Here is a 114645-nt window from a genome sequence, read left to right on the forward strand (position 1 = left end):
GTTATTACGATCGATCGCCGCCAAACAAAAATCACCCTTTCAATCAATGCTCAGCCAGATTCCTGCTAAAATCCCTAGCTTCCGCACTAAACCCGCATAAATCATCCGACCAAGCATAGCAGTCCGCCAGGTAAGCAAATGCATAAATTATATGTTTACTTAGTTATCCACATAAATATATATGTTTTAATCACCCTCATTTTGCGACCGGCAGGAATCCTCTCGGCCCCTCGGCACGCAAAACAATATTCCATCCAAAAAGTATAAATATACAAATATATGTATTGCCGTGGATGTTATAGCAAAAATATTCCCATGACCCCACCACCCGCCTCAGGCGCGCTTCTGAGTGAAGCCTAATAAATCCGTCAAATCAAAAATGCGAAAATATATAATTTGCAAAACGTAGCCGACGAAACATTCGCCTGCCTTCTACGGACATAAGAACATCGGGAAGCTTCAAAGCTTTTCCAGCTTGGCAAGGAAAAAACGATCACTCCAAAGAGCCGTGGATTTAAGCTCGGCTGGACGAAGAAACCGTCGAACATCCCCGGCAGCCTCTTTCCAGTCGATACGTTTGATCGTTTCTGAAAGAGCCGCTTTCAGCCAGGCAGCATCTACATGGACAGTCTCATCTCCTGCCCATGGACCAGCCTGCATCAGCGCATTGCGCAAAAGGTCCAGATTTGGCGAGACGCTGCGGGACACATACCAGGAGAAGTCATACCAATCACGCCCCTTGAGAAAACCACGGCATAGAAGAGCGTGTATCTTGAGCGCAAAATTGGAAGGCAAATCCTGATGGCGGACCTCACAATCAGCCGGAAAATCAAGGTAGGTAGTTTCCTCACCCGATCCCGCAGGCGGATTAACGTCAATCTCAAGTTTGATACGAATTGTCTTGGGTCTACCTCTTCCCGCAAATGACAGATCCAACTGGCTCGCGATTGAGTCATCTTTGATAATAGCCTGACGGATCGCCGTATCCATCCGCACCTTGGGATGTGCCTCCAATTCCAACCCGAACTGGCCGACAACATCCGTCAGAACCTTGAGATAAGGAGACCAGTTGAAACCCGTGTCGGGAGCCCGCAGAAGAAAATCGAGGTCCTCGGAAAAACGCGGCAGGCCATGAAGAATGCGAAGGCTTGTACCACCCTGAAAAAGAGCCACATCGAAAAAATCGCCCCGCCACAAAGCGTAGAGTACGACCTCCTGCAGTATTTCCTTGATGGCATTCTCTTCCTCTATTGCACTCTCCGCCGCGTATTGCCGAAGCTTGTCCCGGATAATCTCAATCATGCCCTGACCTCGACATCATGCAGACACCTGGAAGGCATCAGAGCACCTTCCAGCGCCCGGAGAAAGACATTCGCAGCCTTGTGCTTGTACACCGGCTTCAATGCAGCAAAATCCTTGCGTCGCAATCCGAAAAGGGCATCTTCCTCAATCCTCATACCAATCGTAAGCCATTCAAGCCCGCTCCACTCCACCTTGCGAAGCGCTACCAGATCCATAAGCGCCCGAAGAGGCCTGGCAACGAACGCAATCGAGCCGTTGAGCGGGACACGGTCAACACTCGTCATGAACCGATAATCGTTGATCGCCAGAGGATGATAGCTGAAGGTCCCGAACCCGGGCGTCGAAAAATCCTGGCTTTTGCGTCCAGGTGAAACACTGGCGGTAACAAACACCGCCTCCGGAATCCATCCATGAAACGACAGTGCTGTCTCGAAAGAGATATAGCTGCCCGGCACGAGGTTTTGGGCGACGGCAAACGGATGAACCGGGTCACGTCGATAGCGTCGCGCCAGCACATAACAACCACGCTTCAGGCGGATGAGGGACCCGTCTTTCAAAGCGCGGTTGACAAGGCCATAACGGCGCGCGTCACTGCCGCCCAGCAACTCGGCGAGTTGCCGGTCATTCAGAAAACGATCAGCCAGTCCGGCCGCAGAAATCTGGTCCACCAACGAAGACATAATTCTTGATACTTCCAATTCATGAAAGTTTCAAGAACTTTTATACAAGTCTCGAACCCGTTCCCGGTAGGATGCACGTTCGAGTATCGAGTGCTTTATGGCAAGGATGGCCGGCGCATCGTCGGTTTCGACAACGAACGCGGCAAAGGCGATCATTGCCATCTCGACGGCGACGAGCATCCTTACATGTTCACAACGACCGATGCCCTCCTGTCCGACTTTCGGAAGGAGATAATCAAGAGGAGGAAGAAGCCATGAGAGAAGCCTTGATTCAAATCAGAGCAGACAGCGAAGCTGCCCTCAATGAGGTTTTTGAAAGGGCAACGAACGCCATGCGTTCAGGCAATCCCTCAGAACCCGTGGCAGTCTTCACCTTTTCGTCGCCCGCACGGCTTTTTTCTGTCATCACCCCAAAAAGGTGGGAATTGATTGAACATCTTCAGAAGATCGGTCCATCGAGCATACGCGGACTTGCCCGATCCGTCGAACGTGACGTTAAGCGTGTCCACCAGGACGTGTCCGCATTGTCGGACTGGGGTATATTCGAACAAACCGAAGACGGAAAGGTTCATGTACCCTACGAAGTCATCCACGCGAATTTCGACCTCAGAGCGGCAGCCTGATCAGGGACCGCAACGCAAGCCATCGCCGGGTCAATATGATCGAGGCCCTCAAGATGTCGACGGCGAGGGTTTCCGACGAAGTTCATCGTCCGCCTAACGTGTTCCAGACCCTGCGGGGCTTGATCGATCGCAATCGCCGCCGGACGGCGCACCGGCCAGTTCCTGCTACTCGGCTCGGCTTCCATCGATCTCAAACAATCTGGAGAAACACTGGCTGGCCGCATAGCATATCTTGAAATGCAGCCTGTCGATGGATTGGAAGTGCCGGCAAATGCAATGGACAAACTTTGGCTAAGGGGTGGATTTCCCGATAGTTTCCTTGCTTCCAGCGACAGTGGGAGCACCACCTCCGACCGCATGGCGGGGGCTTCCTACTGCGGCTGCGGAACACGGTTTGCGTCCCGGTGCCCAACTTGGAGGCAACCGCTGCACGAACGTTCATGGCGACGGCATCCAACATGAATGTATAGCGGCTTGCAGCTATAAGAGGAGACCACACCTTGAACGCCTGTAATTTTGACGCTATATTGCGTCAGTATCTTTGGCTTATCAAAGGAGACGATCATGGCTCTCGCACAATATGCTGACAAAGGGCTGTTCGCGCCAAGAAAAATCGCCGACGTCCTTCATACAACAAGTGACGATATCGCACGCAGTGCCGGGTTGGGCAAAGATTCCGTACAGCGCAAAGAACGCATCAAGTCGGACAAGACCCAACGGCGACTGCGCGAAATGATCGAAGTCATCAACAAGGTGGAGGCCCGTTTCGGATCTGCACTCATGGCATATGCCTGGTATCGTTCAGAGCCTCTCTCAGGCTTTTCTGGCCACACAGCAATGCAGCTCGTCCGAGACGGGCGCGCTCACGAAGTACTCGAGTACATCGACGCGATAGACGCTGGCGTGCATGCCTGACGGCCTGATGCACTACCAGGGTAAACTCTACCGGGCGCTTAATCCCGTTTTCGCTCGTGAGCCGCTCTCCGGGCGAGGTGCCGAGCTTTATGGCGGCAGATTCAATCCAAAAGGCATGCCTGCACTCTACACGTCAGTGACAGTCATCACGGCATTGAAGGAAGCAAATCAGGCGGGCAGCTTACAGCCTACAACTCTTGTCTCCTACGATGCCGACATCACACCGCTGTTTGATACTCGCGATGGCGCCCTGCTTCATGATCATGGTATTGACGGTCAAACTCTCAGCACCCCGACTTGGCGAGACGACATGAATGTGTTCGGTGAAGCCCCCACACAACGTCTTGCCCGGTCTCTGAAAAACGAGGGCTTTTGCGGTTTGATCGTCAGGAGCTTTGCTCCGGGGGCGACTGATATCGACCTGAACGTCGTCCTTTGGACATGGGGAGACACCGTTCCACATCAGTTGATCCTAATCGATGATGAGCAGCGCTTGTCACGCTGAAACCGCTGTGAAATCTCCGTGGGCGGCAAGAATGCGTCTAAAACACCCATTATAATGGGTCAATTAATTGAAAATCCGCCGTAAATGACCCACTGAAATGGGCCAATATACGCAGGCTGACGCTCATGCTGCGAGACGGCGGACATCTAGTCCGGCTCGCCACTGCATCCGTCTACCTCCTTCGGGCTCAATCCGATGCTCTCATATACACGTCACATGACGGTTTATTCCTGTGTCCGCATCGAGCTCGTCTCAAGCCCTCAATAATAAGCAGTCTCAATTATTGCGTTGGTCGGCGGGCGCTCTGGCCTAACTGCCGAGAGGGATACTTAAATAACCTCTGCGAAAGCTGTGACGCATCTAACCGCAGACAACCGACTACCCGACGTGTTTTTTCCCAGTAGTGCCGATCTCAATACGGCCTGTTGTCCTGGGCTCACAATAAATGCCAAGCGCGCGCTTGGTGTTTCTCAGCATGGTTCGGAGGATTTCAGGCTGCTCCTTCAGCTCCGGCTGGGCGATAAGAGTCATGCCACAGCGTTTTGTCGTTTCCGTCACCGTGACCTCAACTGCGCCGAAACTGATGACGTCGCCGATCCAGCCAAATTCTGAAAAGCCGGACATGTCTTCCGTTTCAAGTAGGATGTTGGGACGAAAACGCAGCCGGTCGATAGTGCTTTGTGGTGTCATCCGCTGAAGTTCGCACAACGAGGAGGTAGTCACTAAATGCAGGGGCGATACCGAATAGCGATTTCTGATTTGCGGAACAGAGGGTGCTAGAGGATCCGCAGCGGCGTAACTGCCGATCGCCACTTCAAATCCGAAATGCGCTGACAGCGCCTGCGGCAATTGAGAATCTTCGAGGTATAGCCATCGTCCGTTTGGAAACCCGATACGAACGCCATTCTCATCCATGGCGCTCTTAAGAAAAAGCGCCGGGCGCCAACGAGCGTCTTTTTCCGGCGCCGCGACTACGCCGGACACGGGATCAAAGAGGCCGAAACGCCTATCTCCCGTGATCCCATTCAGACTGATGTCGGCCTCATGGCATATTTCCCCGCCGAGTGAGCTCACTGGGTATCGCCATATTTCCACGATTTTCCCGAATGCCGGCATTGGTCGAATGCGCTCCGTCATCATCACTTCCCGTCTGCTACTGTCAGGCCGTTAAAAGTATCGACGGAAATGCGGTTTTGCTCAGGTCTTCCAAAATGGCCTCCGCAGCGGTCTCGCCCAGTTCCGCTGCGCTTGTTATGCCCTGAACGAACGGATGCTTGTGCAACAAAAAGGGAATGGCCACACAGTAAAGGCGGTTCGACAGCAGGCCCGTATCGAGCGGACGGTAACTTTCGTCCACCGCTATACCACCGGTTCTTCTGACAATTGTGTCGTTCTCTTCAATAGCTAATGGAGTCCCGGACTCCACTGTCATTGCTGGTTTCACAGTCCCGCGCCGCAGCGAAGGGAAAGGCAGGTCCCGGGCGGAGAGGGCAGTCTGGCCAGTGGCATCGATAAAGCTGTCGAATATCTCTTCGGCATCCCTCATCCGCACCCTCGCCCCGCGCGAAAGACCATCAGTATCGATGGAATAATCGTGGCCGAGCCGCATAATCTCGAGCCGGCCGGCATTCCGTAGTGCAAGAAGACGCTTGATCGACAAATGCGGAACTGTCGCATAGTCATCAATGAAGACACTTTTGAACGACTTGTTAAACCGGCCCAGATCCTGTGTGTCCAAATGTGGGATCGCCCGCGCGATAATTTCGTGTGTTATCAAAATGGCGTAGCGCCAGGGTACCGTGACACGTTCCCGGGCATTATACTCAACCTCCGCAAGGTTCGCTGCTGCCCAGGCGAATGGATCAGTGGCTGACCGGCGCCCATAATAAGCTTCCGCGAAACTATCGACGGTAAGGCTGTTCAAGCCTATCTCAGAGGCGTAGTCGGGATCAGCAGTCGCGATTTCACGGCCAAAAAGTTCAAACACCCTGTCGAGCAAACCAACCGGTCCTAGTCCAATCTCCTGATCCACGGCCTCCTGCGTGCATACATTTGGCATTGAATATGGAAGCGGGCCGTAGAAGTCAGCTTCCGGCAACAACCCCTTGCGCGACATCATCACGGCCGAGAAATTCTCGTGGCCGGTGGCAGCGTGGAACTGCAATATTCCCGCCTCATCATGGATAAATGAACCGCACGATACCGCGACGGTTAACAGGGCATCGATGCCGCTCAGAGACGTTCCCAATATACCAAGCCGACCATGGCAGGCTGCCTTAAGGCCTGCCGCCGGCCATGGAGACGCAAAATAACCGGGTCTCACCTCGGTTTTATCTGGCCAGTTGTGGCCTGTCGCCATCACGACATGGTCAAAAATGGCATCAAAACTGCCATCATTCGTATCGACGCTGACGCGGATCTGATCGAGACCGAGAACGATATCCCTGACACAATGGCCGGGGCACACATCGACCTCATGCCCGCGGTTCCTCGCGTCTGTCACAATGGCTGTGAATTGTGTGTGAAAATAATCGCCCAGAATGAGCCGTGGATAGAATTCGCGCTCATTGATTCCAGATCGCACAATGGAGAAGCGGCTCAGATAATCGTCACTCTGGCTGTACAGCCAGTCGATCAGCGACATGGGCATTGGAGGTATTTCAATGCTGGGGATATTGGACAGCATTACCGGATCGTTGGCACCCGGAAGATAGGGCGTCCCCTTTCCGGCCAGCATTTCGGCTTCGTAAACGGTGATGGAGAGTGGTGCGGGAGACTGAACCAGACGCTGAAGTGTGAAAATACCGGTGGGACCTGACCCAATGATGCAAACCCGACTGCCCATACGCACGTACTCCAATGCCATCTATTACAGCAGGTCATAACGGCGAGACGGGCGTCGCGTTCCCGCAGCGTTCCGTTTCGTACGGTCTGTGACAAATATGCCCGTAATCGCGCTTTGCGGACGGCCCGAGGCGCGCGGTAATGAACTGATGGGGTTGCATCGCTGTCTCAGCTGATGCGTCGTCCCACATTGGAGGCTCGTCCCGCGAAGCTCCATCATATTGCAGGTCTGCATAACAAGCAAAAATCCGCCAATTAAACCCCCTCCCTCTGCCAGCAATGGTTTGCTTACAAATTTTATATGTTCTATATCACTACGACATAAATTATATGTTTAATGATATCCTTCCCTGTCTCAAATCAATGGCGCGCGCCGCGATCAATCATTCACTCAAGCCCATAAGTAGTACATAATTTCACCATATAAGTATAAAACCGCAATATATGTATATACTGGTCGTATTGTAGTAAAATATTTCAAGCATAAATACCCTGCAAACAAGTTCGCCGTGATCGCTGTCGAACGTTCGAAACCTGTTTTGCCAGATGATGCGATTGTCGAGATCGTTGTGTGGAAGCTGCCCGAACCCGGCAGCCCCCACTTGTCCAAGTATCGAGTGTTTTGTGGCAGGGACGGCAGGCGTATCGTCGGTTTCGACAACGAAGGTGGCAAAGGTCATCGTCGGCCTTTAAGCCAGCCGATTACCATTCAAGAACCTGTCGAGTTCAGCGGTCCGAGTTCTGGCTAACTGAACTTCCCCAGCAAACTCAGGCCATCGGTCTACGGCTGCTCTAACCTGTTCTATAACTTCCCGTGCGTCCTGATCAGAAATTGAGGCCCCTTTGGAGACTGCCAGAAGGTGGGACATGCTGGGATTCCTGCCTTCCCCGGCTATTGCCGTGCTGTGCTCTCCACCTGGTCCCGACGAAAAAGTAAGATCGTATGCGGGCGCCAGAGACCAGCGGCCATTCCCGTCCATAAGGAAGGCGTGGTTCTTCGCATGGTCGTCGCGATTTCTGGCATAGACATTGAACACCATGTTTCGGAACATCTTCAGGACTTCCGTAGCGTCGCGGGTCATTATGTGAGTAAGCTTGTGCAGTTGCTCATAGTTCACACTCGCTTCACGATGGCTGGCATTCAGCAGGCCGCTTGCCGTGTGCATGTGGAGCCTGCCCGCAGGGGTCCTGTCAAAACGTTTCGTCGCAAAAAGCCGTCGTCCTTTCCTGGTCTCCAGCAGCAGGGTGTCGGCCATCGTCAGTCCTGCAGCGACCGCCATAAGCGAATAGGCTTTTTCTTCCGGACCGATCTCCCGCGGATCATCGGAACTTGGCGCCTTGACCATCCACCTTTCAAACCCCGGATCCAACGGTTGGCCATAATCCAGAACGCATCTGTTTTCCGCCTGGTTGAAGCCGATCATAATCTTCGGCCGCGCGCCCGCAGATCCACCCTGCGCGCCCTGCAAGCTGTCAATATCAGCCACGTCCATTTCAGCCTGCACCAACTCGACCTGATCAGCGAACCAGTCGAGATCGGTGACGGCCTGAGGCTCCTGGTCGTCTGGCAATTCAGGAACATATGAGAGCGCGCCCATTCCCGTTCTGCCCACTGCCGACAGACGGTCGATCGGGGTAAGCCGGGTATAGTCGATGCCCGCCCGCTGAAGCCGGCGGTCCAGCAACAGCCGACCCCAACCATCCGGCAGGCTGTCGTTGAACAGCCCGTGAAGCCCGTCAAATGGATCGCGAGGCGCCGCAATCAATCCAGTGGAGGCCATCATATGGAATGGTGAAACCAAAAGGGGCGCCGCCAGAAACTCCGCCGCGTACTCGAAATACGCCCGCCGTTCCCCGCCGCTCCAGGCAAGCGTCCCGAGCTTTCTCTCATTCCCTTCGAGCTCCAGATAAACGCTCATCTTCTGGATTGACGTGAACTTCATTTCCGGCGCACACGGTGCTTGAGAGGACGATCAATGACATCATCGATATTCTGTGGCGGCCGACCCGGGAACAGCCGTTCAAATTCCGCCTCCGCCTCAAGAGCAAAGGCAATTTTCACGAGACTCTCGAGAGAAATTTTGCCGGTTTCTTCAAATAGCCTCAGCGATCCGTAGGAGACATTCGATCTCGCAGCCAATTCGCGTTGGGTCAATCCTTGCTGGATCCGCCGGCGCTTCATCCTATCCGCCAGGTCCCGGATAACCTCCACAGGAGAAGACATTTTAAATGCTAACATATTATCATCCATGCGCGAATCAGACTTTTTAATGCCAATATAATAGCATTTAAAATAAATCGCAACTCACCTGCACGCTCAGAAAACTCGGCTTTATGACCCGTTGCGTATTGTAGGACTGCATCATCGCGGCCGTTTTCCACCATCGGTCAGCCGTTATAAGGAATACGACTTTTCCTTATAACGGCCTTACTAGCCGTCGTGCGTTATATGAATTCGCCACAAATGACCTGCCTTCGTCTCTCAAGAATGCTGGCGTCTGCGAAATCCACACCATGGAACAGTGCTTCCGTCGCGGTCGAGATACTGAAGCCTGGCTTGCCAGGCTGCGCCAGAGGCGTGCTGACGGTCTGCGGAACTGTCTCTTCCATGCCAAAAGGCGCATCCGGCCCACCAAGCTTCATTGCCGCCTCATTTGTCGTTACGCTTGCTCTGAGCAGCCGCTGAGGTTAGCCCTTTACCAAACCATTGCAATGTCTCCGACCGGCCCAAACCGGTCATCCCATGTCATTCTGTGCCGCGCAGACTATCTCGGAAATGAAAGCACTTTTCTCCGAGGTATAGCGATCCCCATCATACGGAAACTGCTCTGCAAGACGGCGCTTCAAGGTGGAGTATGCCAAGGCCATATCGTCATGTTGGCGGAGGTAGTCTCGGAAAAGCAACCGCCTCTCATGCGTTTGGTTGAAGGGCGGGCAAAGGTAGACCCTTATCTGGGGTGAAGGGCGTTTCAAAAGAAAGGCCCAAACATCATCGTCATACCGATTGCCACGAGGCTCGAAGCCAGCGTCGATGAGAGCCGCGCTCGCACCGGGAATGTCTCCGATGCCCGATACGACAACGTCCACGTCAATTATTGGCTTTGCGGCCAATCCTGGTACTGCAGTGCTACCGATGTGCTCGACTGCCCCAACGCATCCTCCGAGCACTTCTCTCAAAAGGGCTTCGGTCACCAAAAAGTCATCTGGCCATTTCGGGTCGTAGGGAAGAATTTCAACCAAGGTCGGCATCAGCGCATCCGTAATCATGGGAACAGACACGTTAGCCTATCCACCGCTCGAATGTCTCTTCTTGGCGCAGAGCTACCGCTTGATATGTACCACTCACAACGACGGCGCTCTTCGCGTGTGTCAGGTCATGTCAGCATAAGCGCTGTACTCGCCGGATTGTCTGTCCCTGAAAAGATAAACGGCAGGCTGACCTCCTCGGGTGATTTCCGCAAGGTCGAATTCTTCGGAAAAGTGCCATTCATCCAGCGCCCTCCGGCAGGCAGCTATTTTTAGATCGTCCGCTTCGGCCAACAAGGTGACCCCATCGATCTCGCCAACAAACATCATGGCGTCCGTCTCCGAAAAAAGCCAGTGATTGGTCTGCCAGCTTTCAAATCCGGGCGTCCTGTTGCACACCGTGTCGATAATTTGTTTCGGGACGTTCTTCGGTATCGAATGGGCGTCGTTGAAAGAGGCATCCCACTTCCGCGTGGCTTCGCCGCTGTGGATACACCATGGGCATACGTGCAGAATGTTATCCTTGCAGTATATCGGGCCGCAGTACATGAATTCCCGATCTTTTCCGCAGCATGGGCATTTCGCAAGCATGGGCACGACGCAGCCGTTTGCGATGGGATCGAGAAAATACTCGAAATTGGGCAGGTCTTTCCCTAGTACCGCCATCCATGGCTCCGTTGTTAACATTGTAAGGAAGATACGAGCTCACCGTTGCTTGTCATACCTAACAATAGCGCAGACAGGTGGGAATTCACATTTTTGCTGTGGCGCTTCGACATCTGTCGATCGCCTTGGCGATGCCCGCTTCTGGCGAAGAACCCATGTCTGCAATTGGCCCTATGCAGACTTCAAAAAAAGTGTGAGACAAGGCCGGCGGACGATAATCGCCTTAATCCAACGCAGGGAAACCCGATGGAGTCACATAGTCAACCGATACACATAGCGTTCTCACGATCAGAAGCAAAAATTTTACACCAAGCCTTGAATGAAGTTTGCAATGGTCTTTCCCTGCCAGAGTTCGAAACTCGAATGGGAGCGAATCGCGATGAAGTCGAAAATCTGCTTACCAGGTTGACCGAAGTCCTTGATGCCCCATGACCGCAATGGGCGCGAAGCGGAAGACCGCAGTTGGCCCGTAGTGGTCATTGAGCTTGGCTAATATACAGGTATCGATTTACGATGCGCCCGCTGCTCTGGAGCCGTTTTTGGTAGACCTCCATTCGGTCATGGACTTTTTCCGCGACCTTCTGCGACGGTATATTCTCGGGGCTTGTTATGCTGACCACCCTGCCCAAGCCAAGGGTGTTCAGCGCATGGCGCCGACAAGCTGTCGCAGCCTCAGTCGCAAACCCTTTCCCCCAGAAGTCACGCCACAGATGATACCCTATTTCCGGTTCGGTGCCTTCAGGGGTCTCTTGGAGGGTGATCCCACAGTCGCCGATGACCTGTCCGGAAGAGGGGTCAACTACTGCCCAAAGGCCGAAGCCGTGCTTGAGGTAGCTATCGAATGAAAGCTCCTGAAACCAAGTCCGGATTTCAGATGACGACTTGGTGCTTGGATAGAATCTCATGCATTCATGGTCGGAGTAAATCTTGCTCAACGCGGCTAGGTCTTGTTTTTCGACTTCCCTGAGAAGCAGTCGGTTAGTCCTCATAATGGTTGACACGCAAACCTCTCATCTCGCCCGTCCGCCACTGTTGAGTGCATACCGTCGATGCGGCAGATGAAAGCTTTCGTCCGCTTTTGGTGCTTCTGCGCCATGACGGTCACCGGCCTATCGCGGACATACTCAGTGGCAAAAGTCGGCCGCGAAACTCTGAGTTTTGCGACAGAAATTCCGCTTTGATTTGAGCCGCGGCCGACTGTCGTGAAATCAAGATTTTCGCGAATCTTCATCACGCCAAGCCACAACGGAGAGGTCAGGCCAGACAGCGATCCACCGCGCAGTTTTAGCATCGTATATTTCGCGGGTGATTTGCTTCTTATTCGCTCGGACAACCCCGTTCATCAGATCGTCCGTTCCAAACGGAGCATGGAAAAGAAGGGAGCCTCCGATGGGCTTCACGCCGATTGCTGTCGCCGTGGTGGGAAATGTGGTGATGGCCTCGGCAGTGGAGGTGTATGGCATAATCTGATACCCGAACTTGGCCTCGTACCACATATGCACCCGAGCTTCATTTTTCACATCGATCCATACTGGCAGATGTGAGAACGCCGCACGAATTCTTGCCGCCTGCCGCGCTTCCCCGTTTTCCGTAAGGTCGTCCGGGTCAAAGTAAACGATATCAATATCGGAAATACCGTGGGTAGATGGCAAATCGAACGTCCAGTTCCAAACGGTTTGAGCGATAGCGCCCGCGACCAACCAACAATCCGGTAAGGCTACGTTATCCCACCCATCGATGATTGGGCGAAGCAATGGACTAGCGAGAACAGCGGATCGAATCCCTTCGTGCTGGTCCATCCTTGTGGTTTCCTTTCTTGTCACGAAACTCTCGGTTAAAGCGACGCTTGTTTTCCTGACATCTGCGACGGCAAAGAATAAGGAGTTTCGCGGCGTCCGCAATGTCCGTTTTTGGCGGATTGAACTGCACCCCATTTTGACCGGACAGTCGGCATAAGCAGAATGGCTTAAGCACAGGCTTGAGGACAGGCTTATGTCTAACGACTATCGACATGTTGAATTGCTGACGGGTGATGTGCGCCGCAGGCGGTGGACAACCGAGCAAAAGCTGACGATCATTGAGCAGAGTTTCGAACCAGGCGAGACGGTATCGTCCACCGCTCGCCGCCATGGCGTCGCGCCCAATCTGCTTTACCGGTGGCGCAGGCTCTTGAGCGAGGGAGGTGCTGCAGCTGTGGATTCTGACGAGCCGGTGGTCGGCAATTCGGAAGTGAAGAAGCTGGAAGATCGCGTCCGCGAGCTGGAGCGCATGCTTGGCCGCAAGACGATGGAGGTCGAAATCCTCCGCGAAGCCCTTTCCAAAGCGGACTCAAAAAAACGGATATCGCGGCCGATCTTGTTGCCGAAGGACGGTTCGCGATGAAGGCCGTCGCAGATACGCTGGGCGTATCCCGTTCCAACCTCATCGAGCGGCTGAAAGGCAGATCGAAGCCGCGCGGCTCCTATCATAAGGCCGAGGATGCAGAGCTTTTACCCATCATCCGCAGACTGGTATATCAAAGGCCAACCTATGGCTATCGGCGGATCGCCGCGCTCCTCAATCGCGAAAGTCGAGCCGCCGATAAGCCCGTCGTTAACGCCAAGCGGGTTCACCGCATCATGGGCAACCACGCCATGTTGCTGGAGAAGCATACGGCCGTTCGCAAGGGCCGCATCCATGACGGCAAGGTCATGGTCGTGCGCTCCAATCTGCGCTGGTGCTCCGACGGTCTGGAGTTCACTTGCTGGAACGGCGAGGTGATCCGTCTCGCCTTCATCATCGACGCTTTCGACCGGGAGATCATCGCATGGACGGCGGTTGCCAATGCAGGCATTTCCGGCTCGGACGTGCGTGACATGATGCTGGAGGCGGTCGAGAAACGCTTCCATGCAACCCGAGCCCCGCACGCTATCGAGCATCTCTCCGACAATGGCTCTGCTTACACCGCGAGGGACACGAGGCTGTTTGCACAAGCACTCAATCTCACACCTTGCTTCACGCCGGTCGCCAGCCCTCAGTCGAACGGCATGTCGGAGGCATTCGTCAAAACCCTGAAACGGGATTACGTGCGCATATCACCTCTGCCGGACGCCGAAACAGCGCTCCGGCTCATCGACGGATGGATCGAGGATTATAATGAAATCCATCCCCATTCTGCCCTCAAGATGGCTTCCCCTCGGCAGTTCATCAGGGCTAAATCAATCTAGCCGACCTGTCCGGTGAAATGGGGAGCACTCCACGGATATTGGATCGTGTCCCGCCGCGTGGTGTAGCTGGTTGCTAGCGAAGCCGCTCGCGAGCGCACTCTCCAATGTGCTGTAGGGAGCGGGCGGCGTAGCAGCCGGCCCGTTTCGTTCATCGGCCTAGTTTCTTTACGATCTCCGCAACACTTTTTTCGACAGACAGGAGAGAGGTATCTAAGCGCAGATCGGGCATCCAAGCCTCATAGTGCGTATTCTGGATTGCCGCCCATGATGGCGGGGAAAGCCCATCAACAGAAGGTGATCTTGTCTCTGCGCGATGGCGGTGAACCGTAACATCGGAGCAAAAGATCTCGACCTCAATGAATTTAGTGCCAGACTCAGCGGCTACGTCTCGAAACGCATTTCGGGTTAGAGGCAAAGGGTTGACAGAGTCTGCGATAACCGTGTGCCCGAGCAGCAGGTTATCGGTCGCCAATCGATAGAGTGTCACATACCCGCTTGGGCCAACATCCAGCCCTTCCATCAATGGTGCGGATGTACGGATTGCCTGCTCGACAGTGTCCACCCTCAGATAAAGCGCCTTTATTCTCCGTGCTAACGCTTGAGCAACGGTGCTTTTTCCTGATCCAGGCAGTCCGCCGAAAATTACAAGCATTGTTTATCTCCGCCCAGCCAATGCCAAACTAACAGGATTGTCTTCAATGTCCCCTACTGGCGCTTCAGGACCATGACGGCCGTTGGCCCGATGCGGTCATAGGGCCGAGTTCATGAACCAATCCCGCGCACCGGCCGAGGCGGAAACGCGGCGTTTTCCATCAACTGCATATCATGCGCCTGCCCCAGGATCACCATATGCGGCAACGCGTCGTAGATCGTCAGGCTTTCCAGGGCTCTGTTGCCGCCAAGCGCGACGATCGGTTTGCAACCATAGATCTGCCCGACGGCGAGCTTTCCCAGCTTGACACATGTCGGCTTGAAAAGCTTTTTGACGTCGCCCCGCCGATGGTAAGATTAGTCGCGTCTTACGAAATGTCCGCAAGTGGCCAACGCGTCGCCGCGAAGCGGTCGGCCAGGTCGGATCATAACAAAACTCCAATTTATCCTTGGAATTGCGGAATAAAACTCCATAAATGCAAGGATGATTGAACCAAGACGCATAAGGGCAGCAGCTACACATCCCCAACGGATCCGGAGCGCACAGGTATGCCAATTTGGTTTTTCATCAGAAGACTCACCTCAATTGCAACAACCGGGATATCTCATAACCGCACCGTCATCTAACAGAACGACAGACCCACTTTTGTATCACCGGGCTTGGTCAGTGAATTGAACTGCAAGCTGCCATTCATCCTCATAACGCACTTAAACAATAATAGATAAACTACTGATAAACCTTGTTATAATTCTCAAAATATCGGCCACCAAACGCCGAGCGCTGAAGTGACGAAACCTCGACAGCAAACCTGGGTCAGTTGCATCATTCCTCCCCGCTGTTCTTTTGCCTCCACCTACCAGTCACACCAATATCGCAGGGAACCAGCCGGCATCGGCCCGGCTCAACGGTGGATATCCAAACTCAGTCGTGGTTCTTTCCGTGCCCGGCGTCTACGGACAGCTAGGGCCTCTTTTCGGTCTCTCGATCTTTTAACGCTTTCCTGCAACGTTAACCAACCGCCGGAATGTCGGGCACTCCATATGCGAGGGCGCCGGGCAATCTGCCACGTGACGAAGCGTGTCGCGCAGCGCGGTCAGCTCGTGGATCTGCCGGTCGATCGCATCGGCTTTCTGATGAAGAACGGCGCGCGGAAGGTCCGGCAAACCATTCACGCCAAACATGCCGGCAATCTCGTCTAGCGAGAACCCCGCCGATTTGCCCATCGCAACCAGTTTGAGCTGTAACAACACTTCCGGCGGAAACTGCCGGCGCATGCCATGCCGCGAGACCGAGGAAATCAGCCCGGCCTCCTCATAATAACGCAGCGCCGAAGGCTTGATTCCGCTTTGCGCCGCCACCTCTCCAATATCCAACAATTTCATACTTGACCTCAAGTTGACTTGAAGTGGCAGGATGCTCCCGAACGTTACTCAAATCAAGAGGACAAGGCATTGGAACAGGTAAAATCAAATCCGTCGGGGAGGCCGCAAACAGGCATTACGGCGACGCTTGCACTGGCAATGTTGCTTGCCTCGCTTGGCACCAGTATCGCCAACATCGCGCTGCCGTCGCTGGCAGAGGCATTTTTTGCACCGTTCTCGCAGGTTCAGGCAGTGGTCGTCGGCTATCTCGTCGCATTGACCTGCTCGGTGCTGATCGCTGGCCGGCTCGGCGACCGTTTCGGGCTGAAGCCCATGCTCGTCACCGGGATGGTCATTTTCGCCCTCTCCTCGCTGCTCTGCGCGATCGCCCCTACGCTATGGCTGCTGATCGGCGCTCGCGCTGTTCAAGGTGTCGGCGCGGCTTTCCTGATGACGCTGCCGATGGCACTGATGCGCCAGACCGCAAACGAGGACCGTGTCGGGCGGGCAATGGGCCTGCTCGGTACTGTTTCGGCGCTGGGAACGGCGCTCGGCCCATCGCTCGGCGGGCTTCTGATCCCGCTGGCAGGCTGGCGCGCCATATTCTGGGTGCAGGTGCCGCTGGCGGCCCTGGCAATGATCATGGCCATATCGGTACTTCCCGCCGACACTGGCAAGGGCAGAACCATATCAGCAAGCCTGCGGTCGGTGATGAACCGCTCTCTGGTACCAAATCTCATCGTCAACATCCTCGTCGCTGCCGTTATGATGACGACACTGGTCGTCGGCCCCTTCTATCTCGGCCTCGGCCTCGCGCTGGCCGCGACCGAGGCCGGCCTCGTCATGATGATCGGCCCGGTCATCTCCATGTTGAGCGGCGTGCCCTCCGGCCGGCTGGTAGACAACTGGGGAAGCCGCCGCGTGCTCGCCGTCGGTCTCCTGCTCCTGACCACGGGCACATTGCTTCTGGCGTTCGTGCCAAACATGATCGGAGTTACAGGCTATGCGCTGTCCGTTATCGTACTGACGCCAGGCTATCAGCTCTTTCAGGCCGCCAACAACACAGCGGCCCTTTCGGACGTGCCACATGACCGGCGCGGAACGGTCTCGGGATTACTCGGCTTGTCGCGCAATATCGGCCTGATCGCCGGCGCCTCTGCCATGGGCGCGGTATTTTCCTTCGCCGTCGGGACGGAGGATCTTAACAGTGCGACAACATCCGCCATCGCCACCGGAATGCGCCTCACCTTCTTGCTGTCATGCGCCATGATGGTCGTTGCCATCCTCGTTGCATTTGGATGGCCGAATACACACAGAAAGCCGTCGCCGGTGATGAAACAAAATCCCGAAGGCTGATCACAGGTGGCGGTATGCCTCGGGCGCCTTGATCCTCCTCGCTCGCTACGACGGTCGTACGCATCGAGGCCGGCTGCGCATAGCCTTTTTCAAAGGACTCAATCACATTACTCCGTCAGCGGTTATCTCTGGGCGGGAAACTCAAGCTTTTTACATCATAACCCAACTCGCTCACTTTCATCATCATCGTCTCGAGCTTCGCTGGCGAATGGTCGCGTTAAGTCGGTTGCCCAGCCGGATATAGAGCTCAACCGCTCGAAGTCTGTCTGCGTAGGAATACATGAACGACCTCCTTGGTGGTCCAACTTTTCGTCCGCACCCCCGGAAGACAACTTGCAAACACTCAACGACATCTATCTCGCCTACCTCGACTGCCTTAACCGCCAGGACTTCGATGACCTCGGCACCTTCGTCGACGGTACGGTCGAACACAATGGCCGACCCTTCGGGCTGTCGGGCTATCGCGACATGCTGGAAAACGACTTTACCGACATTCCCGATCTTCGGTTCGAGGCAGAAATCCTTGTCAGCGAGGCGACCCGGGTTGCCGCCCGGCTTTCGTTCGATTGCACGCCCAGGGCCACCTTCATGGACCTTCCGGTCAATGGCAGGAGGTTTCAGTTCTGCGAGCACGTGTTCTACGAATTTGAGCACATGAAAATCCGCAGGGTCTGGTCGGTCATCGACAAGGCCGCAATCGAACGTCAACTTGGCTGACGGCCTTGGCCTTGCAAAAACATCGGCGGCCACGCGCCCTGGAAAAGTCACCATAACGAGCGCGATTGCACTGGGCTTCCCGCCGGGCCCGGGCAGCCTTAAATTTATGCAGACAGCTGCTGAGGTCGCGGGCGTTGCACAAAGGTTACATCATATTTCAGGAAAAAAGCATATGAATGATCTCTCACGTAAGGGAGTTCAGAGCCTATGAAGAAAATCGTATCGACTATCGCATTCGTGCTCGCGGCATCGACTGCAATGGCGGCCGATGCCGTATCAGAAGTTCCTGCCGCCCCAGTTGCAGACGTTGCGCCGCTGTTCAGCTGGACCGGGTTTACCGCCGGTGTCCAGGCCGGGTACGGCTGGAACAACAATGACGCTTCGATCGTCGGCCTTCCCGGCGAAACGTCCGCAGACTTCGACGGCGCTCTCGCCGGTGGTTTCGTTGGCTTCAACTATGACCTTGGCAACAGCTGGGTCGTCGGCCTTGAGGCTGACTTCGAAAAGAACTGGGGCGATGATTCAGCCACTATCCTTGGCACCGGCTTTGACTACGGGTTCGACTGGCAGGGTTCGGTTCGTGGCCGCGTCGGCTACGCATTTGACCGTGCTCTGGTGTATGGTACTGCAGGCTGGGCGTATGCTCGCGGCTACGCGGAAGTTCCGGGCATTGCCGACGTGAAGGAAACATTCAACGGCTACACTGTCGGCGTTGGTCTCGACTACGCGTTTACCGACATGGTGTTCGGACGCGTTGAGTATCGTTACACCGACTTCGGCGACAAGGATTTCGATTTCGGTGGCGCTGCAATCAACGCGGATGTCGACCAGCATGCAATCCGTGTCGGCCTCGGCGTAAAGTTCTGATCCACCCGGACAGCAACAGCAAAAGCCCGGCCGTTGTGCCGGGCTTTTTCCTGTCCCTTTCCAAAAGGCCGGAAGCAAAAAACCGGCGGTAGACAAGTGCTGACAGCCTGTTTACCCGGCGTAGTCGCAGCACAACCACTGAACATGCCGACCAGGACCGGACGCGGACGGACACGCTCCTTCTTCCGCCACCAAACGCTCAGCCAGTCTCATCCATGATTTCCCCTTTGAGCAAATCCTCAAGCAGTTGACGATCGGCGCCACGCGGCGCCATCCGCGGCAGCTGACGCCGCAGCAAGTCCCGCAGCATCTGCGCACCCGTTCCGTCCGCCGGTTTTTGCAGTTGGTTGCGCATCCATAGTAAGCGGTCAGCCGATGGCGTGGGACTTGAAGTTCCAGGGCATGAGTGCCTCGATTTCAGATACGGGCCAGCCTTGAGCGATGCGGGTCAAGGTCTGGGAAAGCCAGTCAAGCGGATCGACGTTGTTCATCTTGGCTGTCTGCAAGAGGGTGGCGACCGTCGCCCAGGTGCGTCCACCACCCTCGCTGCCGGCGAATAGACTGTTCTTTCTCGTAATTGTTTGGGGCCTGATCGCGCGCTCAACGATATTGGAGTCGATTTCGATCCGGCCGTCCGTCAGGAAGCGCTCCAGTGCTTCGCGCCGGGTGAGCGCGTAACGGATTGCTTCGGCGGTCTTGGACTTGCCAGAGACCTTGCCCAGTTCCTTTTCCCAAAGATCAAAGAGGCCGGAGACGATGGTTGCAGATTTTTCCCGACGCAGCATGGATCGGCTGTCGGCATCCCGGCCGCGGACCTCATCCTCGATGCGCCAAAGCTCGGTCATCGCGATGATCGTGTCCGTTGCAGCCTTTGAGACACCACTGATGTGAAGGTCGTAAAACTTGCGGCGAAGATGCGCCCAGCATCCTGCGAGCCGGATCGTTTCATTGCTGCCGTCTTTGGCGCGCGTCTTGGCGAGACCGGTATAGGCCGAGTAGCCGTCAACTTGCAGGATGCCACTGAATCCGGCGAGATGACGAACCACGCAGTCAGCGCCCCTACTGTCCTCAAACCGATAGGCCACCATCGGCGGGCTGGTTCCACCATAGGGTCTATCATCGCGAGCGTACGCCCAAAGCCAAGCCTTCGTCGTTTTCCCGGACCCAGGGGCAAGAGTGGGTAATGTCGTTTCGTCGGCGAAGATCCTTTCACCCTCCTTGACGCGCTCAAGGATGTAATCGGCGCAAATCTGAAGTTCGAAGCCCAGATGCCCCATCCACTGGGCCATCAACGATCGGCTGATCTCGACACCGTCGCGTAGATAGATTGCCTCTTGCCGGTAAAGCGGAAGGCCGTCGGCGTATTTGGAGACGGCGATATAGGCGAGCAGCCGCTCCGTCGGCAGGCCGCTTTCGATGATGTGCGCCGGTGCCAAAGCCTGGAGCACGCCATCGTGGCCGCGGAAGGTGTATTTGGGGCGGCGCGTCACGATGACCCGGAACTTCGGCGGCACGACATCCAGCCGTTCCGAGCGATCTTCACCGATCAGGACCTTTTCCAAGCCCACGTATTCAGCAGGGATCTCCGGCTCGATCACTTCCTCGATGCGTTCGAGATGAGCGGCAAAACCCTTGCGCGGACGTGCTGCCCGTTTCGGCTTGTCTTTGGCCGCTTGATCAAGCTCGCTCTGGATTTCCGAAAGACCGGTCTCGACTTCCTCGAAGGCAAAGGAGACTTGCTCATCGCTGACACCAAGACGCAGCCGCTCAGAACGGGTGCCATGTTGCGTGCGCTGCAGAACCTTCAGGATCGATGTGAGGTTGGCGATCCGCTCGTTGGCATTCTTCTCCACCGCCTCCAGCCGAACGATCTCAGCTTCAGCCGCTTTCAGCCGCGCTTCTTTCGCCGCCTGCTCGCGCGCCATCGCGAGAACCATCGCTTTCAGCGCGTCCACGTCGTCCGGCAGGTCGTGAAGGGGCAAATCCATGCGAAGGAGTAGAGCACAAAAACAGCTGTTTTCCCAACCATTACAGCAGCATGATTCATCTTGTCGCAGGTGCTGTCAGCCCGTCAACAAGGGTCGCCTGACCTTGGTCGGGCGGATCTTTTTCCAATCCATTCCGGCCAGCAACGCCATCAGCTGCGAATGGTCCAGACGGATCCGGGCCGTCGATATGCCGGGCCAGCAGAAGCCCTGATCTTCCAGGGTTTTCGAATAGAGGCAGACACCACTGCCATCCCACCAGGCAATCCGAATACGATCGGCCCGTTTCGACCGGAAGACGTAAAGCGCGCCATTGAATGGTTAAGGGCCTGAACAATCGGGCGTCCACGACCCGATTGCCAACCTGTTCCACATCCCACGCCACGACATCCCCTCCAGCCATCATCGCCAACTGCGTTTGGAGGCGATGAACCTGTGGGCGAAAATTGCAAGAGCATGACCGACAAACTCAGCCGGCACCATGAATTGCCCTCGTTGCCGTTAAGTTTACGATGTCGCCTTCGGTCCTGGCCAGCCATCTCTGATTGATGCAAATGGTACTGGAATACCAGCGTTCCTCAATAGCGAACATTGAAGGGTTCATTATCTCAGGTTGAATTTTGCTGACCACTTTTAGCAGTCGAAACACCCGTTCGATGTTGCTAGCGTCACCACCGGTAAACAGACAAGGGCGCACTTACGACTTGCCACGCATTGGAGCGCTGAATTTCCCCGTTTGCGGATCGGAGATTTCGGTTGGCGATTTATCATCTCAGTACCAAACCTGTCTCGCGGTCATCCGGCCGAAGTGCTGTGGCATCCGCCGCCTATCGTTGCGCAGTTCTTCTCACCAATCACCGCGATGGGCTTGTGCATGATTTTACCCGGAAAGAAGGAGTGGAGCATAAAGAGATCGTGCTGCCGGACGGTCTTTCTGCCGATTGGGCTTTGGATCGTTCGAGGTTGTGGAACGCTGCCGAGTTTGCAGAAAAGCGAAAAGATGCCCGCGTCGCTCGCGAATTTGAAATCGCGCTTCCGCATGAGCTGTCGCCAGAGGGGCGACTGAAGGCGGCACGCGCCTTTGCCCGGGATCTTGCAAACCGCTATGGCGCAGCCGTGGATTTTGCCATCCATTCGCCAAGCGAGCATGGTGATATCAGGAACTACCATGCGCATGTGCTGATGACGACGCGACAGGTTGGCAGAACCGGCCTTGGCGAGAAAACTTATCTGGAGCACAAGAACGCACGGCTGCTGGCACATGGCATGGCGACAACCGATATGCAGCTTCGCGATATCAGGCAGGCGTGGGAAGGTATCGCCAACCGTCAGCTTCAGCGCGAAGGCCTTGATGTTCGCATCGATCATCGATCGCATGCGGAGCGCGGTCTCGAGTTGTCGCCGACCGAACACATGGGCGTGCATGCCTCGCAGATGCAGCAGCAGGGCATGGCGGTCGAACGTGGCCGACTGGATGACGAGGCAGCACGGCAAAATGCAGCACTGATCCGCCAAAAGCCGGAACAGGTCTTGGCGCTGATCAGCCATGAGAAGAGCGTGTTCGATCGGCACGATATTGCCAAAACCCTGCATCGCTACATCAACGATGACGCGCAAATGTTCCGGAACGCTTTTGCGGCTGTGATGGCCTCGCCAGCGCTTGTCGAACTCCAGGCTGAGCGCATCGATCGCGAGACAGGCGAGGTTTCCAATGCGCGCTATTCGACACGGGACATGATCAATCTGGAACTCGCAATGGCGCGATCGGCGGAGCGGCTGCATCAGGCGCAGTCCCACGATGTCGATCCGCGCCATGTCGAGCGCGCGATGGAAAGGCAGGATCACGCTCTTCGGACAAGCTCTGGCGGACCGTCGGCTGCGAGCGATCCGTCTGCGGGATTGTCGGATGAACAGCGTCAGGCAATCGCGCATATTACCGGACCTGAAGGCATCGCCGCCGTGGTCGGGTTTGCCGGTGCTGGAAAGTCCACCATGCTCGCAGCCGCGCGCGAGGCGTGGGAGGCCCAAGGTTATCAGGTCCATGGAGCAGCGCTTGCCGGAAAGGCCGCCGAGGGTCTTGAGGAAAGTTCCGGTATAGAGAGCCGCACGCTGGCGTCATGGTCATACAGCTGGGACCATGGCCGGGATCTGATCGGCCGACGTGACGTATTCGTCATCGACGAGGCCGGCATGGTCGGGAGCCGGCAGCTTGCCCGGTTCATCGGCGAGGCAGAAGAGCGTGGCGCAAAGATTGTTCTTGTTGGCGACCACGAGCAATTGCAGGCAATCGGGGCCGGTGCCCCCTTCAGGGCGATTGCCGAACAGATCGGTCATGTCGAACTTTCCGGCATTCGCCGCCAGCGCCATGATTGGCAGCGGCAAGCATCAGTTGCCTTTGCGACCCACAAGACGGCCGAGGGCCTCGCCGCCTATCGCGATCACGGCAACATCCACTTTGCGGAAAGCCGCGACGAAGCGATGGCGCGGATCGTGCGTGATTATGTTGCCGACAGTTCAGAGCATCCGGATGGCAGCCGGGTTGCCATGGCGCATCGCCGTGCCGATGTGCGCGTCCTCAATGCCGCCATCCGTGCCGAGCTTCAGAACCGGCAAAGGCCGGAGCGCAGCCACGGGCAGAACGCCGGTGCGGACCGTGGAGACCGTGGGGATGTTGAGGACCGTGGTAACAATGAGGATGTTGGAGAACTCACCTTCCAGACCTGTAACGGCAAACGCGCCTTCGCTGCCGGTGACCGGATCATCTTCCTCGAAAACAACCGCGACCTGGGTGTGAAAAACGGCATGCTTGGCACGGTCGAGTATGTCGAGCCGGGCAGAATTGTTGCGCAACTCGATGGTCGTGGCGGCGACAGCGTCAGCATTCTGACCGACAGCTATCAGGCAATCGACCACGGTTATGCGACAACGATCCATAAAAATCAGGGAGCGACGGTCGATCGCGCCTTTGTGCTGGCGTCCGGCACCATGGACCGGCATCTGGCCTATGTTGCCATGACCAGGCACCGCGACGGCGTGCAGCTCTATGCCGACATCCAGGAGTTCACCAAGGCGGGCCGGCTGGTTGATCACGGCGTTGCGCCCTACGAGCATCATCCGCAGTCACGCGACAGCTATTTTGTGACGCTGGAGAATGACAAGGGAGAGCGGCATACTGTGTGGGGCGTTGATCTCAAGCGGGCCATGCGAGATACCTCACCAAAGATCGGGGACAGGATAGGACTGCAGCATGAAGGCGCGACGCCCGTCACGCTTCCGGACGGCACGCAGGCCGAGCGCAATGCATGGCGCGTCGTCATGGGTGATGAACTCGCCTACCAGCAGCTGACAAGCCGCCTGTCGTGTTCCGGCGCGAAGGAAACGACGCTGGATTACATCAGCGACTTTGCCGAGCGGCGCGGGATCACCAGCGACCCGTGGATCGGGCAAGAGTTTGCGGTGAGAAGCGAGATCGAACTTGCTTCCGCCCAAAATGCGCGTCAAGACGTTTTGTCCCGTGCGGCCCATCTGCAACGGGAGCAGCAGGATCGGCCATCAGAGCGTCAGCAGGTTTACGAGGAACGTGCCGGCGATCTGGCCGGTCCTGTTCACCGCGAGAATCCTCGCAATCAGTTCGCCCGAACAATCGATGACGGTCGGCGCGACAACCGAATAGAGGACAGCAAAGGATATCGCCGGATCCGGTGGTCCGACCTCATGACGCGAGACGGGGCCGTCCCTGCCCCCACAGAATCTGCAGGCCAGCACTCGCTGCTGGAACCCGGTGAACCAGCGCCGCTGGTGCCGGCGATCACCCGGCACGACCGCAGCATCGAAGAGGTGGCGCAGCAAAGGGCACTGTCCATTATCGAGCAGAGATTCGATACGGTGGAATCTCTGGTGCGGCACGTGTTCCGTGATCCGGCCGAGGTCGCCGCGAGACTACGCACTGCGATGACCGAGAAGCAAGGCAATGGCAAGATCATGGCGAAGGCCATGGCCGGGCAACCAGAGCGGTTCGGGGAGCTACGCGGAAAGTCAGGTCTGTTCGGAAACAACAAGGAGCGGAAAGAAGCGCTGCAATATGCGAGATCTCTCTCTGCCCATATTAGTTACGTCTCGGAGGCATGGGAGCGCCGGCTGGGAGAAGAACGTCAAAGCGAACAATGGCAACGTGAACAGCGTGATGTGATCGAGGTGCCAGGCCTCACGCCGCGCAGTGCCGAGATACTCGCCCAGGTGGAGAAGATGCCGGTAGAGAGGCGGGAAGAACTTGTCGCGGAACTGCGGTCGTCGCCTGAGGGCCGTGCTGCGATTGATGAGGCAAAGCTGGTGGCAGAAGCACTCACGCGGCGGTTCGGTAGTTCCGATCCTCGCAGGTTCGCCGAGGAGTTGGAGACACGTCCGGAGCTCGCAAAACATGCCGAGCAGATCAGGACAATAGCCCGCATGGTGGATCGGACACGCCATGCCGAGCTTAGTCATGACCATACGCTGAAACAGCAAATGAACCGGTCTCGCGGGCTTGGATTGAGTAGATAGTAGGCGCCGACGACAGCAGCGTTAAATAGTGGTCGTCCTTGAAAGTGCGCCACGCTTCCAAATTTCCCAGGGGTCGCGGTGGACTTAATCCGTCGCGGCTGGAGAGAGCATTCCGCTTCTGACGTGTTTGCGTGTCGGGGTGCAGAAAATCTCGATGTAATCGAACATGGCCCTGACTTCGCGGCTCAATGTCTGCTCGCTCACGAACACGCAGAACTCTTGCCAAAGCCAATGCGCCAGATCGCATACGCTCCACATCGCTATGATAGAAATGTGGATTATGTGAAGCGATGATTGCAACAAGCTCGGATCTGATCATGCTGGTTTCATAGCGAAATTTACATTCATCGAGAAGAGGATGAAAACCGGCAAAGAGGTACGCCGAATGAAAGAGACGCAGCGAGACCAGGTTTTGACTACCCTGATCGTCAACCAGATCATGAGCAATCCGCTCACCGGGGAGTCAGGAAGTTCGCGGCTGAAGCAGGTCGCGCTAGTGATGGTGATATACGTATTTCTTCATGGCGGGGAAGATCAGGTCGGCCTCAGCGATTTGATTAAGGTCACCGGTCTCACGCGCGGCGGCATTATCGAGACCATTGAGCCACTCGTTCGACGCGGTCTTCTGGTGGAGACGATGGGGAAGAACTCGATGGGTCGTGGCACGGCACGTTACTTTGAGATCGCTTCATCCGTGAAGACGATCGTGGCCGCAGTCTCAGGCGCTCCCATGGGCGCAGGACTGGAATAAAATGCTGACCGACATCGCGGTGCAATGTTATCAGGCAAACGACCCCGAAGGTGGGGGGGCACTTGATAGTTTACGAGGAACTTCGTATATATGGTGACGCTCGGGTTCAACGATGCGAAGAAGAAAGTGATCACCGCCCTGGTGAATGGAACATATCTGCATGAGGCCGACCGTTCGAACGTCAATACGAAAAACCTGCTGCTGACCGGTCAGGTCTCCGCTTCGACCGTCTGTGACGTTCTCAAGCGCAGCCAGGGACAGAACCACTCGTCATCGGCGCACCATCAGGCCGCTTCCATCCAGGTCCACGTCATTCGCCGTGATGGCTGGTACATCAAGTTCTACTTCGTCGATCCGAATACCGTATTCATCAGCGTGCATCAGTGAGGCTTTCATGAAGCTCTACCAACCAGGCGATACCAGCAAGGCCATCTGCCCGCACTGCGGAAAGCTGGTCACGACGACGTTCGCCTATCGTGACGTGCCGTTCGATGACGGATCCGGCACTGTGAAGGGCATTCTGTCCGCGGTCTGCGATGAGTGCGACGCCGTCGTTGCCATCCCCGCACAATCCACGCCCGCCATCCGGCGTGCGCGCCAAGTGGCCGAGGTCGCGCTTGAAGTCAGCATTCCCGCGCCCGAGGTCGAAATTCTCGATGCCGCCGCGTATCGCATCGATCCGACCGCGACCACGCGCTTCAGGAAAACCCTGTTTGCATTTTATCTTCAGCGGCTTCGGCAAGACGAGCAAAGAGCGGACGCGCTGCGCCGGAACTTCGAAGCGTGGCGTGTATCGAAAGCCGAAAGGGGTAAGCGCGTGACGCCGGGGATCCGCATCCCCAATCGGCGCTTGTCGTTCAAGATCTCCGCCAGGACCGATGACGACGTTCGGTGGGTGATGGCGGCCAGCGGTATGAACAGGACCGATACCGTCCGCTCTATCGTCATGGAGATCGAGAAAGATCTGCTGGCGCCCAAGGCGCCACGGGACCTTCGGCATCTCCAGGACATCGCGGCCGTCGTCAACGCCTGAAGATATCGTCTGTCGGTGCATGCGTGCCGGACCCTCCGCGCGGTAAGCGTCAGGCGACGCGCGGTAGACTAGGAACATCGCCAGCTTCGTGCTCACGCCATCTCGACCTGGCGGGAAATCGCTTTGTTGATTGACGCGTAAAATTCTAGCCGAAGAAACTATCGCGTCTCAAAATCAGTTAAGGCGACGCCACCGCATCCGGAGATAGTATTACAAGCATAAGCTCTTGAGAAATGCTCATTTATATAGCTCCGTCGAAAATGAACTGACTTTCAAATACTGCATGTCGGGATCTGTCGCGTCTTTTCTTAGATACGGCGGATTCGGAAGTAGGGTGGGATTCTTTTCACCCTCTTCTTTTAGCCACCCGAGCACATCTTCGATTTTCCCTTCCGTCACCTGCTCCCTGGTAATCGATAAGGTGATCGAGATAAGCGAAGTGCCTGAACCGAAGAATTCTGCGAGATTGTCGGGGTTTACTCTCTTCACTGTCTTTGGATCGTTGAAATCGGTGAAGGTTACCAGCAGAGGATAGTCAGCTTTGGAGAGCGTGGCAGTTGCCGGCTTTGACATACGTTCAAATTTTGGAGCAATGTCGACGGGTGCTATTCCTGGAAAAAAAAGCGCATACGGTCTCGGCATATCCTTCAACAGCGCGAAAAGGTACTTGCCTGGAAGAACCTCAAGGACAACCGCCTCCCCTCGCAGCTCAAAAAAAGCACCTCTTGCTTCAGGTAGTGCGAAGAGGCCGTCTCGATCATCCAAACTAGCCTTCATCACGCTCGACGCGGATTTTGGACCCGACGGGGTCTCAACCGTAACCGTGAGCTTTTGATGCCACGACCAACTGTCGCCGCAACTGCTGAGCAGCGACAGCGCCAACAACACGGGAATTTTCCTGAGAAGCCGAGAGATATTCATCAGACACCAGCTAGACGAAATAATTGCTATGCAAACGAACGTTGGCCTTGTCGCCAAATTTCACATCAAAATACGCGAAATCTTCCAGCAAACTATCAAGTCACTGGAGAGCAAGCAGAGGCATTCAGGATGTCAGTTGATCGATTGCTTGGTTTGGGACGGAGTTTCGTCACCCGGTTTTGCAATAAGACTTTGTAGAACGTCGCTATCCACCAAGCGTCCTATAACAGGATGAACCTTTATCTGGCTCTGCTTGGCGACTGTGTGGAAATTTGAAAGCACGGAGGTAGCGAGCTCCCGCGTCGGTGCGATAACATCCAGCAACCAGACGATTTGGCCACTGTTCCAGTCAGTGGGCTTCAACCGCACTGGAAAAACACCAGCCTTGACCTGCTCAACAATCTTTACATCGACGTCCTCACTCACGCTTGCCCAAATTGCGATAGCGTTTGGTGCCAAAGTGGTCTCTTCGGTTCCATCGTCCTCTTTTTTCGATGCGATTACGATACGATCATGACTAAGCGGATCGATGACCAAATGACTGAGATCGGACAGGCTCTGGCTGCGATAGCGAGGAACGGAACTGAGCGCGAATACGACCTGTCCAAAAACAGAAAAAATTTGCCCTTTTGCTTGTAAAAGTTTTCGGATCACATCGTCGTTTACTGCATCGGATGTAGTCTTCTGCTGAGACTCGTCCTCAAAAAAAATCGTCATACTGCCCCCGCAATACCGCCCACAAACCGTTGATGTCCTTCACAAATTCGGAAGCTATCAGATCAAATTTCGATTTCAAGTTGTATGTTTATCACCAAACAGGATTGCAATAACGGTGTTGATTGAGCGATCCGGGCTTGGAAGCTTGGAACTATGCGCCGCTCTTGAAGAGACCAGAACTGACGACCCCGTTTTCCGGCCACGCAATAACGACGATTCGTCGGTCTTGCGCTCAAATAATCTCGCCTCCGTCCAAACGTCATTCCTTCAGACGATCCACCAAACGCTTCATCAGATCCATTCGTTCGTGAAGAAACGCTACGATGAGGGCGGGCGCATCCTGTCGAGGCAGACAAAAGACGTAATGGTGCTGGCATCGCGTCATCCTTAGCGACGGATAAAGCGCGTTCATGTCCTTGAAAGAACCTCTGCCCTCGGCAAGGTTTGCGATACCTCGCTCCAAACCCGAGACGTAGCGGCGTACCTGCGCAGCACCCCATTGCGTATGTGTAAAGCGGATTACCGAACGCAGGTCTGATCCGCTTCCGCGGTAAGAATATAGGCAGTCAAGCACGACCCTCGGAAATCTCCTCGTCAAGGATCTCACCTACGGTTTTAGTCGACAGTCTTCCAGCAAGCCCCTCATCGACGCGCATGTTCATCAACGTCTTCAACTCCTCCCAGGCTCGCTCTGAGTCTGTGTCTCCGGGGAAGAGGCGCTCAAGCGCATACTGCTTGATTGTCTTGCCCTGCAATGCTGCCAGCGCCTTCAGGCTTTGATGTTGTTGGTCCGTTATATCGATCGTCAATCGGCTCATCTGACGCGCTCCTAAACTGAAAAACCCACATCAGCACATATGTAGGTTTGTCGCCACCGCTGATGCTTGACCGATGTCGCTTGGAGGGCTTTGCTATTTCGGAGACTTTGATCCCACTACCTTGCTCCGCTTGAACACAATCCCTACCGATCAATGGACACGTGTACGTTTTAAGCTCCTGAACAGAACGGGACCCTTGGCACCCTATTTGTCTGCGCCACTTCGAACGAAATCAGCAGTCTGGCGTTCAATGCGAAGGCGGTTTATTCGCTAAACGGAAGTTCAATATCTTCGCGGTTTTTCTTTGCGCCGTCGATTAGGACCGTTTTGAACCGGTCCGCATCTGCTGCCGGCAGCATCCCCGCCCCGACTCGAATAGCTTCTTGCCATGCCGGCCCGCGCTCCCATGCTTCGTTGTAGACGAGGGCCAAGTCGGCGGATCGCCTTGTCTGCTGCAGTGCCTCAAAAAGCAGCGCGGCTTGGCGAAGGTCCTTCTCACGCTTTGCTGGCCCCTGCCCGTCTGTGTGGCGGCGGCTGGCGACTATGAGCTTGTGGACCGCATATCGAGTTGGCTCGGGGACAACGACCGGGATGCCGCTTCGGTGGAGCAGTATTGTCCTTACGGGTTCCCTGATGAGAAAATCGAGAAAGCGTAGTGGATCCGCGCTGGCGCCGCCAAGGGCAGGCATCTTCGCCGGCTGGTCGATGTAGTCGTCCGAGCCTCGGTTCGATGTCAAGAATTCCACCCTGTAGCCGTCGGCATTCTGAAATGCCGACGAAGCCGCTGATCCCGATCTATGTGGAACGGGCCGGAAGCTGGCGTCGACGTCCTGCAGCAACTCCACGATCGGAGGCAGACTATCTTCAACCTCTCGACTGATGGCATAATCCTGAGCGATGTCCGCATCGCCGGTCAGTATGGCAGCCATGGGAAGGCGCACGCCGAGCAGCCCTGAATAGCATTGAAAGGCCACCGTGCCGATGAGAACGCCACGAAGTCGAAAGAGACCCCCATTGGCTAGAGCTTCGACGATATCGCCCGACATCGCGTCGGGCGATATCATCCCGCCTTCGCGGGTCAGGGTATTTACCAACCGCCTGCGAGCGCGTAGATCGTCCTTGTCCCGCTTATGATCAGATACGCGCTGCGCTATATCCGGATCGTCAGCAGGACCAACATAACGACGTTTCGTACCACCGTGTCCATCCGGGATGTCGAAATACCAATACTTCCGTCCCTTGATGTTCGCCGGGGTGAATCGACCCTCCGAAGGGAAATCGGCCGTCCAGGCAGCGTCGAGCGAGCGCTGACCTAGCTCGGCGAGCATAGTTTGGTACATGAGATCAACGGATTTCATAAGCTCGACTCCGGTGTTATACTGTTTTTTAAAAACAGTATAACGATCGAGGGGATAGGTCGCAATACGGAACGCGTTTCTATCGCCTTGAGATCCCATCAGGGGTGAGTAGCGGCCTGCACCGTGGCTGAGTGAGGTCGCTATGCGCTGCGACCACTTTCCGATCGTCCAACGATGAAGTCACCCCAAGGTAAGTGCGAAGTCCCACTCAAGCTAACGCCGCAGGCCGTCCATGACCAGTCTGACGATCCTGTGCGCGCGGTCACGCCACTCGGGGCTTTCCGGAATGGAATAAATGCCGAAAAGCGCATTCAGCACGTCCGCCCCCTCGATGTCTCCCTTGACCGCATCAGCCTTCACAGCGTTGTCGAGCAGCTCTTCAAACGCCGTATGCAACAGCTTCGAGCCCTCGGCAAAAAGGGCCGAGTTGGACGTAAACAAGAGCTTCAGGCTGCTCGCCATACCTTTTTTTGCGGCCATATAGCTGACAAACCGGTTCATCCATTCTTCGATGGCTTTGGCGGGCTCTTCTTCCCGCATTAAGTCGCGCGCAGCCGTCGCCAAAATTTCCAGCTCGCGGCGATAAACGCTTTCGACCAGATGTTCGCGCGTCGGAAAATGCCGATACAGCGTGCCGATGCCGACCCCTGCACGCCTGGCAATATCCTCCAGCGAAGCCGCTGCGCCCTGCTCTGAAAATGCCAGCGCCGCAACTTCCATCAGCTTTTCCCGGTTTCGCCGGGCGTCTGCGCGCATATGAGGCGGTTGAACCGGAGGCGTTTGCTCCTTGGGCACGGAAAGGCCACTCCACGAAAAAACGCTTGACGAATGATCGCAAGCCACTAAGTTAAACGGAGGCGCCTCCGTTTGTAGGTGCGCCACACGCTTCTTTAAATCAGATAGGAGGCGGATGTCATGCCGAAATCAACCATTGGCGCTGGTGAGCCTCTGACGACCGAAAAGTTCTTGAGGAACTTAACTGTCACTCGCTCATTCTGATGTCACAATGCGGGAGGCACTTATGACAGGATCGGCCGATAGCATCCGACAGAACAATAATGATACCGATTGGTTGCCTCGCAATGTCGATGCCTCAGTTCTGGTGACACCGAAGAAAGCTTTTTCCACCGACAGTGCCTACGATGTCATGAGCTTTGCCATTGACAACATCAATGCAGGTTCACGGGTGGCGCTTTGCACGTTAGTGGAAATACGCGGTGGCTCGTCGCGTCCGCTTGGCGCGCATATGGCAGTCGCGCAGGACGGCAATTACTGTGGATATGTTTCTGGCGGATGTACTGAAGCGGCTGTCGCTGCAGAAGCCTTGCAAGCGATAGGAAGTGGACATGATCGTTTCGTCATGCTGGGCGAAGGATCGCCCTTCTTCGATATCGTTCTTCCCTGCGGAGGCGGCATCACGGTCGCCATTCATCTCGTTAAAAATGTTGAATCACTCTGTTCCATCACCAGGCTCTTGGATCGCCGGCGCGGCGCTTCCTTGCGCTATACGCCGGGTCTCGAGCAGATTTCACCCGGCTTCGAGGGTGCCCCAACCGGCTGGCATGGCGGTGTCTTTGTCACAGGCTACCGCCCGAAAGTGCGAGTGGTTATTTCGGGACGCTCTCTCGAGGTCGAGACTGCCGCGAGCGTCGCGAGAGCCGCAGGATACGACGTTTTCATCATTGAGGATGCCGCTCACACAACCGTCGATGCCACTGTGATCGATCCGGACACAGCTGTTGCACTTCTGGAGCACGACCTTGATCAGGAAATGCCGATCCTTGCGGCCGCACTCCGCGCAAAACCTTTTTACATCGGCGCCCTCGGCAGTTCCCGAACCCATGAGAAACGCGTCGAGCGATTGCGCCGGAGTGGACACTCGGAGAAGGCAATCGCGCGGATCAAAGCGCCAATCGGCGTTTTCGGTCGCGCAAGGGATGCGCAGTCGCTGGCACTATCTGTCATCGCCGACATCGCCGCGTCGAGACAGGCCTACGTGACACAAAGCTAGAGCTACCGCCGGATCGACATATCCGACAGCAGCCACAGGCAGATAAACACCATGAGCTTCATAGGTGCGGCCAGAAACTTTCAGTGCGCACCTTCAGATGAGGGAGATGTCCAATGCGATTTAACATCAACGGAGCGCCAGTGGAGGTGGAGGCAGACATCCGCACTTCATTGCTTGATCTCATGCGCAACTATCTCGGATTTACCGGCACCAAAAAGGGATGCGATCAAGGCGCATGCGGCGCCTGCACGGTTTTGGTCGATGGCGAGCGCATCAATTCCTGTCTGGCGCTTGCCGTCCAGTATCAGGGCCGCAACATCACGACCGTGGAAGGCCTGGCGATTAACGGCAACCTCCACCCGTTGCAAAAAGCTTTCATCGAACATGAAGGCTTCCAGTGCGGCTATTGCACGCCCGGGCAGCTCTGTTCCGCCGTGGGCATGGCTGGCGAGATCGAGCGAAACATCCCGAGCGTCGTCACCGCCGATTTGTCGAGCGACAGCGTTGTCACCGATGACACCGAAATCCGCGAGCGCATGAGCGGCAATCTCTGTCGCTGCGGTGCCTATAACGGCATCGTTGAAGCCATTTCTGAAACGCTGGTCCAGCAGACCGCGATGCAGACCGACGGGAGGGCACGGGCATGAATATCTTTTCCTATCATCAGGCCTCTGATGCCGCGTCGGCGATAACCCTCAAGCAGGCCGGGTCTACAACGAAATATCTGGGTGGCGGCACCAATCTTGTCGATCTCATGCGCGAGACGGTCGAAAAACCAGAGACACTGATCGATGTCACGCACCTATCAAGCAGCATCGAACAGCGTGCCGATGGCAGTCTGCTGATCGGAGCAGGCGTGAAGAACACCGCGCTTGCAGCCCACGGCGCGGTCAGGAACCAATTTCCGGTTCTCTCCCGCGCTATCCTCGCAGGTGCAAGCGCGCAAATCCGAAATGTCGCCACCGTAGGAGGCAACATCCTGCAACGCACCCGGTGTCGGTATTTCTATGACAATGCCGCCCACTGTAACAAGCGCGAGCCCCATTCAGGATGCGACGCGCTCAAGGGTTTCAACCGCTATCACGCCATCCTCGGCGCATCTGAAAGCTGCGTCGCCACCCATCCATCCGATATGTGCGTCGCGATGGTCGCGCTGGATGCCGTGGTTCACCTCCGTGGCCCTGCAGGCAAGCGCAGCTTGCCGCTGCGTGATCTCCACCGTCTACCTGGCGACACGCCGGAAATCGAAACTGCACTTCACCCGGACGAACTCATCACAAGCGTTGAAATTCCCGCGCTGCCATTCGCAAAAAAATCTACCTATAGGAAAGTCAGGGACAGAGCGAGCTACGCTTTCGCGCTCGTATCCGTTGCGGCGGCGCTCGATCTCGATGGGGATGGTAATGTCAACGACGTAAGGCTGGCGCTCGGCGGCGTGGCTCACAAGCCGTGGCGTGCCATGAAGGCAGAAGCCCATCTTAAGGGCCAGAAGGCAGATGCCGAGCACTTCCAGGCTGCAGCCGAGGCTGAACTCGCCGAAGCCGTTGGCCTGCGAGACAATGCTTTCAAGATTGAACTGGCAAAACGCACCATTGTCGCGGTTCTTGAAGAATTGAAGGGAGAAAACGCATGAGCGCCGATACCCACACGCTACCGGAGACAGGCAGACAAGGCCGCTGGCAACCTGCCGTCACAACCGATCCGCTGCTGCGCAAACATGGTTCCCTCGGGCAATCCGTATCGCGCATCGAAGGCCCCATGAAAGTCCAGGGCAAGACGCGCTTTGCGGCAGAATTTCCCTACGATAACATGAGCTACGCGGCAATCGCTTTCAGCACCGTCGCCCGTGGGCGCATCACCGAGCTTAATGTCGGAGCCGCGGAGGCCGCACCCGGCGTCATTCTCGTCATGACCTATAAGAACGCACCACGGATGAGGGCGCCATCGCTGATGATGTCTTCTCCGACTGCGGCCGGAGCAAGCAATCTTCCTGTCATGCAAAATGACGAAATCCACTGGAACGGTCAGCCAATCGCGCTGATCCTCGCCGAAACACAGGAACAGGCGGATTACGCCGCATCGCTGATCGAGGCGACATACGAACTGCTGCCGGCGGTGACATCTTTCGATGAAGCGAAAAAAACGCCCCGCCAGCTTGAGAACCTGCTCGGCCAGCCGCCATACATGGAAATCGGCGATGCGGAAACCGCCCTTGCCAATTCAGAGGTCAAGGTCGATCTCGTTTACAGAACCCCGCGCCACAATCACAATGCCATCGAGCTGCATGCGGCAACCGTTGTCTGGAATGACAGCGAACTACGCGTCCACGATGCCAGTCAGCTTCTCGATCTGACAACGGGCCAGCTTGCGGATATTTTTGGAATTGATGTCAGCAATGTGCACGTCACCTCGCCCTATGTCGGTGGCGGTTTCGGCGGCAAATGTCTATGGGATCATCAAATCCTCGCCTGCGCGGCGTCCAAACTTGCGAAGCGCCCCGTGCGCATCATGCTGTCTCGCGAAGGCGTCTTCCGGATCGTCGGCGGCCGCACGGTCACTGAGCAGCGCGTCGCATTGGGCGCCAGAGCCGACGGGACGCTCGATGCGCTGATCCACACCGGAACGACGGCGATGACGTCACATAATTCCTGCCCGGAACAATTCACCTTCCCCGCCCGCCACCTCTATGCCGCCAGAACGTTCCGCATCGGTCAGAATGTTGCCGACATGGACATGCTGGCAAACACATTCATGCGCGCGCCGGGTGAGTCCGTTGGCACCTTCGCACTCGAATGTGCACTGGATGAACTGGCGGAAAAGCTGGGACTGGACCCGATCGAGCTGCGCCGGCGGATCGAGCCGGAAAAGGATCCGACGACCGGCAAGCCGTTCTCTTCGCGCTACCTCATTGAAGCCTACGACAGAGGCGCAGAAAAATTTGGCTGGGACAAAAGGAGCCGGACACCGCGCCAGAGACGTGAAGGCGAGTGGTTGATCGGCGTGGGATGCGCTACCGCAACCTACCCCTATCACCGGTTTCCCGGTGGCGCGGCCCGCATCAAGCTGACGGCGGAAGGTCACGTAACCGTTTCAACTGCCGTGCACGACATGGGAATGGGAACCGCAACAGCTCAGGTCCAGCATGTGGCAGCTCGACTGGGCTTGCCCATTGATCACGTGACGTTCGAATATGGCGACAGCCGGTTGCCAAAAGGCGTGATTGCCGGAGGCTCGACCCAGACCGCCTCCATCGGCGGCGCGATCATTGCTGCAACTGAGGTCTTCGTGGAGGAACTCATCAAGCTTGCGGGCAACGACTCTCCGCTTGCCGGGCTGTCGCTTTCCGACGTTGAAACGCGTGATGGCGGGCTGTCGCACATCACCGACATTAGCCGGTTTGAAAGCTACCAATCGATCCTCCGAAGAGCCGGACGAGAAGAGCTCATCTGCGAGGCGGAAGGGCCTGCCCCAGCCGAAATGGAGGCCTTTTCCATGCATTCCTACGGCGCCCAGTTCTGCGAAGTTCGGGTCAGCGCCCTGACGGGTGAGACGCGTGTTTCGCGTTTCCTGGGTTCCTTTGATGCAGGTCAGATACTGAACCACAAAATGGCTACCAGCCAGTTCAAGGGCGGTATCATCATGGGTATCGGCCTTGCTCTAACAGAAGAAACCAACTTCGATGAGCGGACGGGCCGTATCATCAACGCCTCACTGGCGGATTACCACGTGCCGGTGCAAATGGACGTTCCGTCAATCGAAATCCTCTATACCGACAAGCCCGATCCACAGGCACCGATGGGCGCACGCGGCATCGGAGAGATCGGGATAACCGGGGTTGGCGCAGCCGTTGCAAACGCCGTTTACAACGCGACGGGTGTTCGGGTTCGCGATTTGCCCATTACCCTGGACAAGCTGATGATGGGTGCCGACTGACGCCGTTGACAGAGGAACGGTCAAACTCAAATCCAAAACCGTTCGTTCCTGGAACAGGATCGGAGATGTTGAGGTTCAGCATGGACCTCGACATCTCTTTGGTTGAAACCGTGACCGTGGTCCTTACCTCTCGAGAACGCCGCCGGCTGCAAGAACATCATCGGGCGTATCAACGTCGAGGCGGGCGGCGTCGCCGATATCCAAATCGATGACCGTTATTCCGGAGGTCTCCATGAGCTGACGCGCGCCGACATCGCCTTCCAGCCGCATGATGGCACCATGAAGTGACCTTGGAAGGATGACCGGATTGCCCCGATGGCCGCGCGACACCGCGCGAACGGCCGCTTTTGCAAATGCGAGGCGAAAAGCAGCGATCAGGGCGTTCAGATCACCAGCCGTGACACTTGGCATATCCGCCAGCATGACGATAACGCCGTCGATATCCCGCGCTGTGGCGGCTGAAAATCCCGCGATCAACGAGCTCGCCATCCCGGATGCATAATCCGGATTGTGGATGGAGGTAACCTCCAGACCCAGGAGTGTTGCTTCTATGTCTTCCCGCCTGTGACCCGTCACAACGATAACGGATTGCACATTTGCGGCGAGCGCTGTTTTAGCCACACGGCGCACCAGCGGCTCACCGTCAAATTCCGCAAGCAGCTTATGTCCGCCACCGTTGCCCATGCGGCTCGCTTTTCCGGCAGCCAATATCACCGCCGCGACGTTTGCCGGCGAGCGACCTTCCTTTTCGCAATCTCGCTCCGGCGGCTCTGCCATCCCTTCCATCGGTAATCCCACCGCTTAATCCAATACCGGACGCATAAACGATCTCTCGTAGCTCACGATGCTACGACTGCGCTTGTCCAACTCGTAGGCCGCAATGCACTCGGGATCAGACACCATCCTGATACGATAGTCTTCATAGGCAGCGAGACTTGGAAAACTGAACAGAGCCAGTGCGATATTGTTGGCGCCCTCGCTCGGCAGAAAATATCCATGATGCGTCCCCCCCATACGATTGACGATAGGGATCCAGAGCCGTGCATAATCCTCGAACTCCGAAAGCTTATGGGGGTCAATGATGTATCTGAGGTAACAGGTAATCAACAAAGAAACTCCTTCTATGATCTGACCGCGTTAGGCATACGCTCCGTTTTTGGTGCCATCATCTGCGATGAGCAAGCTGGAATTCGAGTTGGAGATCGCTTGATGGAGCGCCACCCCCAAAAGGCGTGCACAACTCTACCGCAAGCACCGCTGTTTTCACGGACACCGCATCTCAATCCCGAACAAACCCCATTTCAGCGACGATCACCAAAGCCTCAGCGGGTTCACCCGAACGCGATCTCCATCACACTTCCCCGACCTCAAAGTCGCCTCCGCGTTCTACGACGATTGTCAGGGGCCGAGCGGCAGTAGTTCGAGCCAGCGCCGGGTCATTGGCACGCAGGCGAGCGCCGCCGCCAGCACGACGGTCGCCAGAATGGCTTCACCCGGCCGCACCGCGTACGTGGAGCCGGACAGCCATGCGAGAAGCTGGCCCAGGCGCGGGTCCTGCGCCGCCACCAGCACGGCCATGACGAAGCCGGAAACCGAACTGAGCGCGATGCCGAGGACCGCGAGCGTGCCCCGGTCTCGATCATTTGCAAGGCCCGCTCGAGCATGGTTTTCGTACCTTTCCAAGCCGGACATAAGAGCGCGGCAGCGAGGGCGGGGCCGATGGCCGCCCGCTCCACCGAACCAGCAGTCGGGTTGCAGGAGACGTTTTTCGTCAGTGGATGCTTAACCGGGCAGACATGCCGACAATAGATGGCGGCGTTCTTTTCCCGTAAAGAACCCTCGTCAAAGACAGGATCGCGCATCCGCGCCTCGTTACAATTGTCGAGATCTTTCTGGTTCGCTCGTATTCGGGTGGTGATATACTTGCTGCGGGTGAAGCGGTTGGAGACGCGTGGACGCTCCGGCCGCGTCCAATGTCGATAGCCCCCCTTCAGGGAATGGGTGCGATTGTTCGGGTTCCTGCAAATCCCCCTGCCGGCCAAAGGCAACTGTTACGGGTGATACTCACGGTTGACAACGGACAGGCACTTTCTCATGCTGGTTAAAACAGGAGAAAGGGAACATCCATGAACATCCGCACACGTTTTCTGTCGATCGGCGCAGTCGTTGGCGCACTTGCTCTCGGCGTCAGCTTGGCAGGAGCCCAGGCACCAGTTTTTTTCCGGATTGGCACGGGCGGCACAGCTGGGACTTATTATCCGATTGGCGGGCTGATCGCCAATGCCATTTCGGGTGCTGGCGATAAGGGTGTCACTGGACTGGTGTCCACTGCAGTCGCCTCGAATGGATCGGTTGCCAATATCAACGCCATCCAAGGCGGCTCTATGGAGTCCGGCTTCACCCAGTCGGATGTCGCCTTTTGGGCTCATAGCGGCACAGGTCTCTACGAAGGCAAAGGCAAGGTCGAGGATCTTCGACTGATTGCCACCCTCTATCCAGAAACAATTCATCTGGTCGCCCGGAAAGATGCCGGGATCAAATCGGTGGCGGACCTTAAGGGCAAGCGGGTTTCCGTTGATGAGCCCGGTTCCGGCACCATCGTCGACGCCCGGATTGTTCTGGGGGCCTACGGTTTGAAGGAAAGCGACATCAAAGCCGAATATCTCAAGCCTGGCCCCGCTGGCGACCGCTTGCGGGACGGTGGACTGGACGCCTATTTCTTTGTCGGTGGCTATCCGACCGGTGCAATCTCGGAACTCGCGACGTCAAGCGGCATCTCACTGGTACCGATCAGCGGTCCGGAAGTCGACAAGCTGATAAGTGATTACACGTTCTTTTCGAAGGATACGGTTCCGGCCAACACCTACAAAGATGTTGCGGAGACACCGACGATTTCCGTGGCAGCTCAATGGGTAACAAGTGCCAAGCAGCCGGACGATCTGGTCTACCAGATTACTAAGGTCATGTGGAATGACGCAACCCGCGCAGCACTCGATGCCGGGCATGCCAAGGGCAAGATGATTACACTCAAGAACGCGACGACCAGTCTTGGTATCCCGCTCCATCCCGGTGCGGAGAAGTTCTATAAGGAAGCCGGCGTCCTCAAGTAAACGTTGGAAACCCGATTTGCGATGCGGGGACAGGCTGAGGCCGGTCTCCCTATTGGCCATCTATACAAATGCAAGGATTTCCGCATGGGCGACGATACGGCCGGCAAGGCCTCTCCGATGGAGCTGGATGAAGCACGGGCGCGCGAGCTTGAGGAGCAGTTCGATGCGGAAATCCGATTCCGGCGGCTGGCGCCAATCGCTGCCCGCTTGGTCGGAGCGCTGCTGATCGCATTGTCGATCTTTCATTATTACACTGCGGGTTTTGGCCTTTTGTCGGAGGTTATGCATCGCGGCATCCACCTGTCCTTTGTCCTCGGTCTGATTTTTCTCGTTTTCCCCGTATCACGACGTGGTTACGGCGAAGTGGCGGCTTCCAGTGTGCTGCGGCCTCTGGGCATATCGCTTTTCGACTGGGCGCTGGCAATCGGTGCCGTTGTCGCCGTGATGCACGTGCCGTTCATCCCGCTCGACGACCTTGCCTTCCGTGTTGGAAATCCCACGAACACAGACGTCGTCCTGGGCGGCCTGCTGGTACTGGTTCTTCTTGAGGCAACCCGCCGTTCGGTCGGCTGGCCTCTACCAATCATCGCCGTCCTGTTCATGGCCTACTCCCTGTACGGGCCATCGATGCCTGGCATCCTTGTCCATCCCGGCGCGACCTTCTCGCAGCTGATCAATCACCTCTACCTTACCAGCCAAGGCATATATGGCATCGCACTCGGCGTCGTCGCCACCTATGTTTTCCATTTTGTACTGTTCGGGGTTTTTGCCACACGCATCGGGCTCGGTCAGTTGTTCCTGGACTGTGCCGCGTGGGTCGCGGGGCGGCATGCTGGTGGTCCGGCCAAGATATCGATATTCGGATCGGCGTTGTTCGGCATGATCTCCGGCTCGTCCGTTGCCAATACGGTCACAGTTGGCTCGCTCACAATACCAGCGATGATCCGGCTCGGCTACAAGCGCACCTTCGCCGCGGCAGTCGAATCCGCATCGTCCACCGGTGGCCAGATCACGCCGCCGATCATGGGTGCGGCAGCATTCCTGATGATCGAGTTCCTCAATCTCCCCTACACTACGATCATCCTGGCAGCGCTCGTTCCGGCTTTCATGCACTTCTTCGGAGTTTTGGTTCAGGTTCACTTCGAAGCAAAGCGCGAAGGTCTTCGTGGCATGACCGACGACGAAATGCCGGATCTGAAGGAGGCCTTCAAGCGCGACTGGCCGACCGTTATCCCCCTCGTCGTGCTGATCGGTATCCTGCTCTCGGGTTTCACCCCATACCTGGCGGCATTCTGGGGAATAACGCTCTGCATCGCGGTCGGCCTCATCAATCCGCGCCGACGCATGTCGTTGACGGAGGTCTTCGAGGGACTGAGGGATGGCGCCAAGTACGCGCTTGCCGTTGGCGCAGCGGCAGCCACCGTTGGCATCATCGTCGGGGTCGTCACGTTGACCGGCGTCGGCTTCAAGATTTCCTACATCGTCACCACGACTGCAGCAGAAATAGCCGGCTGGATCGGTACGATGGTTCCGGCTGCCTGGTTCGGACCGCAGACACTGACGCTGTTGTTCACGCTGATCATGACTGGCGTCGTCTGCATCCTGATGGGCTGCGGTATTCCGACGACCGCCAACTACATTATTATGGCGACCATCGCCGCCCCAACGCTCGGTATGCTTGGCGTGGAACCTATCGTCGCGCATTTCTTTGTCTTCTATTACGGTGTTCTTGCCGACATCACGCCTCCAGTCGCGCTCGCCGCCTATGCGGCGGCAGGCATGGCAGGAGCCGACCCATTCAAGACCGGAAATACAGCGTTCCGCCTTGGCTTGGGAAAAGTCCTCGTCCCGTTTGTTTTCGTGTTCTCGCCGTCGCTGCTGCTGGTGACAACCAACTTCTCTTGGGGTGATTTTACAATTGCCTTCGTTGGCTGCGTGCTGGGCATTACATTTCTCGGGTCCGCCCTCTCCGGTTTCCTGCTTGTCAGAACCTTTTGGTGGGAGAGAACAATGCTGATCTTGGCGGCGATCCTGCTAGTCGTTCCCGAACTCGTGTCGTCGCTCATAGGACTGCTTTTGGCCGCTCCTGTATTAGGGCGGCAATTCACCGCTGCCAGACAGGTAAAGGTGTGAGAATTGAGTGTCATCACTTCTCTGCGATCCCCCGATCGAAGAATTTGCCTTTGACGATCCCAACAATGCCCTGTCGCCACCACGTTCTTTGGCGTCAAACTTTGAATGAGAATGGAAATCCCATCGTGCTGGAGGAGCAGCCAAAGCTGCGGCACGCCTAATTCAAAGGCCAGCGCCGTCGTCTGCAGTATCATGCTGACATGCAGGGGTTGCGCCGGCGATCCATCCATTGGCCTTCGTGTCGACGGGCGGAGTCCTGGGTTTCGCCACTGAGGGAATAGCCGCGGTTCACCCACCCATTCGGGCGCAATGATTGAAGCAGGAGCCAAAACTCTTGCAAGGGGAGCCACTTCCCGATCAAATATCAGGCCATATGATCTTTACTTGAGGATCATATGGCCTATATTGCGAATGTCAGGAGGCCATTATGCAAATCGCCGTCAAGCCCCACAAACCCGCGGAACTCAATGCCGTCGCACTCAAGGCCTATGCCAAGATCGCCGATGCATGGTCGCTGAGCCTCAGGGAGGCAGCGGGCCTTGCCGACATGTCGGAGAGCACATGGAAGCGTGCGCGCAAACCGGGATTTACCGGCGAATTGACGAAGGACCAGTTGCTGCGCCTCAGTGCCGTGATCGGGATCTACAAGTCGCTCGAACTCTACTTCTCTGAGCAACTTTCCAGAAGCTGGTTCACGCGCCCGAACACGGGCCCTCTCTTTAGCGGCGCGCGCCCGGTCGACACCGCCATCGACGGCGGTCTCCCGCAAATTCTCGCAATCCGAACCTATCTGGACGCGCTTCGGGGCGGCGCATGAGGAAAACCGAACTATCGGTCCGAGGACTGGTCCGCATGCTACCCGCAACCTACCACAAGCCGCCGGCGCTTCGCGGTCTCGTCGACAGCGACGAGGAACTGGAGGTTCTGGCCGAGATCGAGGGGTCGACCAGCGCCCGTTTGCTCGCCGAGCGCGGCCGCAATCCGCATCTCGATCCGCGAGAGCTTGCCTGGCGGCGGCGCAACCGTGATCTCAGGATCTACGGCGACACGCATGTCAATGCGGCCTTCACCTATACGCGGACAGGAGGCAATCGCTTCAACTCCGAAGATCGCGGAGCCTGGTATTGCGCCTGGGACGTGATGGTATCGGTCGCGGAGGTCGCATGGCACAGAACCCGCGAGCTTCGTTTCGCCGGCTCGTTCCATGACAGCGCCCGTTATGTCGAACTGATCTCCGACTTTATCGGAGAATTCGACGACCTGACCGATGAACCCGAACACGCCGCGCTCAATCCGGACCCGGAGGTTGGCTATATCGAGGGACAGGAACTGGCCGCCCGGTTGCGGAGAGATGGAAGCCGCGGCCTCATCTATCCCTCCGTCCGTGCGCCCGTCGGAAACTGCCTGGTTTGTTTCGATCCGGGGGCTGTCCAGAACGTCCGGCCCGGCGCGTCCTGGGATCTAATCTGGCAAGGCGCGCCGGACTATTCGATCGTCGCAATCTCGTAGCAGCGACGAAGCACAGGTTTCCGCGAAATCATGCGGAATGTCGAGAAGCCGCGTCCGCGTCTCGACAGGGCGGACAATCGTATCTGAAATCCATATGGGCCCCTCGGATCGCACATTGGAATCGATGGGCAGGATCAGCTACACGTCGGGCATAGAACCATGCATGGCGTTCAATCTCAATTACCGGCTATATTTTTGCTCTTGGAGCTCGTGGTTTGACCTCCGTGGAATAGCTTTCGGCCCAAAACAGCCGCGTTTCGTGACAACGCGCGGACCGGATGTCACGCTGGCAAATGCATCTGGCGCCCGACAGTCAGTTGGACCATGAACCACACCCTCACCGATCCCTGCTCCTGACCCGACTTTTAGCAACCTCGCGAGTTCCCGCTCGTGACCAAAACGGCGGAGATCAGAATCACGGCCCTTTGGCATCACGCATGGAAGGTGCCCGCATGTCGATGGCAACGCGAAACCGTCGTCAGGCTGTGCCGCTCGTCTCTTGCAGCAGCACCAGATCGCAATGAACTCCGGGTCGCCGGGAAAGGCGAAAGGCGAAAGGCGAAAGGCGAAAGGCGAAACAAGGATCTCGATGTGCTGCCAACAGACAAATGCAACCTAATCTATCTCGAATTATCTTTCAGGCCTATTCCCTGTTGAGGAACTTCCATGATGAGCTTGCTAACGATCATCGGCGAGCCTTGCTCACCGGATGGCAGCGCTTTGCGTCTTTCCCTAATAGCAGCGCCGAAATCATGCGCGGGTCTGAACACCGTCAACCTCCACCGTTTTACTTACCGTACAGGACGTTTTTTGAGGAATCGAGGCTCCGCTTCCCGATCGGTAAGCCCTTCACTTGATCGCGCCAAATCACCCCGATCGGGAATCTGTGTGGGATTGCACCCGTCAGGAGCGAGGGTCTTTCCCTCCTCTCAGGAAACTATTGTTTCATCAACATTGCCCTAGAAATTGCTATACCGGCAATTGCTGCAATCTTGATTTTCTACATCCGAAATGTTTCATAAATATCTGATGTTTCAATGGAATATTTCAGTAAAATAGACAACGTAAACAATTTTAGAGCGCGTTCCGCCCTGATGCACAGTCATCACAGCAACACCTCAAAACGGCAAGCTGAAGCCCACGCTGCCGGTCTTCTGTTGACGCCGGTCAGCCGACTCGGCAACCTCATACAATGACCGTGACCAACAGTTTCATTTCCGAACTTGTCCGCGACGCCAACAGGCTCGATCACCTCGACGAGTATCAGAAGCGGCGAATGCTCGAACGGGCCGTCACAACTATCCGCGACATGCGCGAAACAATCGGAATTCCACCCGGTCCCGGCCGGGACCGTCTCCTCGAAATCCAAACCGTTGCCCTCTCCATCGAACTCGGGTGGCGCAGCGAAGAAGAGATCCGAAACGCTCTGCTGCTTGCGGCCGGCATGATCCGCGACCTGCATATCGTCCTCGACAGCAAAACCGACATCAGCATCGTCACGCCAACTCGTTAATCCTCGGCCCATCATCAGACGGCCAAATGGCAAATCATACCGACAACATTCAGCCTGCGACCATTAGGATTCCATTAACCATACCGGACCACCCTTCCCTTACAGCAACGATGGAGGTTGGCTATGGCTTACGACTGGGACCGGAATGAACGCGACGGCCGGTTCGATGAACTGGCAGCAGGATTAATATTCTTCACAATTGTCACCCTACTTCTGGCATCAGCATATTTCGTGATAGGCTTTGCCAGATAGGGGCGCTTCATTTGCCTCCCTGCGAGCCAAGATAGGAAACACCGGGGTGGCAACGTCGAGAGACGAATGATTTCATCATCAGCCACTTTATGCCTACCAGAGGTCAGTGAAGGAACATGACGGGCGATCTTGGCGGCAATATCCTGATTCTCTCCGGCCACCCCGGATCCGGCAAGTCAACAATCGCCGAAACGCTTGGGAACCTGCCCGGCGTTCCAAAGGTGCATTTTCACAGCGATGATCTGTGGGGATATATCAAGCACGGCCGCATCGATCCATGGCTACCGCAATCCCATCAACAAAACCGCATGATCATGCAGATCGCCGCCGATGTTGCCGGTCATTACGCCAAAGAGGGCTACTTCGTCATCCTAGACGGCGTCGTGCGACCGGACTGGCTGCCGGCCTTTTCAGCGCTTTCTCGGACACTACATTACATTGTGCTGCGCACGACAGCTGCTGAGGCGATCGAACGCTGTCTGGCCCGGGGTGGCGACAGCCTCAGCGATCCGCTGGTCGTCGCTGATCTTCACTCGCAGTTTACCGATCTTGGCGCCTTTGAGCACCATGTCCTACCAGTGTCAGGCAAGGACAAGGATCAGACTTTGCAGTTGGTCATCAATGCGCTGCAATCGAGACGTTTCGGTATTGATGCTTCCGAGTGAAGCAAACGATAACGAACGTGCAGGATGAAACAAGCGTGGCTCGGCCGACCATTTACCTCCTTCGTCACGGCGAAACCGTCTGGAACTCTCTTGGCCGGTTTCAGGGGCAACTGGATTCACCGCTTACGCAACGTGGCATTGAACAGACGGATCATGTAGCTCACTTGCTCCGCGACACGCTCTGCAACGATGACCAGTTGTTCCAGATGAAGGTCAGTCCGCTTGGGCGCGTGCGCCAGACCGCTGAACGCGTACAGGCAAAGGTGCCTCTCCAGTCTGTCGAAGATGACCGACTGGTTGAGGTCACGACCGGGTCTTGGGACGGGATGACGCGGTTTGAGATCGACAACGAGTTTCCCGGCAATCTCGACGGATCCAACGCGTTCGACTGGTATTTCAGGGCGCCAGATGGCGAAAGCTTCGATGAGGTCTGCAAGCGCGCGACGTCATGGATCTCGGATGTCCGGCATCCGACCATTGCCATTTCCCATGGTCTGTTCGGGCGGATCCTTCGGGGTGTGTTTCTCGGACTTTTAAAGCAGGAAATGCTCGAACTTCCCGTTCCGCAGGATGGGTTTTACCGGCTAAATGATAGCAGGTGCGAGCTCATCACAGTTTGACCAGCACCACCTTACTCCGGTAACTCCAGAGCTTCGGGGGACGCATCATGCCGGTAGAGGAGGACAACTTGCAAACACTCAACGACATCTATCTCGCCTACCTCGACTGCCTTAACCGCCAGGACTTCGATGACCTCGGCACCTTCGTCAACGACAATGTCGAACACAATGGCCGGCCCTTCGGGCTGTCGGGCTATCGCGATATGCTGGTCACGGACTTTGCCGACATTCCCGACCTGCGATTTGAGGCAGAAATCCTTGTCAGCGACGTGACGCGGATTGCCGCTCGGATTCCGTTCAACTGCACCCCCAAAGCTACCTTCATGGGTCTTCCGGTCAATGGCAGGCGCGTTCAATTCTGCGAGCATGTGTTCTACGAATTCGAACACGCAAAAATCTGCAGGGTCTGGTCGGTCATCGACAAGGCTGCGATCGAACGCCAGATTGCCTGAATGTCACCATCGGCGATTTCCGTCCTGCAGGTCACGATCGGCCCAAAAGCAACCAACTCTGTGCCTGGACACCACGATGCCGAATAGGCGCTTTGACCTGAGTGAAAACTCAAGCTGTCTTCGTCTCGTCGGTGATGTCGAGAGCGTCGCGGCTGTGGGACAGAGGCAAGGCGAGCGCACACCGCGGATCGGGCTTGAGACGCACAAGCAGTGCAACTCCAATACCGCCGGACGCACCGATGACGATGGCTCGATAGCCGCTTTCAAGGGACTTCATCGGGGCTCCGTCAGCGGTTATCTCTGGTCAGGAAACTCGAGCTTTTTGACATCGTAACCTAACTCACGCACTTTCATTATCATCCTGTTGAGCTTCGCCTTGGACGGGATGCTGCGAGCATAAACCCAGACATCGTCGGTGGATGGGTTGGCGCTGATGAACCAGGACTTGTCAGGCGATTTATAGAGCACCCAGTAATTGAACGTGATCAGGAGTGGGTAACGGACCCTCATCTTCGCCTTGGTAGACGCGAAGTCCAAGATCTTTCCAACACCGTTGATGGTTTTCAACTTACCCCGCGGCGTGCCTTCGCGGCAGCCATCTTCGACCAGCACTTCATCGGCCGACTTCCCCTGTCGGTAGGTGGAATAGCCGGCGACGCATCCGTCCGTCAGAAGCATCGGCATGCGACCGATTTCCAGCCATGTGCCCCGATAGTGACCGGCATCAACGGCAACGGGCTTGGGGGCGGCAGTAGCGAGCGAGCCCGAGAAAAGAAGTAGCGAGACTGTCAGTGCACCCACGACGCGCTTGCGATTTTTCTGCATAAACTCCTCCTATCGATAAAACGGGTTCAGGTTTTGGTTCGCCGGGACAAGCCGGCATATCGAAACGCGATAAAGGTCATGAGGCTAGCTGCGGAGAACGCATTCAGATTGACAAGCGTTGCAAGATCATCTGCCGACCAGGATTGCAGCCCCGCGCCGAAAAACGTGTGCGAGCAGAAAAACGCGATAAAAACAAGAATTGCAGTTACATATTGCCAGCGCTTTTCGTCTGCACGGAACGAGATGGTTGCCAGCATGATGCACGCCGCAAAGAAAAATTCGGTGCCGGATTGGTCGCCGAATATCGCCGTTTCAAACAGGGTATCAAGCGTTCCCACAAGAGGCAGCGCCACGCGCGCAGCCAGATTGGACTTCTTTGCCAAAAGTGGGATCAAAAGGAAAAATGGCATTGATAACAGGGTAACGAGCGATGCCACAGCAGCGCCGGCATCGACCAGATACCAGACATAAAGCGGATAAAACGGCTTGTTGAGAATGATGACCCAGGCAACGGTCAGGGTTGCCTTCGTCAGGTCATCGGTTACGGCCAAGCCCGTCCGCCTATCGTCTCTTCCAAGCTCCATCAGGCCGTCTTCTCCGTTAGCGCCTAGTTGGCCGCTGGCCTAGATACGAAGAAAAGGCCCGTTTGGTTTCAGTGGCGGGACAAAAGTGCGATGGCGATTCCCGAAATCGACACGCAAAACGGATGTAGCGCTCGTCTATCCCTCATTTTTCGTTTTCTGGCTAAGTGGCGTCCTGCAACACTTAACGTCGCTTGGCGTTAGAGACGACACAAACTACCAGAAGCCACAGGGCTAGAAGGATGACACCGTGAACCTGCCGAAGATCAACCGCCTCGTGTTACAGAACCTGATCGCAGGCCTCAGCGATGGGCTGATATTGCTGGAAACCGAAGGAACGATCACATGGGCCAACAAGGCAGCACTGGAGATGCACCGCATAGAGACCGTGTCGGAGCTTGGCGCCGACGCCGAAAGCTACAGGCGCAATTTCACGCTTCGCTATCGCAACAATCATCTTCTCGACGAAGGTCAGTATCCGCTTGAGCGGCTGCTTGCCGGAGAGACATTCGAAGATGTGACAGTGGAGATATCGCCAAGTGACAATGCGGCTGAATGCTGGGTCCATACCTTGCGTGGCCTTATTCTTGAAGATGACGGCGCAAAACCCGATGTGCTGGTGCTGATCATTCGCGACGAGACACCGCGCTTCGAGGCTGAAGCGCGATTCGAGAGCGCCTTTAACGCCAATCCGGCGCCGGGTCTGATCTGCCGGCTGGAAGACGAGCGTTTCATTCGCGTCAATCAGGGTTTTCTGGAAATGACCGGCTTTAACCGCGAGGAGATCATCGGTATCAGCGTCAAGGAACTCGGGTTGTTTTCCGAGTGCGAAACTGGTGAGGATGCGCTGAAGCGTCTGCATGAAGGCCGGGTCATTCGCCATCGCGAGGCGCTCATTCCCATTCCGGGCGGTGACAGGCTGGTGATCGTGGCAGGGGAAACAATCGCGGTTGCCGAAGAGCCCTGCATGCTGTTCACCTTCGCGGATCTCGACGGGCGCCGGAAGGCACAGAACGCGCTTCGCCAGAGCGAAGAAAGATTCTTCAAGTCCTTCCGTCTGTCGCCCGCGCCAGCGGCAATTTCCAGGCTGAGCGACTTCGTGCTGACGGAGGTCAATGATGCCTTTCTGACGCTTTGCGGTCACATGGAAGCCGAGGTGATCGGCAAAACCGCAAGCGAGTTGCGATTGTGGGACGATGTGGCAGCACGACGCGAAATCGAGAAACGGCTGAAGGACAATATCCCTATCCGGAATGAAAATCTGCGCATGAACCTCGCTGATGGCGGCGTAGCTGAGTGCATCGTTTCGGCAGAACGCGCAGAGATCAATGACCAGCTTTGCGTCATCTGGGCGATACAGGACGTTACGGAACGGCGAAGATCCGAAAACGAGCTGATCGAAGCCATCGAAAGTGTCATGGCCGACACCTCCTGGTTCAGCCGTACCGTTGTTGAGCGGCTCGCGGGGCTGCGGCAAAATTCGCGCGGCGACACATCGACCGCATCGCTGAAGGATCTCACGGATCGGGAGGAGCAGATACTATCGCTAATCTGTGACGGTTGCAGCGACAAGGAAATGAGCGATCGGCTGAACCTCTCCAAACACACGATCCGCAACCATATCGCGTCTCTTTACGGCAAGATCGGTGTCAACCGCCGAACCGCGGCGGTAATCTGGGCGCGGGAGCGTGGATTTGTCGGCAGTAAAAAAAATAGCGGCTGAACCCGCAAATTTGGTCAGTTTGTACCAGTCGAACTAGTAGCTATTGCTCTGCCAGCGGCGATTTTGCCGGCCTATCTTTCCATCATGCCGTTACCAACAGCGGCACCCTCAAAACGATGGAAGGAACTCGTCATGGACAACAACCGTATCGAAGGCATCGCCCGTCAGGCAAAGGGCAGCATCAAGGAAGCGGCTGGAAAGATCACCGGAAACGACAAGCTTCAGGCGGAAGGCAAAGCCGAAAAACTGGCGGGCCAGGCGCAGGAGAAGCTCGGCCAGACCAAGGACGCCGTCAAAAAGGCATTCAAGTGAACCGCTGATGTTCAAGGTAGGAGGTTTCACCATGATGCTTGCTTGTGAACTGACCCCGGCCACAAACTGCCTCCCCCAGGACGTCAGCCTGTGTGCCGCCTTGCAAGCCGTGCTCGCCTATGCCGATGGACAGGAAGACAGCTCGATCTCCGTCACATCCGTCGAGGGCAGGATCGTGCTCTCGGGCGAAGTGGAAACACTCTCTGCCTTCGAACGGGCGGTCATCATCGCAGAATGTTTCGCATCGCGGCCGATCATCGCCGATCTGGCGATCCGGCAGCGCCCCCATACCTATCTGGATGCCTCTGCCCCACGCATCCAACTTGTAAAGAATAACAGGAGTGACAAACAATGAAGAAACTCGTTCTTGCAACTGCAATCGCAACTCTGGCCATCGCCCCACTCGCTTCCGCCGAAACGAAGCACAGCGGCAAGCGTGCAACGGAAACCGCGCAGAAGGAACGCGTCGGCACCCTGTCCTGTGAAATCGCCGGTGGCGTCGGCCTCGTCGTCGGCTCCAGCAAGGCGGTGAGCTGCGAGTTCCGTCAGCGCTCCGGCAAGACGGAACGCTACACCGGCACAATTGGCAAGCTTGGCCTCGACATCGGTGTGACCGGCAAGACCTATATGAGCTGGATCGTGCTCAATACGGCGGCAAGCCGCGTTGGCGACGGTGCGCTGAGCGGTGATTATGTTGGCGCATCTGCCGGCGCCTCGGTCGGTGTGGGCGTGGGCGCCAACGCGCTGATCGGCGGTAACGCAAAGAACTTCGCGCTGCAGCCGATCAGTGCCGAAGTTGGTACCGGCGTGAACTTGGCTGCTGGCGTGTCCCACCTCCAACTGAAGCGAGCGGTTTAATCCGTCCGTCTCCGCGGTCGCATGGGGTCGTCAACGGCAAGCGCGTCGCGTTCATCGCGGCGCGCTTTTTTAGAAGCGTGTGGCAGCCTGGAAAAATGCTTTTTGCCTCGGCCGTTCAAACCCTCCGTCGGACTTTGAGGAATAACCCTCGGAGCGCGTGCCGCCTGCGAATAGATCGCCTCGCCCTCAACCACCACAAAAGTTGCTTCAAGTTCGCGGCCGAGGTAGTTGTAGGTGGCGGGCTCCGTCTCCCAGACGGCGACGAGCGTACCGTTTTCGATGTCGTCCTGCCATATCGGACGGCGGCCAGAACCTCCAAAACCAATTTCCTGCCGCTCCAGAAGAATGACGTCAACGCCTTCCCTGGCCAGTTCGAGCGCGCTCGTCAGCCCGATATAACAGGCACCGACAATGCAAATATCTGCCTGGATAAGACCGGAGAGTGGTTCCGTAACCGGTGCGGAAGCGCCCGTCGCATACCAGAGCGTGGCGCCAAAAGGCGAGAAAGAAGACATCAGCCCGAACTCTCAATTCAAATCGCTGCGAGCATTGAGCGCGTCGCGAAGTCCGTCGCCAATGAAGTTGGAACTCGTGACGTCGAGCGTGATGGCGACACCGGGTACTATGGCGAGCCAGAGCGCCCTGTCGAGATATTGCTCGGCGCCGCTCAACATGTTGCCCCAGTTTGGCAGCGGCGGCTGAATGCCGTAACCCAGAAAACTGATGTAGGCCTCAAGAAGAATGGCGCGCGCCACCGTCAACGTCGCCGCGACGATGGTGGGCCTGGCAGCATTTGGCAGTAATTCCCGAAACAAGATCCAACCATTGAGCAGACCAAGCATGTGGGCTGCCATCACGAAGTCTCGCTCACGCAAGGAACGGACCTCTGCCTCGACCAAGCGTGCAATCTTCATCCAGGACATATGTCTGAAGCCGGCCCGTCCGATCGTAACTGTCCGCTGCCTGCGCGCCTATTTTGCCTTTTCCAGATGACCACCAAAGGCATTGCGCATTGCCGAGAGCACTTTGCCGGCAAATTCGGCCTCACCACGTGACGAGAAGCGCTCGAACAGCGCCGATGCCAGCACGGGAGCCGGTACGCCCGTTTCGACAGCCGCCTGCAGCGTCCAGCGCCCCTCGCCGGAGTCCGAAACCCGGCCACCATACTGGTCTAGATCAGGGTCCTGCTTCAGGGCCTCGGCCGTCAGATCGAGCAGCCATGAGCCGATGACAGACCCGTGCCGCCAGACCTCCGTCACGGCAGGAAGATCGATATCGAACTGGTAATATTCCGGATGGGCGAGAGGGGCCGTTTCCGCATCCGCCGCGCGGTTCTGCATACCGGCATTGGCAGCCTTCAATATGTTCAGACCTTCGGCGTAGGCCGCCATGACACCGTACTCGATGCCATTATGAACCATCTTGACAAAATGTCCCGCCCCTGACGGTCCGCAATGCAGATATCCCATTGGCGCCGTGCCGGTAACGGGATCGGCAACAATGCCCTGGCCAGCTCCGGGGGCGAGCGACGCAAAAATCGGATCGAGCCGTTGCACGGCAGCCACCGGGCCGCCAATCATCAACGAAAAGCCGCGCTCCAGCCCCCAGACGCCCCCGGATGTGCCAGTATCGATGAAATCGACACCTTTGATGGCAAACTCCGCCGCCAGGTCAATCGCATCACGATAAAACGAATTGCCGCCATCGATGACTGTATCGCCCGCAGAAAGTTTCACTGCAAAGTCACGGGCGATTTTCGGCGTAATCGCAGCGGGAAGCATCAGCCAGACTGCACGCGGCGGTGAAAGCTTCGCAACGAGATCGTCCGGCGAGGTGGCACCGGTCGCGCCTTGCCTCACCAGCGCAGCGACATTTTCGGGATTGACATCGAAAACCACGCAATCATGACCATATTTCAAAAGGCGGCGCACCATATTTGCGCCCATCCGTCCAAGCCCAACCATTCCGATCTGCATGCTGAAACTCCTTCTTTCCTATGCGCTATGGGCGCTTCATTCACCGAGACGAACGGTAAAAGCCCCGTTTTACCAAACTCCCGCGTTCACCCAAAAGCAGGTGAAGACGATCTGGCTGCACGCTATGTCCTGCATGGGCCAGTCAAAAAAGTACGAGCGCAGAATGCAGTACCAATACGCATCATCATTCGGCGCATGTCCACATCGGATGCGGCCTTACCGGTAAGCTAGGTACTGGCGAAATGGCGCACAACTAAAGATTTGGTAATTTAATCCACACAGCACGTTGGACATTTCGGACTGCGGGACTAAGAGGTAGCCGTAGGGGATCAGACAGACTTGGCGAAATGATTGGTCAAACCCACAAATTGGACCCGCCGCACCCGGTCGTGATACCGTGCGGCAAGATTTGGCACCACCATGCGACTTGGCACCATCACAAACCTGGCTTATGCCGTAACGCTGATACTGACGACAGTATCAGCCACCACATTCATTTTGTCGGCAAGAAGCGCCTCCCAAGAGCGCGCGGCAATCGAGTCTCATCTCGAATTAAACGATCTTGCCGAGGAACTGGTGATAATCGCGGACGAGCGCGCCGAGGAGGCGCGTCTTTACGTTATGCGAGGCGACGAGCAACATCTGGCAAAGTTCTATGTCGACGAAGATCAGGAAAATCACCTCGAAGAAGCCTTGGATAAACTGTCTGCGCGCGGTGCCTTGCCGCAGGAAGAAGGATTGTTTCAGGATATACGCAAGAGCGCTGACACTCTGGACGCGATGGAACGAGAGGCCATCGCTTCTTATCGCTCCGGGCGCCAGAACGAAGCGCAACAGGTCCTGTTCGGTGACGAGTATTATCAACTGCATACAAATCTGCTGAATACCGTTGCAAATGTGAGAGAGACGGTTGCGGTACGCACGCAGGCAACAGTTGACCAGGCCAAAAGCCGAAGTGATTTCTACGGGTCTATCGCCAAGGTGATGCTTGCCCTGACCGCACTGATGTTTTTGGCCGTATTGTACTTTGTCCTCAGCAGACGGGTTGCCGCGCCCCTTATCAGAATGAGCAATATCGTCATGCGCCTTGCCCGGCAGGACTACAGTATAGAGGTACCAGACGAAGGGCGACGAGACGAAATTGGAGAAATGAACCAAGCCATTCGCATCTTCCGCAGCAATGGGTTGGAACGGGAACGGCTTGATGCAGAGCACCGCAGGAACCAACGCATCAAGGACCTAAACTCCAAATGATGCATCGAATTCAGGCGTGCCAGAATCAGGATGAATTGTCCGACGTCGTTGCGAAATTCATGCCGCAGATTTTTCCCGCTATCGCGGGCCGGCTGCTTGTGCTCAAGGAAAACAGCACACTTCTCCAATCGACCGGAAAATGGTCCGACCCTTCGTTTTCCGCGTCTGATTTTTTGATCGATGATTGCTGGGCTCTGCGTCGCGGACGTCCCCACACCAACAATCCCGACGGGGACGACGTCGTCTGCCATCACCTTCAGGGAATTTTCGGAACCGGTCTCTGTATACCGCTGACCGCCTTGGGGGACACCGTCGGCCTGTTGTACCTCGAAATTCCCGCACGAAACGAAGCGCTGGAGACAGAGCGACTTTATCTGGAACTCCTCGCCGAGAATATTGGTCTTGCCGTCGCAAACCTCCAACTGCGGCAGCGGCTGGTTGGCATGGCCAGACACGATGCCTTGACCGGTCTCCTGAACCGTCGGTCTCTTGATGAGGCGCTGAACAAGCATATTGAGAAGCCAGACGATCCACTGGCCTGTCTCATGCTGGATATCGACCATTTCAAGCGCTTCAACGACCGCTTTGGCCACGATGCCGGTGACGCGGTGATGCAATATGTTGCCCAGGTCCTTTCAGAAGCCGTCGGCGAACTGGGTGAACTATTCCGTTTCGGCGGCGAGGAATTCACTGTGTTGATGCCGGCTGCGGGTATTGAAGATGCCATCAAGGTTGCGGAGAGACTCCGGCATGCGGTTGAACGCGCGCCGTTCAACTATCGTGGTCGCCTGCTTGACCCGGTTACCGTATCTGTCGGTATTGCAACCGCACCGGCGGGAGGGACAGTGAGTAGCGTGCTGGAACGAGCAGACGCCGCACTCTTGAACGCCAAACAGAACGGTCGCAACAAATGGGTATCGTCCGACGCGATGTGAGCGAGGGGCTTGGCACCCCCAGTCCGTCAATAAAACGCCTCACGCCATGGGCATCGACGGCTCCTGCCAGCACCCGTTAAAAATCAAAATTGGACGCCTGTCCGACCGACGGCAGGCCATGATCTGGAAGGCTAAATGCCAAGGACAGCGAAAACGTGTCGTTCGCTCGTCTGGGCCGTGCCGTATGATGGCTTAACCACCATAACAGGCTCCGTGAACCGAAAAAATCGAGATCAACGGCAATTACCATGAGGCCCGTATCCACTCGCGGGCCGAACGCCTCCATAATCCCGGCAACATTATCGGGAATGTCGCTCTATCAATTTTCTAGCGTGATGCACGGCATTCGCCTCAACCACATGGCCCGCATTCGCTTGAGAGTCAGACTATGAACCGGAGACAAGCGGCCACGCACATTCGCATCCGGACGTTGTGCAGCGCACAAAATTCGGAGGAATAGGCATGGAATTCGGATTTTTGGATACATATCATCCGAAAAAATTTGTCTAAAACTCTCCCAACTCAAGGAGAGAGACCATGACGGACACGACATCAGATTTTGATGGGTCAACAATTGCCCTCGAGGCCACAGAAGAACCTGCATGGACAGCTGCGACCTGGTTTGCGGTTCTTTCGATGGCGGCCACCAGTTTTGCGCTGGTTTCGGCCGAGTTCCTGCCAGCGGGATTGTTGACGCCCATGGCGCGCGATCTCGGCATTACCGAAGGTACAGCCGGACAGGTTGTGACGGCGACCGCTTCCGTGGGCGCCGTGACGGCTTTGCTGAGCAATGTTCTCATCGGCAAACTGAACCGCAAGACCGTGCTTGTCGGTCTTAGTGCGCTGGCGATCGGCTCCAACATTCTCGCATCGGTTGCTGCCGATTTCTGGCTATTGTTGCTGGGCCGGGCCGGGCTGGGGATTGCGCTCAGCGGTTTCTGGGCGCTTTCGGTTGCGGTCGTGGCACGGCTCGTCGGCGCAAATTCGACCGGGCGCGGCATGGCTATCGTCACCCTCGGCGTTTCACTCGCCACCATTGCGGCTCCCTCCATGGGCGCCTTGATCAGCGACTGGGTGGGATGGCGCGTAGCCATGTCGATGACGGCGGGACTTGCCATCATTGCCATGCTGCTGCAGATATTCAGCCTGCCATCGCTGCCGGCAAGTACGAGCAACAGTCTTTCCGATGTTTTCCGGCTGACGCGGCGGCGCAGCGTTCAACTGGGGATGCTGGCAATCCTGTTGCTGATGACAGGGCATTTTGCCGGCTCGGTCTATGTGCGTCCCTTCCTCGAACAGGTGACGCTGCTTGACACCACGCCGATTGCCCTCGCCCTGCTCGGCTTTGGCGTTGCTTCCGTGATCGGCAATGTGCTGGGGGGCCGGATGGCTGACACCAGTATCCGCCTTGCACTCATCGTTACAGCCGCCCTGATGGCATTCGCGACGATTGCCCTCGTTGTCTGGGGTGTTCACAGCGGCGCCGCATTCGCGCTCGTCGCGCTTTGGGGCCTTGCCTTCGGCATGGCGCCCGTGGTGCTGCCGACCAATCTTTCCCGCGGTGCACCCGATGCGCTGGAAGCAGCAGGCAGCCTGATGGTCGTTTCCTTTCAGGTGGCCATCAGTATCGGTGCGGTCTTCGGCGGCTATATCGTCGATTCCTACGGCGCCACTGCGCCGCTGGCGCTGACCGCGATACTGGCCGCATCCACGGTCGCTCTGGCCTTGTTGCAGCGTCGTGATTGATCCCTCTGACTTTTCGGGGCCGCAGGCAACGCGTTTGCCTGCGGCCACCTGACGGCCGGCGGCTTGCCGAAACCGCCACGTGAGCACGGGTCAAAAATCAGGGGATGTCCCGCCTTGCGTCACCCCACCTTTGCGCTACGCTTGGGAACAGGGATTTCTCAATGGAGGGACTGAGGCATGTGCAACAACTGCGTGATCGAGGACGTAAAAAAGAACATGCTGTCACGGCGCCTGCTGTTCAAGGGCGCCGCGGCCGGTTTGACGGCCATGACGGCGGGCAGTCTGGCGGCGCCGGTGCTGGCGCAATCGCCCCGGCAGGTCGTCGATCTCACCCATACCTATGATTCCACATTTCCTACATTCGATGGCAAACCGGGCATAGAATACGAGTGGGCAGCGGAGATCGCCAAGGATGGCTATCAGCTCCACAAACTCACCATCTACGAACATACCGGCACCCATATCGATGCGCCTTTCCACTTCAGCGCGAATGGCGCGAGCGTCGACCAGCTGGAGCCGCAGAAACTTGTCGCGCCGCTTGTCATCGTCGACATCACCGACCGCGCAAAAGAGGATGCCAATTCCACCATTGAAGCCGAAGACATCGAACGCTGGATATCTGCGAATGGCGACATCCCGACAGGTGCAATCGTGGCTTTACGCTCCGGATGGGCAACCAAAGTGAAGAGCCCCTCATTCCGCAATGACGACGCCGGAAAATTCGCCTTCCCCGGTTTCGGCAAATCGGCGACCGACCTTCTGCTCAAGCTCGACACGGTCGCCATTGGCGTCGACACACTTTCTCTGGATCCGGGCAACTCCGCAGATTTCGCGGTTCACAATTCCTGGCTGCCAGCAGGGCGCTACGGTATCGAAGGGCTGAACAACCTCGAGGCTCTGCCGGTCAAGGGAGCGACCATAATCGTCGGCGCGCCGGCACACCGCGGCGGAACGGGCGGCCCAGCCCGTATTCTGGCCCTGGTCTGACACCGGGAGCCCCTTCCGTTCAGTCATGGGTCGATTGGAAAGGCGAAGCCGGCCTTGACGCGGTCCATGACGACCATCGTCTTGAACCCTTTGATATCGTGGTTCTCGTAAAAAAACCGGCGGGTGAAGGCCTCGTAGTCCTCCATGTCCTTTGCCGTGATTACCAGGATGAAATCGGCATCGCCCGTCACATAATAACCGATCATCACCTCCCGCGTGGCGCGTATGGCGGCTTTGAAACGGTCGACAATATCGGCCCTTTCTCGCTCCAGCGAGACGAGAACGATCATGGTAATGCCGCGCCCGACGGCTTTGGGCGAAACGACAGCCACATCGGCTTCGATCACCCCCTCATCACGCAGACGCTTCAACCGGCGCTGGCACGCGGTTGGCGACAGATTGACGATTTTGGCCAAGTCTTCCGAGGTCAGGCGATTGTTCTTCTGCACGGCGTCAAGCAGCGCCCGGTCGGCTCGATCTATCTGGGTCATGCGGGATTCCTGCATCTGAATAAAAAACTAAGCATAATTCCTGCGTAAAGGCACGCTTAAACGCCGTCAATCAATCGTGCAGCGCAGTTAAGCTTCTGGCAAATGAAAAGGGATCTTGCCGATGGAAGCTATCGCCAGCGCAGCGCTTAAAAACCTTCACCGACCGGAGCTGGTCGAGCATCGTGCCTTTCTGGATGGGCAATGGGTGGCGCGTAAGGAGACGCTGGGCGTTGTCGATCCGGCAAGCGGAGATCATCTGCTCGATGTCTCTTCCTGCTCCCTGAACGACGTGGACGCGGCGGTCGAAACCGCAGGCAGAGCATTCCTCCGGTGGCGGGACATGCTGCCCGTCGAACGCGGCGACATCCTTCGGATATGGGGCCGGCTGATGCGTGACAATGCCCGCGATCTCGCGGTTATCATCAGCGCCGAACAGGGAAAGCCGCTTTCGGAATCGCTCGGTGAAATTTCCTATGCAGCAGCCTTTCTCGACTGGTTTGCAAGCGAAGGCGAAAGATCCTACGGGGAGACAATTCCAAGCCATCTCAAAGGCGGCAACCTCTCCGTACGGATGCAGCCGATAGGGGTCACGGCTGCCATCACACCCTGGAATTTCCCTTCAGCCATGATCGCCCGCAAGGCGGGCGCCGCCCTTGGCGCCGGCTGCACGATGATCGTCAAACCGGCGCCTGAAACACCGCTTTCGGCACTGGCCCTGGCAAAACTGGCACAGGAGGCGGGCATGCCGGCCGGTGTGTTGCAGGTTTTACCGGGGGAAGCCGCGCCGCTTGCGCGCCGCCTGCTGGAGCATGCTGAGGTTCGGGCGTTTTCCTTTACCGGTTCGACCGAGGTGGGACGGCTACTCCTCACGCAATCGGCGGCGACCATCAAAAAAGCCTCGCTTGAACTTGGCGGCCATGCCCCCTTTATTACCTTTGCCGATGCGGACCTTTCCCAGACCGTGAAAGGTTGCCTCGCCGCCAAATTCGCCACATCCGGACAGGACTGCCTTGCGGCAAACCGCATCTATGTTCAGCGCGAGCTTTATGACCGTTTTATTGAGCGGTTCGCCGAGGCGACCTCCAGACTGACCGTTGGCCACGGCCTTGAACCGGGCATCGACATTGGGCCAATGACCCGGCCGTCCGTCGCCGAAAAGTGCCGTCAGCAGATCGCGCAGGCGCTTTCTGCCGGTGCACGTCTCGTCTGCGGCGGACAGGACAGCCCGCTCGGCGGCAATTTCGTCACCCCCACCGTGCTCGCCGACGTGAGCGACGACATGCTGATCGCGCGCGAAGAAACATTCGGGCCGGTGGCCGCCATCCTGCCCTTCGATGACGAGCGGGAGGTCGTGCGACGCGCCAATGCCACGGAGATGGGGCTTGCGGCCTATGTCTACACCAACGATCTCGGCCGGGCGATGCGCCTGACGGACCAGCTAGAATACGGCATGGTCGCCGTCAATACACCGAAATTCACCGGCGCGCCCATACCCTTCGGCGGCTGGAAACAGTCCGGCCTCGGTCGTGAGGGTTCGCGTCACGGCCTCATGGAATATCTCGAACCCAAATATGTCTGCTTCGGCAATCTGGCTGCCTGAAAGGAACGCGCCTATGACCATCGACATTAAAAACATCGCGCAAATGGATCGCAACGCCGTTCTGCACCCATTCACCCAGCTGAAGGACTTCGCCAGCGGCAAGCTCGGCGAACCAACCATCGTTGAAACCGGCAAGGGCATCCGCATTCAGGACGCCCACGGCAAGCAGTTGATCGATGGCTTTGCCGGTCTTTATTGCGTCAATGTCGGCTATGGCCGCACCGAGGTGGCGGAAGCGATTTCCCGTCAGGCCTATCGGCTTGCCTATTACCATTCCTATGCCGCCCACACGACGGACGAACTGGCGATCCTGTCCGACCGGCTGGTGAAGATGGCACCCGGCAAGATGAGCAAGGTGTTCTACGGCATGTCTGGCTCGGACGCCAACGAGACCCAGGCTAAGCTCGTCTGGTATTACAACAACCTGCGCGGCAAACCGGAGAAGAAGAAAATCATCTCCCGCGAAAGGGGATATCACGGCTGCAGCGTAGTTTCCGGCTCCATGACCGGCATGAGCTTTTATCACGACCACATGGACCTGCCGCGCGCCGGCATTTTGCACACCGGCGCTCCGCACCATTACTGGGGCGCAGAAGCCGGTGAAACCGAGCTGGAATTCTCAAAACGCCGCGCCGACGAACTGGAAGCGCTCATTCTGCGCGAAGGCCCCGACACGATAGGCGCCTTCATTGCCGAGCCGGTGCTCGGCACCGGCGGCATTACGCCGCCGCCGGAAGGCTACTGGCCGGCGATACAGGATGTTCTCAAAAAATACGATGTCCTTTTGATTGCCGATGAGGTGATTACCGGCTTCGGCCGCACAGGCTCCATGTTCGGCTCGCAACATTACGGCATCGAGCCTGACCTCATCACCGTCGCCAAGGGTCTGACATCGGCCTATTTCCCGCTTTCCGGCGCCATCGTTGGGGAAAAAGTCTACAAGGTCATGGAGGAAGGCGCTGACCGCGTCGGCGCCTTCTCCCACGGCTACACCTATTCCGGCCATCCGATCGGCGCGGCGGCGGCAAATGCCGTGCTCGACATCGTGGAAAAGGAAGACCTGCCCGGCAATGCCCGGGCTGTCGGCAGCTATTTTCAGGAGCAATTGAAGGCGAAGTTCGCCCAACTTCCAATCGTCGGCGAAGTGCGCGGTGTGGGCCTCATGGGCGCCATCGAATTCGTGGCGGATCGTGAAAAGAAAACGCGGTTTGCCCCCGGTCTCACAGTCGGCGCACGCGTTTCAAAGGCGGCACGCAATGGCGGCCTCATTGCGCGCGCCATGCCGCATGGCGATATTCTGGGCTTTGCGCCGCCGCTGGTCACAACGAAGGCGGAGGTGGACGAGATCATCGCCATCGCCGAAACCGCAGTCCGCAGCGTCATGGATGATCTGGTGCGGGCCGGCGAAAAAATCTGATCGTCAGCATCGGCGTTCAACGATCGCAAATATTGCTCATTTCGACGGCAACTGCGCCTCTCTGCGGCGCAGTTGCCGTCGACGCTGCATAAGGCTTCATCTTTTCGCAGAACCATGCATAATGTCATGAAATTAATATCGCCGAAAACGAGACAATTTCATGCGTCGTCAAGCCAATTCGTCAAACCCCGATCCGGTGTCCGCAACCAGACCGGCGGCATGGCGGCCAATCCTGGCCAAACAGAAGGGCGAAACGAAACATTCGGCGCTGACGGAACGGATCATCGCCGATATCGACGCCGGCGTCCTGAAGCCGATGGACCGCATGCCGACCCACCGCGATCTCGCCCGCGAACTCGGCCTATCGGTCCAGACCGTCAGCCTCTCCTACAAGGAGGCTGAACGGCTGGGCTATCTCAGCGGCGAAATCGGCCGCGGCACCTTCGTGAAAACACGGGTGACGGACCGTGCTGGACGCATGATGCTCGATCACAGCCCGACCGAGGTGCTCGACCTCTCCATTATCCGCGGCGTTTATCTCGACGACCATGAAAACGCCTCGCGCACCGTCCTTCGCGAACTGGCCGATAGTGACAATTCGGACTTCATGCGCCCCTGCCGTCCGGTCGCGGGCCTCGACAGCCATCGCGAAACCGCCCGGATCTGGCTTGAAATGATGGGTGTCACCGCCGGCGCGGAACGTATTCTCGTCACCAATGGCGCTGCGCATGGCATATTTCTCGCCTTGAGCTGCATCATCCGCTCAAATGACGTGGTTCTGTGCGAAAACCTCACCGACCACGGCATCATCGGCCTGTCGAACATTCTGGGCTTTAGCCTCAAGGGCTTGCCGACCGACAAAGAAGGTATAGTGCCGGACGCGCTGGAGGCCGCCTGCGCAGCCGGGGGCGTCAAGGCTCTGGTGCTCATTCCCACTCTCAACAATCCCACGGGACATGTTTCCGGCGTTGCACGCAGACAGGCGATCGCCGCGATTGCCGAACGGTACGGCGTCTTTGTTATTGAGGACGAAGTCTATCGCCCGATCATCGAGGATGATCTGCCATCCATCACCGAAATGCTGCCTGATCTTGGTTTTTTCGTCACCAGCTTTACCAAGACGGTGCTGACGGGGTTGCGCGTCGGCTATCTCGTCGTGCCGCCTGCCTATTCCATCCGCGCCGCCTCTATCCTGCGTGTATCGAGCTGGAGCGGAACCTATCTCACGGCCGAAATCGCCACGCGCTGGGTCGAAAACGGCACCGCACGGCGGCTGCTGGATGTCCAGCGCGCCGAAGTGCGTGCGCGGCAAAAGATTGCCACGGACATATTGGGCGACCATATCGCCTCGACCCACCCCCTCTCCTTCTGCGCCTGGCTGAAGGTTCCACCCCGCTGGACGGAGGACGGGCTGGTGCGCGCGCTCACAAACCAGAACGTCGCGGTCACGCCGTCTGAGCCGTTCATTGCCGGTCCCGGCCATGGCGGCGGCATCCGCATATGTCTCGGTGGACGGCTCAATCACCCAAGCCTCGTCAAAGCCTTGACCACCGTGCGGCAGACCTTCGAGCAATTGCCGCCGGTCTACGATATCGGTTCAATCGGCTGAGGCAGTCGCTCGAAAATCATTGAATCATTACAATATAATAATTGACATGATTTTACTTCGCTCACAACATGACAATCATGAAGAGCGCAAACCTGTCCATATCCGAAGATAAAAATCCGCTTCCGGTCTCGCTGGCCGCGATAGAGCAGGCAGCATTGCGGCTTGCCGGACAGGTGGAGCGCACACCTTTGGTCCGCTCGGACCTCCTGTCCGAACGCTGCGGCCACCCCGTTCATCTCAAGCTTGAAACCCTTCAGCCCATCGGCGCCTTCAAGCTGCGCGGCGCGATGAACGCCATACTGTCACTTGACGACGACGCACGCAGGCGAGGCCTTGTCACCGCCTCGACCGGCAATCATGGCCGCGCTGTGGCCTATGCGGCCAGCAAGCTCGGAATTCCCGCCACGATCTGCATGTCGGCACTCGTACCGGCGAACAAGGTTGAAGCGATCCGCGTGCTCGGTGCGGAAATCCGGATCGTCGGCATGTCACAGGATGACGCGCAAGAGGAGGTGGAGCGCCTGACTGCAAGCCATGGTCTTACCGCAATCCCGCCATTCGATGATGCTGACGTTGTGGCCGGCCAGGGCACGATAGGTCTCGAGGTCGTCGAAGACATGCCTGAGCTGGCGACGGTGCTCGTTCCTCTTTCCGGCGGCGGCCTTGCAGGCGGCATCGCCGTTGCGGTCAAGGCGCTGAAGCCACGGGCACGGGTCATCGGCATTTCCATGGAGCGGGGCGCGGCCATGCATGCGTCGGTTGCAGCCGGCCGGCCCGTCGCAACACGGGAGGAAGAAACGCTGGCGGATTCGCTGGGCGGCGGAATTGGACTGAAGAACCGCGTGACATTCGCACTTTGCCGGGAACTCCTTGATGAGATCGTGCTGGTTTCCGAAGACGAGATTGCAGCCGGCATCCGCCATGCGGCACGCGAAGAAGATTTGACGGTCGAGGGCGCGGGCGCCGTTGGTTTCGCTGCAATCCTGTCCGGCAAGATCGACATTAGCGGTCCGACCGCCATCATCGTATCGGGCGGAAATATCGACCCGGCGGTCCATAAGACCATCATCGACGGGGGAGCCGCATGAGCCGCATCACCATTCTGACCGAGAAAGACCTGCGCGGCGTCATCAAGCTCGATCTCTCGGCGGTCGACTGCGTGGAGCGGGCCTTTGCGGCGCTCGCAACGCAGACCGTCGCCATGCCGCCGATCATGCGGCTCGATATCCCGGAGTTTCGCGGCGAAGTGGATGTGAAGACAGCCTATGTGCCGGGCTTTGACGGTTTCGCCATCAAGGTCAGCCCCGGTTTCTTCGACAACCCGAAACTCGGTCTGCCCAGTCTCAATGGCCTCATGATCCTCTTCAGTGCAAAGACCGGACTGGTGGAGGCCCTTCTCCTCGATAACGGCTATCTTACCGATGTGCGGACCGCCGCGGCAGGTGCTGTCGCGGCGCGGCACCTGGCCCGCAAAGACGCGTCCGTCGCCGCGATTTTCGGGGCGGGCATGCAGGCGCGTTTGCAGCTCGAAGCCCTGATGCTCGTGCGCCCGATCAGATCGGCGCGGATATGGGCGCGGGACCACCAGAGGGCCGAGAGACTTGCGGGTGATTTCGCCAGCGAACACGGCATCGAGATTGCCGCTTTGGCCGATCCGCAGGCTGCCGCGCGGGGTGCCGATATCATCGTAACAACGACGCCCGCCGAAAGCCCGATCCTCTTTGCCGACTGGCTGGAAGAAGGCCAGCATCTGACAGCCATGGGATCGGATGCCGAACACAAGAACGAGATAGATCCGGCCGTGTTCGCCAGAGCGCGCTATGTCGCGGACCGCGTCTCGCAGACCCGTATTGTCGGTGAGTTGCATCACGCCATCGCCGCCGGGCGTGCCGGGTTGGATCAGCACTTCGCGGAACTTGGGGACGTCATTGCCGGCAAGGTGCAGGGCCGCGTATCGGGCAAGGACATCACCTTTGCCGATCTGACCGGCGCCGGCGTACAGGACACGGCTATCGCCAATCTGGCCTTTGCCCGCGCAAAGGAAGCCAAGAGCGGTCAAACAATCGAAAACACCATAAAAATGGGAGACGCAGCGTGAGCGTAACGCTGAACTTTACGCGCGAGGAATATGCCGCGCGCCTGTCCAAAACCCGCAAGGCTATGGAGAAAGCCGGGATCGATCTTCTGGTCGTCACTGACCCGTCCAACATGCATTGGCTGACCGGTTATGACGGCTGGTCCTTCTACGTCCACCAATGCGTGCTGGTGCCGCCGGAGGGCGAGCCGATCTGGTATGGCCGCAAGCAGGATGCCAACGGTGCAAAGCGCACGGCCTATCTCGCGCACGACAATATCATCGGCTACCCCGATCACTACGTTCAATCGACCGAACGGCACCCGATGGATCTGCTGTCTGAGATCATCGAGGAGCGCGGCTGGTCCGGCCTGACGGTCGGCGTCGAGATGGACAATTATTATTTCTCGGCAGCCGCCTTTGCATCGCTGCAGACACATCTGCCGAACGCCCGTTTCAAGGACGCCGCTGGTCTCGTGAACTGGCAGCGCGCGGTGAAAAGCCCGACCGAACTCGACTATATGCGCAAGGCCGGCAAGATCGTCGAACTGATGCACAAGCGGATTGTCGATGTCGTTGAGCCGGGCATGCGCAAATGCGATCTGGTTGCCGAAATATACGATGCCGGTATTCGTGGCACCGCCGAGTTCGGCGGCGACTATCCCGCCATCGTGCCGCTCCTCCCTTCGGGTGCCGACGCCTCCGCGCCGCATTTGACATGGGACGACAAGCCGATGCGATCAGGGGAAGGCACCTTCTTCGAAATCGCAGGCGCTTACCGCCGTTATCATTGCCCGCTGTCACGCACGGTCTTTCTCGGCAAGCCGACACAGGCATTTCTCGATGCGGAAAAAGCAACTCTTGAGGGCATGGAAGCCGGCCTTTCCGCAGCCAAGCCCGGCAACACCTGCGAGGACATCGCCAATGCCTTTTTCGCCGTCCTGAAAAAATACGGGATCATCAAGGACAACCGCACCGGCTATCCGATCGGGCTTTCCTATCCGCCGGACTGGGGCGAGCGCACCATGAGCCTTCGCCCCGGCGACCGCACGGAGTTGAAGCCCGGCATGACATTCCACTTTATGACCGGCCTCTGGCTTGAAGACATGGGGCTTGAAATCACCGAAAGCATTGCGATCACCGAAACCGGTGTCGAATGCCTTTCCAATGTGCCGCGGCAACTCTTCGTGAAAGGCTGAGACGATGTTGAGCACCGCGCTTCGCCCCTCACCGATCACGCCCTCCGTCGATTTTGACGCCAAGGGCGTGCAACACGGTCATCTCCGGCTGCCATACAGCCGCGATGACAGCGCGTGGGGCTCGGTGATGATCCCGATCTGCGTGATCGCCAATGGCGAAGGGCCAACGGCGCTTCTGACCGGCGCAAACCATGGCGACGAATATGAGGGACCGGCAGCACTCTTCGAACTCGCCCACACGCTCGATCCGGCCGAAGTGAAGGGCCGTATCATCATCGTGCCGGCGCTCAACTACCCGGCTTTCCGCGCAGGCACACGCACCTCACCCATCGACCGGGGAAACCTCAATCGCAGTTTTCCCGGCCGCCCTGACGGCACGGTGACGGAGAAGATCGCCGATTACGTGACCCGCCATCTGATACCGCTTGCGGATATCGTTCTCGATTTCCATTCCGGCGGCAGGACACTTGATTTCCTGCCATACGCGGCGGCTCACGAATTGCCCGACAAGACGCAGGAGGGCCGGTGTTTTGAAGCGGTGGCGGCTTTTGCCGCCCCCTATTCAATGAGGATGCTCGAAATCGACGCCGTTGGCATGCTGGACACGACCGTCGAGGAGTTGGGCAAGGTCTTTGTCACAACGGAGCTGGGCGGCGCGGGCACGGCAAGCGCGAAATCGATCGATATCGCGCGGAAAGGCATCGTCAATCTGCTGCGCCACACGGGCATTTTGGCCGGTTCACCCGTTCTCGCAAAAAGCCGTTGGCTGGATATGCCCTCCAGCGACTGCTTCACCTTTGCTGAAGACGACGGACTCGTTGTCTTCGTCTGCGATCTGGGAGACGCGGTCACGGCGGGTGAGACAATCGCCCGGGTTTATCCGATCGGCAAAACCGGCCTTGCACCGGTCGATTATCGCGCCTCCCTCAGTGGCGTGCTTGCCGCACGCCACGTTCCCGGCCTCATCAAGGCCGGAGACTGCCTTTCCGTCATCGCCACGGTCACGGAGAATACCTAGTCACTAGAAACATCGTGAGATCCGAAAACGGACCACGCAACCCAACCAGAGGAGTAAGAACATGCGTATGATCAGACTAGCCGGACTTTCCGCCCTCGCTCTCACCATCGGCGTGACGTCAGCCAGCGCGCTCACCGTCGAAGAAGTCAAAAGCCAAGGCTATATCCGCGCCGCCACGGCCAATGAAGTGCCCTATTCCTACATGCAGCCAGACGGCACCTCCGCCGGCATCGGCCCGGATGTGGCCAATGCGGTTCTGAAATCGATGGGTATCGAAGAGGTCAACTGGACGGTGACGCCCTTCGGCACGCTGATCCCCGGCCTCAAAGCCCGTCGCTTCGATTTTGCGGCCGCCGAACAGAACATCTCGCCGGAGCGCTGCAAGCAGGTCGCCTTCACCGAACCGAACTCGTCCTATGGCGAAGGACTACTGGTGAAGAAAGGCAATCCGAAAAAGCTTACCACCTACGCCGATATCGCCAAGGACCCCTCATTGAAGGTCGCCGTTGTTTCCGGCGCAAACAACGTCGATTTCCTGCGCGCAGTCGGTGTCAAGGAAGAGCAGATCGTGTTCATCCCTGCCAATGCCGACGCTATTCCCACCGTGCAGAGCCGAGTCGACGCCTATGCGGCCACCGAACTGACGGTTTCGGAACTCGCCAAGGGTCCGGCGAACGTCGAGCAGGTGACGCCTTTCACCGATCCGGTCGTGAAGGATGCGCCGGTGCGCAATTACGGCGGTTTCGCTTTCCGCCCGGAAGACAAGGAGCTGCGTGACGCCTTCAACGCGGCGCTCGTGGAATTCCGCAAGACGGACGACTACAAAAAAATCCTCACCAAATACGGCCTGTCCGAACAGAGTATTGCGGCAGCGGCCGAAAAGAAGGTCGCCGATCTCTGCGCCGGCAAATAATGCCAGCCGGCGCCCGGGCATAACCGGGCGCCGTTCCTCGGGAATTCGGGAAATCTCCAGATGGACATGACTGCCTATCTGCCGATGTTATGGCAAGGCGCGGTCGTCACGATGACGATTACGCTCGCAGCCCTTGCCGTCGGCACGGTGCTCGCCTTTTTCTTCGGCATCCTGCGCGTCGAGGGTGGACCGATCCTGTCGGCAATCGCGCTCTGTTATACGGAAGTGTTCCGCGGCACCTCGCTGCTGGTGCAGCTTTTCTGGTTCTATTACGCCCTGCCGCTGGTCGGGTTGAGCTTCGATCCGATCACGACGGGGGTGCTGGTGCTTGCCGCCCATGCCGGAGGCTACGGCGCGGAAATTGTTCGCGGCGCGCTGTCCTCCGTCTCGGTGCAGCAGCTGGAGGCCGCACGCGCGCTGAACTTCACGCGGATGCAGACGCTGTTTCGCATCTCGCTGCCGCAGGCCGTTGTCGAGATGATGCCGGCCTTCGGCAATCTCGCCATCGAAACGCTGAAGCTTTCATCGCTCGTGTCGTTGATCTCGATTGCCGATCTCACTTTTGCCGCGCAGTCGATCCGCAACCTGACGCTCGATAGCGCCAGCATCTATTCGATTACGCTGCTTTGTTATTTCGCGATGTCGCTGATCCTGATGGTCGTCATCCGGGTGATCGAACGCTTCGTGCGGCGCGGCAACGTCTTCCCGCGCACGCGCCATTCGTAAGGATATCTGCTCATGATGTATGGTTACGAATGGGATACGACCACCTGGCTCACCTACACGACCTCCATCCTGCCCATCATTCTGATCGGGCTCACGGTGACGCTGAAGGCCGCCGCCGCCGGCTTTGCCATCGCGCTGGTTCTGGGGCTCGTCTTTGCACTGCTACGCCGCAGCCAGGTGAAAATGATCTCTTGGCCAACCGCGCTGATTGTCGAGTTCCTGCGCGATACGCCGCTTCTGGTGCAGCTGTTCTTCCTCTATTACGTGCTTCCGGATTTCGGCATTGTCCTGCCGGCATTTCTCACCGGCGCGCTGGCGCTCGGCCTGCAATATGCCGCCTATACGTCCGAAGTCTATCGCGGCGGGATAGAGGCGGTGCATCACGGCCAGTGGGAGGCGGCGACGGCGCTTAATCTCACACACATGCAGACCTACAGGGATATCATCATCCCGCAGGCCATTCCGCGCATCGTTCCGGCCATGGGCAACTACCTCGTCGCCATGATCAAGGAAACGCCGGTGCTTTCCGTCGTCACCGTTCTAGAAATGATGGGGCTTGCCAACATGATCGGCGAGCGCACCTTCGAATATCTGGTGCCGCTGACCCTTGTCGGCCTGATCTTCCTCCTTCTGACCATAATCTGCTCGGCAGGCCTCAGCCGCCTGCAAAGGGCGCTTCCAAAAGCAGGAATACCCTTGCGATGACCAACAACACCAATCGGCCTCTGATCGAATTTTCCGATGTCACGAAACGCTTCGGCATTCTGACGGTGCTCGACCGGTTCAATTTCAGCGTCGCGAAGGGCGAAAAAGTCACCCTCATCGGTCCGTCCGGCTCCGGCAAATCAACGGTCCTGCGCATTCTCATGACGCTGGAGCCGTTCCAGGAGGGAAGACTGACGCTTGCGGACATGTCCTACCAGGAGCCGGGCGGCAAAGGACCTTTCAAGGCCTCGGAAAAACACCTTCGCCAGATCCGCAATCACGTCGGCATGGTGTTCCAGAGCTTCAATCTCTTTCCCCATATGACCGTCCTTCGCAATATCGTGGAGGCGCCGGTGCGGGTTCTGGGCATCAGCCGCGCAGAGGCGGAGGCGCGCGCAATCGAATTGCTGAAGATGGTCGGGCTTGCGGATAAGAAGGATCATTATCCGGTGCAGCTTTCCGGCGGGCAACAGCAGCGCGTCGCCATTGCCCGCTCGCTTGCCATGCGTCCGCGTGTCCTGCTTTTCGATGAACCGACCTCGGCGCTGGACCCGCAACTGGTCGGCGAAGTGCTGTCTGTCATCCGCGATCTGGCCCATGAGCATGACCTGACGATGCTTCTCGTCACCCACGAAATGCGCTTTGCCCGGGAAGTCTCCGACCGCGTCTGCTTCTTCGACAAGGGCCGCATCTGCGAACAGGGAAAACCGGACGAGATTTTCGGCCAGCCGAAAGAAGACCGCACACGCGAATTTCTCGCCTCCGTCTTACGGTGAATTCTATAGTGCCGTCACTCGGCAGGGCTGGACAGAACCTTTCCGTCCCTGCCCTGCACGATATCGTGCAACGGCACCGGTGGAGCATCGGCAGCGGGCGGAGGCGGAATTATAAACCACGCGCCGGGATAGTCGTTGCGAAGATGCCGGGGATTGTAGCGAATACTGGTTCCGGCGGCATGGTGAAGCGTCCCGAGCGTTGCGTCGTTTGACAGGACTCCTCTTTTGATCTCGTGGAGTTTTCGCTCGCCATCAAGGGCAAGCGTCGCCTCGGAAAGATCGAAACTGTCGATGTGAATGGTATGGTCCTGAGCCGTATCGAGAACCCATCGATCGGAATCGACAAAGCCATCAATATAGACATTGCCGGTGGAGGCACGCAGGGACGTGCCTTTCGGCAGAGTGATGCCGTCGACAACATTGCCATCCGAAAGAGTGCAGTTGCTGAAAGCGGAGATGCCGCCATCGGGCGAAAGATCGAATTCCACCGGTTGCGTCGCGTCGCAGCGCCAGCCATTCTGGGTGGTCACGCCGTTGCCGGTGATCCGCATGGTCTGCGGGGTAAAGCCCACCGTTTCATAATTCTCGTTGGTTTTTATCGCAATATAACGGGCGATTTCGACGGCATCGATATCCGCCACCCGCACCGGATGCGGAAACACGGCCCGGTCGAAGGCTTCCCTGTCGTTGGCAATGGCCAGTTCGAGTTTGGTGCCCTTGGGCATATCGATCTGGCCAAGGCGCGCCGGCTCGAGCAGTTCCGGCCGATGGCTTGCCGTCCTCTCTTTGTCATAGGCGCGCATCTGGAGATAAAAATCACCGAACCGAAAGAGGGTGAAAAGCGCGACGGTGGTTACCAGCCCATAGGGCAGGATCATCGGACGTTTCCAGCGGCCTGCCACATATTGCACGAACAGCGAGAGCGTCCAGGCGATCCATATGAGGGTCGTGATGAGCAAGAAGGCAAGGAGAAGCAACGCTTCGACGGACGGGAGTGCGACAGGGATCATGCAAACCAATGGTCTTGGGCGGATCGCTTTGATCCCGAAGAGACATCAGTGCTTTAGCCCACAAGCGGTTGTCTTTTCAACTCGGCGATTGCGGGCGAACATAGCAGTGGCTGCCCGGGCGACAGATAGCCGCCGCCCGGTCAATGCGCTTATCAGCCATCAGCCGCCAAGCACGAAACGGGAAAATGCCAGGGCATTGCGGGCATCCTCGTCCATTTTCGCCAGGTCGGCGCCGCCGCTAAGATCGCGCCACACCTTGATATCAGAGCCGATCGTGCCGCCAGTCTTGACGAAAGGCTCCATGACAACAGCACCGGTGTAATTGATATCGCGAAGGGCCAGACCAATTTCGTGCCAGGGCATCCTGCCCTTGCCCGGTACGCGGCGATTGCTCTCACCGGTATGAAAATGCCCCAGCAACGGGCCAGCCGTGCGGATGGCCTCGCCAAAACTGTCTTCCTCGATATTCATGTGGAAGGTGTCCAGCATGACTTTCACGTTGTTCTTGCCAACATCCTTGACGAAGGCAACGCCTTCGGCCGCCGTGTTGAGAACGTGGTTTTCGAAGCGGTTGAGGACTTCGATGCACAGGTTAATGCCGAGATCATTGGCGAAATCGGCGATGCTGTGAATGCCTTCGACGCCGCGCGCATAATCGCCCGCCTTGTCGACCGGCTGCGAATAGTCGATTGGCCAATAGGAATGCAGCGCGCCGCCGATGGTGTGGATGTCGAGCTTGGCGACATTGGACAGGGTGCGTTCAAAGAACGCCTTGCCGGCTGCGCGAACCGCAGCATCCTCAGACGACAGGTTCTTCGTTTTCGAGGGGCCGATGCCGGCGGTGAGGATGATGCCGTTATCCTTCGCGCTCTGCCTGATGACGGCGAGTTCGGCGTCGCTGTATTCATTGATGTGGTGGGCGGCGACTTCGATGATATCGAAACCGAGCTTGGCGACCTTCTCGATATAGGGGCCGAATTTGGCGCTCCACTCATGTTCCCAGTAGGAGTAATAGATGCCGTGTTTCATGGGGGTCTCTTTCGCTTTTCTGTTTCGCTTGACTTTGGATAGGGAGGCGCAGCCCTTCAGGCAGGTTCAGGACGCGGGACCGCTTCCCGGATTTCCGATGCGAATATCCGGCTCCGTGCTTGTGGACGTGATGAAGCGGCCGTTGGGGAGATCGTTTTCCTCCACCTTCCGGTTGATCTCGTCCTCGCCGAGACCGAAGATTCGCCAGCGGTCTCTCAGCCGCGCACGCAGATCGTCTTCGTCGACATCAACGAAAATCGTGAGATCGAAGATGGGCTTGAGGCGATCCCATGGCGACTGGCCGGCGAGGAGATAATTGCCTTCGCAGACGATGATATCGACGGATTGCGGGATCAGGCGGCCACCGGCGCGGGCGATTTCGATGGCGCGGTCAAAGACGGGGACGGCAATGACATCGTCTTCATTAGCCTTCAGGCGTTCAAGCATGTGGCGCAGGCCGTGGGCATCGAACGTATCGATGGCGCCCTTGAAGGGACGGCGCTTCATCTCTTCCAGAACGGCATCGTCATAATGAAAGCCATCCATCGGAAACAGTGCGGCCGATACGCCTTCGCCTGCGTTCAACGCATCGACCACGCATTCGGCAATGGTTGATTTTCCCGATCCTGGCGCACCGGCAATCGCAATCATCACACGCCGGCCCTTTGACCCTTCCAGTCGCTGGAGGGCAAGGCCCGCAATCTCGCGGGCATTATCGTCAATTTTACTCAAGGTGCTTGCCCCGATAATGAGTGCTTTCAGAAAATGCGGTACTGGTTTGCCTTGTCGCGCAGGAATGCCAGGCCCTTGTCGAGAACCTCATCGGCGCTGGGCGCAACTGGCCGCCAGGTGGAAATCGCACCGGCCATCTCCCTGGGCATCGCGGCGAAGCTTTCAAGCGTCAGCACGCCCTTGAAGCCGATGGCTGCGAGCGCCGAAAAGACCTCGTCCCAGGCAACATTGCCGCAGCCCGGTGTGCCGCGGTCGCTTTCCGACATATGCATGTATTTCAGATGGTTGCGGGCGGCGATAATGCCGTTGGCGATACCCTTTTCCTCCATGTTCATGTGGAAGGTATCGAGATGGATAAAGACGTTGTCCGCACCGATGCGCTCCACCAGCGCCACCGCCTGCTCGGCGGAATTGAGCAGATGATTTTCGTAGCGATTCACGGTCTCGATGCCGAATTGCAGGCCGAGCGTTTTTGCGTGACCGGCAGCCCGCGAAAGCGCCCTTGTCACATTGTCATATTCACCCTGTGTCGGCGGAAATCCGGTTCGCTCATTGGTGCCGCCATAGGTGACCCCCGTCAGCGCCTCCGCCCCCATATCGGCGGCCTTGTCGAGCGCGGCATTCAGATGGTCGATTGCCGCATCGGGACGCACGGACGCCCAGGCGGGCTCCGGCAGCACCAGCGAACAGACGGCGCGCAGGCGGTACTTCTCCAGCAGGGCGCGCGTGTGTTTTGCATCGACGGAGGGGATATCGATAAGCGGAATCTCGATGAAATCCTGCCCGTAATCCGCAGCAGCGGCGATGGACCGTCTGGCGTTTTCGTGGTCCCATTTCAGAGACCACATCATTGCGTGAACACCGAAGCCTTTCACGTCATACCTTCTTTCTGAGAAATGCGAAGTAGCTTGAAAACAGGCCGCGCGCCGCCATGACGACAATCATCAGCACACCCCAGAGCGCCGTTGCCAGATGCTGGTTGGCGCCGAGAAGATTGAGGCCCGACGACAGGAGTTGGAGAACAATGAGCGCGACGAAAACCGGCAGCACCCGACCGAAACCGCCGAACGGATTGATGCCGCCGAGGAATGCCGCCAGCACCGTGATCAGCAGATAGGATTCCCCGTGGCCAACACGCACGGAGTTGAAACGGGCAAGCATGATGATGCCGGCAACCGCGCACATCAGGCCCGAGAGCGTGTAGACGAGAACCTGGATCTTGCGCGTATTAAGCCCCGAATAGCGCGCGGATTCGATGTTCGAGCCGATCATCAACAGGCCGAAACCAAGCTTGGTGCGCGTCAGCAGCACATGCCAGAGCCCGACGCAGACGATGAAAATCAGAAGCGGGACCGGCAGGCCGAGAAGCGTGCCGTGACCGAGCGGCGCCATATAAGCGGGGAAACCGGAAACGTCTCCTCCACGGGTGAGAAACTCGCCAAGGCCGCGCAGAAAGATCATCATCGACAACGTCACCAGAATGGGGTGCGCCCGGGTATAAGCGATTGCCGCCCCCGTCATCGCGCCGGCAGCACCGCCGGTGACAAGTGCGGCAAGGCAGGCGAACAGGAATGCACTCGGCGGCGCACCCACCCCGCCATGGGCCTGCAATACCCAGGCTGCGGCAAGACCTGACAGATTGGCGGCGAAGGTGACAGACAGATTGATGCCGCCTGTCAGAAGCGGCAGCAGCATCGCCAGCGTGAGCAGGCCGAGTTCCGGCAATTGGAAGGCGACCGACCCGAATGTCGCGAGCGAAAGGAAGTTATCGGCAAACAGACCGAAGATGAGCACAACCGCGATGAAGGCAATCACCGGCCCGGCCATGTCGGCACCCAAAATTGCGTTGAATTTCCGAATGAGACTGTTCATCGCTGGGCGCTCCCCTTTTTCGTGGATGTGCGAAGGGTACGCGGCAGCAGCTTGTCGAAGCGGGTGGAAGAGAGCGTGATGGCGACGAGAATGATGGCGCCCACGATCATCTTGAAGGCAAAGGGAGAAACGCCCATCAGGTTGAGGCCGTTCTGGGTAATCGACACCATCAGCACGCCGAGCACACAGCCGATGACCGAGCCCTTGCCGCCGCCGAGCCGCGCGCCGCCGAGCACGGTGGCCGCCAGAACATCCAACTCGCGGCCATAAAGCGCGTTCGGCACCACTTCCTGTGCGTAATGCGCCTGCATGAGCCCGGCGATGCCCGCCATCAGGCCGAGCCAGCCAAAGGAAATGTAGTGCATGGCGCCGATATTGATGCCGAAGCGACGTGCGCCTTCCGGGTTATCGCCGAAGGCATAGAGTTTGCGACCGACAGTGGTGCGCGACATCATGAACCAGGTGGCGAGGCAGCAGAGGATCATCGCAACGACTGGCAGCGTCAGCTCTACCCAGGAACCATCGGACATTTCACGCTCATAAAATACCACCCGCGTCGACAGCCATTCCGGCAGGTCGTAGATCGACACGCCCTTGGTGAAGAACATCAACAGCCCGAAGAAGATGTTGAAGGTGGAGATGGTCGCGACGATTGAGATGATGTTCAGCCGCCAGACGAGGAAGGCGTTGACGAAACCGAGACTAAGGCCGACCGCACCGGCAATGATAAAACCTTCCGCCCAGTTTCCGCCGCCGAGCGCATTGAGCGCCAGCACCGTCACATATTGGACGACGGAGGCCGCGACTGCGAAGGAGATGTCAATACCACCGGAGATCAGCACCACGAGCAGGCCAACCGCGAAGATGATGTTGACCGCCGAGACATTCAGCACGTCGAAGGCATTGGAGATGGTGAGAAAACGGTCGGTTGCAAAGGACAGTCCCGTGCAGAGCAGCACCATGACCACAAGCAGGGTGAATTCGGTCGTATGTCCGAGGATGAGCCTACGCATAGATGGCGGCCTCCAGTTCGGCAAGCGACAGGCATCGCGGATCATAGGTGGCGTGGAACCGGCCTTCGACCATGTGGATGACCCTGTCTGTATTGAAATAAACTTCCGGCGCTTCGTCGGAGATCACGATGATCGAGAGACCTTCTGCGGCAAGCTTGCGGACGATTTCGAAGATACCGGCGCGGGCGCCGACATCGACCCCCACCGTCGGCGCATCGAGGATGAGGATTTTCGGGCCGATGGCCAGCCATTTGGCAATCGCCACACGCTGCTGGTTGCCGCCCGAAAGCGTGCGGATCGGATCTTCCGACAGGCCGATCTTGACGCCGAGCGCCGAAATCCAGCGAGAAACGACATCCGCCTTTTTTGACGGTGATATCAGGCCGCCGCTCAACAAGCGGTCGAGCGAGGCCATGACGAGATTGTCGGCGATGGATTGCGGCTGGTTCAGACCAAGCGAAAGCCGGTCTTCGGAAAGATAGGCGACGCCCGCCCGGATCGCATCGCGGTTGGAATGAAAATCCACCTTCTTTCCATCGATGAGGATTTCACCCGACTGCGCCCGATGCATGCCGAACAGGGTCAAGGCCAGTTCCGTGCGGCCGGCTCCCAGAAGACCGGTTATGCCGAGCGTTTCTCCCCGCCGCAGATCGAACGAAACATCCTCGAACTCGCCGGCACGGCTCAGCCCGCGCACGGAAAGAACGACGGGCATGTCATCATGATCGGCGGCAATGACGGCGCTGTCGAAATTGCGCCCGGTCATAAGCTCGGTCACCCGCGACTGGGTCATGCCTTCAACGGGAAAGACACCGACAAGCGATCCATCCCGCAGCACCGTGATGCGGTCTGAAATTTCCAGCACTTCCGCAAGGCGGTGCGAGACGAAGACGACCGCCACACCCGAGGCCGACAGGTTGCGGACGATGTCGATCAGATAATCTGTTTCCGACTGCGTGAGCGACGCGGTCGGTTCATCCATGAAAACGAGCCGCGCTTCCCCGACCAGCGCGCGGGCAATCGCCACGATCTGACGCTGGGCAATGGGCAGTTCCCTGAGCGGCTTATCAAGGTCGATCTCGACGCCGAGCCGGGCCAGCGCCTTTTCGGCCGCCTGTTCGATGGCACGTTTGTCGACCAGCCCGTATTTTCCATTCACCGCGTACTGGAAGCCGATATTTTCAGCCACGGTCATTTCATCGAACAGCGCCAGATCCTGCCAGATCACCTGAATGCCAAGCGATTGCGCAAGCGTCGGGTTCATCGCGGCTATCGGCTTGCCGTCGAAATAGAGTTCGGCGTCGCTTTCGGGCGTATAAACGCCTGTTATGACCTTGATCAGCGTGCTTTTGCCACAGCCGTTTTCGCCGGCAAGGCAATGCACTTCCCCCGGATTGACCTCGAAAGAAACACCCTTCAGCGCGCGGACGCCGCCAAAGGTGACTTTGACATTTTTGAAGGACAGGAGCGGTTCTGCGCTCATGATAGCGTAAATCTCCTTCCGCCGCGAAAGCATTGCAGACGTGGCGCTCGGCATGTTTTCCAGCTGAGGCGTCGCGCGCGTATCGCACCCGCGCGACGCCCTTGGCCTTGGGGAGGATCAGAGGCCCATGGAAACGAGCTTGTCGATGCTTTCCTTATCGATCTTCAAAAGCTGGTCGACGACGATGGTGTTACCTTCGGGATTGATGGTACCGAGACCTTCGATATTGTCGCCGGCCTTGGGTGTCTCGCCCTTGGCGATACGGTCGGCAAGCGTGATGAAGACCTCACCGGCCTGTTTCGGGTTCCACATGAAGCCCCCCGTCAGCGCGCCTGATTTGATGAGCTTTGCGCCCTGCCCCGGTGAGAACGGCCCGATGACGAAGACCTTGCCATCCTTGCGCCGCTCTTCAACGGCGCGGCCGGCACCGATCGGCCCCTGCGAACCGAAGGCGAGGAAACCACTCAGGTCAGCATTGGCGGACATCAGGTCAAGCGCGGTCGAACGGCTTTTGTCGAGATCTTCGGCGACACCGTAGCGGTCACCGACGAGCTTCATGTCCGGATAATTGGCCTTGATGTAGGCGATGGCGGCATCGGCCCAGGCATTATGAAGCGGAACAGTGAGCGAGCCGACGAACACGGCATAGGAACCCTTGCCGCCCATCTTTTCCGCCAGAAGCTTGCCATGCGCTTCGCCGAAACCCTTGGCGGAAGCGAGTTCGAAATCCCAGTCAGCGCCAAGCTGCTTGGGCGATTCATGGGTGATGACTTTGATACCGGCGGCCTGGGCCTTTTTCAGCACAGGCTCCAGCACCTTTGCATCATTCGGCACGACACCGATAAAATCGACTTTTTGGGCGATCAGGTCCTCGATGGCGCGAACCTGCAGCGCCGGGTCGGCACTGGTCGGGCCGACCATGAAGCCGTCAACGCCGAGCTTCTTGCTCTGCTCCTTGATACCGGCCTCCATGGCGTTGAACCACGGAATACCGCCGATCTTCACGACAACGCCCACCTTCGGCCCTTCGGCAAAGGCGGCGGACGAGAGCAGCGCGAGCGACAGACCGACCGCTGCACAAATAATCTTCTTCATAATGTTCCTCCTCAAAAAATCGGCAAACGAAACCCGCCGCGACCATTTTTTCATCTGGCGCGTTCAAAATTTCTCATCTCGCTTATTCGAGACTCTCCCTTGCCGCTCCCACAGCAACCATCTTGCACAATCGATATTGCCAAGCTGCACAATCGATGGTGCAATAACCATATCATGAAGCTCCCTTCCGTCAAGGGGACGCCTGCTCTAATAATCGGAATCAGTTGGGGAGATCACAGTGACGGACATAAGTTCCAAGAAAGCCACTATTTATGACTTGTCGATATTGTCCGGCGCATCAGCCTCGACGGTCAGTGCCGTCTTGAACGGATCGTGGCGCAAGCGGCGGATTTCAGAAGAGACTGCCGACAAGATTCTCTCGCTTGCCAAGGCGCAACGTTACACCACCAACCTGCAAGCCCGCGGCTTGAGGAGTTCGAAATCCGGCCTCGTCGGGCTTCTGGTTCCAGTTTATGACAACCGGTTCTTTTCCTCTATGGCGCAGACGTTCGAGGGTCAGGCGCGCAAACGCGGCCTGTCGCCCATGGTGGTTTCCGGGCGGCGCGACCCCGAGGAGGAACGGCGCACCGTCGAGACCCTCATCGCCTATTCCATCGACGCCCTCTTCATTGCCGGCGTGACCGATCCCGATGGCGTGCACCAGGTCTGCGCCCGTGCGTCGCTGCCCCACGTCAATATCGACCTTCCCGGCAAATTTGCATCCTCGGTCATCTCCGACAACAGGCACGGCGCGGAAATACTGACGGCGGCGATCCTTGCCCATGCAGCGAAAGACAGGCCTCTCGGCCCGGATGACGTCATCCTCTTCGGCGGGCACGACGACCACGCCAGCCGCGAGCGTATTGACGGCTTCCATGCCGCCAAGGCCGCTTATTTTGAGGCGGAGAGCGGAGACGATATAGAGATCACCGGCTATTCACCGCATATGACGGAGCTGGCGTTTGAACGTTTCTTCGAGCGCAGAGGCCGCCTGCCCCGCTGTTTCTTCGTCAACTCATCAATAAATTTCGAAGGACTGCTTCGCTTCATGGGGCGTCATGACGGCGAAGCCTTCGGCGACATCGTTGTCGGCTGCTTCGACTACGACCCGTTCGCATCGTTCCTTCCCTTCCCGGTCTATATGATCAAACCCGATATCGCGCAGATGCTGGAAAAGGGTTTCGACCTGCTGGAAGAGAACCGGAGCGAGCCGGAAGTCACCACCATCGAACCGAAGCTCATTCCCCCAAGAACCGCTCTCGAAGGCCCGCTCGACGACATATGGGACCCTGTTGCACTGCGTCGCATGGCGCGATGAAGACCGCCTTCAGGCTGCCGAAACACAGGATTTCGGGATAAAGGTGTGTCAATGCACTCGAGCGCGAGCCGCATACTGCTCAAACTCCTCCAGTGGTGTGGGCCTTGCGAAAAAGTAGCCCTGGAAAAACTCGCAGCCGTATGACAACATCATGCGCAGTTCGGCCTCTGTTTCCACGCCTTCGGCAAGGACCTCCAGAGAGAGGTCGTGTCCCATTCTGACAATGTTTTTGGTAATTGCCGAAAGACGTCCGCTTTCGCTCACGCCCTTTACAAAGCTGCGATCAATCTTGAGCTGTTTCAACGGCAATTGACGAAGATAACTGAGAGACGAATAGCCGGTTCCGAAATCATCAAGCGCGATTGCAAACCCCGCGCGATGCAGGAGCTTCATCTTGGCGATGGCCGCGTCTATATCCGAAAGAAAAACGCTTTCGGTCAACTCCAGCTTGAGTAACCGTGCGTCAATTGCATTAGACGAAACGGCTTCGAGAAGCTGAGCGGCAAATCCCGTATCCACGAAATGATCCGCAGTGATGTTGATCGAAAGCGTCAAGTGACGAGTCGAAGCGTTTTCCTGCCATCTTGCCAGGGTCTTGCAAGCTTCAACAATCACCCATTCGCCGATTGTCGGCATAAAGCCCGTGCGTTGGGCAAGTGGAATGAATTCCGCCGGTGATATCTTGCCCCGTTTCGGATGGTTCCAGCGCAAAAGCGCTTCTGCGCCGTTCACCGAACCGTCCGCACGCACCTGCGCCTGATAAAAAAGTTCGAATTGCCCATTGGAAAGCGCAGTCCGCAACTCCAGTGCGTTTTTAGTCTGGCTTCGAAATTGCGCCTGCATCGCCGCGACGCCTCCGCACAACATACCCGTCGCGAAAATGCCGTTGAACCATGCGCTTACGCTTCTCACTTCCTGCGAGATCGAGATATGGAAAGGGAAGCTCGCAGCGGAGGCACACAGAAAAACGAAAGCCATGAGACCGGACGAAATGACAATGAACTGCGAGATCGAGCGCTGGCGTTGAAAATTCATATAGCCAACGAAGACGATGACGAGCAGGTAAAGGTGTGTCGTTCTGGGCACTGCCGCGTCCTGCACATCGATCGAGACCGAATACCAGCACACAAACAGGGTGCAAGCGATCTGGGCGAGGATAAGACCGCAAGAAAAATGGCCCTTCAGGCAAATCAGCCAGCAAGGAATGACCGCTGCACCAAGCACAAGAAGGCTGATTGCGATATTCCACCGTCCCGTCAGCGCAAAGAACACGAACCAACCCGCCCCAAGCGCAAGGCCGAGCCATGCTGCGATGCGGCACAGAAGTAGCAGATGCTGTGAATATTCCTCTCGGTCTTTGTTTTTTTGGAGGGGCATGCTGGCCTTGCTTGCGATTAAGAACGGCGAACTGGCTCCTTGCTGGAAAAGCCATGAGGAAGCTAGACCTATAAAACCGGAGGTTGGGCTTTTCAGACGACGCGGTTAAACAAAGCCAAATACGACGCGACAAGTTTTCATCAACGATACCTGTTGACCTCAACCACTCTCGAGGTCGTATCCCGTAACCTCGAGTGATGCGGGGGCACGACTGCTCTCCCAAACCCCAACCTGACAGACGGTCCTGGATAATTTGATGAAACAGCAGCTGACGAACATTCTGAACAGCGGCCGAGACAGCGCGCTTCTGCGCTTTTCGCTAGCCAAGGCCTTTGCAGCCTCCGGGGAACTCCCGGAGGCTGTGCGGCATCTTCAGGAAGCGGTCCGGCAAAAGCCGGATTATTCTGCCGCCTGGGCGGAGCTTGGCCTCAACCTGTTGCGATTGGGCGAAAATGACGGGGCCACGGCGGCTTGGCTAAAAGGCATCACCGTTGCCACGGCCCAGGGCGACGCGCAGGTGAGACGGCAGCTGGAAGTGAGGCTGCGACGGATGAGGTCGCAACTGCCGAAAGTTTCCTGTAATGGGCCAAGCTGATCGTGATACATCTCAAATTGCGCCGCCAGGCGAACATCGTCCCAACAGATCCAGCCCGTCAAAAATTCGCCAGAGATTAGCCAGGCTTCATAAAACCGGTTATGATCACCAGAAAAATCACGGGAGGCGGCCGTCGAGGGCCGGTGATTTATGGGTTTTTCCGATCACATCCAGGAAATAGAGCACGTCGGACAGGGCAGAAATACCGGCCGCGACGCGGTGGTGCTAGAATCTTGGCGACGTTGTCTCGATACCTATCAGCTTGATCCGGCCAAGGCGCGAGAAGCCGTCATCGTTTCCGAGACATGCCTGCGCGAGCATCGTCAGCGGGCAGAAGACCTCGTCCACATCGCCCGTTCCGGCCTGGAACGGCTGTATCGGCAGGTGGCTGAGCAGAATTACGTTCTTCTTCTGTCGGATCAACAGGGAGTGACGGTAGAGTTTCTGGGCGACCCGTCATTCAACAACAATCTGCGCAAGGCCGGGCTTTACCTCGGCTCGGAATGGTCGGAACCGCGTGCCGGCACCTGCGCCGTTGGCGCCTGCATCGCCACCGGCGAAGCGCTGACGATCCACCAGACCGATCATTTTGATGTGACGCATACGCCGCTTTCCTGCACCGCAGCCCCGATCTACGATACGCAGGGGGCATTGACGGCGGTGCTCGATATTTCACTCCTAAGTTCCCCCATCCTCAAGACGAGCCAGAACATGGCGCGTCATCTGGTTTCATCGACCGTGCGAAGGATCGAGCTGGCAAATCTGATGGCCAGCAGCCGCCATGATCTGGTGCTGCGCTTTGCGGGCGCGCCCGAATTTCTGGATGTCGACCCCGAAGCCGCCGTCTCCGTCGATGGCTCCGGCCGGATCACGGGCATGACGCACGCCGCCGCACGCCTTCTCGCCGCATCGCGCGGGCTTGACTGGCGCATGCCGGAACGCCTCCTCGGAGAGCGCGTGGAGGAGTTTTTCGAGGCCGGCTTCGATGAACTCGCCTCCCTCACCCGATCAAGCCTGCCGCAGGAGAGGCGCATCGTCGTGAAGGACGGCACCGTACTTTATGCGCACGCGATCGAACCGCAGCAGCGCCGGTCGAACATGCCGCTTGCCCGTCTGAAATTCCAGCCGGTTATGGAAGAGATCGGCGGCGATGGGCCGGCGGTGCGAAACCTCAGGCGCAAGGTGGAAAAACTGGCGCCTGCAAAATTGCCGATCCTGCTGCAGGGCCAGACCGGAACCGGCAAAGAACATCTCGCCCGCATCATTCACGACACAAGCGGCGTTTCCGGCCGCTTCGTCGCCGTCAATTGCGCCGCCATTCCCGAACAGCTGATCGAAAGCGAATTGTTCGGTTATCTGCCGGGAGCCTTCACGGGGGCGCTGGCGAAAGGACGTAAGGGGCTGGTGGAGGAGGCGCAGGGCGGAACACTTTTCCTCGACGAGATCGGCGACATGCCGTTTGCGGCGCAAAGCCGGCTATTGCGCGTATTGGCCGAAGGCGAGATCCTGCCCGTTGGTGGCTCCACCCCCCAGAAGGTGGATTTCAGGGTGATTTCTGCCTCGCACCGCCCGTTGAGCGACATGGTGCGGACAGGTGATTTCCGCCAAGACCTCTATTATCGCCTGAATGCGGCTGTGTTGACCTTGCCTGCACTTAGCGAGCGGGATGACTTCCCCTGGCTTCTCGATAAGTTTCTGGAAAAACATGGGCTGCCGGGTCGCCCTCTGACGCTCTCCAACGCCGCGCGGATGTTGATCCTTGGCCATTCCTGGCCCGGCAACATCCGCGAGCTGGACAATGCCATAGCCTTTGCCGCCGCCCTTTGCGATGACGGGGTGATTACGGCGGAAGACCTTCCCGATCATCTTGCCTCCGCAACGTCAGCCCCGATGATCGACAGTCGCGGCGCCGATCTCGGCGCGCTTCTGGCCGCCTGCAACGGCAATGTTTCGGAGGCCGCCCGCCGGCTCGGCATCGATCGCACGACGATGCACCGGCGAATGCGACGCCTCGGCATCGGAAAACCTCACTAGAAAAGGTGAGGCACGCGCCACGGCTGTCGCGCCACAGCTGTGGCGTCATATAAAACCGGCACTCTGGTAAAACCCCGCAATTTCGGGCTTCCGGCACGGCAAACCGCGCTGGCACGGGCATTGCAGCTTCTCTGGCATCAGGAGCCATCGAGGAGAAAACATGCGCGCGCTCAGATTTCATGCAGCCAGGGACTTGCGGGTTGAAGACATTCCCGAGCCGAAACGGCCGGGGCCGGGGCAGGTTCTTGTCCGCAATCGATTCGTCGGTATCTGCGGCACCGATCTGCATGAATATAGTTACGGACCGATCTTCATCCCCACCAAACCGCACCCCTTTACAGGCGCTCACGGCCCGCAAATTCTCGGTCACGAATTCGGCGGTGTCGTGGAGGCCATCGGCGAAGGCGTCACCTCGGTTGGCGTCGGTGACCGCGTATCGATCCAGCCGCTCGTCATGCCGCGAACCGGTGACTATTTCGCCGACCGTGGCCTCTTTCATCTGAGCACGCAGCTGGCGCTGGTCGGTCTCAGCTGGGAAGGCGGCGGCATGGCGCAGGCAGCACTCGTCAACGAATATAACGTCCAGAAGATTCCCGACGCGATGACCGATGAAGAGGCCGCACTCGTCGAACCCTCGGCCGTTGCCGTTTATGCCTGCGACCGCGGCGGCGTCACCGCCGGCAGCAGCGTTCTGGTCACGGGCGCAGGCCCGATCGGCATGCTCACACTTCTCGCCGCGCGTGCTGCCGGCGCCGCGCAGCTTTTCGTATCCGATCTCAATGATGCCCGCCTTGAGCTTGCCCGCAACGTAATCACCGACGTCATTACCATCAATCCGAAGCGCGATAATGTCGGCGATATCGTGCGCGCAGCGACAGAAGGCAAGGTCGGCTGCGATGTCGCGATCGAATGCGTGGGCAATGAACATGCGCTCAAGGCCTGCGTCGATGCCGTGCGCAAACAGGGCGTTGTTGTCCAGACAGGGCTGCATCCGCACGAAAACCCGATCGACTGGTTCCAGGTGACATTCCGCGACCTGGAGATCAAGGGCTCATGGGCCTATCCGACCCATTACTGGCCACGGGTCATCCGGCTCATCGCCTCCGGCCTGTTGCCAGCAACGAAGATCGTTACCAAGCGCATCACGCTCGATACGGCCGTGTCCGAGGGCTTCGATGCCCTGCTCGACCCCGCCGGCACCCATCTGAAGATCCTGATCGATCTTTCGAAATAGGCCTGCTCCCTCGGCATACCGGGAGAGGAGCCCGCTATGCCGACGGCACAGGCTTTCGGGGGCGGCGATTTCGCCGCTCCACCATCAGACCAAGCACCATGGAGGAGATGAATATGCTTGATGTCAGTCCCGCCACCAAAATCGACACGGTTCTTTCCAAGCTCGGCAATGCGCTGGAAAATGGAGACATATATGCGGCCGTCAACCTGTTTCAGGCCGATTGTTACTGGCGTGACCTCGTAACCTTCACCTGGAACCTGAAAACGCTGGAGGGACGTGAGCAGATCCGCGATATGCTGACAAACCAGCTTTCCGCAATCAAACCCTCGGGCTTGGTGCAGGATGTGAAGGAGCAGGCCTCGGAAGGCAATGGCATCACCGAAGGCTGGTTCGAGTTCGAGACCGGGGTTGCCCGTGGTTACGGCCATATCCGCCTGAAGGACGGGCTGATCTGGACATTGCTCACCACCATGAGCGAACTGAAGGGCCACGAAGAGCCGAAGGGCATCCGCCGCCCGATGGGCGCGGAGCACGGCCACGACCGCAACCGCCGGACCTGGAAAGAAAAACGTGAGACTGAGGCCGCCGAACTCGGCTATTCGGAGCAGCCCTATGTCGTCATTATCGGCGGCGGCCAGGGCGGCATTGCGCTCGGCGCGCGGCTTCGCCAGCTCGGTGTGCCGTCGATCATCGTCGAGAAGAATGAACGGCCCGGCGACAGCTGGCGCAAGCGCTACAAGTCGCTCTGCCTGCATGACCCCGTCTGGTACGACCACCTGCCCTATATTCCGTTCCCGGAAAACTGGCCCGTCTTCACGCCGAAGGACAAGGTGGGAGACTGGCTGGAAATGTACACAAAAGTCATGGAGCTGAATTATTGGGGCTCCACCACCTGCAAGTCCGCCCAATACGACGAGACGACGGGCGAATGGACCGTGGTCGTCGACCGCGCCGGCAAGGAGGTCGTGCTGCGGCCGAAACAGCTGGTGCTGGCGACAGGCATGTCCGGCAAGGCGAATATCCCGAAATTCCCCGGACAGGATGTCTTCAAGGGCGAGCAGCAGCACTCCTCGCAGCATCCGGGTCCTGACGCCTATGCCGGCAGGAAGGTCGTGGTGATCGGCTCCAACAACTCGGCGCATGATATCTGCGCAGCGCTCTGGGAAGCTGGCGCTGACGTCACCATGCTGCAGCGGTCATCCACCCATATCGTCAAATCCGACTCGCTGATGGATATCGGTCTTGGCGACCTCTATTCCGAGCGGGCGGTGGCAAACGGCATGACCACGCGCAAGGCCGACCTTATCTTCGCCTCCCTGCCCTACAGGATCATGCATGAATTCCAGGTCCCCGTTTACGATCGCATTCGCGAACGGGACGCCGATTTTTATACAGCACTGGAGAAAGCGGGCTTCATGCTCGATTTCGGCGATGACGAATCCGGCCTGTTCATGAAATATCTGCGGCGTGGATCGGGTTATTATATCGACGTCGGGGCCTGTGACCTCGTGATCGACGGCTCGATCAAGCTGAAATCCGGAGTGGATGTCTCGCATCTGACGGAGAATGCCGTGGTGCTGAAGGACGGCACGGAACTTCCTGCCAATCTGGTGGTCTATGCGACCGGCTATGGTTCGATGAACGGCTGGGCGGCCGATCTCATTTCGCGTGAGGTGGCCGACAAGGTGGGCAAATGCTGGGGCCTCGGTTCTGACACCACCAAGGATCCCGGCCCATGGGAAGGCGAGCAGCGCAACATGTGGAAGCCGACACAACAGCAGGCACTGTGGTTCCACGGTGGCAACCTGCATCAATCGCGGCACTATTCGCAATATCTCTCGCTCCAGCTCAAGGCGAGACAGGTGGGCCTGCAAACACCCGTTTACGGCCTTCAGAAGCCGCATCATCTGTCCTGACCCGAAGGGAGTTCCGGCCCGACTCGATGAGGCGGGCCGGGTATTTTACGACTGGGACTTATCGGATTGCCAGAACCGATAAAGCTCCGTGACATTGCCGCTGGTCATGAGCGGCATTGCAGCCTTCAACTGCTCAGCCGGCCAATCCCACCATCTCATCTCGAGCAGCATGGCGATACTGTCGTCATCGAACCGCTTGCGGATCGTCTTTGCGGGATTGCCGCCAACGATGGCGTAAGGTTCGACATTTTTCGTTACCAGCGCCCGCGTTCCGATCACTGCGCCATCACCAACCGTAATGCCGGGCATGATGATCGCTTCCGAGCCTATCCAGACATCGTTACCGATGACGGTGTCGCCCGCCGGCAGATAACCGTTGCCGGCGTTTTCGAACTCCGGCACTTCGGGCATGAAGAAAAATGGGAAGGTACTGATCCACTCGTTGCGATGACCCTGATTGCCCGCCATGATGAAGGCGGCGCCCGAACCGATCGAACAGAAGCTCCCGATTATCAGCCTGTCCGCGCCTTCATCCGACAACAGATAACGGGCGCAGTCCTCAAAGCTGTGGCCGTGATAATAACCGGAGTAATAGCTGTATTTCCCGACCACGAGGTTTGGGTTCTTGACCTGCTTGTCAAGCGTGACGCCCCGGAACGGGCTTTCGAAGTAGTTTTCCATTGGGGTAATCTCACTGCATATGTTCGCACTGGCTTGCCTCAAGGCAAACCGACGCCAAGCGCCAAGCCTGTCGGCTTTTCGCTCGATGCTCCTCACGCAACGGAGGGAGCTAGATGCAGGTGATACTCGAAGTTTTTATCATCGAGCCTAGTTAACGCAAAAATCCGCGACGGCCAAGCCGTGAAACGTTTTCGATCTCGTGTCGCTTACATCGCAACACCACCGGCCCATAAAAACAGCGGGGATTTTTCCCCGCTGTTCTCGTTGGTTGGTGCATCGCCAGCGCGGGCGTCATACAGCCGCGCGCCGCGACGATCACAATCTTAGTAGTGCACCGACTGGGAATCGATCGGCGTTACCTTCGGCGGAGCGAACTTCGTCAGATCGATCCCATCGACAGCAGAACGATACTCCTCGATGCTCGGCGTGCGGCCGAGGATGGCCGAGAGCACGACGACCGGGGTGGAGGCCAGGAGCGATTCACCCTTCTTTTCGGCGCTGTCTTCAACCACGCGGCCCTGGAAAAGGCGAGTCGACGTCGCGAGAACCGTATCGCCCTTTGCCGCCTTTTCCTGGTTGCCCATGCAAAGGTTACAGCCCGGACGCTCGAGATACAGGATGTTTTCGTATTCGGTGCGGTTCGTTGTCTTCGGATTGATATCATCGAACTCGAAGCCGGAATATTTCTGGAGGATTTCCCAGTCTCCTTCCGCCTTCAACTCATCGATGATGTTGTAGGTTGGAGCAGCGACGACGAGCGGCGCCTTGAACTCGACCTTGCCTTCGGCCTTTTCGAGGTTCCGCAGCATCTGCGCAACGATCTTCACGTCACCCTTATGCACCATGCACGAGCCGACGAAGCCGAGATCGACCTTCTTTGTAGCGCCGTAATAGGACACAGGGCGGATCGTGTCGTGCGTGTAGCGTCTGGAAACGTCGTTATTGTTGACGTCGGGGTCGGCAATCATCGGCTCGTTGATAACATCGAGATCGACAACGACTTCCGCGAAATATTTCGCATTCGCGTCCGGCTTCAAGGCAGGCACTTCACCTGAACGGATCTCGGCAATACGTTGATCTGCCTTAGCAATCAGACCTTTCAGGGTCTGTGCAGAATTGTCCATACCCTTGTCGATCATGATTTGGATGCGCGACTTGGCTATTTCCAGCGACTCGATCAGCGTCTCGTCTTCGGAAATGCAGATCGACGCCTTGGCCTTCATTTCGGCCGTCCAGTCGGTGAAAGTGAATGCCTGGTCGGCAAGCAGCGTGCCGAGATGGACTTCGATGATACGGCCCTGGAAGACGTTGTCGCCGTGCTGCTGGAGCATCTGCGCCTGCGTGGCATGCACCACGTCGCGGAAGTCCATATAGGGCTGCATCGTGCCCTTGAAGGTAACCTTGACCGATTGCGGGATCGGCATGGTCGCTTCACCGGTTGCCAGTGCCAGCGCGACGGTGCCGGAGTCGGCACCGAAGGCGACGCCCTTCGACATGCGGGTGTGGCTGTCGCCGCCGATGATGATTGCCCGGTCATCCACGGTGATGTCGTTCAGCACCTTGTGGATCACATCCGTCATGGAATGATAGACGCCCTTCGGGTCACGACCCGTGATGACACCGAAATTGTGCATGAAGGACATGAGCTTCGGCGTGTTGGCCTGGGCCTTCTTGTCCCAGACGGAGGCCGTGTGGCAACCGGACTGATAGGCGCCGTCCACCAGCGGCGAAATGACGGTGGCCGCCATCGCTTCCAGCTCCTGCGCGGTCATCAGACCGGTCGTATCCTGCGAGCCGACGATGTTGACCTTGACGCGTACGTCCGAACCGGCGTGCAGCACCTTGCCGGGCGTGACGCCGACGGCGTTGCGGTTGAAAATCTTCTCAACCGCGGTGAGGCCCTGTCCTTCGATGGATATTTCCTTGTTGGGCGCGAAGACCGGAGTGGCCTCGACACCGAGCGTCTCAGCCGCGAATGTCTGGAGCTTCTTGCCGAAGACGATAGCATAGGAGCTGCCGGCCTTCATGAACTCCATCTTCTGGGGTGTGAAGGAAGAGGCGAGGTCCACCAGTTCAGTGCCGTTCTCGTCACGAAGCTTGTAGTTTTTGGCATCGATCTTCAACACGGTCCCGGTTTCGACCGAATATTTCTGTTCGAGGATCGGGTTGCCGTCATTGTTGAGGATCGGCTTGCCGTCTTCGCCGAGCTTCTTCACCCAGTTTTTCAGGTTGATGCCGATGCCGCCGGTCACATCGACGGTGGTGGCGAAAATCGGCGAGATGCCGTTGGTGCCGGCGACGATGGGAGCGTAATTGACGAAGGGCACATAGGGGCTGGCCTGCTTGCCGGTCCACAGCGCCACGTTGTTGACGCCGGACATGCGCGACGAGCCAACACCCATCGTACCCTTTTCGGCGATCATCATCACCCGCTTGTCCGGATGCTGCTGCTGCAACGCGACGATTTCCGCCTGCGCTTCCGGCGAGATCATACACTGGCCGTGCAGCTGGCGGTCCGAGCGCGAATGCGCCTGGTTGCCGGGAGACAGAAGGTCGGTCGAAATATCGCCTTCGGCGGCGATGAAAGTAACGATCTTGATCTCGTCTTCGACATCGGGAAGCTTGGTGAAGAATTCTGCCCTGGCGTAGCTTTCCAGAACGTCCCTGGCGATGGCGTTGCCGGCCTTGTAGGCGTCACGCAGGCGGAACATGTCGGCATCGTAAAGGAAGACCTGGGTCTTCAGCACTTCACCGGCTTGGGCGGCAATCGCAGCGTTGTTACCGAGCGCGATATCGAGCAGCACCTTGATCGACGGGCCGCCCTTCATGTGCGACAGCAGCTCCAGCGCAAAGGAAGGCGTGATCTCCGGCACGATCGCTTCGCCGAGGATGATCTGCTTCAGGAAGGCGGCCTTGACGCCGGCGGCGCTCGTGGTGCCCGGCAGGGTGTTGTAGATGAAGAATTTCAGGGCGTCAGGGCGATGCTCGCTGCCCACATCCTTGATAAGTTCGATAATCTCGGCCGTCAGTGCGCCGTCATCGATCGGCTTGGGTGCGAGACCCAGTGTTTCTCTGCTTTTGATTTCAGCCAGGTAATCCAGGTAAAGGTTCATCGCAATCCCAACGTCATGGTGTCTATGGAGCCGAACACAGCCTCACCGAACGGTACTGTTGATCGACCCGGGTTTCTGTCGATTTCGAGTACGCCAACCGGGGCCGGCTGACAAGATGTCGCATTTCAGTAAAAAAGCCGTAGACGGGTTTTAGCGCCGATCGTGTGCTTTGCGATCACGCCGTGGCACTTTTGATTGTGGCAGCCGCCGCATTTCAGCCAGTGGTTTTTCAGACGTCAGCTTTAAGGATTTATTAACCAAATCAGGACGAGTATTAGATTATTCTAATTACCCGTTATTGGCGTAATTGCATGTTGCGCATCGAAAAACCGGCAGCGCAGCAGCTTGGGGAGGCAGCATGAAGTTTGCAGCATCAGGCTATTTGTTATCATTTGCGGCGCTGGTTCTCACCCCGGCATCCGGCGCCGCCCAGGTCGCCACGACGAATTTCAACGTCCAGATCACCATTCAGGCCGCATGCCAGATCAATTCCGCCGGCAACCTTGATTTCGGCACGAATGGTGTGATCGGCAGCAATATCGATGCGACCAGCGACATTGTCGTGCAATGCACAGCCAGTACCCCTTTCAGTCTCGGCCTCAGCGCCGGCGCTGGCTCGGGCGCGACGGTCGCCAACCGTCTGATGACATCGCCTGGCGGCGCGACCATTTCCTACTCCCTTTATACAAGTGCGGCGCATAGCACGGTGTGGGGCAACACTGTGGGAACGGACCGGCAAACGGGAACGGGAACCGGAGCGCCGCAGACATTCACTGTCTATGGGCGCGTTCCTGCCCAGACGACACCTGCGGTCGGCGTCTATACCGATACGGTGACGGCCACGCTCAACTACTGATCGCCACAGGGAGGATCGCGCATGCATGTTTTTACCTTAGCGGCTGCGTTTTTTGCCGGTTTGACTGTTTCATCTTCACAGGCTGCATCGCTGCGGGTCGCCCCCGTACTTCTGGATCTTAAAGCGCCCACGGCGGCCTCCAGCCTCCGCATCTGGAACGATGCGAAAACCCCGATCAACGTTCAGGTCAGAATATTCCGCTGGACCCAGAAAAATGGGCAGGACGTCTATACGGCAGCGCAGGACGTCGTCGCCAGCCCGCCGATGACGCAGCTGAAGGGCGGTGCGGAGAACCTTATCCGCATCGTCCGGCTTTCCAAGGCCCCGCTGCGCGCCGAAGAGAGCTACCGCGTCATCGTCGATGAGTTGCCGCCGGCGGGAAGACCGCAATCCGGCACGGTTAATCTGGTGGTGCGCCACTCCATACCCGTTTTCTTCTCGCCCGCTTCCACAGGTGATGCGGAACCGGCCTGGAAGATAACACCGCAGGGCAATGGCTACCGGGTGTCGGTGTCCAATACGGGCGAGAGGCGGATAAGGATCGCCAACCTGATGCTTTCCGGCGGCAACGGGCAGGCGATTGCCCGGCAGCAGGGGCTGGTGGGATATGTGCTTGGCGGATCCGCCGCAAGCTTTGTGGTTCCGGCAACGGGCGGCAAGAGAGGCGGCGGCACGCTGAAGATTTCGGCGGACAGCGAAGGCGGCCCCGTCAATGCGACGGCGCGCGTCTCGGGCGGCTGATCTCGCCGTTTTGACGATTGCCGCTCTGACGGTCATTTCATCGGGCAAATTTTCCGTGGCGCAGGATATACCTCCTGCGGCGCAACCGGCCTCTTTTGCCGCAAAAGAAGCGGGACAGTTGCAGCTCGAAGTCTACATCAACGATGTTTCGACAGAACTGATCGCCACATTTCGTCAAAACGACGCCGGATCGTTTCTGATCGAACCGGAACAGCTGAACAATATCGGGATTTCTCCGGTTGAAAGCGCCGCCGGAGATGATGGCTGGATCGATATCTCCCGGCTGCCGGATGTGGTGGCGCGTTACGATGAAGGTAGCCAGTCCATGCATTTCACCCTGCCGATGGCGGCGCGGGCAAACAGGGTGATAGACGCCTCCGGCAAGATTGCGCAGGAAGAAGACGAAGAGACCCGGGAAAAGGCCACGAGCGATTTTGGAGGTCTGGTGAATTACACGATCTACGGTTCCTCCGGCGGCAACAAATGGTCTGACACCGCCGATTTCAACGGTATCTCGGCCCTTTTGGAAAGCAGGGCCTTCGGTCCGCTCGGCGTGCTCTCCTCGTCGCAGGTTTTGAGCACATCGCGCCTGTCGGAGTTCGATACCCAGCGCCTCGATACCACCTGGAGCTATTCGGACGAAGAAACGCTGACGAGCTACCGGGCCGGCGATCTCATTACCGGCGGGCTGAGCTGGACACGCCCAACGCGGCTCGGCGGCCTGCAGATCCGCCGCAATTTCGACCTGCGGCCGGATATCGTCACCATGCCGATGCCGGAATTTGCCGGTTCAGCGGCCGTGCCCTCCACTGTCGACGTCTATGTCAACAACATCCGCCGTCTGTCGCAGGATGTTCCCGAAGGCCCGTTTTCCATCACCAATCTTCCCGTTATCAGCGGCGCGGGCAATGCGAGGCTGGTGGTGCGGGATGCGCTAGGCCGCGAAACCGTATCCGAAACGCCCTTTTATACGTCACCGGACCTGCTGGCGAAGGGTCTCGTCGATTTTTCAGCGGAGCTCGGTTTTGCCCGGCGCAATTACGGAACCTCTTCCTTCGATTACGACGAAAAATTGCTTGGATCGGCGACGTTTCGTTACGGCCTGTCTGATGGCCTGACGCTTGAGGGCCATGCGGAAGGCGGCGAGGATTTCTATAATATCGGCTTTGGCGGCGTCTTCACGCTTGGAGTTCATGGGCTGGCGGCGATTTCCGGCGCATCCAGCCGCTTTGGCGAGGAAAGCGGCCACCAGCTCTCCGCAAGCGTCGAAGCCGAATTGCTCGGGCTCAAATTTCACGCCCGGTCGCAACGGGCATTCGGCGATTATCACGACATGGCGTCGGTCTCCGCCGATAGCTCTACACTCAGGACGATCTCTGGCCTGCTGAGCGCGCGGCCGCCGCGTGCCGTGGATCAGATTTCCGTTTCCACACAGCTTGCTTTCGATGAAACGAGCCTGAACTTTTCCTATACGCAGGTGGAAACCTTCGATGAAAGGAAATCTCGGTTGCTTGGCTTTTCTGCCACGCGGCCGTTCGGCGAGAACGGCAATATCTTCATCACCGCCTATAAGGACCTTGAGGACAGCCAATCCTACGGCGTCTTCGCGGGCCTGTCCTGGTCGTTCGGCGGTGGCGTCTCCGGCTCGGCCGGCATGTCGTCGGATGCGGATGGCTATTCGCTAACAGCAGAGGTCGGAAAATCCGAAGAACAGGCCGAGGGAAGTTATGGCTGGCGCCTGCGCGGCTCGACCGGCGGCAACGATATCGCCTCCGTTTCCGGCAGTTACCGCGGCAGCACCGCCCGCGTTTCGGCCGGCGTCGATCAATTCAACCGCACAACACAGGCCTATGCCCAGATCGAAGGATCGATAGCGCTCGCCGGCGGCGATGTCTTTGTCGGCAACCGGATCGATGACGCTTTCGCCGTGGTGGATGCGGGCGCGCCCGGCGTCGATATCCTTTTGGAAAACCGCCCCATCGGCCAGACCAACCGCCGCGGCAAGATATTGCTTCCGAACCTTCGTTCCTACGACGTCAATAACATCACGCTCGACCCCAGCAATCTTCCGGTCGACGCCCGCATAGACCGCACGAAACAGACCGTGACGCCGACCGACCGCGCGGGGGCCGTGGTCAATTTCAAGGTGGAAACCGAGGGGCAGGTGGCGCTGGTGACGCTGAAAGACGAGAGCGGCGAGTTCATCGAAACCGGATCGACCGGCAAAATCGACGGCAAGCGCGATTTCATCGTCGGTTATGACGGACAGGCCTATCTCGATAATATCAGCGAAACCCATCGCCTCCGCATCATACAGCCGACGAAGGGCGCGTGCGAAGCGCAGATCACCGTGCCCTCTGCCAGCAAGACCCGCGCAACTTTCGAAACCCTATGCAGGAGCATCCAATGAAGGTTTTGACCCGTGCCGCCCTTGCCATCGCCGCTTTCCTCTCGGCTTCACCGGTCCTGGCGCAAAGCTGCACCTTCAACATGTCGGACATGAATTTCGGTTTCGTCAATCTCGCAGGCGGCAGCGCCGTGGACACGACGGCGACATTGTCGGTCACCTGCTCCAACCCGTTATCGCTGGCGCTTTCCATCCGCATCTGCCCCAACATCAATGCCGGAAGCGGCGGACAGTCGGGCGGCATCCGTCGCATGCTTCAGGGCAGCAATATCCTCAACTACCAGCTTTACCAGAACTCGGCGCGGACGACCTCCTGGGGATCGGTCACGCAGCCCGCACTCGGTTCGCCTCCGCCGATCGATATGGCGCTACCGCTTTTGGTCAACACCACGAGCCGCACGGTCTATGGCCGGATCAATGCCGGTCAGGCTTCGGCAGTGCGCGGCCTTTATCTTTCCAGCTTCGCCGGCGCGGAAACGAGCTTCACCTATACGACCTTTACCCTGCTTGCACCAAGTTGCTCTTCCGTGACCCAGAACCCCACGCAGGTGCCGTTCAACGTGTCGGCCGCGGTGGCGCCCACATGCATCATCTCGGCCCAGAACATCGATTTCGGCAGTCATGGCGTCTTGAACACGGCAGTCAATGCGACCGGAGCGATCAATCTGACCTGCACCACCAATCTGAACTATAGTGTCGCGCTCAATGGCGGCCTGAGCAACAGCCCGCCGGCCGCGCGCCAGATGGTGCAGGGAGGCGCATCTATAACCTATGGTCTCTACCGCGACGCGAACCGCACGACTGTATGGGGAAGTGCGGCAGGCGAGATAGCCACCGGCACCGGAACAGGCGGCTTGCAAACATTGACCGTCTATGGCCGCGTCCCGGCGCAGACCACGCCAGCGCCGGGGAACTACTCCGATACGGTCGTCGTGACGGTGAACTACTGAGCGCCCGAACGCATCTCACTTTCCAAGTTCTAGCCGCCGATCGATGCCGATGCCAGCGAGAAACGCCTCATCATGGCTGACGACCAGCAAGGCGCCGTCATAAGCCCGAAGGCCAGCCTCCACGGCAGCGATGGAATCGATATCGAGATGGTTCGTCGGCTCATCAAGGATCAGCAATTGCGGTGGCTGCGGGCCTCCCAGAACACAGGCGAGACCCGCCCTGAGCATCTGCCCGCCCGAAAGTGTCGCAACGATCTGCAGAGCGGCGTCGGCACGAAACATGAAGCGCGCAAGGGCGGAGCGGCAGGCATTCTCTCCCGCCCTAGGGTTAAGCCGAAGGAAGTTGTCGCGAATGGAGAGGCTCGTATCGAGCAGGCTGACCTGCTGGTCGAGAAACACGGACTTCACCCCGACATGTACCGTCCCTTCGAATGGCGCCAAGTCCCCCGTGATCACCGAAAGCAGCGTCGTTTTTCCCGATCCGTTCGGGCCGGTTACGGCAACGCGTTGCGGCCCGGTGATTTCGAAAGAGAGATCGCAAAGCACGGGTTGGTCGGCCTGATATCCTGCGGTCAGGTTCTGCAGGCTGAGAACGGTCTTTGTCGTGTGTAGCCCGCTCGCGGGCAATGTAACACTGACATCCTGGAGGATTTCGATCCGCTCTCGCGCCGTCTTCAGATCTTCCGTCGCCTCGGCCGTCAGGCGGCTGGCCAGATTGGCGTTGTCGCCGCTCGTCTTTTCGGCACGCCTCTTCATCGCACCAACAAGGATACGGGGCATGTCTCCCCTCGCCGCTTTTGCGGCACCCCTGCTGTCACGGCGGGCCTTGCGCTCCAGCGCCTCCTGTGAACGGCGCCTGACCTCGGACAGACGCTTTTCCGCATTCGCGAAGTCCTGTTCGGCGGCGGCCAGCTCCAGCGCCTTTTGTGCGCGGTAGTGGCTCCAGTTGCCGCCGTAACGGGTAACACCGAGCGTGGTCATTTCGACGATGGCATCGAGGGTTTCGAGAAGCTCCCGATCGTGGCTGACGACGATCGCTCCGCCGCGCCAGGCCGCCAGAAAATCGGCAACGAAAATGCGCCCCTCCCGGTCGAGATTATTGGTCGGTTCGTCAAGGATCAGGAAATCCGGCGCGGCGTGGATTTGCGCCGCAAGTGCGGCCCGCGTGCGCTGCCCGCCGGAAAGCGCCGAAAGCGGCGTGGAGGGCAAGGCGTCCAGCCCGACCTGCGCGAGCGCCTTGGCAATTTCCTCCTCCAGCATCCAGTCAATGTCCTCAAGCTCATCGACAGTGGCCGTTCCCGACTGCGCACGGGCGAGCGCGTCCAGCGCCTCGCGCGCACCAAACAGGTCGGCGACAGTCTCGTCGGACACAACCTGTACGCTCTGGCGCAGGAGATTGACGCAGCCCGAAACGGAAACCGTGCCCGCCGACGGCGACAACTCGCCGGCGATCAGTTTCAGAAGCGTCGTCTTGCCGACGCCGTTGCGCCCGACAAGGCCGGTGCGTTCGGGTCCGAAGTGAAGGTTGATGTCGGAAAAGAGCGGATGACCGTCAGGTGTGGACCACGAGAGGTCTGAAAGCGTGATGGAATGCGACATGGATATGGGTTCCCCTGATGACAAGGCGTTGTGGCTTTGCGATCGGGTGGAAATCCATGGTTCACCGTCCTGTTGGTGTTGCGCGAAACACGCCCTTACGCAAAAAAAGCGGCGCGCTGATGGCGTGGGTTCAATGTTCGGGTAGTGAACGCCGGGGGAACACCCCCCGGCGTTTCTTTTTTTCAGGCCACCAGGCCCTTGGTCAGCTCCAGCGCCTGTCGTTCGAACAGCCTGCGGTAGATGCCGTCATGGAGGCGGATCAGCGCCTGGTGGTCACCCTCTTCGACAATCCTGCCCTTGTCGAAGACGAGCAGCCGGTCCAGCGCCCTGACCGTGGACAGCCGATGGGCGATGACCAGCGTGGTGCGGCCGACCATTAGCCGTTCCATCGCCTGCTGGATCTGCACTTCGCTTTCGCTGTCGAGGCTGGAAGTGGCCTCGTCCAGTATCAACACCGGCGCATCCGCAAGGAAAGCACGGGCGATGGCGACACGCTGACGCTCGCCGCCCGACAGCTTGACGCCGCGCTCACCCACCATCGTCTCATATCCCTTGGGAAGGGACATGATGAAATCATGGGCGCTCGCCTGTTTCGCCGCCTGCTCGATCTGACGCCGCGTGGCGCCCGGTCGGCCATAGGCGATGTTTTCCGCCAGCGTGCGGTGGAACAGGATGGGCTCCTGCTGCACGATGGCGATCTGGCCGCGCAGGCTGGACTGCGTCACCCCGGCGACATTCTGGTCGTCGATGCGGATTTCGCCCGACTTGATGTCGTAAAGCCGCTGGATGAGCTTGACGAAGGTTGTCTTGCCCGAACCGGAATGCCCGACCAGGCCCACCCGTTCACCCGCCTTGATGGTGACCGAAAAGTCATCGTAAAGCGGCGTAGGATGCGCGCCATACTGGAAGGTGACGTGATCAAAGACGATCTCGCCCTTTCCGATCCTGATCGGTCCGGCGTCCGGCCTGTCCTCGATGCCGAGCGGCATCTTGTCCAGCAACACCAGCTCTTCCATGTCGTTGACGGCGCGTTGCAGGTTGCGGATATCCTGCCCCACATCGCGCAGATAACCCTGCAACACGAAGAACATCGCCAGCACGAAGGTAATGTCGCCCGGCGTCGCCAGTCCCTGTCGCCACATGATGAGGCCCGTACCCAGAATGCCTGCCTGCATGGAGACCATCATGAAGCTCTGGATCGTGCCGTTCAGCGTGCCGCGCTTCCATGTCCTGCGTGTGCGGTGATCCCACTTCACCAGCACATGGCCCAGGCGCGTTTCCTCGCGGGCCTCGGCGCCAAAGGCCTTGACCACTGAATTGCAGCTGATGGCGTCCGCCAGCGCGCCGCCAAGTCTGGTATCCCAGGCATTGGCAAGCCTTGCCGCCGGCGAAACATAGCCCATCGAAAGCCCCACGGTCACGCCGATATAGATCAGCGATCCGAGACCGACGATCAGGCCCATGACCGGCCAGTAGCTGCCGAGCACAATGGTGGCGCCCACCAGCATGACGATGGAAGGCAGAAGTGCGACCAGCAGAAGGTCGTTGAGCGAATCCAGCGCCCACATGCCGCGCGTGATCTTGCGCACCGTGGAGCCGGCGAAGCTGTTGGCATGCCAGTCGGTGGAGAAACGCTGCACCTTGTGGAAGCCGTTATTGGCGACATCCGCCATGATTTTCAGCGTCAGCCGGATGATGCCGTTGAAGATGAACCAGCGCAGCACAACGCTCACCAGCCCCAGAGACACCACGATGACAAAGGCGCGCAGCGCCTTATCTGCCCCGTTGCCGGCCTCGTCTCCACCGGCAATGGCATCGACGATCTGGCCGGAAAAGACCGGCACCATCACTTCAGCCAGCGTGCTGGCAATCACCAGAACGATGATGAAACCCACCAGCGCCGGCCGATGACGCCAATGGTTGAAAACAAAGCCGAGCACATGTCGATAGGCATCGGCGCGGAAATCGAGCTTCTTGCGAGTCATTTTTACCAGCCCAGCGCCCTATAATCGGCGACCGGTCCTCAAAACGGAAGTTGGATGGCACAGCCCGCGCGGGAGACGAAGTGATCCCGTCAGATCAATCGGGCTATGGGGGAAATAAAACCGCATGTCGGGCGCGCAATCGGCGGGCCGCGAATGGATATGACCTAGTGTCGGGTCATTCCCTGCGGGAGGGTTTCGAAGAATGCCGGTGTCATGCAACGCCTCCCTTTGTTCGATCTGACGCGGTAGCGAGACTTGTAACTCAACGGCCGGAGCTTGCCAAGCGGGTTTTTGCAACCGACTGGTGAGTGATGCGGAAACACCACACCAGCTGGATGCGCAAGCGGAAAGTCGAGATGGTATCGGCCATTACCGGTCATTCCATCTGCGCATTCTTGTCCTTGACCACCGGTCCCCCACTTGGCGATTGCCACCGCAACGTGGGCTTTCAGCTCATCCAGCGAAGGGCGACGATCCTGGCGCTGAAAATACGCCATGCGCGCGACAACCGCCGGAGCGGCGAAACCGGTGTGGGATCCTTTTCCGGATCGTAAGGACCTCACCGGGCCCTATGAGAAAGGCCCTCCCGAGGTGTGGAGGGCCTTGCCAGATCAGTATCTATAATAGTCGCGTCGGTCGCGATAATCCCTGCGGTCGCGCCACTCACGCCATTCCCGTCTGGCCTGACGCTCGCGCCATTCTCGGCGGGCTTCCCAGCGGTCGCGCCTGTCCCAGCCGCGCTCATAACGCGGTCCGTTCGGACGACAATAGCCGCGCGGGGTCAAATGGAAACCGCGTCCGCAGGCATAGTCCACCTTTTGAATGTGGGACGCCGAAGGTGCAGACGGTTGGCCGACAGGCGTGGCGTTCGCCCCGGTGCCGAACAGGGCGCCCAAAATCAGTCCGGCGGTTAAAATCATCTTGCGCATCTTATCTCCCTCCTTGTGGGATGAGAGGATTTAGCGCCCCGCCGCGTGAACTGCGGCTGAATGAATCGTGATCTTTTCGTGGCAGCAGACCACAGTTGCGCCGAACATAACGACCGCTGGACGGAACCCTGCACACGCTCGGACATTTACAGGTGCAAGCCAAACAAAATGGGAGAGCACCGATGGATTGGAATCGCGTTGAAGGTAACTGGAAGCAGATGAAGGGCAAGGTCAAGGAGCAGTGGGGAAAACTCACCGACGACGATCTTGACGTCATCAACGGCAAGCGCGAGCAGCTGGAAGGCAAGATTCAGGAGCGCTACGGCTACGAAAAGGACCGAGCCCGGAAAGATATTGACGACTGGTATGGTAGCCAGCGCTGGTAAGATCAAACCCCGCTTCATTCGGCGGGGTTTTTTTTGCGCGGAATTTACCTGTCCGCCGGCAACAGCCAAGACGGCGCCGATGACGATCAACAGAACCCCACCCATCTGAAGTGACGAACAACGGGCGGCCGAGGCGCTGCGTTTCTTGACAGCGGCAAACAGCCGAAGCCGACACACGTCATCCACAGGCCGGCACAAAACATCATGAATTCATCGATATAGGTTGCGATCACAACTTCCCTCCCTCCAATGCTACCGCGGTCATCCTACCTGCCCGGCAACGCCTCTGGTAGAGCCCGCGCGCTTTTGAACGACCACCCGGAGAATGCGTTTCGCGAAGGGTTAAGGTGTCTGTCGGCGGCAACCGTCACGAAAGCGTTATGTAAAGACTTTAGAAACGCCGCCGGCCCGTTCAAAAAATGCACGGCTGTGCAATGACCGGCCAGAGCCTTCCCCATCTTTGCGGAGTTAGCGCTCAGCAGTCCACTCGCGCCGAAAACATCGGAGACATAGATGAAACGCCGCACCTTTATGATGTCCGCCGCAGGCGCCGCCGCCGGTCTCGCCCTTGCACCGCGCATGAGCTTCGCCGCTCCGGGCACGATCGACTGGTACACCAGTTCGGATACCAATATCCTCGATTTCTGGTCCAATACAATCAAGCCCGCCTTTGAAGCCGCCAATCCCGGCATGAAGCTCAATCTCGTCGATGCCGGCGACAGCGCCGGCATAATCGCCATCGGTGAGCGCGCCATCGCCGCAAAGCAAACGGGCACCGATCCGCAGGCCGATTATTTCGAAACGGCCGATCCGCTGCTTCCCACCGGCGCCATCGAGGCCGGCATCTATGTGAACATGGCGAAAGCCGACCTCTCCAACTATTCGCGCGTCAATCCGCTTGCCATCCGCAGCGAATACAGCCTGCCCTATCGCGGCAGCCAGGTGCTGCTCGCCTATGACACCAGCAAACTGAAGCCGACGGACGCGCCGAAGACCTGGGATGAGCTCGTCAAATGGATCAAGGCCAATCCCGGCCAGTTCGTCTATAACCGTCCCGACAAGGGCGGCTCCGGCGGCAACTTCGTCCGCCGCGCCATCCACCAGGCCAACGGCCTCGACCCCAAGGCCTTCACGGTCGACAATTACACCCAGGAAGCCGGCGACAAGGCTCTCGGCAAGGCATGGGCGCTGCTGAACGATATCGCCCCGTCGCTCTATGACAAAGGTGCATACTCCTCCGGCAACACGCAGTCGCTGCAGCTTCTTTCGCAGGGCGTCGTCACCATGACCCCCGTCTGGTCCGATCAGGTGCTGAAGGCCATCGATCAGGGCGTTCTGCCGCAGGAAACAGGCCTCGTCCAGCTTCAGGACTTGGCGCTTTGCGGTGATTTCTCGCGCGCCGTGGTGCTTGCAAACGGCGCCAATCGCGACGCTGCCCTAAAGCTGGCCAATTTCGTGCTGTCGGAAGAAATTCAGGGCGCGATCCTTACCGAACTCGGCGGTTTCCCCGGCGTTTCCTGGGACTATGTGCCGGCCGAACTGCGCAAGCGCTTCGCCGACATCATCCCGCAGACCATCCCGACCTTCCCGGCCGGCAAATGGGAAACCGCCATCAATGACGGCTGGTATCGCAACGTCGCTCCCAACGTCGACCGCAAGTCGTGACCGAGGTTGCGGAAGGAGCGGTTCGCCCGCTCATAGACAATACGGCAGGCAGGAGGCCAATCGGCCTCCTGCTCGTCGCCATCCCCGTCTTCCTGATCGTCTGGCTGGTCATCTGGCCTGCCCTCAACGCCATCGGCCGCACCGTCTGGCGCACCGGAGCGAGCGGCGAGACGGGTTTCGACCTTTCGAGCTACATCTTCTTCTTCTCGGACCGCTACAGCCTCGATAATCTTGCCGTGACGCTGTGGACGACAATGGTCTGCGCGATCCTCCTGCTGATGATCTGCCTGCCGATCGCGCTTTACCTGCGCTTTTCGCAAGGCCGCCTTTCGGCTTATGTGCAGGCGCTCGCCATCTTCCCCATGTTCGTGCCTTCCATCATCCTCGCCTTCGCCTTCATCCGCGTCCTCGGGCCTAACGGCATGGTGGACATATTGCTCAATGCGGTCGACCTGCCGAAAATCCGCACGCCCTATCTCACTCCGTGGGGGCCGGTCATCGGTCTTGTCTGGGATAATATTCCGCTGACCGTTCTTATCCTGCTCGCGGGACTCGGCAGCGTCGCCAACCAGTCGGTGGAGGCGGCGCGGGATGTGGGCGCAAACGCGCTTCAGGTCTTTTGGCACATCATCCTGCCCCGCATTTCCAATTCCATTCTCGTGGCGCTTTCCTTTTCAGTGCTCGGTATTTTTTCCTCCTTCACCCTGCCCTATCTTCTCGGACCGGCTTCTCCCGAAATGCTCGGCCCCTTCATGCAGCGCACGCTGCGCGAAGTGCAGGATCCCATCGGCGCCATGACCCAGGCCGTCATCGCTTTCGGTTTCTGCATTGCCTTCGGCCTGTTCTACGTGCGTTCGGTCGCACGCAACCAGGGGAAATAACATGACGACCCTTTCACCGGCGCGAACGCGCATGGATTGGCCCGGCATATTTTTCGCCACCCTTCTAACCGTCGCCATCGTCGGGCCGCTGCTTGTGGTGGGCACCTGGGCATTCACCGAGGTCTGGCGTTTTCCCAACGTCATTCCCCAGCAATTCGGTTTCCGCTTCTGGGGCCAGACGCTGGGCCGCGCCGATGTGTGGAACGCGTTGATGCTGAGCCTGCGGCTGACAACGGTGGTAACGCTGCTTTCAGCGGTGATCTGCCTTCCCGCCGCCTATGCCTTTGCGCGCATGAGTTTTCCCGGCCGCAACCTGCTGTTTTTCTCCTTTCTTGCCGGCCACGCCTTCCCGAAATTCGGGCTTCTTGTGGCGATTGCCGCCATTTTCCTCCAGCTCGACCTCATCGGCACCTTCTGGGGCGTCGTTCTCATCCAGCTCGTCGGCACGCTGATGTTCATGATCTGGATTCCGGTGGCGGCATTTCAGGCCGTCGACCGGCGCATGGAAGAGGCGGCCCGCGATGTCGGCGCCAGTCCGCTCAGGGTCTTCTGGTCGATTACGCTGCCGCAGGCGGGACCGACCATCGCTGCCGCCGTGCTGCTGAGCTTCGTTGGCACTTTTTACGAGACGGAAGGCGCATGGCTGATCGGTGCACCGGGCATTCGAACGATGCCGGTGCTGATGATCAGTTACATCAACAACCAGATGGTCATCCAGTATGGCGCGGTCCTGTCCGTCCTGCTGTGGGCGCCGTCCTTCATTGCCCTCATGTTCGCCCGCCGCGTCATCGGTGGCGGCGCATTCGCCCGCGGTTTCGGCGGTTAGGAAATCATCATGTCCGTACTTCACATCCGCCAGGTTACGAAAACCTATTCCGGCGAGACCAATGCCGTCGACAGTTTTTCGCTCGATGTCGCCGATGGTGAACTCGTATGCCTTCTCGGCCCCTCCGGTTCGGGCAAATCGACGCTGCTGCGCATGGTCGGCGGTTTCGAGCAGCCGACGGGCGGACAGATCTCCATCGATGGCGAAGATGTCACGCATCTGCCGCCGGAGCGACGGCCGACCGGTATGGTGTTTCAGAGCCACGCGCTCTGGAGCCACATGAATGTCTTCAAGAACCTCGCTTTCGGCCTCAAGCTGCGCCGCATGCCGGCTGCCGTTATCAGAGAGAAAGTGGAGGCGGTGCTCGAACTCGTCGGGCTTTCCGGTTTTGGCGAGCGCGCCACCGGCCAGCTTTCCGGCGGCCAACAGCAGCGGGTGGCGCTTGCCCGCTCGCTGGTTCTCGAACCGAAAATACTCCTGCTCGACGAACCCTTCGCCAGCCTCGACCAGCATCTGCGCGAGCGGTTACGGGAGGAAGTGCGCGATATCCAGCAGCGCCTCGGTATCACCACGCTGTTCGTCACCCACGGTCAGGATGAGGCCCTTTCCATGGCCGACCGCATCGTCGTGATGGCGAACGGCAAGACCGAACAGATCGACCGGCCGAATGTGATCTACCGCGAACCGCAGACCCCGTTCGTCGCCGGCTTCATCGGCACCATGAACCTGATAGAAGGCGCAGTTTCAGACGGAAATTTCGTGCGGGCCGATTTCAGCTTGCCGCTTCCCGTCTCCGACGGACCGGCCATTCTCGCCGTTCGCCCGGAAGCCATCGATCTGACGATCTCCGAAACGCGGCAAGCAAGTGTGCACCGGGTGACCGATTACGGCACCCACGGGCTTGTCGACCTTGATCTCGCCGATGGTACAAGGATCAAATCCATGGTCGCCCACCCGGATATGTTCCAGACGGGACAGGGCGTGCAGATTTCGCCCCGTGCCGTCACGGCCTATCGCGACAACCGCCCAATCTACCGGAGCTGACATGAACCAGCCGATCCTTATCGACCGCGACGGCCACAGAACATGGCTCAAGTGGCATCGCGCCCGGCGTCGTGCCGAAGATCCGGTCTTCACCGGCGAGCGTATCATCGAGGCGATGCGGCTTGGCGCAAGCATCGAGGTCGATCTCGTCATCCATGCCGATCACGGCTGCGCCGTTTTGCATGACCGGACGCTGGAGCGGGAAACCACCGGCACCGGCCGGGTGCGCGATACATCCGCCGCCGCCCTGCGCCAGCTCCACCTGCGCGACAATGACGGCCACCCCATCGATGCGAAGGTCATGCTGCTCGAAGACCTTTGCGCCCTGCTTGCCGAGGGCGCCGTTCACCCCGACGCCCTGCTCCAGCTCGATTTCAAGGAAGACCGGCAGGCGCTCACCCCGCAGGTGGTCGCCGGTTTCGGGGCGAGCGTTTCGCCCATAGCAAGCTCGGTGATCCTGTCGGGCGGCGATTTCGACGCCATCGCCATGCTGGCCGGTTCAGCGCCGGGACTTCGCACCGGATACGATCCCTGCCACCGCGGCACGCTAGCTGCACTGAAGGCAAGCGGAAACTATCCGGGCTTCATCGAAGATGCCCTTGCCACCGCGCCCAATGCCGGGATGATCTATCTCGACTACGAGATCGTGCTTGCTGCCGAGGATGCCGGTGTCGATATCATCGCCCCCATACATGCCGCCGGCCGCCGGGTCGACGCCTGGACGATCAACAGCGTCACACCGCAATCCATAGAACAGGTGAAACGCCTTTTGCGGCTTAAGGTGGACCAGATCACCACCGATGATCCGGAAGGGCTCGCCGAGGTTTTCAACCGATGATAGTCAATTATACCACCATCCTCGACCATATGGTCGCAACCGCCCGCGAGGCCGGCGCATTGACGCTCGACCATTTCAGGCGCTTCCGCGACATCGAAATCGGCGTCAAGGGACCGGGGGATTTCGTTTCCGATGCGGACCGGGATTCCGAAACGTTGATCCGCGAGCGCCTGCTCGGCCAATATCCCTGGGGACTGACCGGTGAGGAATTCGCACCCGTCGAAGGGGCGGATCAGGATCACCGCTGGCTGGTCGACCCGATCGACGGCACCACCAATTTCCTCTTCGGCCACCACTACACCATCACCATCGCGCTTCGCCGCGGTAGTGAAACGATCTGCGGGCTGGTCTATAATCCAGTTTCAGACGAGATGTTCACCGCGATCAAGGGAGACGGCGCCTATCTCAACGGCGAGCGCCTGCAGGTCAATGCCAGCACCGATGTCGCCCTGATGTGCGTCGGCACCGGCCTGCCCACGCCCAATCTCCAGCTTTATCCCGGCGCCTATCAGCGCCTCGACGCCATTCGTGCGCCTATCGGCGCGGTCCGCGTGGTCGGCAGCGCCGCAAATTCCTGCGCTTACGTCGCATGCGGCCGGCTGACCGGCTATTACGAGGAAACGGGCTTCGTGGACACGGCAGCCGGCATTCTGCTGGTGCAGGAGGCCGGCGGCATCGTGACCGACTGGTGGGGCCGCGGACCGGAGTTCTATGAAAAGACCGGTACGCTAATCGTCGCCAATGCCGCGACCCATGCCTATCTCATGGAGCACCTGCGCGGCGTTCCGCCCAAGAACCCCTGACGAACGAATTCTTTTTCGAAGCGTTCAGTGCCTCTTCTCAGGCCACCTGCACCAGGTGGCCGGGCGAAACGGTCCTGTAGTTCCGCACCGGTGTTTCATATCCCACTGCCCGTATCGGGCTTTTCAGCTCGTCATTGGATATGCCGCGCCTTATCCCGCGCCTTGCCGGATCAGGCACGGGCACGGCGGCCATGAGCTTTTTCGTATAGGGATGCTGCGGATTGTCGAAAACCGCCGCACGCGGCCCGATCTCCACGATCTCCCCGAGATACATCACCGCCACACGATGGCTGACGCGCTCCACCACCGCCATGTCATGCGAAATGAACAGGAAAGCGAGGTTGAGGCTCTGTTGCAGGTCGAGCAGCAGGTTGCAGACCTGCGCCTTGATCGAAACATCGAGCGCCGAGACGCTTTCATCGGCAACGATGACCTTGGGATCGAGGGCCAGCGCACGGGCAATCGCGATGCGCTGGCGCTGGCCGCCGGAAAACTCATGAGGGTAGCGGCTGGCCATATCGGCGGACAGACCCACCTTTTCGAGAAGATCGGCAGTCTTTTCCTTCGCCTGTCTGGTGTTGCCCAGTTTGTGCTTGATAAAGGGCTCGGAAATCGCCGTGCCCACCGTCATGCGCGGATTGAGCGACGAGAACGGGTCCTGAAAGATCATCTGCACGGATTTGCGCATATTGCGCAGGCCGACCGTATCGAGCCTCATCACATCGTACCCGTCGAGCGACACGTCGCCGGCCGTCGGTTCCACAAGCCGCATGATCGAGCGCCCGGTGGTTGATTTTCCGCAGCCGGATTCCCCCACCAGCGACAGCGTTTCCCCCTGAAACAGATCGAAGGACACGTTTTCCACCGCATGGACCGCGCCCGTCTGGCGCGCCAGCAGCCCGGAGCGGACGGCAAAACGCGTCACCAGGTTCTTGACCGATAGAACCGGCGTCTGCCCACTCGCAACTGTCCCGGCCACTTCCTGCGGCTCGCTCGAAAGGCCGGTTTTCATGTCGAGCACCGGAAACCGTGTCGGCCATTGCCGGTCGCGCATCGAGCCGAGCTTCGGCACCGCCGAAAGCAGCGCCCGTGTATAGGGGTGCTTACCGCACCGGAAGATGTCTTCCGTCGGTCCGGTCTCGACCTCATCGCCACGATACATCACGATCGTCCGGTCGGCGATTTCGGCCACCACGCCCATGTCATGGGTGATGAAAAGGACCGACATGCCCTCCTCTTCCCGCAGCAGCTTGATCAGATCGAGGATCTGCCCCTGAATGGTGACGTCGAGCGCCGTCGTCGGCTCGTCGGCGATCAGCAGTTTCGGCCGTGAGGCAAGCGCCATGGCGATCATCACCCGCTGGCGCATGCCGCCGGAAAACTGGTGAGGATATTCATCGAAACGACCGGAGGCGTTTGGAATGCGAACCTTTTCCAGAAGCCGCACCGTCTCCGCCCGCGCCTCCTGCTTCGAAAGCCCCTTGTGCCGGATGAGTACTTCAGAAATCTGGCGGCCGATGGTGAAGATCGGATTGAGCGAGGTCATCGGCTCCTGGAAGATCATCGAGATATCGTTGCCGCGCACACCGCGCATTTCCCTTTCGGAAAGCGCAAGAAGATCGCGCCCGTTGAGCAGCACCTCCCCCTCGATCCGGCTGGAGGCCGGGGCGAGCAGGCGCATGAGAGACAGCGACGTCACCGATTTGCCGGAGCCGGATTCCCCGACAATCGCGACGGTTTCGCCAGGCGCGACATCGAAGAACACGTTGCGCACGACGCTCTTCCACACGCCATCCACGAGGAAGGAGGTGGTGAGGTTACGGACGGAAAGGACGGGTCTTGTCTCCATGGTGTCACCGCCCTACCGCGTAGGCCTGCATCAGCCGCGGTGTCGCGGCGGCGCGCAGCAGGCCGTCCGCATCGCGGCGCGCGGCGGTGAGCCGCCCGACCGACCATGCATCGGCAACCGTGACGCGGTGCCCGCGACGGCGAAGCTCCTGCAAGGTCGCCTCGCCCACGGTGCTTTCCACGGTGATTTCGCCCGGCGAACGGGTGCGCGGATAAAACGACCCCGGAAAATGCGCGGTGTGGAACAGCGGCATGTCGATGGCGGCCTGCAGGTTCTTGCCGTGATGGGCATAACGCAGGAAGAAGGGCAATTGCCACTGATCCTGCTGATCGCCGCCTGGCGTGCCGAACACCATGGAGGGACGCCCCTGATGAAGCGCAAGCGAAGGCGTCAGCGTGGTGCGCGGTCGTTTGCCCGGTGCAAGCGAGGTTGGCAGGCCGTCCTTCAGCCAGAACATCTGGGCGCGGGAATTGAGCGCGAAACCGAGGCCGGGCACGATGGGAGAGGATTGCAGCCAGCCGCCCGAAGGCGTGGTGGAGACCATGTTGCCCCAGCGGTCAATGACATCGATATGCACCGTATCGCCGCGCTTCTCCGTCAGATGCGACATGGTCGGCTCGTAGACCGTGCCGGCGCCGCTCATCTCGGCCAGCATGGCCATGGTGGCGTCCACCTGCTTTTCGTAACCCGGCACAGTGCCGGGGCGCAGCTCCAGCGAGGCCTCGCCGCTTATCAGCGCACGGCGTCCGACATTGTAGCCTTCCGACAGGAGATATTCCGTCGGGATCTGCCCGAATTCCGGATCGCCGTAATAGACTTCGCGGTCGGCATAAGCGAGCTTCATGGCTTCGACGATGGTGTGGATGAAATCGGGACCGGACGGGTCCATGGCCGCAATGTCGAAGCCTTTCAGAAGCGCAAGCGACTGCAGCAGAACCGGACCCTGTCCCCAGGCCGGCGTCTTGGCAATCGTCCAATCTTGATAGTCGAGCGTCTGGGGCGCTTCGACCATCGCGCTCCAGTCCGCCATATCCTGCGCCGCTAACACGCCCTTGTGCCGCGCGCCGCTGGCGTCCATGACTTCCGCAGTCCTCACGTAACGGTCGATAGCTTCCGCAACGAAACCCCGATAGAAGGCGTCGCGCGCCGCCTCGATCTGGTTTTCGCGGCCGGAACGCGCTTCGGCTTCGGTGATAATCCGCTGATAGGTCGCAGCCAGAACCGGATTGCGGAAATTGGCGTGAGGCTCGGGTGCGGCACCACCCGGCAACCACGTCTCATGGGAGGTCGGCCATTCCTTCTCGAAGAAATCGGCCAGCCCCTTGATGGTGGCGGAGACACGCGGCAGCGTTGGATGCCCCTGTTCAGCATAATAGATTGCGGGTTCCAGCACGTCGCGCACGCTCATGGTGCCATAATCGCGCAGCATCAGCATCCAGCCGTCGAAAGCGCCGGGAATGACGGTGGCCAGCAGCCCGTCGCCGGGGATCAGCTTCAGCCCTTCCGACGTGTAATGTTCGATCGTCGCACCGCTCGGGGCCGGGCCCTGGGCGCAGATGACTTCCACCTTGTCCTTCTTTTTCGAATAAAACACGGCGGGCATATCTCCGCCCGGACCGCAAAGATGCGGCTCGACGATCTGGAGGACGAAACCGGTGGCGACGGCCGCGTCAAAAGCATTGCCGCCTTTTTCGAGGATCGCCATGCCGACGGCCGACGCGATCCAGTGGGTTGAGGTGACGACGCCGAAGGTTCCAAGGATTTCAGGGCGTGTGGTGAATTCATTCATTCCGATATTCCTTGTAAAAAATTATGCTTCGCGCGGATCGAGCGCATCACGCAGGCCGTCGCCCAGAAGATTGAAGCCGATGACGACGAGGAAGATGGCGATGCCGGGCCACATCGTCATCCACGGCGCCTGGCTGAGGAAATTCTTTGCAGTATTCAGCATCGAGCCCCAGGAGGGCGCAGGCGCCTGCTGGCCAAGCCCGAGAAAAGAGAGGCTCGCCTCAGCGATAATGGCGGTCGCAACGGTCAGGGTCGCCTGCACGATGATAGGGGCAAAAACATTCGGCAGGATGTAACGCGTCATGATGTCGATGTGGTTGAGGCCGATGGACCTTGCGCCTTCGACATAGTCTTCGGTTTTGACCGCCAGCACCTGCCCGCGCGTCAGGCGCACGAAAATCGGCATGGCGGAAAGACCGATGGCGATCATCGCATTGGTGAGGCTCGGGCCAAGGAAGGCAGCAAGCGCGATTGCCATGATGAGGAACGGCATGGCCAGCAACGCTTCGGTGATGCGGGATATGACCATATCCACCCAGCCGCCGAAATAACCTGAAATCAGGCCAAAGGGCACGCCAATGACCACGGCGATCATCACCGAGACCACGCCCGCCATCAGCGAGGCGCGCGCGCCATAGATCATGCGGGAAAGGATGTCTCGGCCGAGATCGTCGGTGCCGAGCCAATGGGCGGCCGAGGGGGCCTTGCGGATGGCCGACCAGCTGGTCGCCACCGGATCGGCAATCGGAAGGATCGGCGCGGCAATGGCAAGAACGGCGAAAAACAGCACGATAGCCATGCCGGCAAGCGCCGATTTGTTGCGCTTCATCTTTTTCCAGGCGCGGCTTTCCTGCCGCGTTACCGCTACGGAGAGGTTTTGATCGAGAACGGTCATGATATCGGTGCCTCAGATCGTCGCCCTGAGGCGGGGGTTGAGCAGGACATAGGCAATGTCGGCCAGAAGGTTCATGAGGATGAAGCCGACGGCGGTGCAAAGAACGATGCCCTGCACGACGGCATAGTCGCGGGTGAACACCGCGTCGACCGTCATCTTGCCGAAGCCGGGAATGGTGAAAATCTGCTCCGTCAGCACCGCCCCGGCCAGCAATTCGCCGAAGAGCAGCGCCAGAAGCGTGATAACGGGCAGAAGCGCATTGCGGAAACTATGCGACAGGATGATCTCGCGCGGCGAAAGACCCTTGGCTCGGGCAGTGCGGATATAGTCGGAACTGAGCACCGCCACCATCGCCGACCGGGTATGGCGCATCAGCGTTGCCGCAAGCGCGTTGCCCAGCACGAAGGCGGGCATGATCATGGTTTCGATGGAGCGCACGGGATCGACAAAGATCGATTCATAACCGGATGCCGGCAACCACCCGAGTTTGACCGACACCAGCAGGATCAGCATGATGCCGAGCCAGAAATTCGGGATAGAGAGGCCGGAAAGCGCAACAATATTGGCCGCGTAATCGATCCAGGTGTTCTTCTTGACGGCGGCGAGAATACCGATCGGAATGCCGATGACCATAGCAAAGAACATCGCCATCACCGCAAGCTGAATGGTGACCGGCAGCTTCTGACCGATGAGTTCCAGCACTGGCTGGTTTGTGCGCAGCGAAATTCCGAAATCGCCCGTCACGACGCCGCCCAGCCAGTTGACATATTGCAGCGGAACCGGGTCGTTCAGGCGATATTTCTCACGCAGGAATTCAATCGTCGCCGGATCGCGCTCTTCGCCAGCCATGGCGAGAACCGGATCTCCCGGCAGCAGTTTTTGCAGCGAGAACACGAAAATGGAGATGATCAGTAGCGTCGGGATAGCGACCAGCAGTCGCTTGCCGATATAAACAGGCATGGCGTGGCCCTCGTTCGTGCCAATTCGTGAGGGCCGCACGGCAGGGCCGTGCGGCGCATGCGACGTGTTCAGTCCTTGGAGACGCCGAGAAGGCGGATCATACCGTCCGGCGATGGCGCCCAGCCCTTGACCTTGTTGGAAATGGCGTAGGCATAGGGCTGGTGACCAAGATAGATGATCGGCATGTCATCGTTGAGGATGACGCTGGCGGCATCGTATTTTTCCTTGCGCACTGCATCTTCGGTCGAGGCGCGGGCCTCGTTGAGCAGCTTGTCGACCTCAGGATTGCAATATTTCACATCGTTGATGCCGCCCTTGCAGGTGACGAACTGATGCAGGTTGCCATCCGGATCGATGCGTCCCGACCAGTCGGAACGGCTGAGCTGATAATTGCCGGCGGTCTGCTCGGAAAGAAGCGTGGCAAATTCCGTGGCCTTCAGGGTGACGTTGAAGCCGGCTTCCGCGACCATAGACTGGATGACCTGCATCATCTGCGTCTGCGTCGTGTTGTTGGCGTGCTGAAGCTCGACGTCGAGCTTTTCGTAACCCGCCTCCTTCATCAGTTGCTTGGCCTTGTCGATATCGCGCGCCGGCACAGGAAGGTTCCGGTTGAACCATGGGCTTGTGGGCGGGAAGGCCTGATTGCCTGCCTTTGACGTGCCCTCGAAGACGATCTGGCCGATCGCTTCCCGGTCAATCGCATAGGAAAAGGCCTGACGCAGGCGCTTGTCCTTGCCGAGCGGATTATCCGCGCGGGGGCCGTTGTTGATGTTGACATACATGGCCATGTAGCCCGGACCGATGACATCCGCATAGGTCAGATTGGCGTCGTTCTTCACGGACTCGGCATCGGAGGCCGCGATGCGTTCGGCGATATCGAGGTCTCCCGAGCGAAGATTGGCAAGCTTCACGGTCGTATCCGGGATCGGCAGATAAACGACCCTGTCAACCAGAATTTTGTCCTTGTCCCAATAATCGGCGAATTTCTCGAGCACGATGCGATCCTGCTGGATGCGCTCGACGAATTTGAACGGTCCGGCGCAGACCGGCTTCGAACCGAAATTGGCGCCCAGTTCCTTGGCCGCCTTCGGCGCGACGATCATACCGGCGCGGTCGGAAAGCTGCGCCAGCAGGGTGACATCCGGCGTCTTCAGGGTGAATTTCACTTCAAGCGGCGCGGTGGCCTCGACCTTTTCGATCGAGGAAAGCTCACTCTTGCGGCGGGATTCCGGCAAGGTCATGTTGCGCTCGATGGTGGCCACGACAGCCGCCGCATCCAGCGTCTCGCCGTCGTGGAATTTCACGCCGTCGCGGATTTTCATCGTCAGCACCTTGCCGCCGTCGGACCAGGCCCATTCGGTGGCAAGCTGGGGGACGATCTTCATGTCCTGCGAGATATCGACGAGCTTGTCGCACATGGCGGTGTAAACGATACGCCCGACGAAGGTGCGCGATTGCGCGGGGTCTAACACGTCGGCGTCGTCATTAAGGCCGATACGCAGTTCGGACGAGATCGCCGGCGCGGACAGGAATGCACCGGCCAACAGGGCGGCGGTCAATGTCTTGATCTTCTTCATGTTCTATCCTCTGGTCTGGTTATCTTTGTTTTTTCATTGGCCGGGTCTGAAAGTCCGGCAGGTCTGCTCTTCCGCCTATGAGGCCGGCGTGAGCGGATTATCGGCATCGCCCGCGCTGCGGGCGGCAATCTCTTGTCCGGCTTTCTCCTCCAGAAAGCCAAGCGAGGTGGCGCGGATCA

General features: G+C 58.2%; 106 protein-coding genes and 6 pseudogenes (1 of these 112 only partly in view). 60 read left to right on the forward strand and 52 right to left on the reverse strand.

The genetic code is table 11. The features are described from left to right. Window positions 1-459: 459 nt before the first annotated feature. Both AGR1_RS20290 and AGR1_RS20295 read right to left on the reverse strand, forming a co-directional pair. Window positions 460-1302 carry a nucleotidyl transferase AbiEii/AbiGii toxin family protein gene (locus AGR1_RS20290; protein ID WP_149148035.1) on the reverse strand — a complete coding sequence of 281 codons (843 nt, stop codon included), beginning with the start codon at window positions 1300-1302 and terminating at the stop codon, window positions 460-462. Next, window positions 1299-1982 (reverse strand): hypothetical protein, encoded by a 684-nt coding sequence (locus AGR1_RS20295; RefSeq protein WP_149148494.1) that lies wholly within the window; start codon window positions 1980-1982, stop codon window positions 1299-1301. Before AGR1_RS20295 ends, AGR1_RS20290 begins: the two co-directional genes overlap by 4 nt. A 21-nt stretch (window positions 1983-2003) precedes the next feature. Here AGR1_RS20295 and AGR1_RS20300 point away from each other — a divergent pair, with 21 nt between their 5' ends. From AGR1_RS20300 to AGR1_RS20320, 4 genes are all read left to right on the forward strand, one after another. After that, window positions 2004-2240, forward strand: coding sequence for a DUF6516 family protein (locus AGR1_RS20300; RefSeq protein ID WP_281406452.1), 237 nt, complete (start codon window positions 2004-2006; stop codon window positions 2238-2240). Continuing rightward, complete coding sequence (locus tag AGR1_RS20305; RefSeq protein ID WP_149148037.1) at window positions 2237-2605, forward strand: transcriptional regulator; 369 nt, start codon at window positions 2237-2239, stop codon at window positions 2603-2605. Before AGR1_RS20300 ends, AGR1_RS20305 begins: the two co-directional genes overlap by 4 nt. 564 nt (window positions 2606-3169) lie before the next feature. Beyond that, entirely contained in the window at window positions 3170-3520 is a 351-nt protein-coding gene (locus AGR1_RS20315) for an MbcA/ParS/Xre antitoxin family protein (RefSeq protein WP_103466536.1), read from the forward strand. A 7-nt stretch (window positions 3521-3527) separates the two neighbouring features. Further along, on the forward strand, window positions 3528-4025 hold the full coding sequence (locus AGR1_RS20320; protein ID WP_137412438.1) for an RES family NAD+ phosphorylase: 498 nt from the start codon (window positions 3528-3530) through the stop codon (window positions 4023-4025). A 378-nt stretch (window positions 4026-4403) separates the two neighbouring features. Here the strand turns inward: AGR1_RS20320 and AGR1_RS20325 are convergent, their stop codons facing one another. After that, window positions 4404-5162, reverse strand: a complete 759-nt coding sequence (locus AGR1_RS20325) for an MOSC domain-containing protein (RefSeq protein WP_170985705.1) — start codon at window positions 5160-5162, stop codon at window positions 4404-4406. 22 nt (window positions 5163-5184) lie between these two features. After that, complete coding sequence (locus AGR1_RS20330) at window positions 5185-6870, reverse strand: FAD/NAD(P)-binding protein (RefSeq protein WP_149148038.1); 1686 nt, start codon at window positions 6868-6870, stop codon at window positions 5185-5187. A 508-nt stretch (window positions 6871-7378) separates the two neighbouring features. On the opposite strand from AGR1_RS20330, the gene AGR1_RS30170 reads away from it, so the two are divergent. Then, window positions 7379-7618, forward strand: a complete 240-nt coding sequence (locus tag AGR1_RS30170) for a DUF6516 family protein (RefSeq protein ID WP_149148039.1) — start codon at window positions 7379-7381, stop codon at window positions 7616-7618. Here the strand turns inward: AGR1_RS30170 and AGR1_RS20340 are convergent. The 7 genes from AGR1_RS20340 to AGR1_RS20370 form a co-directional block, all read right to left on the reverse strand. Beyond that, the gene (locus AGR1_RS20340) at window positions 7559-8812 is read right to left on the reverse strand and encodes a type II toxin-antitoxin system HipA family toxin (RefSeq protein WP_149148040.1); all 1254 of its coding nucleotides are present in this window, start codon (window positions 8810-8812) and stop codon (window positions 7559-7561) included. The two genes, AGR1_RS30170 and AGR1_RS20340, sit on opposite strands and share 60 nt — an antisense overlap. After that, the gene (locus AGR1_RS20345; RefSeq protein WP_246669689.1) at window positions 8809-9108 is read right to left on the reverse strand and encodes a helix-turn-helix transcriptional regulator; all 300 of its coding nucleotides are present in this window, start codon (window positions 9106-9108) and stop codon (window positions 8809-8811) included. Before AGR1_RS20345 ends, AGR1_RS20340 begins: the two co-directional genes overlap by 4 nt. A gap of 206 nt (window positions 9109-9314) precedes the next feature. Continuing rightward, entirely contained in the window at window positions 9315-9512 is a 198-nt protein-coding gene (locus tag AGR1_RS20350) for a hypothetical protein (RefSeq protein WP_149148041.1), read from the reverse strand. A gap of 93 nt (window positions 9513-9605) precedes the next feature. Further along, a complete protein-coding gene (locus tag AGR1_RS20355; RefSeq protein ID WP_348640591.1) occupies window positions 9606-10148 on the reverse strand; it encodes a GrpB family protein in 543 nt (180 codons plus the stop codon). Between the two features lie 90 nt (window positions 10149-10238). Then, window positions 10239-10781: a CbrC family protein gene (locus AGR1_RS20360; RefSeq protein WP_158662953.1), complete on the reverse strand. Its 543-nt coding sequence runs from the start codon at window positions 10779-10781 to the stop codon at window positions 10239-10241. Between the two features lie 476 nt (window positions 10782-11257). After that, the gene (locus AGR1_RS20365; RefSeq protein ID WP_149148497.1) at window positions 11258-11770 is read right to left on the reverse strand and encodes a GNAT family N-acetyltransferase; all 513 of its coding nucleotides are present in this window, start codon (window positions 11768-11770) and stop codon (window positions 11258-11260) included. A gap of 219 nt (window positions 11771-11989) precedes the next feature. Further along, window positions 11990-12580 (reverse strand): nucleotidyltransferase family protein, encoded by a 591-nt coding sequence (locus AGR1_RS20370; RefSeq protein WP_149148042.1) that lies wholly within the window; start codon window positions 12578-12580, stop codon window positions 11990-11992. A gap of 193 nt (window positions 12581-12773) precedes the next feature. On the opposite strand from AGR1_RS20370, the gene AGR1_RS20375 reads away from it, so the two are divergent. Continuing rightward, window positions 12774-13987, forward strand: a protein-coding gene (locus AGR1_RS20375; RefSeq protein ID WP_149148043.1) for an IS3 family transposase whose coding sequence is annotated in 2 segments (ribosomal slippage) — window positions 12774-13110 and window positions 13110-13987 — 1215 coding nt in all. Because the reading frame shifts where the segments join, the coding sequence is not laid out codon by codon here. A 148-nt stretch (window positions 13988-14135) separates the two neighbouring features. On the opposite strand, the gene AGR1_RS20380 is transcribed toward AGR1_RS20375, so the two are convergent. The 3 genes and pseudogenes from AGR1_RS20380 to AGR1_RS20390 all read right to left on the reverse strand — a co-directional run bounded on the left by AGR1_RS20380 (window position 14136) and on the right by AGR1_RS20390 (window position 16021). Then, a complete protein-coding gene (locus AGR1_RS20380; protein ID WP_149148044.1) occupies window positions 14136-14639 on the reverse strand; it encodes an AAA family ATPase in 504 nt (167 codons plus the stop codon). A gap of 110 nt (window positions 14640-14749) precedes the next feature. Next, window positions 14750-14956, reverse strand: a pseudogene (locus tag AGR1_RS20385) (T6SS immunity protein Tdi1 domain-containing protein); the annotation flags it as partial. A gap of 672 nt (window positions 14957-15628) precedes the next feature. Further along, the gene (locus AGR1_RS20390) at window positions 15629-16021 is read right to left on the reverse strand and encodes a helix-turn-helix domain-containing protein (protein WP_149148045.1); all 393 of its coding nucleotides are present in this window, start codon (window positions 16019-16021) and stop codon (window positions 15629-15631) included. Window positions 16022-16090: 69 nt separating this feature from the next. On the opposite strand from AGR1_RS20390, the gene AGR1_RS20395 reads away from it, so the two are divergent. The 3 genes from AGR1_RS20395 (at window position 16091) to AGR1_RS20405 (ending at window position 18940) form a co-directional block, all read left to right on the forward strand. After that, window positions 16091-17356 (forward strand): MFS transporter, encoded by a 1266-nt coding sequence (locus tag AGR1_RS20395; protein WP_246669690.1) that lies wholly within the window; start codon window positions 16091-16093, stop codon window positions 17354-17356. 333 nt (window positions 17357-17689) lie between these two features. Further along, complete coding sequence (locus AGR1_RS20400; RefSeq protein WP_149148046.1) at window positions 17690-18073, forward strand: ester cyclase; 384 nt, start codon at window positions 17690-17692, stop codon at window positions 18071-18073. Window positions 18074-18280: 207 nt separating this feature from the next. Beyond that, window positions 18281-18940, forward strand: a complete 660-nt coding sequence (locus tag AGR1_RS20405; RefSeq protein WP_137412410.1) for an outer membrane protein — start codon at window positions 18281-18283, stop codon at window positions 18938-18940. Between the two features lie 199 nt (window positions 18941-19139). Here AGR1_RS20405 and AGR1_RS29660 read toward each other — a convergent pair whose 3' ends face one another. Together AGR1_RS29660 and AGR1_RS20410 are read right to left on the reverse strand one after the other, a co-directional pair. Then, window positions 19140-19295 (reverse strand): hypothetical protein, encoded by a 156-nt coding sequence (locus AGR1_RS29660; protein ID WP_187772249.1) that lies wholly within the window; start codon window positions 19293-19295, stop codon window positions 19140-19142. A 13-nt stretch (window positions 19296-19308) separates the two neighbouring features. Beyond that, complete coding sequence (locus AGR1_RS20410) at window positions 19309-20928, reverse strand: IS66 family transposase (protein ID WP_149148047.1); 1620 nt, start codon at window positions 20926-20928, stop codon at window positions 19309-19311. 340 nt (window positions 20929-21268) lie between these two features. Here AGR1_RS20410 and AGR1_RS29930 point away from each other — a divergent pair. The 5 genes and pseudogenes from AGR1_RS29930 to AGR1_RS20440 all read left to right on the forward strand — a co-directional run. Further along, window positions 21269-21385: pseudogene (locus AGR1_RS29930) on the forward strand (IS6 family transposase); the annotation flags it as partial. A gap of 296 nt (window positions 21386-21681) precedes the next feature. Then, on the forward strand, window positions 21682-25464 hold the full coding sequence (traA, locus tag AGR1_RS20425) for a Ti-type conjugative transfer relaxase TraA (RefSeq protein ID WP_149148048.1): 3783 nt from the start codon (window positions 21682-21684) through the stop codon (window positions 25462-25464). A 358-nt stretch (window positions 25465-25822) separates the two neighbouring features. Beyond that, on the forward strand, window positions 25823-26215 hold the full coding sequence (locus AGR1_RS20430) for a transcriptional regulator (RefSeq protein WP_187772250.1): 393 nt from the start codon (window positions 25823-25825) through the stop codon (window positions 26213-26215). A gap of 90 nt (window positions 26216-26305) precedes the next feature. Next, window positions 26306-26602, forward strand: coding sequence for a hypothetical protein (locus AGR1_RS20435; protein WP_149148049.1), 297 nt, complete (start codon window positions 26306-26308; stop codon window positions 26600-26602). A 7-nt stretch (window positions 26603-26609) separates the two neighbouring features. Further along, window positions 26610-27248 carry a hypothetical protein gene (locus AGR1_RS20440; protein WP_149148050.1) on the forward strand — a complete coding sequence of 213 codons (639 nt, stop codon included), beginning with the start codon at window positions 26610-26612 and terminating at the stop codon, window positions 27246-27248. 237 nt (window positions 27249-27485) lie between these two features. Here the strand turns inward: AGR1_RS20440 and AGR1_RS20445 are convergent, their stop codons facing one another. From AGR1_RS20445 to AGR1_RS20470, 6 genes and pseudogenes are all read right to left on the reverse strand, one after another. After that, complete coding sequence (locus tag AGR1_RS20445; protein ID WP_149148051.1) at window positions 27486-28136, reverse strand: hypothetical protein; 651 nt, start codon at window positions 28134-28136, stop codon at window positions 27486-27488. 165 nt (window positions 28137-28301) lie between these two features. Next, complete coding sequence (locus AGR1_RS20450) at window positions 28302-28886, reverse strand: toxin-activating lysine-acyltransferase (RefSeq protein WP_149148052.1); 585 nt, start codon at window positions 28884-28886, stop codon at window positions 28302-28304. Window positions 28887-29145: 259 nt separating this feature from the next. Next, window positions 29146-29456 (reverse strand): annotated as a pseudogene (locus tag AGR1_RS20455) (type II toxin-antitoxin system RelE/ParE family toxin). Next, window positions 29453-29704, reverse strand: a complete 252-nt coding sequence (locus AGR1_RS20460) for an antitoxin (RefSeq protein ID WP_149148054.1) — start codon at window positions 29702-29704, stop codon at window positions 29453-29455. The pseudogene AGR1_RS20455 and the gene AGR1_RS20460 overlap by 4 nt, the downstream one beginning before the upstream one ends. A gap of 263 nt (window positions 29705-29967) precedes the next feature. Beyond that, window positions 29968-31062, reverse strand: coding sequence for a GSU2403 family nucleotidyltransferase fold protein (locus AGR1_RS20465; protein ID WP_137412597.1), 1095 nt, complete (start codon window positions 31060-31062; stop codon window positions 29968-29970). Between the two features lie 213 nt (window positions 31063-31275). After that, window positions 31276-31818 (reverse strand): TetR/AcrR family transcriptional regulator, encoded by a 543-nt coding sequence (locus tag AGR1_RS20470; protein ID WP_149148501.1) that lies wholly within the window; start codon window positions 31816-31818, stop codon window positions 31276-31278. A 265-nt stretch (window positions 31819-32083) separates the two neighbouring features. Between AGR1_RS20470 and AGR1_RS20475 the strand changes: the two genes are divergently transcribed. The 4 genes from AGR1_RS20475 to AGR1_RS20490 all read left to right on the forward strand — a co-directional run bounded on the left by AGR1_RS20475 (window position 32084) and on the right by AGR1_RS20490 (window position 37006). Next, the gene (locus tag AGR1_RS20475) at window positions 32084-33073 is read left to right on the forward strand and encodes an XdhC family protein (RefSeq protein WP_149148055.1); all 990 of its coding nucleotides are present in this window, start codon (window positions 32084-32086) and stop codon (window positions 33071-33073) included. A 113-nt stretch (window positions 33074-33186) separates the two neighbouring features. Next, window positions 33187-33720 carry a 2Fe-2S iron-sulfur cluster-binding protein gene (locus AGR1_RS20480; protein WP_149148056.1) on the forward strand — a complete coding sequence of 178 codons (534 nt, stop codon included), beginning with the start codon at window positions 33187-33189 and terminating at the stop codon, window positions 33718-33720. Further along, the gene (locus tag AGR1_RS20485; RefSeq protein ID WP_149148057.1) at window positions 33717-34706 is read left to right on the forward strand and encodes a xanthine dehydrogenase family protein subunit M; all 990 of its coding nucleotides are present in this window, start codon (window positions 33717-33719) and stop codon (window positions 34704-34706) included. The genes AGR1_RS20480 and AGR1_RS20485 overlap by 4 nt, the downstream gene beginning before the upstream one ends. Next, on the forward strand, window positions 34703-37006 hold the full coding sequence (locus tag AGR1_RS20490) for a xanthine dehydrogenase family protein molybdopterin-binding subunit (RefSeq protein ID WP_149148058.1): 2304 nt from the start codon (window positions 34703-34705) through the stop codon (window positions 37004-37006). The genes AGR1_RS20485 and AGR1_RS20490 overlap by 4 nt, the downstream gene beginning before the upstream one ends. Before the next feature lie 123 nt (window positions 37007-37129). Here AGR1_RS20490 and AGR1_RS20495 read toward each other — a convergent pair whose 3' ends face one another. The 3 genes from AGR1_RS20495 to AGR1_RS20505 all read right to left on the reverse strand — a co-directional run bounded on the left by AGR1_RS20495 (window position 37130) and on the right by AGR1_RS20505 (window position 38698). Continuing rightward, window positions 37130-37792, reverse strand: coding sequence for a nucleotidyltransferase family protein (locus tag AGR1_RS20495; RefSeq protein WP_137412603.1), 663 nt, complete (start codon window positions 37790-37792; stop codon window positions 37130-37132). Between the two features lie 15 nt (window positions 37793-37807). Then, window positions 37808-38113, reverse strand: coding sequence for an NIPSNAP family protein (locus tag AGR1_RS20500; protein ID WP_149148059.1), 306 nt, complete (start codon window positions 38111-38113; stop codon window positions 37808-37810). 291 nt (window positions 38114-38404) lie between these two features. Further along, window positions 38405-38698 (reverse strand): iron chelate uptake ABC transporter family permease subunit, encoded by a 294-nt coding sequence (locus AGR1_RS20505; RefSeq protein ID WP_149148060.1) that lies wholly within the window; start codon window positions 38696-38698, stop codon window positions 38405-38407. Between the two features lie 434 nt (window positions 38699-39132). Between AGR1_RS20505 and AGR1_RS20510 the strand changes: the two genes are divergently transcribed. The 8 genes from AGR1_RS20510 to AGR1_RS20545 all read left to right on the forward strand — a co-directional run bounded on the left by AGR1_RS20510 (window position 39133) and on the right by AGR1_RS20545 (window position 47260). Continuing rightward, window positions 39133-40116: a TAXI family TRAP transporter solute-binding subunit gene (locus AGR1_RS20510; RefSeq protein ID WP_149148061.1), complete on the forward strand. Its 984-nt coding sequence runs from the start codon at window positions 39133-39135 to the stop codon at window positions 40114-40116. Window positions 40117-40200: 84 nt separating this feature from the next. After that, complete coding sequence (locus tag AGR1_RS20515; protein ID WP_149148062.1) at window positions 40201-42249, forward strand: TRAP transporter permease; 2049 nt, start codon at window positions 40201-40203, stop codon at window positions 42247-42249. Between the two features lie 427 nt (window positions 42250-42676). After that, the gene (locus AGR1_RS20520; RefSeq protein ID WP_149148063.1) at window positions 42677-43066 is read left to right on the forward strand and encodes an antitoxin Xre-like helix-turn-helix domain-containing protein; all 390 of its coding nucleotides are present in this window, start codon (window positions 42677-42679) and stop codon (window positions 43064-43066) included. Further along, entirely contained in the window at window positions 43063-43758 is a 696-nt protein-coding gene (locus AGR1_RS20525) for an RES family NAD+ phosphorylase (protein WP_149148064.1), read from the forward strand. The genes AGR1_RS20520 and AGR1_RS20525 overlap by 4 nt, the downstream gene beginning before the upstream one ends. Window positions 43759-44950: 1192 nt before the next feature. Then, the gene (locus AGR1_RS20530) at window positions 44951-45271 is read left to right on the forward strand and encodes a hypothetical protein (protein WP_149148065.1); all 321 of its coding nucleotides are present in this window, start codon (window positions 44951-44953) and stop codon (window positions 45269-45271) included. A gap of 368 nt (window positions 45272-45639) precedes the next feature. Further along, window positions 45640-46188: an AAA family ATPase gene (locus AGR1_RS20535; RefSeq protein WP_149148066.1), complete on the forward strand. Its 549-nt coding sequence runs from the start codon at window positions 45640-45642 to the stop codon at window positions 46186-46188. A gap of 17 nt (window positions 46189-46205) precedes the next feature. After that, entirely contained in the window at window positions 46206-46808 is a 603-nt protein-coding gene (locus tag AGR1_RS20540) for a histidine phosphatase family protein (protein WP_246669691.1), read from the forward strand. 68 nt (window positions 46809-46876) lie between these two features. Then, window positions 46877-47260: an ester cyclase gene (locus AGR1_RS20545; protein ID WP_149148067.1), complete on the forward strand. Its 384-nt coding sequence runs from the start codon at window positions 46877-46879 to the stop codon at window positions 47258-47260. 109 nt (window positions 47261-47369) lie between these two features. Here AGR1_RS20545 and AGR1_RS20550 read toward each other — a convergent pair whose 3' ends face one another. From AGR1_RS20550 to AGR1_RS20560, 3 genes are read right to left on the reverse strand one after another with little or no spacing between them, the layout of a single operon-like run. Further along, the gene (locus AGR1_RS20550; protein WP_246669692.1) at window positions 47370-47537 is read right to left on the reverse strand and encodes a hypothetical protein; all 168 of its coding nucleotides are present in this window, start codon (window positions 47535-47537) and stop codon (window positions 47370-47372) included. 17 nt (window positions 47538-47554) lie between these two features. Then, window positions 47555-48085, reverse strand: coding sequence for a lipocalin family protein (locus AGR1_RS20555; RefSeq protein WP_137411080.1), 531 nt, complete (start codon window positions 48083-48085; stop codon window positions 47555-47557). A gap of 26 nt (window positions 48086-48111) precedes the next feature. After that, window positions 48112-48669 (reverse strand): hypothetical protein, encoded by a 558-nt coding sequence (locus AGR1_RS20560; protein WP_149148068.1) that lies wholly within the window; start codon window positions 48667-48669, stop codon window positions 48112-48114. Window positions 48670-48916: 247 nt separating this feature from the next. Here AGR1_RS20560 and AGR1_RS20565 point away from each other — a divergent pair, with 247 nt between their 5' ends. The 4 genes from AGR1_RS20565 to AGR1_RS20580 all read left to right on the forward strand — a co-directional run bounded on the left by AGR1_RS20565 (window position 48917) and on the right by AGR1_RS20580 (window position 51559). Continuing rightward, window positions 48917-50389, forward strand: coding sequence for a helix-turn-helix transcriptional regulator (locus AGR1_RS20565; protein ID WP_149148069.1), 1473 nt, complete (start codon window positions 48917-48919; stop codon window positions 50387-50389). Between the two features lie 132 nt (window positions 50390-50521). Beyond that, on the forward strand, window positions 50522-50701 hold the full coding sequence (locus AGR1_RS20570) for a CsbD family protein (RefSeq protein WP_077984902.1): 180 nt from the start codon (window positions 50522-50524) through the stop codon (window positions 50699-50701). 7 nt (window positions 50702-50708) lie between these two features. Further along, window positions 50709-51056, forward strand: coding sequence for a BON domain-containing protein (locus tag AGR1_RS20575; protein ID WP_077984901.1), 348 nt, complete (start codon window positions 50709-50711; stop codon window positions 51054-51056). Beyond that, window positions 51053-51559 carry a DUF992 domain-containing protein gene (locus AGR1_RS20580; protein ID WP_137411083.1) on the forward strand — a complete coding sequence of 169 codons (507 nt, stop codon included), beginning with the start codon at window positions 51053-51055 and terminating at the stop codon, window positions 51557-51559. The genes AGR1_RS20575 and AGR1_RS20580 overlap by 4 nt, the downstream gene beginning before the upstream one ends. Before the next feature lie 302 nt (window positions 51560-51861). Here the strand turns inward: AGR1_RS20580 and AGR1_RS29665 are convergent. From AGR1_RS29665 to gnd, 3 genes and pseudogenes are all read right to left on the reverse strand, one after another. Further along, window positions 51862-52074: pseudogene (locus AGR1_RS29665) on the reverse strand (FAD-dependent oxidoreductase); the annotation flags it as partial. 12 nt (window positions 52075-52086) lie between these two features. After that, window positions 52087-52479: pseudogene (locus AGR1_RS20590) on the reverse strand (ABC transporter permease); the annotation flags it as partial. A gap of 51 nt (window positions 52480-52530) precedes the next feature. After that, a complete protein-coding gene (gnd, locus tag AGR1_RS20595; protein ID WP_137411085.1) occupies window positions 52531-53535 on the reverse strand; it encodes a phosphogluconate dehydrogenase (NAD(+)-dependent, decarboxylating) in 1005 nt (334 codons plus the stop codon). A gap of 420 nt (window positions 53536-53955) precedes the next feature. Here gnd and AGR1_RS20600 point away from each other — a divergent pair. The 3 genes and pseudogenes from AGR1_RS20600 (at window position 53956) to AGR1_RS20610 (ending at window position 58457) form a co-directional block, all read left to right on the forward strand. Next, window positions 53956-55724: pseudogene (locus tag AGR1_RS20600) on the forward strand (diguanylate cyclase). 537 nt (window positions 55725-56261) lie between these two features. Then, window positions 56262-57470, forward strand: coding sequence for an MFS transporter (locus AGR1_RS20605; RefSeq protein WP_137412122.1), 1209 nt, complete (start codon window positions 56262-56264; stop codon window positions 57468-57470). A 177-nt stretch (window positions 57471-57647) separates the two neighbouring features. After that, a complete protein-coding gene (locus AGR1_RS20610) occupies window positions 57648-58457 on the forward strand; it encodes a cyclase family protein (protein WP_149148071.1) in 810 nt (269 codons plus the stop codon). 23 nt (window positions 58458-58480) lie between these two features. Here the strand turns inward: AGR1_RS20610 and AGR1_RS20615 are convergent, their stop codons facing one another. After that, on the reverse strand, window positions 58481-58948 hold the full coding sequence (locus AGR1_RS20615; RefSeq protein ID WP_149148072.1) for an Lrp/AsnC family transcriptional regulator: 468 nt from the start codon (window positions 58946-58948) through the stop codon (window positions 58481-58483). 121 nt (window positions 58949-59069) lie between these two features. Here AGR1_RS20615 and AGR1_RS20620 point away from each other — a divergent pair, with 121 nt between their 5' ends. The 11 genes from AGR1_RS20620 (at window position 59070) to ehuA (ending at window position 70985) form a co-directional block, all read left to right on the forward strand. Continuing rightward, a complete protein-coding gene (locus AGR1_RS20620) occupies window positions 59070-60548 on the forward strand; it encodes an NAD-dependent succinate-semialdehyde dehydrogenase (protein WP_149148073.1) in 1479 nt (492 codons plus the stop codon). A 13-nt stretch (window positions 60549-60561) separates the two neighbouring features. Next, complete coding sequence (locus tag AGR1_RS20625; RefSeq protein ID WP_077983964.1) at window positions 60562-61965, forward strand: aspartate aminotransferase family protein; 1404 nt, start codon at window positions 60562-60564, stop codon at window positions 61963-61965. Window positions 61966-62125: 160 nt separating this feature from the next. Beyond that, window positions 62126-63574 (forward strand): PLP-dependent aminotransferase family protein, encoded by a 1449-nt coding sequence (locus AGR1_RS20630; protein ID WP_149148074.1) that lies wholly within the window; start codon window positions 62126-62128, stop codon window positions 63572-63574. A gap of 68 nt (window positions 63575-63642) precedes the next feature. Continuing rightward, a complete protein-coding gene (gene eutB, locus AGR1_RS20635; protein WP_187772251.1) occupies window positions 63643-64662 on the forward strand; it encodes a hydroxyectoine utilization dehydratase EutB in 1020 nt (339 codons plus the stop codon). After that, complete coding sequence (gene eutC / locus AGR1_RS20640) at window positions 64659-65672, forward strand: ectoine utilization protein EutC (RefSeq protein WP_149148075.1); 1014 nt, start codon at window positions 64659-64661, stop codon at window positions 65670-65672. The genes eutB and eutC overlap by 4 nt, the downstream gene beginning before the upstream one ends. Beyond that, entirely contained in the window at window positions 65669-66847 is a 1179-nt protein-coding gene (gene doeA / locus AGR1_RS20645; RefSeq protein ID WP_149148076.1) for an ectoine hydrolase DoeA, read from the forward strand. The genes eutC and doeA overlap by 4 nt, the downstream gene beginning before the upstream one ends. Window positions 66848-66851: 4 nt before the next feature. Further along, window positions 66852-67865, forward strand: coding sequence for a N(2)-acetyl-L-2,4-diaminobutanoate deacetylase DoeB (gene doeB, locus AGR1_RS20650; RefSeq protein ID WP_077983851.1), 1014 nt, complete (start codon window positions 66852-66854; stop codon window positions 67863-67865). A gap of 61 nt (window positions 67866-67926) precedes the next feature. Further along, window positions 67927-68778 (forward strand): ectoine/hydroxyectoine ABC transporter substrate-binding protein EhuB, encoded by an 852-nt coding sequence (ehuB, locus tag AGR1_RS20655; protein WP_149148077.1) that lies wholly within the window; start codon window positions 67927-67929, stop codon window positions 68776-68778. Between the two features lie 60 nt (window positions 68779-68838). After that, window positions 68839-69504: an ectoine/hydroxyectoine ABC transporter permease subunit EhuC gene (gene ehuC / locus AGR1_RS20660; RefSeq protein WP_137411096.1), complete on the forward strand. Its 666-nt coding sequence runs from the start codon at window positions 68839-68841 to the stop codon at window positions 69502-69504. A gap of 12 nt (window positions 69505-69516) precedes the next feature. Further along, complete coding sequence (gene ehuD / locus AGR1_RS20665) at window positions 69517-70209, forward strand: ectoine/hydroxyectoine ABC transporter permease subunit EhuD (protein WP_080793428.1); 693 nt, start codon at window positions 69517-69519, stop codon at window positions 70207-70209. Beyond that, a complete protein-coding gene (gene ehuA, locus AGR1_RS20670) occupies window positions 70206-70985 on the forward strand; it encodes an ectoine/hydroxyectoine ABC transporter ATP-binding protein EhuA (RefSeq protein WP_149148078.1) in 780 nt (259 codons plus the stop codon). The genes ehuD and ehuA overlap by 4 nt, the downstream gene beginning before the upstream one ends. Window positions 70986-70999: 14 nt before the next feature. Here the strand turns inward: ehuA and AGR1_RS20675 are convergent, their stop codons facing one another. The 8 genes from AGR1_RS20675 to AGR1_RS20710 all read right to left on the reverse strand — a co-directional run bounded on the left by AGR1_RS20675 (window position 71000) and on the right by AGR1_RS20710 (window position 79219). Continuing rightward, complete coding sequence (locus AGR1_RS20675) at window positions 71000-71995, reverse strand: hypothetical protein (RefSeq protein ID WP_149148079.1); 996 nt, start codon at window positions 71993-71995, stop codon at window positions 71000-71002. A gap of 159 nt (window positions 71996-72154) precedes the next feature. After that, window positions 72155-73024 carry a sugar phosphate isomerase/epimerase family protein gene (locus AGR1_RS20680; protein ID WP_080793435.1) on the reverse strand — a complete coding sequence of 290 codons (870 nt, stop codon included), beginning with the start codon at window positions 73022-73024 and terminating at the stop codon, window positions 72155-72157. A gap of 66 nt (window positions 73025-73090) precedes the next feature. After that, complete coding sequence (locus AGR1_RS20685) at window positions 73091-73756, reverse strand: nucleoside triphosphate hydrolase (RefSeq protein WP_149148080.1); 666 nt, start codon at window positions 73754-73756, stop codon at window positions 73091-73093. Window positions 73757-73782: 26 nt separating this feature from the next. Continuing rightward, window positions 73783-74631 carry a sugar phosphate isomerase/epimerase gene (locus AGR1_RS20690; RefSeq protein ID WP_080793440.1) on the reverse strand — a complete coding sequence of 283 codons (849 nt, stop codon included), beginning with the start codon at window positions 74629-74631 and terminating at the stop codon, window positions 73783-73785. Window position 74632: 1 nt separating this feature from the next. Further along, the gene (locus AGR1_RS20695; RefSeq protein WP_137411101.1) at window positions 74633-75628 is read right to left on the reverse strand and encodes an ABC transporter permease; all 996 of its coding nucleotides are present in this window, start codon (window positions 75626-75628) and stop codon (window positions 74633-74635) included. After that, window positions 75625-76641, reverse strand: a complete 1017-nt coding sequence (locus AGR1_RS20700) for an ABC transporter permease (RefSeq protein WP_080793444.1) — start codon at window positions 76639-76641, stop codon at window positions 75625-75627. The genes AGR1_RS20695 and AGR1_RS20700 overlap by 4 nt, the downstream gene beginning before the upstream one ends. Next, a complete protein-coding gene (locus tag AGR1_RS20705) occupies window positions 76634-78124 on the reverse strand; it encodes a sugar ABC transporter ATP-binding protein (protein WP_149148081.1) in 1491 nt (496 codons plus the stop codon). The genes AGR1_RS20700 and AGR1_RS20705 overlap by 8 nt, the downstream gene beginning before the upstream one ends. Window positions 78125-78241: 117 nt before the next feature. Beyond that, window positions 78242-79219 carry a substrate-binding domain-containing protein gene (locus tag AGR1_RS20710; RefSeq protein WP_080793446.1) on the reverse strand — a complete coding sequence of 326 codons (978 nt, stop codon included), beginning with the start codon at window positions 79217-79219 and terminating at the stop codon, window positions 78242-78244. Window positions 79220-79457: 238 nt separating this feature from the next. On the opposite strand from AGR1_RS20710, the gene AGR1_RS20715 reads away from it, so the two are divergent. Beyond that, window positions 79458-80537: a LacI family DNA-binding transcriptional regulator gene (locus AGR1_RS20715; protein WP_149148082.1), complete on the forward strand. Its 1080-nt coding sequence runs from the start codon at window positions 79458-79460 to the stop codon at window positions 80535-80537. Between the two features lie 48 nt (window positions 80538-80585). Here AGR1_RS20715 and AGR1_RS20720 read toward each other — a convergent pair whose 3' ends face one another. Continuing rightward, window positions 80586-81809 (reverse strand): EAL domain-containing protein, encoded by a 1224-nt coding sequence (locus tag AGR1_RS20720; protein ID WP_246669693.1) that lies wholly within the window; start codon window positions 81807-81809, stop codon window positions 80586-80588. A gap of 361 nt (window positions 81810-82170) precedes the next feature. Here AGR1_RS20720 and AGR1_RS20725 point away from each other — a divergent pair, with 361 nt between their 5' ends. From AGR1_RS20725 to AGR1_RS20740, 4 genes are all read left to right on the forward strand, one after another. After that, on the forward strand, window positions 82171-82509 hold the full coding sequence (locus tag AGR1_RS20725; RefSeq protein ID WP_149148084.1) for a tetratricopeptide repeat protein: 339 nt from the start codon (window positions 82171-82173) through the stop codon (window positions 82507-82509). A 150-nt stretch (window positions 82510-82659) separates the two neighbouring features. Further along, window positions 82660-84543, forward strand: a complete 1884-nt coding sequence (locus AGR1_RS20730; protein ID WP_149148085.1) for a sigma-54-dependent Fis family transcriptional regulator — start codon at window positions 82660-82662, stop codon at window positions 84541-84543. A 160-nt stretch (window positions 84544-84703) separates the two neighbouring features. After that, a complete protein-coding gene (locus AGR1_RS20735) occupies window positions 84704-85777 on the forward strand; it encodes a 2,3-butanediol dehydrogenase (RefSeq protein ID WP_149148086.1) in 1074 nt (357 codons plus the stop codon). 113 nt (window positions 85778-85890) lie between these two features. Continuing rightward, window positions 85891-87693, forward strand: a complete 1803-nt coding sequence (locus AGR1_RS20740; RefSeq protein WP_137411108.1) for an NAD(P)/FAD-dependent oxidoreductase — start codon at window positions 85891-85893, stop codon at window positions 87691-87693. Between the two features lie 45 nt (window positions 87694-87738). On the opposite strand, the gene catB is transcribed toward AGR1_RS20740, so the two are convergent. Both catB and AGR1_RS20750 read right to left on the reverse strand, forming a co-directional pair. Beyond that, complete coding sequence (gene catB / locus AGR1_RS20745; RefSeq protein WP_149148087.1) at window positions 87739-88374, reverse strand: type B chloramphenicol O-acetyltransferase; 636 nt, start codon at window positions 88372-88374, stop codon at window positions 87739-87741. Between the two features lie 323 nt (window positions 88375-88697). Beyond that, on the reverse strand, window positions 88698-91487 hold the full coding sequence (locus AGR1_RS20750; RefSeq protein ID WP_137411110.1) for a bifunctional aconitate hydratase 2/2-methylisocitrate dehydratase: 2790 nt from the start codon (window positions 91485-91487) through the stop codon (window positions 88698-88700). A gap of 358 nt (window positions 91488-91845) precedes the next feature. Between AGR1_RS20750 and AGR1_RS20755 the strand changes: the two genes are divergently transcribed. Genes AGR1_RS20755 through AGR1_RS20770 form a run of 4 tightly spaced genes read left to right on the forward strand, consistent with a single transcriptional unit; the run spans window position 91846 to window position 96441 of the window. Further along, on the forward strand, window positions 91846-92343 hold the full coding sequence (locus AGR1_RS20755) for a spore coat U domain-containing protein (RefSeq protein WP_137411111.1): 498 nt from the start codon (window positions 91846-91848) through the stop codon (window positions 92341-92343). Window positions 92344-92364: 21 nt separating this feature from the next. Beyond that, window positions 92365-93084 (forward strand): molecular chaperone, encoded by a 720-nt coding sequence (locus tag AGR1_RS20760; RefSeq protein ID WP_149148088.1) that lies wholly within the window; start codon window positions 92365-92367, stop codon window positions 93082-93084. Then, complete coding sequence (locus tag AGR1_RS20765) at window positions 93056-95494, forward strand: fimbria/pilus outer membrane usher protein (protein ID WP_149148089.1); 2439 nt, start codon at window positions 93056-93058, stop codon at window positions 95492-95494. The genes AGR1_RS20760 and AGR1_RS20765 overlap by 29 nt, the downstream gene beginning before the upstream one ends. Further along, window positions 95491-96441 carry a spore coat U domain-containing protein gene (locus AGR1_RS20770; protein ID WP_149148090.1) on the forward strand — a complete coding sequence of 317 codons (951 nt, stop codon included), beginning with the start codon at window positions 95491-95493 and terminating at the stop codon, window positions 96439-96441. Before AGR1_RS20765 ends, AGR1_RS20770 begins: the two co-directional genes overlap by 4 nt. Before the next feature lie 15 nt (window positions 96442-96456). Here the strand turns inward: AGR1_RS20770 and AGR1_RS20775 are convergent, their stop codons facing one another. The 3 genes from AGR1_RS20775 to AGR1_RS20785 all read right to left on the reverse strand — a co-directional run bounded on the left by AGR1_RS20775 (window position 96457) and on the right by AGR1_RS20785 (window position 100954). Next, a complete protein-coding gene (locus AGR1_RS20775) occupies window positions 96457-98040 on the reverse strand; it encodes an ABC-F family ATP-binding cassette domain-containing protein (RefSeq protein ID WP_149148091.1) in 1584 nt (527 codons plus the stop codon). A 182-nt stretch (window positions 98041-98222) separates the two neighbouring features. Beyond that, on the reverse strand, window positions 98223-100025 hold the full coding sequence (locus tag AGR1_RS20780; RefSeq protein WP_149148092.1) for an ABC transporter ATP-binding protein: 1803 nt from the start codon (window positions 100023-100025) through the stop codon (window positions 98223-98225). Window positions 100026-100636: 611 nt separating this feature from the next. Next, a complete protein-coding gene (locus AGR1_RS20785; protein WP_080793469.1) occupies window positions 100637-100954 on the reverse strand; it encodes a hypothetical protein in 318 nt (105 codons plus the stop codon). Window positions 100955-101136: 182 nt separating this feature from the next. On the opposite strand from AGR1_RS20785, the gene AGR1_RS20790 reads away from it, so the two are divergent. The 7 genes from AGR1_RS20790 to AGR1_RS20820 all read left to right on the forward strand — a co-directional run bounded on the left by AGR1_RS20790 (window position 101137) and on the right by AGR1_RS20820 (window position 107397). Beyond that, the gene (locus AGR1_RS20790; protein ID WP_149148093.1) at window positions 101137-101340 is read left to right on the forward strand and encodes a CsbD family protein; all 204 of its coding nucleotides are present in this window, start codon (window positions 101137-101139) and stop codon (window positions 101338-101340) included. Window positions 101341-101853: 513 nt separating this feature from the next. Beyond that, window positions 101854-103005 carry an extracellular solute-binding protein gene (locus tag AGR1_RS20795; RefSeq protein ID WP_137411119.1) on the forward strand — a complete coding sequence of 384 codons (1152 nt, stop codon included), beginning with the start codon at window positions 101854-101856 and terminating at the stop codon, window positions 103003-103005. Window positions 103006-103037: 32 nt separating this feature from the next. Continuing rightward, window positions 103038-103886, forward strand: a complete 849-nt coding sequence (locus AGR1_RS20800; RefSeq protein WP_245307129.1) for an ABC transporter permease subunit — start codon at window positions 103038-103040, stop codon at window positions 103884-103886. A gap of 1 nt (window position 103887) precedes the next feature. Continuing rightward, window positions 103888-104712: an ABC transporter permease subunit gene (locus AGR1_RS20805; RefSeq protein WP_077983874.1), complete on the forward strand. Its 825-nt coding sequence runs from the start codon at window positions 103888-103890 to the stop codon at window positions 104710-104712. Between the two features lie 9 nt (window positions 104713-104721). Then, the gene (locus tag AGR1_RS20810) at window positions 104722-105756 is read left to right on the forward strand and encodes an ABC transporter ATP-binding protein (RefSeq protein ID WP_149148095.1); all 1035 of its coding nucleotides are present in this window, start codon (window positions 104722-104724) and stop codon (window positions 105754-105756) included. Window position 105757: 1 nt separating this feature from the next. Continuing rightward, complete coding sequence (locus tag AGR1_RS20815) at window positions 105758-106594, forward strand: glycerophosphodiester phosphodiesterase family protein (RefSeq protein ID WP_149148096.1); 837 nt, start codon at window positions 105758-105760, stop codon at window positions 106592-106594. Beyond that, entirely contained in the window at window positions 106591-107397 is an 807-nt protein-coding gene (locus AGR1_RS20820) for an inositol monophosphatase family protein (RefSeq protein WP_149148097.1), read from the forward strand. Before AGR1_RS20815 ends, AGR1_RS20820 begins: the two co-directional genes overlap by 4 nt. A gap of 37 nt (window positions 107398-107434) precedes the next feature. On the opposite strand, the gene AGR1_RS20825 is transcribed toward AGR1_RS20820, so the two are convergent. The 6 genes from AGR1_RS20825 to AGR1_RS20850 all read right to left on the reverse strand — a co-directional run. After that, window positions 107435-109246 (reverse strand): ABC transporter ATP-binding protein, encoded by a 1812-nt coding sequence (locus AGR1_RS20825; RefSeq protein ID WP_149148098.1) that lies wholly within the window; start codon window positions 109244-109246, stop codon window positions 107435-107437. Between the two features lie 4 nt (window positions 109247-109250). After that, entirely contained in the window at window positions 109251-111035 is a 1785-nt protein-coding gene (locus tag AGR1_RS20830; protein ID WP_149148099.1) for a gamma-glutamyltransferase family protein, read from the reverse strand. Between the two features lie 21 nt (window positions 111036-111056). Then, complete coding sequence (locus tag AGR1_RS20835) at window positions 111057-111929, reverse strand: ABC transporter permease (protein WP_162520594.1); 873 nt, start codon at window positions 111927-111929, stop codon at window positions 111057-111059. A 12-nt stretch (window positions 111930-111941) separates the two neighbouring features. After that, window positions 111942-112889, reverse strand: coding sequence for an ABC transporter permease (locus AGR1_RS20840; RefSeq protein ID WP_077983880.1), 948 nt, complete (start codon window positions 112887-112889; stop codon window positions 111942-111944). A 68-nt stretch (window positions 112890-112957) separates the two neighbouring features. After that, entirely contained in the window at window positions 112958-114466 is a 1509-nt protein-coding gene (locus tag AGR1_RS20845; RefSeq protein ID WP_149148100.1) for an ABC transporter substrate-binding protein, read from the reverse strand. Window positions 114467-114541: 75 nt separating this feature from the next. Continuing rightward, on the reverse strand, window positions 114542-114645 hold the final stretch of the coding sequence (locus AGR1_RS20850; protein ID WP_149148101.1) for a FadR/GntR family transcriptional regulator. It continues 670 nt past the right edge of the window; only the last 104 of its 774 coding nucleotides appear in the window; its start codon lies beyond the right edge, outside the window; it ends in the stop codon at window positions 114542-114544.

Source organism: Agrobacterium sp. B1(2019), from assembly GCF_008274755.1.
In the GTDB taxonomy this organism is placed as follows: domain Bacteria; phylum Pseudomonadota; class Alphaproteobacteria; order Rhizobiales; family Rhizobiaceae; genus Agrobacterium; species Agrobacterium salinitolerans.

Excerpts from the sequence above, each read along its gene's own strand:
- AGR1_RS20610 (WP_149148071.1), top strand. The coding sequence starts at position 57,648 with ATGTGCAACAACTGCGTGATCGAGGACGTAAAAAAGAACATGCTGTCA.
- AGR1_RS20755 (WP_137411111.1), top strand. The coding sequence starts at position 91,846 with ATGAAGTTTGCAGCATCAGGCTATTTGTTATCATTTGCGGCGCTGGTT.
- eutC (WP_149148075.1), top strand. The coding sequence starts at position 64,659 with ATGAGCCGCATCACCATTCTGACCGAGAAAGACCTGCGCGGCGTCATC.
- ehuA (WP_149148078.1), top strand. The coding sequence starts at position 70,206 with ATGACCAACAACACCAATCGGCCTCTGATCGAATTTTCCGATGTCACG.
- AGR1_RS20300 (WP_281406452.1), top strand. The coding sequence starts at position 2,004 with ATGAAAGTTTCAAGAACTTTTATACAAGTCTCGAACCCGTTCCCGGTA.
- AGR1_RS20725 (WP_149148084.1), top strand. The coding sequence starts at position 82,171 with ATGAAACAGCAGCTGACGAACATTCTGAACAGCGGCCGAGACAGCGCG.
- AGR1_RS20770 (WP_149148090.1), top strand. The coding sequence starts at position 95,491 with ATGAAGGTTTTGACCCGTGCCGCCCTTGCCATCGCCGCTTTCCTCTCG.
- AGR1_RS20680 (WP_080793435.1), bottom strand. The coding sequence starts at position 73,024 with ATGAAACACGGCATCTATTACTCCTACTGGGAACATGAGTGGAGCGCC.
- AGR1_RS20805 (WP_077983874.1), top strand. The coding sequence starts at position 103,888 with ATGACGACCCTTTCACCGGCGCGAACGCGCATGGATTGGCCCGGCATA.
- AGR1_RS20305 (WP_149148037.1), top strand. The coding sequence starts at position 2,237 with ATGAGAGAAGCCTTGATTCAAATCAGAGCAGACAGCGAAGCTGCCCTC.
- AGR1_RS20450 (WP_149148052.1), bottom strand. The coding sequence starts at position 28,886 with ATGACGATTTTTTTTGAGGACGAGTCTCAGCAGAAGACTACATCCGAT.
- AGR1_RS20760 (WP_149148088.1), top strand. The coding sequence starts at position 92,365 with ATGCATGTTTTTACCTTAGCGGCTGCGTTTTTTGCCGGTTTGACTGTT.
- AGR1_RS20485 (WP_149148057.1), top strand. The coding sequence starts at position 33,717 with ATGAATATCTTTTCCTATCATCAGGCCTCTGATGCCGCGTCGGCGATA.
- AGR1_RS20695 (WP_137411101.1), bottom strand. The coding sequence starts at position 75,628 with ATGAACAGTCTCATTCGGAAATTCAACGCAATTTTGGGTGCCGACATG.
- AGR1_RS20390 (WP_149148045.1), bottom strand. The coding sequence starts at position 16,021 with ATGAAATTGTTGGATATTGGAGAGGTGGCGGCGCAAAGCGGAATCAAG.
- AGR1_RS20555 (WP_137411080.1), bottom strand. The coding sequence starts at position 48,085 with ATGCAGAAAAATCGCAAGCGCGTCGTGGGTGCACTGACAGTCTCGCTA.
- ehuD (WP_080793428.1), top strand. The coding sequence starts at position 69,517 with ATGATGTATGGTTACGAATGGGATACGACCACCTGGCTCACCTACACG.
- AGR1_RS20840 (WP_077983880.1), bottom strand. The coding sequence starts at position 112,889 with ATGCCTGTTTATATCGGCAAGCGACTGCTGGTCGCTATCCCGACGCTA.
- AGR1_RS20290 (WP_149148035.1), bottom strand. The coding sequence starts at position 1,302 with ATGATTGAGATTATCCGGGACAAGCTTCGGCAATACGCGGCGGAGAGT.
- AGR1_RS20380 (WP_149148044.1), bottom strand. The coding sequence starts at position 14,639 with ATGCTTGTAATTTTCGGCGGACTGCCTGGATCAGGAAAAAGCACCGTT.
- AGR1_RS20605 (WP_137412122.1), top strand. The coding sequence starts at position 56,262 with ATGACGGACACGACATCAGATTTTGATGGGTCAACAATTGCCCTCGAG.
- AGR1_RS20625 (WP_077983964.1), top strand. The coding sequence starts at position 60,562 with ATGACCATCGACATTAAAAACATCGCGCAAATGGATCGCAACGCCGTT.
- AGR1_RS20530 (WP_149148065.1), top strand. The coding sequence starts at position 44,951 with ATGACCGTGACCAACAGTTTCATTTCCGAACTTGTCCGCGACGCCAAC.
- AGR1_RS20580 (WP_137411083.1), top strand. The coding sequence starts at position 51,053 with ATGAAGAAACTCGTTCTTGCAACTGCAATCGCAACTCTGGCCATCGCC.
- AGR1_RS20320 (WP_137412438.1), top strand. The coding sequence starts at position 3,528 with ATGCACTACCAGGGTAAACTCTACCGGGCGCTTAATCCCGTTTTCGCT.
- AGR1_RS20710 (WP_080793446.1), bottom strand. The coding sequence starts at position 79,219 with ATGAAGAAGATTATTTGTGCAGCGGTCGGTCTGTCGCTCGCGCTGCTC.
- AGR1_RS20815 (WP_149148096.1), top strand. The coding sequence starts at position 105,758 with ATGAACCAGCCGATCCTTATCGACCGCGACGGCCACAGAACATGGCTC.
- AGR1_RS20750 (WP_137411110.1), bottom strand. The coding sequence starts at position 91,487 with ATGAACCTTTACCTGGATTACCTGGCTGAAATCAAAAGCAGAGAAACA.
- AGR1_RS20495 (WP_137412603.1), bottom strand. The coding sequence starts at position 37,792 with ATGGAAGGGATGGCAGAGCCGCCGGAGCGAGATTGCGAAAAGGAAGGT.
- AGR1_RS20785 (WP_080793469.1), bottom strand. The coding sequence starts at position 100,954 with ATGCGCAAGATGATTTTAACCGCCGGACTGATTTTGGGCGCCCTGTTC.
- AGR1_RS20295 (WP_149148494.1), bottom strand. The coding sequence starts at position 1,982 with ATGTCTTCGTTGGTGGACCAGATTTCTGCGGCCGGACTGGCTGATCGT.
- AGR1_RS20505 (WP_149148060.1), bottom strand. The coding sequence starts at position 38,698 with ATGTCCGGCTTGGAAAGGTACGAAAACCATGCTCGAGCGGGCCTTGCA.
- AGR1_RS20340 (WP_149148040.1), bottom strand. The coding sequence starts at position 8,812 with ATGAAGTTCACGTCAATCCAGAAGATGAGCGTTTATCTGGAGCTCGAA.
- ehuC (WP_137411096.1), top strand. The coding sequence starts at position 68,839 with ATGGACATGACTGCCTATCTGCCGATGTTATGGCAAGGCGCGGTCGTC.
- AGR1_RS20465 (WP_137412597.1), bottom strand. The coding sequence starts at position 31,062 with ATGAAATCCGTTGATCTCATGTACCAAACTATGCTCGCCGAGCTAGGT.
- AGR1_RS20435 (WP_149148049.1), top strand. The coding sequence starts at position 26,306 with ATGGTGACGCTCGGGTTCAACGATGCGAAGAAGAAAGTGATCACCGCC.
- AGR1_RS20615 (WP_149148072.1), bottom strand. The coding sequence starts at position 58,948 with ATGACCCAGATAGATCGAGCCGACCGGGCGCTGCTTGACGCCGTGCAG.
- AGR1_RS20675 (WP_149148079.1), bottom strand. The coding sequence starts at position 71,995 with ATGATCCCTGTCGCACTCCCGTCCGTCGAAGCGTTGCTTCTCCTTGCC.
- AGR1_RS20350 (WP_149148041.1), bottom strand. The coding sequence starts at position 9,512 with ATGAAGCTTGGTGGGCCGGATGCGCCTTTTGGCATGGAAGAGACAGTT.
- AGR1_RS20795 (WP_137411119.1), top strand. The coding sequence starts at position 101,854 with ATGAAACGCCGCACCTTTATGATGTCCGCCGCAGGCGCCGCCGCCGGT.
- doeB (WP_077983851.1), top strand. The coding sequence starts at position 66,852 with ATGTTGAGCACCGCGCTTCGCCCCTCACCGATCACGCCCTCCGTCGAT.
- AGR1_RS20520 (WP_149148063.1), top strand. The coding sequence starts at position 42,677 with ATGCAAATCGCCGTCAAGCCCCACAAACCCGCGGAACTCAATGCCGTC.
- AGR1_RS20570 (WP_077984902.1), top strand. The coding sequence starts at position 50,522 with ATGGACAACAACCGTATCGAAGGCATCGCCCGTCAGGCAAAGGGCAGC.
- AGR1_RS20510 (WP_149148061.1), top strand. The coding sequence starts at position 39,133 with ATGAACATCCGCACACGTTTTCTGTCGATCGGCGCAGTCGTTGGCGCA.
- AGR1_RS20475 (WP_149148055.1), top strand. The coding sequence starts at position 32,084 with ATGACAGGATCGGCCGATAGCATCCGACAGAACAATAATGATACCGAT.
- AGR1_RS20775 (WP_149148091.1), bottom strand. The coding sequence starts at position 98,040 with ATGTCGCATTCCATCACGCTTTCAGACCTCTCGTGGTCCACACCTGAC.
- AGR1_RS20790 (WP_149148093.1), top strand. The coding sequence starts at position 101,137 with ATGGATTGGAATCGCGTTGAAGGTAACTGGAAGCAGATGAAGGGCAAG.
- AGR1_RS20515 (WP_149148062.1), top strand. The coding sequence starts at position 40,201 with ATGGGCGACGATACGGCCGGCAAGGCCTCTCCGATGGAGCTGGATGAA.
- AGR1_RS20365 (WP_149148497.1), bottom strand. The coding sequence starts at position 11,770 with ATGAGGACTAACCGACTGCTTCTCAGGGAAGTCGAAAAACAAGACCTA.
- AGR1_RS20560 (WP_149148068.1), bottom strand. The coding sequence starts at position 48,669 with ATGGAGCTTGGAAGAGACGATAGGCGGACGGGCTTGGCCGTAACCGAT.
- gnd (WP_137411085.1), bottom strand. The coding sequence starts at position 53,535 with ATGCAGATCGGAATGGTTGGGCTTGGACGGATGGGCGCAAATATGGTG.
- AGR1_RS20705 (WP_149148081.1), bottom strand. The coding sequence starts at position 78,124 with ATGAGCGCAGAACCGCTCCTGTCCTTCAAAAATGTCAAAGTCACCTTT.
- AGR1_RS20490 (WP_149148058.1), top strand. The coding sequence starts at position 34,703 with ATGAGCGCCGATACCCACACGCTACCGGAGACAGGCAGACAAGGCCGC.
- AGR1_RS20460 (WP_149148054.1), bottom strand. The coding sequence starts at position 29,704 with ATGAGCCGATTGACGATCGATATAACGGACCAACAACATCAAAGCCTG.
- AGR1_RS20575 (WP_077984901.1), top strand. The coding sequence starts at position 50,709 with ATGTTCAAGGTAGGAGGTTTCACCATGATGCTTGCTTGTGAACTGACC.
- AGR1_RS20360 (WP_158662953.1), bottom strand. The coding sequence starts at position 10,781 with ATGGCGGTACTAGGGAAAGACCTGCCCAATTTCGAGTATTTTCTCGAT.
- AGR1_RS20525 (WP_149148064.1), top strand. The coding sequence starts at position 43,063 with ATGAGGAAAACCGAACTATCGGTCCGAGGACTGGTCCGCATGCTACCC.
- AGR1_RS20345 (WP_246669689.1), bottom strand. The coding sequence starts at position 9,108 with ATGTTAGCATTTAAAATGTCTTCTCCTGTGGAGGTTATCCGGGACCTG.
- AGR1_RS20730 (WP_149148085.1), top strand. The coding sequence starts at position 82,660 with ATGGGTTTTTCCGATCACATCCAGGAAATAGAGCACGTCGGACAGGGC.
- AGR1_RS20410 (WP_149148047.1), bottom strand. The coding sequence starts at position 20,928 with ATGGATTTGCCCCTTCACGACCTGCCGGACGACGTGGACGCGCTGAAA.
- AGR1_RS20620 (WP_149148073.1), top strand. The coding sequence starts at position 59,070 with ATGGAAGCTATCGCCAGCGCAGCGCTTAAAAACCTTCACCGACCGGAG.
- ehuB (WP_149148077.1), top strand. The coding sequence starts at position 67,927 with ATGCGTATGATCAGACTAGCCGGACTTTCCGCCCTCGCTCTCACCATC.
- AGR1_RS20845 (WP_149148100.1), bottom strand. The coding sequence starts at position 114,466 with ATGAAGAAGATCAAGACATTGACCGCCGCCCTGTTGGCCGGTGCATTC.
- AGR1_RS20825 (WP_149148098.1), bottom strand. The coding sequence starts at position 109,246 with ATGGAGACAAGACCCGTCCTTTCCGTCCGTAACCTCACCACCTCCTTC.
- AGR1_RS20765 (WP_149148089.1), top strand. The coding sequence starts at position 93,056 with ATGCGACGGCGCGCGTCTCGGGCGGCTGATCTCGCCGTTTTGACGATT.
- AGR1_RS20535 (WP_149148066.1), top strand. The coding sequence starts at position 45,640 with ATGACGGGCGATCTTGGCGGCAATATCCTGATTCTCTCCGGCCACCCC.
- AGR1_RS20700 (WP_080793444.1), bottom strand. The coding sequence starts at position 76,641 with ATGCGTAGGCTCATCCTCGGACATACGACCGAATTCACCCTGCTTGTG.
- AGR1_RS29660 (WP_187772249.1), bottom strand. The coding sequence starts at position 19,295 with ATGCGCAACCAACTGCAAAAACCGGCGGACGGAACGGGTGCGCAGATG.
- AGR1_RS20550 (WP_246669692.1), bottom strand. The coding sequence starts at position 47,537 with ATGAAGTCCCTTGAAAGCGGCTATCGAGCCATCGTCATCGGTGCGTCC.
- AGR1_RS20630 (WP_149148074.1), top strand. The coding sequence starts at position 62,126 with ATGCGTCGTCAAGCCAATTCGTCAAACCCCGATCCGGTGTCCGCAACC.
- AGR1_RS20405 (WP_137412410.1), top strand. The coding sequence starts at position 18,281 with ATGAAGAAAATCGTATCGACTATCGCATTCGTGCTCGCGGCATCGACT.
- AGR1_RS20470 (WP_149148501.1), bottom strand. The coding sequence starts at position 31,818 with ATGCGCGCAGACGCCCGGCGAAACCGGGAAAAGCTGATGGAAGTTGCG.
- AGR1_RS20820 (WP_149148097.1), top strand. The coding sequence starts at position 106,591 with ATGATAGTCAATTATACCACCATCCTCGACCATATGGTCGCAACCGCC.
- AGR1_RS20315 (WP_103466536.1), top strand. The coding sequence starts at position 3,170 with ATGGCTCTCGCACAATATGCTGACAAAGGGCTGTTCGCGCCAAGAAAA.
- AGR1_RS20480 (WP_149148056.1), top strand. The coding sequence starts at position 33,187 with ATGCGATTTAACATCAACGGAGCGCCAGTGGAGGTGGAGGCAGACATC.
- AGR1_RS20780 (WP_149148092.1), bottom strand. The coding sequence starts at position 100,025 with ATGACTCGCAAGAAGCTCGATTTCCGCGCCGATGCCTATCGACATGTG.
- AGR1_RS20370 (WP_149148042.1), bottom strand. The coding sequence starts at position 12,580 with ATGGACCAGCACGAAGGGATTCGATCCGCTGTTCTCGCTAGTCCATTG.
- AGR1_RS20740 (WP_137411108.1), top strand. The coding sequence starts at position 85,891 with ATGCTTGATGTCAGTCCCGCCACCAAAATCGACACGGTTCTTTCCAAG.
- AGR1_RS20440 (WP_149148050.1), top strand. The coding sequence starts at position 26,610 with ATGAAGCTCTACCAACCAGGCGATACCAGCAAGGCCATCTGCCCGCAC.
- AGR1_RS20430 (WP_187772250.1), top strand. The coding sequence starts at position 25,823 with ATGAAAACCGGCAAAGAGGTACGCCGAATGAAAGAGACGCAGCGAGAC.
- AGR1_RS20735 (WP_149148086.1), top strand. The coding sequence starts at position 84,704 with ATGCGCGCGCTCAGATTTCATGCAGCCAGGGACTTGCGGGTTGAAGAC.
- catB (WP_149148087.1), bottom strand. The coding sequence starts at position 88,374 with ATGGAAAACTACTTCGAAAGCCCGTTCCGGGGCGTCACGCTTGACAAG.
- AGR1_RS20330 (WP_149148038.1), bottom strand. The coding sequence starts at position 6,870 with ATGGGCAGTCGGGTTTGCATCATTGGGTCAGGTCCCACCGGTATTTTC.
- AGR1_RS20325 (WP_170985705.1), bottom strand. The coding sequence starts at position 5,162 with ATGACGGAGCGCATTCGACCAATGCCGGCATTCGGGAAAATCGTGGAA.
- AGR1_RS20810 (WP_149148095.1), top strand. The coding sequence starts at position 104,722 with ATGTCCGTACTTCACATCCGCCAGGTTACGAAAACCTATTCCGGCGAG.
- AGR1_RS20835 (WP_162520594.1), bottom strand. The coding sequence starts at position 111,929 with ATGACCGTTCTCGATCAAAACCTCTCCGTAGCGGTAACGCGGCAGGAA.
- eutB (WP_187772251.1), top strand. The coding sequence starts at position 63,643 with ATGACAATCATGAAGAGCGCAAACCTGTCCATATCCGAAGATAAAAAT.
- AGR1_RS20830 (WP_149148099.1), bottom strand. The coding sequence starts at position 111,035 with ATGAATGAATTCACCACACGCCCTGAAATCCTTGGAACCTTCGGCGTC.